We start from the raw sequence: 93,791 nt of genomic DNA, 5'->3' as shown, positions 1-93,791 counted from the left end.
CGCAGTCAACAACCCCACAATGTGAAATATGACGAGCATATGACAAGCATGTACGAATTTGATTTAATTTTACTATTACTCCAACAAATGTGCGTCTATCTGGTTATTGCTTGGGCCCTTAGCCGCACTCCGCTCGTCATTCCATTATTAAAGGTCACTATCCGCTTACCTCATAAGGTGATGTGTTACCTGATTTTCTCTGTGTTTTGTATTATTGGGACGTATTTCGGCCTGCATATCAATGACTCCATCGCTAACACTCGTGCTATTGGTGCGGTATTAGGCGGCTTACTTGGTGGCCCTGCTGTTGGATTTGCTGTCGGTTTTACAGGTGGGATCCACCGCTATTCATTAGGGGGAATGAGTGCATTTGCCTGTATGGTTTCGACGATTGTGGAAGGGCTAATTGGTGGGTTGGTGCATCGTTACTATATGAAACGCGGTGAAATTAATAAAATTTTTAACCCTGTTACCGCCAGTTGTGCCACGTTTGTTGCTGAAGTCCTTCAGATGCTCATTATCCTGTTATTGGCTCGCCCCTTCGATGAAGCGGTTGAACTGGTGAGAAGTATTGTCGCACCAATGCTGGTCGCGAATACCATTGGCGCTGCCATGTTTATTCGTATTCTGCTCGACAGACGTGCGATTGTGGAAAAATACACCACTGCCTTTTCTGCACAAGCCCTTAAAATCGCCTTAACCACTGAGGGTATTTTACGCAAAGGCTTCAATGCAGATAACAGTATGAAGGTCGCCAAAATTATTTATCAAGAACTCGAAATTGGCGCGGTTGCAATTACGGATCGAGAAAAAATACTCGCCTTTATTGGTATCGGTGCAGACCATCACCGACCTGGCACACCAATCTCATCCAATCAATCCAGACAAGCCATTGATAATAACGAAGTTGTTTATGCTGATGGCAATGAAACACCCTATAAGTGTTCTCTGTGCCCAACGTGTAAACTCGGCTCTGCTCTCGTCATCCCCTTACGGGGTGAAAATGACCGAGTCATTGGCACCATAAAGCTTTATGAGGCCAAAAATAGCTTATTTAGCTCAATTAACCGTACATTAGGCGAAGGTATTGCCAGCTTGTTTTCTGCACAAATCTTAGCGGGTCAATACGAACGCAATAAACAGTCACTACTGCAATCGGAAGTGAAACTACTCCATGCCCAAGTGAATCCTCACTTTTTGTTTAATGTACTCAATACGTTGCAGGCCGTGATCCGCAAAGACAGCCAACAAGCGGGGCAGTTGGTTCAATATATTTCGACCTTTTTCCGTAATAACCTCAAACGTCCAGAACAAAGCGCTACCTTGGGTGAGGAAATCGAACATATCAATGCCTATTTGCAGATAGAAAAAGCGCGTTTTCAAGATAGCTTGCAAATCCATATTGAAATTCCAGAAGAAGCTAAACACGTCGAACTGCCCGCATTTACCTTGCAACCCCTTGTTGAGAATGCAATTAAACACGGCACCTCACAGTTATTAGAGACAGGATATATTACAATACGCAGCTATATCGGCAGTGAACATGTATATATCGAAATAGAGGACAATGCGGGGTTATATAAACCAGCAAAACAAAGTGATGGCCTTGGGATGGGCTTGGTCGATAGACGCCTGCGCTTAAAATATGGCGAACAATATGGCATTAACGTAGAACATGAACCAGAAAAATTTACCCGAATGAAAATCCGTCTGCCGTACTTGGCGGCACCCTAATAATGATAATGTAACCCTATGAATGTATTAATTGTTGATGATGAACCCCTTGCGCGGGAAAACGTCCGTTGCTTACTCGAAGAACACGATGATATTGACATTATTGGTGAATGCGCGAACGCCATCGAGGCAATAGGCATCATTCATAAAAAAAAGCCTGATGTGGTCTTTCTTGATATCCAAATGCCGCGACTAACAGGCTTAGAAATGGTGCGCATGTTGGATCCCGAAGACCGCCCTTATATTGTATTTCTGACCGCCTTCAATGAATTTGCCATCCAAGCATTCGAAGAACATGCGTTTGATTACCTGTTAAAACCCCTTGAACCTGAACGACTCGAAAAAACCTTAAATCGCTTACGCCAAGGTAAGCAAAAGCAGAACCTTGAACTTCTGGGCAACAATGAACCGCTGAAATTTATCCCGTGTACAGGCCATAGTCGTATTTACTTAATGAAGCTTGATGAAGTTTTGTATGTCACATCGCGTATGAGCGGTGTTTATGTGATGAGCACACAAGGACAAGAAGGTTTTACTGAGCTGACACTACGCACATTAGAGATGCGTACCCCGCTGGTGCGCTGCCACCGACAATATTTGGTGAATATGACCCAACTGAATGAAATTTTGTTTGGTGATAGCGGGCAAGCCGAGTTGGTGCTCAGCTCTGGTGAACATATTCCTGTCAGCCGCCGCTACCTAAAGCCGCTAAAAGAGGCGCTGGGGTTAGTTTGAGTGACGCTTCAACTTCCTACGCACAAACTTGGTGTATAAATTAATAATAAATTTGTACATCTAACTGATTTTTTCTATAATCAGAAATATAAGTTCAAAAAATACACAATACGTTATTCTGGGTTGTGTGTTCACTATTTATAGGAACAAAATATGTCTAATACAATGTCGCAAAAAGCAGCACGTGAAGGCCTTGGTAACCCTGAGCTCTTTAAGGGCGGCGTTTTTGTAACAAAAAATGGGCAATCTGAGCTGTTTATCCAAACAAGTGAAGAACGTGAAATAGAGCTAAAAGAAAGGGAAAGAGAGCGCCAAGCAAATGCGCTGCTAAAATTGGTGATGGCAGCAAAAGATGATGTTAAAAATAAAAGAACCTTATCACCAGAAGAAGCGCTAGAAAAATTACGTGCAGCAAGAAAATAATGAAAGGAAATTGTGATGGAACAACCCTATACGGTCACCCTCGCAGAAACTGCATTATGGTCACTACAGGATGTAGAATCGTTTAAAATCAATTTTATGAGCAGTGTTCAAGCAGCCGCGTTTGTTGATGAGCTACTTTTATCATCCGTTAGAGCAATATCAGAAGATCCTAAGCGTTATCGCCCAAATCAAATGTTAGCCGATAATGGTCTACTAATTCGGGAGCGAATCGATATAACTAGCCAGTATCGTTGTTTATATGAATTTGATATGCAAACAAATCACGTTGTTATCCTACTTTTTATCAGCACAGCACAAGATTTAGAAAAAACGCTTTATCGCTACTACATACTTAGGTAAAAATGGCTAACAAAAAACCCGCATTTCCAAGAAGTGCGGGTTTTCATTTTATTAGGGAATAACTCCCCTAAAACCTAGCAATTACGCGTTATGACTGCTACTACGACGACGAGGTGCCGCATTCGGGCCATCTTGGCGTGGCGCAGAATTACCACGGTCACGGTTACCACCACCACGACGTTCACCACCACCACGGCGCTCACCGCCACGGTCATTACGACGACCTGCACCGAAACCACCTTCGCTACCACCTTCACGGCGTGGGCCACCACGACGCTCACCGCCACCGCGGCGTTCGAATGGCTGTGCATCACCGATCAGTTGCATTTGCGTTGGTTTATTCAAAATACGCGCACGGCTTAAGTGAGTTAGCACATCTGTTGGCATACCTTTTGGTAATTCAATTGTCGAGTGAGTTCCGTACAATTTGATATTACCGATATAACGGCTGCTGATATCCGCTTCGTTAGCAATCGCACCAACAATGTGACGAACTTCCACACCATCATCACGACCCACTTCGATACGGTACATTTCCATGTCACCAACATCACGACGCTCACGACGGCCACCACGTTCGCCACGCTCTGCACGGTCAAAACCATTGCCATTGCTATTACGGTCACGACGGTCACCACCACGGCGGTCATCACGGTCATTGAATTCACGACGTGGACGACGCGGTGCATCTGGTGGCAGGATCAGAGCACGTTCACCTTGAGCCATCTTCAATAACGCCGCAGCTAACGTTTCCATATCCACATCTTCTGATGGAGACATTTTCGCTAACAGTGAACGGTATTGGTCTAAATCACTGCTTTCTAATTGCTGTTGAATTTTCTCAGCGAATTTCGCCTGACGACGTTGGCTCAGCAGATCAGCATCTGGCAGCTCAACCTCAGGAATAGTCAGCTTCATGGTACGTTCAACGTTACGCAGCAGACGGCGCTCACGGTTCTCAACGAACAGTAATGCACGACCTGCACGACCTGCACGGCCAGTACGACCGATGCGGTGAACGTAAGACTCTGCATCCATTGGGATGTCGTAGTTAACCACTAAGCTAATACGCTCAACGTCCAGACCACGCGCTGCAACGTCAGTCGCGATCAAGATATCCAAACGGCCATCTTTTAAGCGTTCTAAAGTTTGTTCACGCAGTGCTTGGTTCATGTCACCGTTTAGTGCCGCACTGTTGTAGCCATTGCGTTCTAACGCTTCAGCGACTTCTAATGTTGCATTTTTGGTACGCACGAAAATAATCGCTGCGTCAAAGTCTTCTGCTTCTAAGAAACGTACTAACGCTTCATTTTTACGCATGCCGTACACAGTCCAATAGCTTTGAGCAATATCTGGACGAGTTGTAATGCTAGCCTGAATACGAATTTCTTTCGGGTCTTTCATAAAACGACGTGTAATACGACGAATTGGCTCAGGCATTGTTGCAGAGAACAGCGCAGTTTGGTGTTCTGCTGGAATTTGGCTCATGATGTTTTCAACATCTTCAATGAAGCCCATACGCAGCATTTCATCAGCTTCGTCTAAGACTAAGCCTTTTAATTTAGATAAATCTAACGTGCCACGTTTCAGGTGATCAAGCAGACGACCTGGTGTACCCACAACAATTTGTGGCCCTTGGCGCAATGCACGTAATTGCACGTCATAACGTTGACCACCATACAGGGCAACAACGTTCACGCGGTTCATATGTTTAGAGAAATCGCTCATTGCTTCAGCAACTTGTACAGCCAACTCACGAGTTGGTGCAAGCACTAAAATTTGCGGAGCTTTCAAGTCTGGGTCAATGTTTTGCAGTAATGGCAAGCTAAATGCAGCGGTTTTACCACTACCTGTTTGTGCCATACCTAATACATCGTTGCCATCCATTAACAATGGAATACATTGTTGCTGGATTGGAGAGGGTTTTTCGTATCCCAGGTCGTTCAGTGCTGTCAAAATAGATGCTGATAAACCTAACTCAGCAAAAGAAATATCGGTCTCAGTAGTCATGTAAAGGTGCCTCATACATAGTGGCAGCCAGTTTACATAACCATCGGAAAATCATTTCGGTCATTTTCATTTAAAATGTGAACTGGCTCAAATTGTGTTTATTAAACGAACAAATAGGCCTTCACCCCGAGGGATGATGACTTAAAAATTTTTCAATGAAATGTTCGTCAGCTATTGCTGGCCCGATTCTAAAAGGTCGTCTTGTTCTTGGCCTAACAGCGCCAATTCCAACAATGCATAGCGGTGTTCAACAAAGCTGTGAGCGTTGTTAGCTACCGTCAGTTTGAATAACGCAAGTGCGCTATCCTTATCCCCCAGACTTAGGTAATGTTTACCTAAATAGAAGTTAGTTTCACTGAGATGCTCAGCGAGCGAAGTGTTATCCGTAGATGTTTCTTTCAAACGCGCCATCAATGTATTTTCATTGATATTGCCAAGATAGAATTCTACGATATTCCAGCCCCATTGCCCTTTCTCCGCTTGGTTGTAGCGGGCAGCAAGATTATCTTGCGCCATACGCGGGTCTATGTCTTTCTCGACGAGATAAAGCCACAGAGTACGAAAAGGATCATTTGGATCTATCTGATAATACGCCAGCAGATCATCCTGCGCTAGTTTGTACCGTTCACCGTAATATAATGCGATGCCACGATTCATCCGCGCGAAATTGTAAGTTGGATCAAGCTCTAAAACAGAATCAAACGCTTCATAGGCAGCATCATAATTGCCTGCCTGCGTAAAATATATCCCTAAAAAATTAAAAACTTCAGGAATATCAGGACGTATGGCTAACGCAGTCGAAAAATCGTTACGTGCCAGCGCCCTTAAACCGAGACTATCATACAACACACCGCGCTCATATAAAAGCTGTGCGTACTCATCATCGGTTAAAGATCGGCTCGCAAGGATTTGTTCCATACGAGCCAATATCACTTCTTGCTGTAATGAAGGTTGAAGAGGAACGGCAAATACCTCGTTCTTTCGCCAATCTTTGCTACTACATCCAATAATAACAAAAAAGATAAGCGCCAAGAGCACACGCGGGAGCGTGCGATAATCTCTCACCCGAAGACAGATACTGTTCAGCATACTCCGTCCTTACATTACCACGCTTTACAAATTATGGTTTCAGCCAATTGGCCGATAGCACCCTACAATGTAGGGTGCTGTTTTTTAGGTCAGCTTACTCTGCTGAGTCCTGTGGCTGTGCACCTGACTCTTCAGTTGGTGCAACGGCTTCTTTCATGCTCAGGCGAATACGGCCTTGACGGTCGATTTCTAATACCTTAACAGGAACTTCTTGACCCATTTGCAGGTAATCAGTCACTTTCTCTACGCGTTTATCCGCGATTTGAGAAATATGTACCAAACCTTCTTTACCGCCACCGATTGCAACAAATGCACCGAAATCAACGATACGCGTCACTTTACCTGGGTAAATGCGACCAACTTCAACTTCAGCGGTGATGTCTTCAATACGACGAATTGCTTCTTTCGCTTTCAGGCCATCAGTTGCTGCAATCTTCACAGTACCATCATCTTCGATTTCAATCGTTGTGCCAGTTTCTTCCGTTAATGCACGGATCACTGAACCACCTTTACCGATGACATCTTTGATTTTGTCTGCATTAATTTTGATTGTATAAATGCGTGGTGCAAATTCAGAGATTTCTTCACGTGGACCATTAATCGCTTGTTCCATTGTACCAAGAATGTGCAGACGCGCACCTTTTGCTTGGTTCAGAGCAACTTGCATGATTTCACGTGTGATACCTTCGATTTTGATATCCATTTGCAGTGCACTGATACCTTCACGGCTACCTGCAACTTTAAAGTCCATATCACCTAGGTGGTCTTCGTCACCTAAGATGTCAGACAGAACAACGAAATCGTCACCTTCTTTCACCAGGCCCATTGCAATACCAGCAACAGCGGCTTTGATTGGTACACCTGCATCCATCAGTGCTAATGATGCACCACAAACAGACGCCATTGATGATGAACCATTAGATTCAGTAATTTCAGAAACAACACGGACTGTGTATGGGAAATCAGCGTGATCTGGCATCACCGCTAACACACCACGCTTCGCTAAACGACCATGACCGATTTCACGACGTTTAGGTGAACCTACCATGCCTGTTTCACCAACAGAGTATGGAGGGAAGTTGTAGTGGAACAAGAAGCGATCAGTGTATTCGCCCATTAATTGGTCGATAACTTGCGCATCACGTTCAGTACCCAGAGTTGCCGTTACCAGCGCCTGAGTTTCACCACGCGTAAACAGTGCGGAACCGTGAGTACGTGGTAAAACACCCGTACGAACGTCCAGTGCACGAACCATGTCTTTCTCGCGACCATCGATACGCGGCTCACCACGGATAACACGAGTACGAACAACTTGCTTTTCTAAGTTAGCTAAAATATCTGACACTTCAGATACATCAACGTTTTCGTCTTCCGCAACTAATACTGCAGTGACTTCTTCTTTGATTAAATCAACTTGTGCGTAACGTTCTTGTTTCTCAGTGATACGATAAGCATCACCCATGCGGCTTTCTGCTAATGCAGCCACGCGATCATGCAGGGCTTGGTTAACTGGCTCTGGCTGCCAATCCCATTTCTCTTTGCCCGCTTCTTTAACTAATTCATTGATGTTCTGAATAACAACTTGCTGTTGGTCATGGCCAAATACCACTGCACCTAACATTTGCTCTTCACTTAACAGCTCAGCTTCAGATTCAACCATCAATACTGCGTTGTCAGTACCTGCAACGACTAAATCTAAGCGGCTTTTTTTCAGTTCATCAGCCGTTGGGTTCAGAACATATTGGTCATCGATAAAACCAACACGCGCAGCACCGATTGGGCCATTGAATGGAACACCTGACAGTGCTAATACTGCAGATGCACCGATCATCGCAACGATATCTGGGTTAACTTGTGGATTAACAGACACAACGGTTGCAATAATTTGGATTTCGTTCAAGAAACCTTCTGGAAACAGAGGACGCAGTGGACGGTCAATCAAACGAGCGATTAACGTTTCACCTTCACCAGGACGACCTTCACGGCGGAAGAAACTCCCTGGGATACGGCCGGCAGCGTAAGTACGCTCTTGATAGTTAACCGTTAAAGGGAAGAAATCTTGGCCTTCTTTAACTTTTTTCTGTGCCACGGCAGTCACAAATACTGCGGTGTCATCCATGTTAACCATAACTGCGGCTGATGCTTGACGAGCAATCATGCCTGTTTCAATCGAGACGGTATGTTGACCGTACTGGAATTTACGAACAATAGGATTTAACACAATAATACCCTTTTTGTAAGGCTACCTGAGCATCTCGGGTAGCATTGGCTTATTCTTCCTACAGCCTCGCGACTAATGAGAAGATTGATATTCCAGTCATCAACGTTCTCATTAGCCGCGCGAATCGGATGTAGCGAAGAGGCATACTAAAACAGTTAATTACGACTTATAGCTTAACATTTAAGTTAAGTACAATTCGAGTATTACTTCAACTTTCAAAATAACTTTTAGAAGAAAAGGGGCCATTTGGCCCCTTTCCTCTGAAACTGACAAGATTAACGACGCAGACCCAGACGCTCGATCAGAGCTGTGTAGCGTGCGATATCTTTACCTTTCAAGTAAGCTTGTAAGCGACGACGCTGAGCAACCATACGCAGCAGACCACGACGGCTGTGGTGATCTTTTTTGTGCTCTGCAAAGTGGCTTTGCAGGTGGTTGATTTGTGCAGTCAGCAGAGCGATTTGAACTTCGCTTGAACCAGTGTCATTTTCACCGCGGCCGAACTCAGCAACGATTTTAGCTTTCGCTTCATTACTTAGAGACATAATAAACTCCAAAATGATTAATGTAAGTGATGAGAGCCAATCTCTAATTTAGCATCTCAAGATTAAGCGCCGCTATTCTACGCTGCTTAACGCCGCAAAGCAATAAGAGCCACTATGCGGATTGTTCATTTTCCACGACCAAACGCTTCGGTGCAAGGCGGCCATCTTCGCTGATAAGCGCAATACCAATAAACCGTTGCTCTTCACCACAGGTGACACGAATCATGCAACCAGCTTCAAGGCCTTGAACTGCAGCTCGCACAGGTTGCCCCTGCTTGAAATAAGCCGCTGTTTCCTCTGTAATATTCACCGCGGGAAAATGAACAACTGCGGTATCCATCGGTAGCAATAAGGCATCCAGCAAGGATTCAAATGACCCTTCTTCTGCATCCACTTTCGCTCTCAATGCCGCCAATTGTTCTAATGTTACCATGCGTTCGTAAGGGTAGTTCGCCACTTGTAATCGACGCAAATAAGTGACATGCGCACCACAACCTAACATCTCACCTAAATCATCAATGATAGTGCGAATATACGTGCCTTTCGAACAATGAACTTCAAGTTCTAACTCATTATTTTCTAAACGAATAAACAGTAATTCATAGACGGTAATTGGACGCGCTTCACGTTCGACAGTAATGCCTTTACGTGCATATTCATATAATGGACGACCTTGGTGTTTCAACGCCGAATACATTGAAGGAACTTGCAATGTATCACCACGGAAAAATTCTAAGGCATCATCCAGTTGCTGCTGTGTAAACTCTACGTTACGCTCACTGATAATTTCGCCGTGTGAATCCGACGTGTCAGTACGTTGCCCAAGACGAGCAATCACGCGATAACGCTTATCTGAATCGAGTAAAAATTGGGAAAATTTCGTCGCTTCACCAAGGCAAACAGGCAGCATACCTGTCGCAAGTGGGTCTAGTGCCCCCGTGTGTCCAGCCTTGTTAGCATTAAAAAAGCGCCGCACTTTTTGCAGCGCATCATTTGAAGAAATATCCGTGGGTTTATCCAGCAGCACTACGCCGTCAATATTACGGCCGCTACGACGACGCCCCATTATTTTTCCTCTTTATCACTAACATCCGCACGACGTTTTTCATCATCACGGATCACGTTTGACACTAAATTAGACATCCGCATGCCATCAACAAGGGAGTTGTCATATTCAAACGTTAATTCAGGAATAATACGTAAGCGCATTGCTTTCCCAATTAACGAACGAATAAAACCAGCGGCTTCATTTAATGCTTTAATGCCATCTGCCACCATTTCCTCTTCGCTTTTATCATTAGCGATATTGAAGAAAGTGACAAAGACTTTACCGTATGCAAGGTCGCGAGATAATTCGACACCTGAAACGGTCGCCATGCCAATACGTGGGTCTTTAATCTCACGTTGTAAAATGATCGCAATTTCTTTTTGCATCTCTTGCGCAACGCGCTGAGAACGACTGAATTCTTTTGCCATCGTTATGTCTCCTGACAATAAAGGGGGCAATCGCCCCCTTATTAACACTATTTTGTAGTCACGATACTTCGTGGGCTCTCACAAAATTAACCGTCGATAGAACGTTTAACTTCAATGACTTCGAAGACTTCGATCATATCGCCGACGCGGACGTCGTTGTAGTTCTTAACGCCGATACCACATTCCATACCGTTACGAACCTCACTGACATCATCTTTAAAGCGACGCAGAGATTCTAACTCACCTTCGTAGATAACCACGTTATCACGCAGGACACGGATTGGGTTGTTACGTTTAATGGTACCTTCTGTAACCATACAACCAGCAACTGCACCAAACTTCGGTGATTTAAACACATCACGAACTTCTGCAAGTCCAATGATTTGCTGTTTGTATTCAGGCGCCAGCATACCGCTCATCGCTTGTTTGATTTCATCAATCAGACTATAGATGACGGAGTAGTAACGTAAATCAACGCTTTCACTTTCGATGACGCGACGAGCCGATGCATCTGCACGAACGTTAAAGCCAAGGATAATTGCATTAGATGCCGCAGCCAGTGTTGCATCTGTTTCGGTGATACCACCAACGCCAGAACCGATGATTTTCACTTTAACTTCATCTGTTGACAGTTTCATCAGAGAGTCAGTGATCGCTTCACACGTACCTTGAACATCCGTTTTCAGTACGATGTTCAGTTCAGAAACTTTACCATCTTCCATGTTAGCAAACATGTTTTCCAGTTTAGATTTCTGCTGACGTGCTAATTTAACATCACGGAATTTACCTTGACGATACAGAGCAACTTCACGCGCTTTTTTCTCGTCACGAACAACAGTCGCTTCGTCACCAGCAGAAGGAACGCTAGACAGACCTAAAATCTCAACAGGCATTGATGGACCTGCAGATTGAACATCTTTACCGAGTTCGTTGCGCATTGCACGAATACGGCCATATTCAAATCCACAAAGTACGATGTCACCTTTATTCAGAGTCCCTTCTTGAACAAGGATTGTTGCCACTGGGCCACGACCTTTGTCTAAGTATGACTCAACAACCACACCGCTTGCCATGCCTGTATAAACCGCTTTCAGCTCTAAAACTTCTGCTTGCAGTAACAGCGCATCAAGTAAATCGTCAATACCAGTACCCACTTTCGCAGAGACACCGATAAATTGAGTGTCGCCGCCCCACTCTTCAGAAATAACACCGTACTGAGACAGTTCATTTCTTACGCGGTCAATATCAGCTTCTGGCTTATCAATTTTGTTCACAGCAACAACGATCGGCACACCCGCTGCTTTCGCGTGTTGGATAGCTTCGATAGTTTGTGGCATTACGCCATCGTCCGCTGCAACAACCAGAACAACGATATCTGTTGCCTGAGCACCACGAGCACGCATAGATGTAAACGCGGCGTGACCTGGGGTGTCTAGGAAGGTAATCATACCTTTGTCAGTTTGAACGTGGTAAGCACCAATGTGCTGAGTAATACCACCCGCTTCACCTGATGCCACTTTCGTTGAACGAATGTAGTCAAGTAAAGAGGTTTTACCGTGGTCAACGTGACCCATGATGGTCACAACGGGTGCACGTGGTTCTTGTGCCGCAGAGCCAGTGTCACGGTCATTCATTACCGATTCTTCTAACTCGTTCTCACGACGCAGAATAACTTTATGACCCATTTCTTCTGCCACTAATTGTGCAGTTTCTTGGTCAATAACTTGGTTGATGGTTGCCATTGCGCCCATCTTCATCATCGTTTTGATGACTTGAGAACCTTTAACCGCCATTTTGTTAGCCAATTCGCCAACAGTAATGGTTTCACCGATAATGACATCGCGGTTTACGGCAGCGGCTGGTTTAGTAAAGCTTTGCTGTAAAGAACTCCCTTTACGCTGTTTACCTTTCGTACGACCAGAACGACCTGCTGCACGCTCTTCTTCGCGATCAGCTTTCTCAGAAAGTTTGTTACCTTTTTTCTGACGAGGTGCTTTCGCTGTACGGTTACGTGAACGACGGCCTTCTTCTTTCTCATCACTTTCATCTTCTGCGGCACGAGCGTGCGTAGAGGTGGTTGTGTGATAATCACTGTCTTCTTCAGTTTTCGTTTCAGCCGTCCATTTTTCGCCGTTTTCTTCAGCCATTTTACGAGCTTCTTCAGCAACGCGGCGCGCTTCTGCTTCAACTTTACGCTGAGTTTCTTCTTCCGCTTTGCGTTTTAATTCCGCAGCTTCGGCTTCACGGCGTTGTTTGTCGGCATTGCTTTCTGGCGCTTTGCCTGCTTTTTGTTGATTTTCGCTTGGTTTCACTTTTTCTCTTTCCGCTACTTCGCGCGTCGCTTTATCTGCTGCTTCACGTTTTGCTTTCTCTTGGGCGTCACGTTTTGCCAATTCATCCGCTTCGCGTTTTGCAGTCTCTTCTGCTAAACGTTTAGCTTGTGCTTCACGTTGTGCCAGTTCTTCAGCTTCGCGCTGTGCCTGCTCTTCCGCTTCACGCTGCGCCTGTTCTTCCGCTTTAGCTTCTTCAGCATCACGGTTCACATAAGTGCGTTTTTTGCGGACTTCAACATTTACCGATTTGCTTTTGCCACCGGTGACGGGGACGCTCAGCGTACTACGAGTTTTACGCTGTAGTGTCAATTTGCTTGGCTGACCCGCTGCTCCGCCTTGTTCACGGTTTAAGTGGTTCAGTAAAGCTTCTTTTTCAGACTGACTAACAGAGTCATTCTCACTTTTTGTGATCCCTGCTTCAGCAAATTGCTGTACCAGGCGATCAGCAGTAGTTTGAATTTCCGTTGCCAATGATTTTACAGTTTCTGTCATGCCGTTCCTTCCTGCTACAGTGTTTACGCATCGTTACCGAACCAGCAAATATTACGTGCGGCCATAATGAGCGTACCTGCTTTCTCATTATCCAGACCTTCAATATCAATCAGGTCGTCGATGCCCTGCTCAGCAAGATCTTCCAGTGTACAGATACCACGAGTTGCCAAATTATAGGCCAGAGTACGATCCATACCTTCAAGATTCAACAATTCTTCTGCTGGCTGATTATCACCAAGACTCTCTTTTTGAGCCAATTCAATGGTGGTGAGGGCCGCTTTCGCTCTTTCACGTAGAACTTCAACGGTATCTTCATCAAGACCGTCAATTTCCAGAAGTTCATTAATAGGCACGTAAGCCAGTTCTTCTAACGTCGAGAAGCCTTCTTCAACAAGTGCAGTGGCGAACTCTTCATCAATATCAAGATGCTTGGTGAATGTGTCAATAGAAGCGTGTGCTTCTGCCTGATGTTTTGCTTGCAGCTCTTCTGCGGTCATGACGTTGAGTTCCCATTTGTCATCACCACGGTGTTTCTTCAGTAACTGAGCCGCTAAACGCACGTTTTGTCCGTTACGTCCAATTGCTTGGGCTAAGTTGCTGCTTTCTACGGCAACATCCATCGTACATTTGTCTTCATCGACTACGATAGATGCAACATCAGCCGGAGCCATTGCATTAATAACGAATTGAGCTGGGTTATCGTCCCATAACACAATATCAATTCTCTCGCCGCCTAATTCACTTGAAACGGCTTGAACTCGCGCACCACGCATACCAACACAAGCACCCACTGGGTCAATACGCTTATCGTTGGTTTTTACTGCGATTTTGGCACGAGAACCTGGATCACGCGCGGCAGCTTTAATTTCAATAATTTCTTCGCCAATTTCTGGCACTTCAATACGGAATAATTCAACCAGCATTTCAGGGCGAGAACGCGTAACGAAAAGTTGTGCGCCACGAGCTTCAGGACGTACATCATACAGGACTCCGCGGATGCGGTCACCTGGACGGAAGTTTTCACGTGGCAACATATCTTCACGCAAAATAACCGCTTCAGCATTGTTACCTAAGTCTAATGTGATGTTTTCACGGTTAACTTTCTTCACTTGAGCGGTGATGATTTCACCTTGATGCTCACGGAACTGGTCAACAACCATCGCACGTTCTGCTTCACGTACTTTCTGTACGATAACTTGTTTTGCTGTTTGCGTCGTAATACGGTCGAACACAACAGATTCAATTTGATCTTCAACATAACCGCCTAATTGCAGTTCTGGATCTTCAAATTGTGCTGCCTCTAACGTGATTTCACGCGTTGGCATTGTCACTTCATCAACAATTAACCAACGACGGAAAGTGTCGAAATCACCTGATTTACGGTCAATTTCAACACGGACATCGATTTCTTGCTCGTATTTCTTTTTGGTCGCCGTCGCTAATGCAGTTTCCAGAGCCTCGAAGATTTTTTCACGAGGGAGGGATTTTTCGTTAGAAACCGCTTCTACAACAGCCAGAATTTCTTTATTCATCCTAGTTGCCTCATTGAACTTTATTAAAAGTGGGGTACCAAGTTAGCTTTCTGGATGTTGCCGAGGGCGAACACCTCATCCTTACCATCTACAGTAACCGTAATCATTTCACCGTCTACGGATTTGATAATACCTTGCCATCTACGGCGGTTCTGCATCGCTATACGTAAAACCAGAGCAACCTCTTCACCGATAAAACGCTCATAGTGAGCAACGGTGAATAATGGGCGTTCAAGCCCTGGTGACGATATTTCCAGGTTATAAATCACGGAAATTGGGTCTTCGACGTCCAATACCGCACTCACCTGATGGCTGACATCAGCACAATCATCAACAGTGATGCCTTCTTCACTATCGATGAAGACACGCAGTGTCGATGTGCGACCACGGACAAACTCTAAGCCAACAAATTCAAAGCCTAGTGCCTCCACCGGTGCTGAAATCATCTCTGTTAATTTCTGTTCTAATGTGGACAAGCCCACCCCCAGACATAAAAAAAGGGCATATAGCCCAGTTAATTCGATTGTCAAATAACAAAAAACCCCGAAATTCGGGGCTTTTGTAACTGGACCCTGTAGTGCACGGGTTCACCATGTTCTTATTATACCTTTAAAGTCTAGAGAAATCGATGAGAAATTTGAGCGCTAGGTTTGATAATAAACCTTATTACTGCATGATGACTACATCGGATAACTGTTATTGACTATGATACTAACAAGGTATGTTAAATAAGAAATGGTTGCGGGAGCTGGATTTGAACCAACGACCTTCGGGTTATGAGCCCGACGAGCTACCAAGCTGCTCCATCCCGCGTTCGAAAACGTGACATATTCTACACAGATAACCTGTAAATCACAAGCTATCTAAAATAATGGTGCCGAGGACGGGACTTGAACCCGTACGCCCGTTTTGTAGGCACTACCACCTCAAGGTAGCGTGTATACCAATTTCACCACCTCGGCACTGAGGCGAGGTTACCAATGGGACATCAATAACCTCAAATTTTTAACTTCTTACTCATTTCTGAGTTTACTGCTTAATGATGGCATAATTGCCTTCATTCGGAATCTTTAACACTTAACGAGGAATGTCGCTCGTTGGTGTAGCTGGTGCTGCCGGAACGTCTGTTGGTTGCTCGACTTTTGTAGGTTCACTAATGTTTTCCCACTTACTACCACTACCAGTTCCATACTTATTCGCAGTCATGTTGCCAAGTATTAAACTGACGATGAAAAACACAGCAGCCAAGATTCCAGTCATACGGGTCATGAAGTTACCTGAACCCGATGAACCAAACAGTGTTGCAGAAGCGCCCGCACCGAATGATGCACCCATGTCAGCACCTTTACCTTGCTGTAACATAATCAGACTAATTAGGCTGATAGCTGCTATCAAGAGGATAATTAAAAGAGCTACGTACATTTGAGTTACCTATTCAGTTGCGGTGCATAGCCTTTGCTATGACCTCTATTACTGCACACCTACTCATTCACTGCGATAAAGGAAAGCCCTTACAGGATTGAGCAGGTGCGAATACTAACCAAAGCTGAGCCGACAAGCAAGTCTATTTTGAGCTCATTTGCTTATTTGCAGAAAAAAACAACAAATCAGTGAAATATTGCTCAACCTAACTTAACCGCAATTAACCTGCCGCTTTTACCGCATCAGCAATACGATTTGCCATCGCAGTGACATCAGCTTCATTTTCGCCTTCAACCATGACGCGAATTAACGGTTCAGTTCCTGATTTTCTCAGCAATACACGGCCTTTGCCTGCCAATTGTTTTTCAACTTCTTCATTAGCAGCAACCACGGCATCACTTTGTAAAGGATCGTGCTTACCTTTAAAGCGTACGTTGACTAACACCTGTGGCAATAATTTCATACCACTGCACAAGTCGTGAAGGCTCATATGATTGCGAACCATGGCGCTCAGCACCTGTAAACCCGCAACGATCCCGTCACCTGTAGTCGTTTTATCCAGCAAAATCACGTGGCCTGAGTTTTCAGCCCCCATGCGCCAGCCTTTTTCCTGTAGTTTTTCGAGTACATAGCGGTCACCCACTTTTGCACGTTCAAATGGAATGCCAAGCTGTTTCAGGGCGATTTCTAACCCCATATTACTCATCAATGTACCAACAACACCGCCTTTTAATTGACCTTGGCGTAGTGCTTCACGAGCAACAATAAAGAGGATCTGGTCGCCATCAACTTTTTCGCCGAGGTGGTCAACCATAATAATACGGTCACCATCACCATCAAACGCTAAGCCAACATGGGCTTTTTCTTCTAACACTTTTTGTTGCAACTGGCGAACATCTGTTGCACCACATTCTTCGTTGATATTGATACCGTTTGGATCGCAACCAATCGTGATAACTTCAGCACCTAATTCGCGAAATACGTTTGGTGCAATATGGTAAGTCGCCCCATTTGCGCAGTCGATGACAATTTTTAAGCTAGAGAGACTTTGTTCGTTCGGGAACGTCCCTTTACAGAATTCGATGTAACGCCCCGCCGCATCCACGATACGGTTTGCACGGCCTAATTCGGCAGATTCAACACAAGTAATCGGTTTTTCCATTTCGGCTTCAATAGCTTCCTCTACTTCATCAGGAAGTTTTGTCCCATCAATAGAGAAAAATTTAATGCCATTATCATAATAAGGATTATGAGAAGCCGAAATAACAATCCCCGCTTCAGCGCGGAAAGTACGAGTCAAATAAGCAACAGCAGGGGTTGGCATTGGACCCGTAAAAGAGGCCGATAAACCCGCGGCAGCTAAACCTGCTTCTAAGGAAGACTCCAACATATAGCCAGAGATACGCGTATCTTTACCGATGATAATCTTACGTGAACCGTGACGAGCTAGCACTTTTCCTGCAGCCCAACCTAATTTTAAAACAAAATCAGGGGTAATTGGGCTGTCACCCACTTTGCCACGAATACCATCAGTACCAAAATATTTACGAGAGCTCATACGCTTATTTTTCCTTTTCTGACAGAGTCATCTGTACCACTTGCATCGCTTGTACGGTTTCTTTCACATCATGGACACGAATGATATGTGCCCCTTGCATTGCTGCAATCACTGCACAAGAGAGGCTGCCCGCGAGGCGTTCTTGCGGTGGAACATTCAATAATTGTCCAATCATAGATTTACGTGACATCCCTGCCAATAGCGGTAGTCCGAAATTATGAAATTGTTCTAAGTTTGCCAATAATTGGTAATTATGCGACAAGTTCTTCCCAAATCCAAAGCCTGGATCAAGGATTATTTGCTGCCGCTCAATTCCCGCGGCCATACAGCGGGCAATTTCGCCTTCAAGATAGGTTTGTACTTCGTGTACCACATTTTCATAATTAGGTGCTTCTTGCATCGTTCTTGGCTGACCTTGCATATGCATAATACACACGGGCAACCCCGTTTGCGCCGCCACGCGTAATGCGTCTGGTTCATGAAGTGAACGAATATCATTAATGATATGCATACCTGCTTTTGCTGCTTCAGCCATGACTTGCGCTTTCGAAGTATCAACAGAAATCCATACATCAAACTGCTTAGCAATGGCTTCCACAACAGGAACAACACGGTCTAATTCTTCATTCACTGATACCTCAGCGGCACCAGGGCGTGTTGATTCGCCACCGATATCGATAATCGTTGCACCTTCTTGTACCATTTTAGCAACATGATCTAGCGCATCATGATAAAGATTATGGGTGCCACCATCTGAAAATGAATCAGGAGTAACATTCAAAATCCCCATCACTTGCACAGTAGATAAGTCAAGGAGGCGGCCTCTGGCTTTGATATGCATATTTATTTTTCCTTAACGAAAAAAACCCCAGCGAACTGGGGCTTTATGATTTATTTTAACGACAGCTTATTGTGGCTTGTTATCGTTATTATCTGATGGGTTTGATTCACCAGAATTATTACTTGGCTCTTCAGCACTGTTCTGTGGTTCTTCAGATTGAGGTTTTTCAGCTGTTTTCTCAACATTTGATGGACCTTTACCAAATGTTCCCGTCACATTGCTGACTTTTTTGTCCTCATCCCAACCCGCAGGTTCACGTACTGGACGACGATTCATTAAATCATCAATCATTGGCATATCGATAGTTTCATATTTCAGTAATGCATCTTTCGTTGCATGCAGAATATCAATATTGTCTTCCAATGTTTTGTATGCCAATTGGTAACAGTGATCTAAGATTTTCTTGATTTCTTCATCGACAATACGCGCTGTTTCATCAGAAATTCCTGAACCATTACCAGAAGAACGACCTAAGAATGCAGGACCTTCTTCTTTCGAGTATTGCATTGGGCCTAAACGGTCTGAGAAGCCCCACTGCGTGACCATGTTACGTGCTGTATTGGTGGCAAACTGAATATCGGAAGAAGCACCTGTGGTGACTTTTTCACGACCGTAAATCAGTTCTTCAGCAATACGACCTGCATAAGCTGTTGCAATCATACCTTCGAGTTTCAAGCGGCTACGGCTCACTTCATCACCTTCTGGTAAGAAGAATGCCACACCTAACGCTTGACCACGAGGAACGATAGTTACTTTATGAACAGGGTCATGTTCTGGCATCAAATGACCGATAATCATATGGCCACCTTCGTGGTAAGCCGTTGATTCTTTTTGCTCTTCGGTCATCATCAGAGAACGACGCTCTGCACCCATCCAAATTTTGTCACGCGCTTTTTCAAATTCAACCATGGAAACGACACGCATATTTGCACGAGCCGCAAACAGAGCTGCTTCGTTAACCAAGTTTGCTAATTCAGCACCAGAGAAACCTGGTGTTGCACGCGCAAGAATGAATGTGTCTACGCTTGGGTCGATAGGCACACGACGCATATGCACTTTCAGAATTTGTTCACGGCCACGTACGTCTGGTAAACCAACCACAACTTGACGGTCAAAACGACCTGGACGTAATAACGCTGGGTCAAGAACGTCTGCACGGTTAGTTGCCGCGATAACAATAATCCCTTCGTTGCCTTCGAAGCCGTCCATCTCAACCAGCATCTGGTTCAGGGTTTGTTCACGCTCATCGTGACCACCACCTAAACCAGCACCACGTTGACGACCCACGGCATCGATTTCATCAATAAAGATGATACAAGGCGCTGCTTTTTTCGCTTGTTCGAACATATCACGAACACGAGAAGCACCCACACCCACGAACATTTCGACGAAATCGGACCCCGAAATAGTGAAGAATGGCACTTTTGCTTCGCCTGCGATAGCTTTCGCAAGTAAGGTTTTACCTGTACCTGGAGGGCCTACCATCAGGACGCCTTTAGGAATTTTACCACCCAGTTTTTGGAAGCGAGCGGGTTCACGCAGGAACTCGACTATCTCACCCACTTCTTCTTTGGCTTCGTCACACCCAGCAACGTCTGCAAATGTTGTTTTGATCTGATCTTCTGTCAGCATGCGGGCTTTACTTTTGCCGAATGACATTGCCCCTTTGCCGCCGCCACCTTGCATTTGGCGCATAAAGAAAATCCAGACACCAATCAACAGAAGCATTGGGAACCAGGAAATGAAAATAGATGTCAGTAAGCTAGGTTCTTCTGGTGGTTCACCAACGACAGTCACATGCTTATTCAGCATGGTGTCTAACAGCTTCTCGTCCTGCATAGGAAGATAAGTTGTATAGCGGCTATTATCAGCCTTTCTGACGTTCAATTCACGACCTGTGATACGAACTTCACGTACCTGATCCTGGGCTAACTCATTGATAAACGTAGAATAATCAACTCTGCGACTATTCGAATCGCTTGGGCCAAAACTCTGGAACAAGGACATCAGAACAACTGCGATGACTAACCAGAGAATCAGGTTTTTCGCCATGTCACTCAAGGGATTAACCTCATATTACAACTGTGTTAACAAATAACGCTCAGGGTACTATAGTTTTAGTCCTGTCGCTACAATGTATACTTCACGCGATCGAGCCCGCGAAGATTCAGGTTTACGAACTTTTACTTTCGTAAACAGGGAACGGATATCCCTAAGGTAGTCATCAAAGCCTTCTCCCTGAAACACTTTGACAATGAAACTTCCTCCAGGTGCCAATACTGCACGGCACATATCCAATGCTAATTCAACTAGATACATAGAGCGAGGAATATCAACAGCCGGTGTCCCACTCATATTTGGCGCCATGTCAGACATGACCACCTGTACTTTTTTGTCGCCAACTCGTTCGAGCAAAGCGGCGAGCACTGCTTCGTCACGAAAATCCCCTTGAAGGAAATCCACGCCAACGATTGGGTCCATCGGTAATAAGTCACATGCAATCACTCGACCATTATGACCTATTTGACTAACAACGTATTGTGACCAACCCCCTGGGGCGGCACCTAAATCAACAACGGTCATACCTGGTTTAAAAATTTTATCACCTTGCTGGATTTCCTCCAGTTTAAACCATGCACGTGAGCGTAACCCTTTCTTTTGTGCTTGCTGAACATATTTATCACTAAAATGCTCTTGCAACCAGCGACTTGAGCTTGCCGAACGTTTTTTATTGGCCATTGTGCTTTCCAACTATACTAAAAGATCTACAACGATATTGCTGCTTCTTTACCATCGAACAGATATAATTGATGGTGATAGATATCAGATGGCGGTAGAATAAGCCATTTTCAATACTAACCAAGCAAAAAATCGATGAATCTTAATAAAAAACAAATTCAGCACCTTAAAAGTCTCGCTCACCACTTAAACCCTGTTGTTATGATTGGCAACAACGGATTAACCGAAGGTGTCTTGGCTGAGATTGAAATCTCACTAGCACATCATGAGCTTATCAAAGTCAAAATCGCAGGCGAAGATCGTGATACTAAAAATTTGATCGCTGATGCGATTGTTCGCGAAACTGGTGCAGTAAATGTACAAATTATCGGTAAAATTCTTGTTATCTATCGCCCGTCGGCAGATCGCAAAATCATTTTACCTAAATAATAACCCATCATTTATATAAAAATGCCATTGAAAGCACGTTTTATATGAAGAAAAAGGCCGCCTGCGGCCTTTTTCGTTAAATCAGGGAAATAATATAGCTAATTCAGGGAAATAGGAATCAGATATACTCAACTTTAAGAATTTCGAACTCAACGTCTCCGCCTGGGGTTTTGATTGAGACCACGTCATCGACCTCTTTCCCAACCAAACCACGCGCTATTGGTGAGTTAACAGAAATTAAATTCACTTTGATATCCGCTTCGTCATCACCCACAATACGATACGTCAGCTCTTCATCAGTATCAACATTCAATACAGTTACTGTTGCACCGAAAATTACACGGCCATTGTTGACCATTTTGGTCACATCAATGACTTGTGCGTGTGAAAGTTTCCCTTCGATTTCTTGAATACGGCCTTCACAAAAGCCTTGCTGCTCACGAGCTGCATGATATTCCGCATTTTCTTTTAAATCACCATGTTCACGCGCTTCAGCGATTGACGCAATGATTTCTGGACGGCGGACCGATTTCAGGAACTCAAGTTCCTCTCTTAGTTTGTCCGCACCAAATACCGTCATCGGGATCTGTTTCATTAATAAATACCTCGGTTTCAATCCTATCTAAAAACAAGTATCTTCCTGATTTTGTAACAACAGTACACCGAGCACCTCTGAATACCAGGGGGGCTCCAAGTAAATAACTCAATCAGACTCATGTACTCATTTATCTTATCATAATGTACGTTATTTTAACTGAGACTTAATAACGGGTCATCGTTTACTTTATAAGGCATTACACTTTAGTATGTGCAGTATGTCCACTTTAATGCGTGAAATCTATGTCATTACTTAACTTAACCAGAAAATGGATACTCACTTTCGGGATTACCTTAGCCAGTAGTCAAGTTCTTGCTATCCCCATTGATGAGTACAAGCAACACCTGCCAGACGGCACTAACCTCGCTCTGGTTGCGCAGAAAGTGGGAAGTAACACCCCATTAATTGATTATAACGCACAACAAATGGCGCTCCCTGCAAGTACACAAAAAGTGGTTACTGCACTCGCCGCCTTATTGCAATTAGGGCCTGATTACCGTTTTGTCACCAATTTCGAAACCAGCGCCAAATTGAATAATAATACATTGTCGGGGGATTTAGTCATTCGCTTTAGTGGCGACCCAACACTGACCCGCCAACAAATTCGCAATATGGCGAATGCATTGAAACAAATTGGGATCCATAAAGTTGACGGGGACTTAATTGTCGATATTTCTGCATTCGCTAGCCACGATAAAGCACCTGGCTGGGTGTGGAATGATATGACTCAGTGTTTTAGTGCTCCTCCAGCAGCCGCAATTATTGACCGAAACTGTTTTTCTGTTTCCCTTTACCCTGCTGAGCGTGCTGGCGATATGGCGTTTATCAAAACTGCCAATTTTTACCCTGTGAATATGTTTAGTGAGGTCAAAACGCTCGCTAAAGGCTCACCTGAGGCGCGCTACTGTGAGTTGGACGTCGTACCTGGGGAGTTAAACCGCTACACACTAACAGGCTGCCTGACTCAACGTAGTGAACCACTTCCCCTTGCTTTTGCCGTACAAAATGGGGCTAGCTATTCAGGGGCAATTGTTAAAAATGAATTAAAAACTGCGGGTATTGAACTGACTGGTAATGTGAAAAAACGCACGCAGCCAACCACACAGTCACAAGTGTTGGTTAAAACGGAATCTAAGCCTCTTCATGATTTACTCAAGGTGATGCTTAAAAAATCTGACAATATGATCGCCGATACGGTTTTTCGGACGATTGGTCGCGAATATTATGGCGTTCCAGGTACATGGCGATCAGGATCCGATGCTGTTAGACAAGTGTTAAAACAAAAGGCAGGGATCGACCTTGGTAATACAGTGATGGTGGATGGATCTGGGCTTTCGCGCCATAACTTGATCACGCCAGCAACGATGATGGAGATCCTTCAGTTTATAGCCAAAAATGATCAACAACTTGATTTCATTTCCATGCTCCCTCTCGCTGGACATGATGGCACATTACGCTACCGTGGAGGCTTCGATGAAGCAGGCGTAAATGGAAAAGTTTCAGCGAAAACAGGCGCATTACAAGGGGTGTATAACCTCGCAGGCTTTATTACCACCGCGAGCGGGCAACGCGTTGCATTTGTGCAGTTTATCTCTGCTTATGCAGTTCCACAAAGCCAGCAACGTAGCCGCCGAGTACCATTAGTTCGTTTCGAGAGCCGGTTATATAAAGACCTGTATAAAAACAACTAATTGCTAAGTTTCATTCATTAAAAAAGGCGCTTTTGCGCCTTTTTGTATTTCTAAGATAAATTATTTTTGGTAAATGATTTCGACACCTTCATCGTCATCTTCATCCCAATCATCATCCCAGTCATCGTCAACGTCTTCAGCACCTGAAAGTTGCTCTTTGTGGTAATCATCCCACATAAACTCGACTTTCTCTGGCTGTTGGACATCTTCAGTCGTTGCCATATCACGAGGTTGAGTATTCATAAATTCCATGATATCCCAGCACAGTGCTTTCACACCTTCATGGTTAACCGCTGAAATCATGTAGAATTTATCTTCCCAGCCCATTGCTTTGGCAATTTCGGCTGCACGTATTGCAGATTCTTCTTCGCCTAAGATATCAATCTTATTGAAGACTAACCAACGTGGTTTCGCTGCCAATTTTTCACTGTATTTTTCTAATTCGCTGATGATGATCTGCGCATTTTCAACAGGATCTGACTCATCGATCGGGCAAATATCGATCAGGTGCAGCAAGACGCGGCAACGTTCTAAATGTTTTAGGAATTGTATCCCAAGCCCTGCACCTTCCGCAGCGCCTTCGATCAACCCAGGAATATCCGCCACAACGAAGCTTTGTTCGTTGTCCATACGCACCACGCCTAGGCTTGGTACTAATGTGGTAAACGGATAATCTGCCACTTTTGGTTTTGCCGCGGAGACAGAACGAATGAATGTGGACTTCCCTGCATTAGGCATTCCCAACATCCCAACATCTGCTAACAGCATCAATTCTAACAGTATTTCGCGAGTCTCACCTTTCGTACCCATAGTACGTTGGCGTGGAGCACGGTTTACTGATGATTTAAAGCGAGTATTCCCAAGGCCATGGAAACCGCCCTTAGCGACCATGTGGCGCTGTTCATGGCGCGTCATATCACAAAGTACTTCATTAGTGCCAAGATCGCGTACACGCGTACCGACGGGCACCTTCACTGTGATATCTTGACCACGTTTACCTGTACATTCACGGCTTTGGCCATTTTGACCACGTTCTGCACGGAATGATTTTTCAAAACGGTAATCGATTAACGTGTTGAGGTTTTCGTCTGCTTGTAAGTAAACATCCCCACCATCGCCACCGTCACCACCGTCTGGCCCCCCTTTCGGGATATATTTTTCACGGCGGAAGCTGACACAACCATTGCCACCATCTCCTGCCACGACCAATATTTTGGCTTCATCTACAAATTTCATATTTCTCTCTCCGCTTCTGAGCCGCATAACGCTGGATGGCTGTTCTACTCAGAGATGGTGTATCTTTAATATGTGTGTAGTTCATTAAAGATCAAATATCTGAATATAAAAAGCCCCGCAAAAAGTTTTGCAGGGCTTTAAGTCTGAATTAAAGATCAGAAAACTTATTCAGCTTCGATGCTGATAAATTTACGATTGTTAGGACCTTTAACTTCAAATTTCACTTTACCATCCGCTAATGCGAACAGAGTGTGGTCACGGCCACAACCTACGTTGTTACCTGCGTGGAACTTAGTACCACGTTGACGAACGATGATGCTACCTGCTAATACAGCTTCACCACCAAAACGCTTAACACCTAAACGTTTTGCTTCTGAGTCACGACCGTTACGAGTCGAACCACCAGCCTTTTTGTGTGCCATTAATCTGCTCTCCTAAATCTTAAGCGATGACAGTGATCTTAACATCAGTGAACCACTGACGATGACCCTGTTGTTTACGGCTATGTTTACGACGACGGAATTTGACGATTTTAACTTTCTCGCCACGACCGTGTGCAACCACTTCCGCTTTCACTTTAACGCCTTCAACGACAGGAGCGCCGATTTGGATCTCATCGCCATTAGCAACCATTAAAACTTGATCAAATTCAACAGTTTCACCTGTTGCGATGTCCAGCTTTTCTAGGCGGACAGTTTGACCTTCGCTAACTCGGTGTTGTTTACCACCACTTTGGAAAACCGCGTACATATTAACTCCGCTTTCCGCGTACTCGCTAAATATTTCAATTCCAGAGCACGCTATAAAATATTCACAATAGGGCGCGAATTCTACGCAAAAAAGCATCAGAACACAAGCCAATAATGCGGTTAGATGACAAAAAATACGACTTTTTTCTCAACAACCTCTTTTTAGTACTGATTTGGTACTAATTACTCAAATTGTTACTTATTTAAACATTTTTTGCATCACACCTGATAATCTTATTATTAATAATGTTATGCTAATGGTATAAGTGTTCTATTCGGTCTCCCACTTTGTTATTCAGGGAATGAACCAAAAACTAATAATATGAATAAATTACGATGAATTTAGAATCTATTATTGAACTAACAACTGAGGATATGTCAGCAGTAAACAAAGCCATCCTCAGTCAATTGAATTCAGATGTTGCACTAATTAACCAGCTTGGTTATTACATTGTCAGTGGTGGAGGCAAAAGGATCCGCCCAATGATCGCGATACTGGCAGGAAGATCCTTAGGCTACGCGGGGCATAAACATACCCAAGTCGCGGCATTGATCGAGTTCATCCATACCGCAACATTATTGCATGATGATGTTGTTGATGAATCGGACATGCGTCGTGGAAAACAAACCGCAAATGCCGTGTTTGGTAACGCTGCAAGTGTATTGGTGGGTGACTTTATTTATACTCGATCCTTCCAAATGATGACGGATCTTGATTCGATGCGAGTCCTTAAACTCATGTCCGAAGCCACTAACGTGATTGCAGAAGGTGAAGTTTTACAACTCATGAACTGCAATGATCCTAATATTACTGAAGAAAACTATATGCAGGTGATCTACAGCAAAACAGCACGTTTGTTTGAAGCAGCGGCTCATGCATCTGCTATTTTAGCGAATGCAACACCTGAGCAAGAAAAGGCATTACAAGATTATGGTCGTTATATCGGCACAGCCTTCCAGCTGATCGATGATTTACTGGATTACGATGCTAATAACGCCCAGTTAGGCAAAAATACAGGTGATGACCTTGATGAAGGTAAGCCCACGCTTCCTCTTCTTCACGCCATGCAAAATGGGAATGAAGAAGAATCAGCATTGATTCGCCAAGCAATAGAGCAAGGTAACGGCCGCCATTTGTTAGAGACCGTTTTAGCAACGATGAAGCGCTGTGGCTCACTTGAGTACACTTATATTCGTGCACAAGAAGAAGTACAAAAAGCGATTAATGCGCTAAATGTCATTGATGATTCTATTTATAAAGAAGCTTTAATTGGACTTGCTCACATCGCCATCCAACGTCATTCCTAAAACTCGCTATAGGCTGTTTAAGAAAAGGGGAAAATTATTTTTCCCCTTTTTCGTCTTCAGCTATCTGTGCAAGTAGTGAAGATAGACCATAACGCAAAATGTATTTTACGATTTTATTACGTTCAGTCTCTGTCAGTTGATAATAAGCTTCTGACCAGATCTGTAATGCATCTGTTCTTTGGCTTTGATAAGGCTCTGACGGCTCGCATAAGCTTAATTGGCCTTGGATCTCTCCTGGTAGGCTTTCAATATAATATTCAACAGCTTTACCTTGGACACCTCGCTTTCGCCGATGTTTCCAGCCCTCTCTTCTTGCCATCAGGTTAACACCCTGTGGCGAGGTTGGCAGTCCTTCTAGCCCTGCGAGCTCTTTCGCAGTGAACCACAATTTTTTCATATCTTCACTTTCACGCTTATATTATGAAACCTGCTATTGCAGCTTTACCGAATCGTCATCTGTTAAAAAAGATTTAGACTGAATATAATATTATTTTTATATAATTAATTATTCACAACTTAAGTATTTGTAAACGACTTTTTATTAATTAAATCAATTAGTGCTAAAGCCCCTTCCCGTATAATGAATGCCAAGATCACCTCACGCTCATCATTAGAGAGTTGGTTATAAGCTTCTTGCCAAATAAACGAATTGTCATTTCGTTTTACCTGATAGCTTGGCAAAGCTTCGCTAACAAATTGACCGTCAAAAATATCTATCGATATCGAACTAATGTGGTATTCCAACGCTTTTCCTTGGATACCTTTCCTTTTGCGGCAAGTCCAATTTTCACGCCTAGCCATGGCATTAATACCCTGAGTCGTCATTGGAAGCCCTTGCAACCCAACTAACTCTTTTGCTGTTAGCCATTCCTTGTACATACTGACCCTCCTAGTCCTGATGACAACGCACTTTCAGTTGCTGAAAACTATCTATACTTTCTTAAAAACAGTTAAATCATTCATTTTATTAATAACAGGAAATAATAATATACAAATCATATATGTTATTTGCATTTTAATTTCTTTTAATAACAGACAATTAAATAATTTACTCGCTAATAATTTAAGTAATTTTGTTGAGTAATTTAGATATATTACCAATACAAGTAACGGGTAACAGTAAATACGCCATTCCCAATACTAACTCGAAAGAGTTAGTTTTATTTTCAAAGTTTTATCTTAATTCACAGTTATTAATTCTAACTTTCCATTTAATTTCACAAAAACCACGATAGTTTCATAAAATAGAATTTTTAGAAAAAACCAGAAATTATTTTGGAAAATTTCTGTTATTTTATTTCCAATAACAGGGAGATTGTATTGAATGTATCACAATATCCCGTTACTCGTACCATTAACTCTACATGATTCTGAATGAAAAAAGGACTAAAAAATGATTTTACGGAAGTCAGACTGGCACCCAGCAGACATCATCGCAGCATTACGTAAGCGTGGAACAACACTTGCTGCTATTTCACGTGAAGCAGGGCTGAGCTCTTCAACTCTCGCGAATGCCCTTTCACGTCCATGGCCTAAAGGAGAATGGATTATTGCCAATTTTTTAGGAATTCACCCATCTGAAATCTGGCCAAGCCGATATTACGACCCGATAACAGGTAATTTATTAGAAAGGAAAGTGAGAGAAAAAACACCAATGGAAGATTAAAATCGAATGAAAATAGTTATAAAGCCGTGAATAATAACTTTATTGATCCACGGCTTTATCTTTTTATCATTACTCAATAAAGAAAATATTATTTCATACGCGCAAAACCGTCAGACAGATCCTGCTTTAAATCATCCAGATTTTCTAAACCAATCTGAAGTCGCAGTGTTGGGCCACCTGGCTCCCAATGTGTGACTGTACGGTATTCAGCGCAATTAAATGGAATAATTAAGCTTTCAAAGCCACCCCATGAATAGCCCATACCAAAAATGGATAGCCCATCTAACATGTTCGCAATATCAGTCTGGGTGTATTTCGGGTCTAACACGATGGAAAATAACCCTGATGACCCTGTAAAGTCCCTTTTCCATATTTCATGCCCAGGACAATCAGGAAATGCGGGGTGTAAAATTCTAATAACTTCAGGGCGTTGCTGTAACCAGTGAGCAATATTTAGCGCTCTTTCTTGGGCTTCTTTTAAGCGAATAGGCAACGTTCTCATACCACGTAAAGCCAGAAAACAGTCTTCCGCTCCAGGCAACATCGCCATGTAGTCATAAGTTTCACGTAGTTTTGGCCACCATGCTTGATTTGCAGACACAATCCCCATCAGCAAATCAGAGTGACCACCTAAATATTTTGTTCCTGCTTCGAGTGAAATATCACAGCCCAGTTCATGCGCTTTAAAAAACAACGGTGTTGCCCATGTGTTATCGATGATGGTGGCAATATTATGCCGTTTCGCAACATCAACAATCGCAGGAACATCTTGAATTTCAAAACTTTGAGAACCTGGAGACTCTAAAAAAATGGTGCTGGTATTTGGCTGCACAAGTGTTTCAATCTCTGTACCGATCATCGGATCGTAATAAGTGGTCTCAATCCCCATTTTATCCAATAACCCGTGGCAAAACTTACGGGTTGGCCGATAAACACTGTCTGGCATCAGTAGGTGATCACCCGATTTCAGTGTCGTTAACAAGGCTAGGACTATTGCTCCTAATCCTGACGGTGACAACACCGTCCCCTCTGCCCCTGCGAGAACAGACCACGCCTGTTCAAGTTGCTTAATGGTTGGCGTGCCCGCTGTACCGTAGTTAAATTCGGCTCTATCGTTGATTAAGGCATCAACCGTTGGGAACACCACCGTCGAACCACGATAAACTGGGGCATTCACGAACCCTGATTGCTTCGCAGGGTCTCTTCCAAGCTGGGTCACTTGTGTATCAACATGAAACTCAGAAACTGCTTTTTTCTTCATGAGATCCTCTCATCAACATCATTATTTATTCGAAAAACTTAAAGAATGGTGACAGACACAACAGCACACCAAAGAAAATGATAAACCACACTGTTGGGCCTTTAAATTTGTGCAGTGCTGGGACTTTGTAAACCAGATAACATGGGATCAAACAAGAAACGATACCAAACAATGGACCACCTAACTGCATAAAAAACAGGATTGAGAATCGTGTTGAAACCCAGAACCACAGTGCGATAATCACGCCTAAGCATACGCCATAGTGCAGTACCGTTTGGTTAATGCGCTCTTCAGGCATGAATCGAGTGAGAATATTCACCACAATGCCTTTTATCGCTTCTTGGAAGCCCAAGTAAATCCCTAAGAATGCCGTTAAGATTGCAAAAATATTCAATAATGCCGTCATCACTTTCACCACAGCACCTGGTATCACCTGCGCAGCAATCGCTAATGCAGAAATATTCTGCTCGAAAGCGGATACCGCTTGTTCATGGCTAATTGAAAAGGTAAACGAAAATGCAAAGAATAATACGGCGACGGCTAAAATAATATAGGCAACGCGGTTAGCCCGTATTGCACGGTAAGTCGCAATGCGTTTATCGCTTTCTAACTTACGATAAGCAATATTCATTGGGCTCAAAATTTGCACAAATAAAATAGAAAACAACGTAAATGGTAATGTTAAGAAAACATCTCGCATAAATGGGAGAAAATCAGGAAAGGCAGTGATATTCGCAAAGTTCCAATATGGCACCATGACAACACCAAGCAGCACAATAATCCCAAATTTCACAATAACCATTGGGCCTGACACTTTAAACAGTAGCCTCTCTCCTTGCGCCGCTATCGCGACCAATACGGAAATAATAATCAACCCATACCAGATAGAGTCAGATAATAACCCTTCGGTTAATCCAAAGGTTTTAATATACGAGGCGCTGTCGAAGGTCACGGCTAATGAATAAGAAAACATACCGTGCAATAGCATTAAAAAGTAAGCTATCCCTAATGCTATCCCCCAATTTTTACCCAAGTATTGCGTAATAACACTCGCATAATCATTGCATTCTTCAGATTCAGATAGCGTTCTAAGATATAAATTTTGTAACCAATAAATGGCTGGATAAGAAAGCATGGTTGCGGCAATAAACACCCAGATGCCTTTAATACCAATTTGCACAGGCATAAATACAATTCCTGAGCCAATCGCCATCCCGATACATAAAATCACCCAACCTACATCATATTTTGTAAAAGGGATCTTTTTGGTATCAATAGGATTACCTGCACTTGCCTGAATACTATTAGACATAGTCTATTCCTCAACGTTATAGATTTAATTATTAAAAAAGTTAGGAACAACATTATTTGTAGGCGTTAATTTTTCATTATCGCCGTTTTTTAATACTGGTGTGGCTCGAGCAAACTGCGATAAATTCACAATTATAGTATGCTGGAATAAATGGGTTTGATAGGGCGGGACAATGCTAATAAATAAAAACACTTTTGCGTTCAAAGCAAAAATTGACAGCTACGCGATTTTTCGACATTTAGAGTTATTTATCAAAATCGTCGAATGTAATAGCTTTAGCCTAGCGGCGAAGAAGCTGAATGTAACGCCGTCATCCGTCAGCCGAGGGCTACAGCAGCTAGAAGATCAATTGGGTGTAGTCTTGCTAAAACGAACAACCCGAAATTTTATTTTGACCGATGCTGGGCGCTATTTATTGCAGAGATCGCAAAACTTATTGGCTGATCTTGATGACTCTCTGATCAATACCGCAAGTTTCTACCAACATGCTCAAGGGCAATTAAAGATCACCTGTTCCATTGCATTTGGTGTCTGCCATTTAATGCAAATCTACAGTGAATACCGCGAAACGAATCCCAAAGTCAGTTTATCCGTTGACCTTAATGATGAGCTAATTAATTTAAATGAAGTGGATTTTGATATTGCATTACGTATTACTAGTCACCCGCCTGAGAATTTTGCGCTACGAAAAATTTGCAACATTAACTGGGTATATTGTGGTAGTCGTACGTATTTTGAGCGTTATGGTATTCCTCAGTCCCCCGCCGATATTGCATTACATAATTGCTTAATTAACCCGAATATTCCTGACACATGGCGAATGACGGATAAAGATGGTAGCGCTTATCCTTTGGAAATTAATAATATGATTGAGGTGAATAGTAGCTTAGGTTTATTAGAAGCTGCACGTTGCCACCAGGGCATTGTTTGCTTACCCACATATATGTTAGGCAATTATATTGAAAATGGCGAGCTGATCCCTGTCTTGCTGGATTATGACCCCAAATCGACACCATTTGCACTGTATGCGTTATATCACCCAGCTCATACACATTCACCGAAAATCAGAACATTTATTGATTTTTTAGTGGAAAAAATACCGTCAGATCCACACTGGGATCATTGGATGCGACAGCATGCCTCGTAGTCGTCTCATAGAAATTAAAAAGGTTGAGTTCTATAAAAAGAGACTCAACCTTTTCGATTAGGAAAAATTAATTAGCATTAGCCATTAATGAATTTTTCACCTAATTCGATATCCGCTTTCAGGACATCTAACATGTCTTTCAGCGCTTTTTCTTCAAATGCGCTTAATTTGCCAATTGGCAGATGTTTTTCGATACCGTTTTTACCTAAAACAACAGGTTGTGCGAAGAAACGTGCATGTTGGCCTTCACCTTCAGTGTAAACACACTCAACCACGTTGCTTTCACCTTGCAGACCACGAATTAAAGATAAACCTAAACGTGCTGCTGCTTGTCCCATAGACAGTGTCGCTGATCCGCCACCAGCTTTTGCTTCAACTACTTCAGTACCTGCATTTTGGATACGTTTAGTTAATGCTGCGATTTCGTCATCAGAGAAGCTTACACCTTCAATTTGTGATAACAGAGGCAGGATCGTCACGCCAGAGTGACCACCGATAACTGGAACTTCGATATCGTTGACGTTTTTGCCTTTTAATTCTGCAACAAAAGTATTAGAACGGATGATATCTAATGTTGTCACACCGAATAAACGGTTTTTGTCGTATACACCTGCTTTTTTCAGAACTTCGGCAGCGATTGCAACAGTTGTGTTCACTGGGTTAGTGATAATACCAATTAATGCTTTCGGGCAAGTTTCTGCGATTTGTTGAACAAGGTTACGAACGATGCCTGCGTTAATGTTAAACAGGTCTGAACGGTCCATGCCAGGTTTACGTGCAACACCCGCAGAGATAAGAACAATATCCGCACCTTTCAGTGCAGGTTTCGCATCTTCACCAGCAAAACCAGCCACTTTAACGTCTGTTGGGATGTGGCTTAAGTCAGCAGCAACACCTGGAGTAACGGGTGCGATGTCGTAGAGGGAGAGTTCTGAACCAGCTGGAAGCTGATTTTTGAGAAGAAGGGCGAGAGCCTGACCGATACCACCTGCTGCACCTAGGACTGCAACTTTCATTCTGAAACTCCTTAATTTGTACTTTAAAAAAATATGACTTTATTTGGTTATGCACTAAACGCATTACGTATAAAAAACAATTTCTTAACAGATAGAGAGAGAGTTTAACGCTAGAGAATTTGTTGACTAATTCCCCCTATTCTAAACAAATTCCTTATCTGTTAATGAGATAACGGGCACTTTTTTAACAAATAGTTTTTCTCACTATTGCTTTTCGCACAATAAGTTGTTTTTACTGTTCATTATTCAAGCACAAACCCTTTTATTAACAATAAACTTACAACTTTAATAAGCTAAATTCATTGATATATTATGCTAATTTTCCACACTAACAATTTAAGATAAATTGACTTTTAGCGCTGCAAATAAAACAACATAAAATCTAAAAGATGCCATTATCATTGATTATTAAATCATCATAACGCAATTTTGTTGCATAAAAATGCACTTTTACGGATAATACAACTTAGTTTAATGCCGATGAATGGGTTAATTATGCGTACTCCGTCTAAACAAGAAGACTTAGTTAAGGCTTTTAAAGCCCTACTCAAAGAAGAAAAATTTAGCTCTCAGGCTGAAATTGTCACGGCTTTGCAGGAAGAAGGCTACGAAAACATTAATCAATCTAAAATTTCCAGAATGCTCACCAAGTTTGGCGCTGTTCGCACTCGTAATGCGAAAATGGAAATGGTGTATTGCTTGCCAAGTGAGCCTGGTGTGCCAACCGCCACCAGTCCATTGAAAAACCTCGTTTTGGATATCGATTACAACCCATCAGTTGTGGTAATTAGAACTAGCCCAGGCGCAGCTCAATTAATTGCTCGCTTACTAGACTCATTAGGTAAAGCCGAAGGTATTTTAGGGAGTATTGCAGGGGATGATACGATTTTCTCTACACCAGCGAATAACTTCACGACGAAAGAGCTATACGAAGCGATTTTAGTGTTGTTCGAGCAAGAGCTCTAATTGACATCAATCGTTTGATGCCAAACTAAGGGGGAAAGTATCGACTTTCCCTTTTTTATTTAAGCCAAAGATTAGGGGCTTTACCGTGCTATTCGAAATTTTTCGCAATATTGTGCATTACGGCTTTCATTTTTTGATGCCAATTTTGTTCGCCTATCTATTTTGGCGAAAAAATTGGAAGTTAGCCGCATTGATTATGATTGCAACAATGGCTATCGATTTAGACCACTTATTAGCAGAACCTATTTTTGACCCTGATCGCTGTGGCATTGGCTTTCATCCCCTTCATTCCCTTTGGGCCGCGATTGCCTATATCATTTTACTGTTTATGCCATCCTGGAAGCTTAAAGCTGTGGCTGTCGGGTGCTTATTCCATCTTTTTACCGATTCACTCGATTGCTATATGGGCAGCCTAAAAAAAGAAATGAATAACCCAGTAACATTAAGCTGGGTGATAGACCAATGCCCATTCGATACATCAGACATTAAAAAACCCCAGCAATCTTAATGAACACTGGGGTCTATCTAGACTATTATCAGTAGGCTTAATTACTCATCTACTTCAGTTTCCGCTTTCGCTTTCAAACCCGCTAGCAATTTCCCATGGATGCCCTCAAAGCCACCATTGCTCATGACAAGTATATGGTCACCAGGCTGTGCAGCTTCAATCACCATGTTCGTCAGTGTGTCAATATCCGCGCTCCAGCGAGCGGGCTGAACGCACTTTTCAGCGATGTCAGTGACCATCCACGGAATATTGGTTGGTTGGAATAAAAAGACTTCATCTGCACGGCCTAAAGCAGGCGCAATGTCATTTTTATTCACCCCCATTTTCATGGTATTTGAACGGGGCTCTAACACAGCAATAATTCGTGAAGTCCCACCCACTTTGCTACGCAACGCTTCGAGTGTTGCCAAAATTGCGGTTGGATGATGCGCAAAATCATCATAAACGCTGACACCATTTTCCACACCACGCAATTCAAGGCGACGACGTGCATTGATAAATTTACCCAATGCAATACAAGCCTCTTTAGCAGGTACACCAACATGGTGAGCAGCTGCAATCGCCATCAAACCATTTTGGATATTGTGGTTACCCACTTGTGACCAAGAGACTTCGCCCACTTTTTCTTGCTGAAAATACACTTCAAAGTGGCTACCATCGTGGTTTAGCTTCACACCTTGCCATTCGCCATGTTCACCGCCCACCAGCTCTTGCTCACTCCAACACCCCATGCCAATCACTTGTTTTAAATGATTGTCATTGTCTGGGGTAAAGATTTTTCCACTGGCAGGGACGATACGAACAAGGTGATGAAATTGTTTTTGAATCGCTTCGAGATTTTCGAAAATATCCGCATGGTCGAACTCAAGGTTATTCAAAACCAAGGTTTTTGGACTGTAATGCACAAATTTTGAGCGTTTATCGAAGAATGCACAATCATACTCATCGGCTTCAATCACAAAAAATGGGCTTTCGCCAAGTTTAGCGGACACATCAAAATTGCCTGGCACACCACCAATTAAGAAGCCTGGCTTATAACCGCAGTCTTCTAAGATCCACGCTAACATTCCTGCTGTCGTGGTTTTACCATGTGTTCCCGCCACAGCAAGTACCCAACGCTCAGGTAATACGTGGTCATGTAACCATTGAGGGCCTGAAGTATAAGGTAAACCTCGTTCTAATACAGCTTCAACACACGGGTTACCACGCGTCATGGCATTGCCAATCACCACCATATCTGGGATCGGTTCAAGCTGAGCAGGATCATAACCTTGAATAAGCTCAATGCCTTGATTTTCAAGCAATGTGCTCATTGGTGGATAAACATTTGCATCTGATCCCGTCACTTTATGGCCTAAAGATCGCGCCAATATTGCTAAACTTCCCATAAAGGTACCGCATATACCTAAAATATGTATGTGCATTCTTTTTCATCCAATTAGCATGAGGTTTGTCACTATTCTACCCATCAATAGCAGGTTTATAAATGCATTAACCTATTAATCTTTTTTTTATTTAGTTAAACTCTCCCCCGCGCGGGGTATAATCGTCCCGCAAAACCTTTGTCAATTTTATTCAGGACCTTCGTCATGAAAACATTAGGCGAATTCATCGTCGAAAAGCAACAAGATTTTCCTCATGCAACAGGTGAGCTGACGTCACTGCTGTCAGCAATTAAACTGGGCGCTAAAATTATCCACCGTGATATTAACAAAGCTGGACTCGTCGATATTCTTGGCACTAATGGTGTTTCGAATATTCAAGGTGAAGTCCAGATGAAGCTTGACCTGTATGCAAACGAAAAACTGAAAGCGGCCCTAAAAGCACGCGGAGAAGTCGCTGGTATCGCCTCTGAAGAAGAAGACGAAATTGTCATTTTCGAAGGAGACCGTGCAGAAAACGCAAAATATGTCGTATTAATGGACCCACTAGATGGTTCTTCGAATATCGATGTAAACGTTTCCGTCGGGACAATTTTCTCAATTTACCACCGTATTACACCAATTGGCCAACCTGTGACTGAAGCAGACTTCCTGCAACCAGGTAACCGCCAAGTTGCTGCGGGTTACGTTGTTTACGGTTCATCAACCATGTTGGTTTATACCACAGGGGTTGGTGTGCATGCGTTTACTTACGACCCATCATTAGGCGTATTCTGCTTATCTCATGAGAAAGTCATGTTCCCATCGGAAGGCAAAATGTACTCCATTAACGAAGGTAACTATATCAAGTTCCCTATGGGTGTTAAAAAGTACATTAAATACTGCCAAGAAGAAGATAAAGCAACTAACCGCCCTTATACCACGCGCTATATTGGCTCTTTAGTGGCAGACTTCCACCGTAATTTGCTCAAAGGGGGTATCTATATCTACCCAAGCACAGCAAGTCACCCAAATGGAAAACTGCGCCTACTGTATGAGTGCAATCCAATTGCATTCTTAGCTGAACAAGCTGGCGGTAAAGCAAGCGATGGTGCGAACCGTATTTTAGATATTATTCCAAGTGAATTACACCAACGTGCTCCGTTCTTCGTCGGAACCGAATCTATGGTCGAAAAAGCTGAATCATTCATGCGTGAATTCCCAGACGCTGAATAATCTAATTCACTAATGCTCAGGCGGGATTTCCCGCCTTTTTTGTCCCTTTTTTTCGCCAACTAGTGAGTTTTTCCCCTTTTTGCGGCTATAATGTCCCCCACGCTATCTACCCGAAAATGTGAGCGGCTTGAAAGTCGATAACTAACACTATTTAATCAGTACGTTAATAGTAAACGGGTAAATTCATTATTCACACAAAGGATACATTTAAATGGGCCTGAACAATGTACCGGCAGGTAAAGATCTGCCAGAAGATATCTACGTTATCATCGAAATTCCAGCTAACGCAGATCCTATCAAATACGAAGTTGATAAAGAATCTGGCGCGCTGTTTGTAGACCGTTTCATGTCAACAGCAATGTTCTATCCATGCAACTACGGTTACATCAACAACACACTGTCTTTAGATGGCGACCCAGTTGACGTGTTAGTCCCAACACCATACCCATTACAACCTGGTTCTGTTATTCGTTGTCGCCCAGTTGGCGTCCTGAAAATGACCGATGAATCAGGTGAAGATGCGAAATTAGTGGCTGTTCCACACACTAAACTGAGCAAAGAATACGACCACATTAAAGATGTGAACGATATCCCTGAGTTACTGAAAGCACAAATCACTCACTTCTTTGAACATTACAAAGATTTAGAAAAAGGTAAGTGGGTTAAAGTTGATGGTTGGGATAACGCAGAAGCTGCTAAAGCGGAAATTATCGCCTCTTTCGAGCGCGCTGCGAAAAAATAATTTTCCCCTTCAGGAAATATTATTGAAGGCTCTGGTTAACCCCAGAGCTTTTTTTATGCCTTTAAACGTAAAAACGCCGGCAATATTGCCGGCGTACTGCACATTGTCCACTCAACAAAATAGTGTGTGGTTATTTTTCTTCATCACGTTTGAGCCAGTCGCCGCTTTTAATTTGGCGCAGGCCATCAACCGAATGCTTATACAGATAAATCCAAGCGTTGCCATATGGCGTTGGGATCAACTCTCTTACATAATCCTGGGAGTTTTTCTTTAGCTCATCTAGCTCGGTCAAAATCGATGGGTTGATGCGGTACACTTCGCACTCAATGGCTCCATCGCCTTTCACCACAGCGGGATAAAATCCAAGATCATACAGTTCATAGCCTTCTAGCTTGTGCTCGCCTAACAATTGAGCATAAGTCATCCAGTGATGATTTCCTTGCTTTTGTCTTAAGCTGCCATAAACAATTACACGCATAATCTAAAACTCAAATTGGTAAAGGAGATCCAAGGCCTGGTTCACACCAGACACAGCTTCTAAATACAATTTTGGCATTAACCGATAGCGTAAGGTCAAGGTTGCCAATGAGTCAAAGATACCAACTCCATACTTCACTTGTAAATCATTGGTTATCTTACCGCTCACCACAACTTGGGAACCATCGCCTACACCTTGAGTATCGAGTGCCAGATCAGAAACCCCGAATGTTTCACCTATCTTACCTACCAGTTGCCCACTTTGAGCCACACCTAAGCCGATAATCATCGATGTCATTTGGGAGCCATTTGCGTCACCACTTTCTAAGCCTTCCCCTCTTAACAGATAGGAAAGCGCTTCTTGTTGTGTCTTGGCTGGCTCAGAGAATATCTCGACTTTCGGTTTGTCTGCAAGCCCTGTGACCTTAACACCTGCAATAACATCATCTGCCGTGTTCTCTGGATTACGAATCGCCTCTAAATTTAAGAACGGTTGATCCGCAGGTCCTGAGAACTGAATTTGCCCTTTACGGACAATTAAGTCCTGACCATAAGCACGGAAACGCCCCGCAGGAATGTCAATCTGCCCATTCAAGCTGAGCCCTTGCTTATTCTGCAATACCTTCAGTAAGCCCGTTAACCGCGCTTTTAGACCAAATGCATCTAGCTGTACATCATTACCAATTTTAATATCTAAATTGGTTTGAATCGGAATAGAAGGCGCTTTTTCTTCTATCGGCTGCAAGTTGTTATCCAACATCACCACATCAGAAGACGCACTAACTGCTGACTCAGGCAGCTCTTGAACCGTAATTCTTGCCCATGGAATAGTCACAGAACCACTTAACGTTAAGAGCGATGGCGAAGCATTAAACACAATATCAGGTTGCACATCAATTTTAATCATCGGTGGCATGGACACACGCAGGTTGTTCCCGCGCGCCATGACTTTCGCACGCCACGCATTGATATTTCGCCAATCCGCATCACCATCAATGTTCAGATACCCTTCAGGGGTATTGATCTGCCCATTCATTACCGAACTCGTGCCATTGAAATTAATGCCTAAATGACCGCTTTTAATATCAAACGGGATCATAGCAGATTTAATTTCTAAGCTAGAAAGTGATAAGTTCCCATTTAACAGCGGGTTATTCGCTGAACCACCTAAACGAAGGTTTGCATTTAAACGGCCATTCGCCACTTCTTTTTGACCAAGTAACGGTTTGATTAAATCCAAGGTAATCGAGTTTATTTCAACATTTCCCGATAACAAACGGCGTTTTTCAATATCTGAAACTTGCAAGTTTCCACGCATCTGCCCGTTATTGGCGAGGCCAAATAACCAATTAAGGTCTGCTTTACCATTTTTCAAAGCGGCGCTGAGAGTTAACGTATCGAATGCAATGGGTAAACGCGTCCCTTCAACAAACTGGGTCGCTTTCACATCATTGCCACGTAGATCGACCTGCACTTGCGGCATGCTACCATCCGCTTTCCAGCTCGCGTTCGCTTTACCACTGAACACACCGCTAACACGGGTATCTTTTGGCATAAACGGTTTTATCATTGCTAAGTCGAAACGCTCTAACACAATGTCCGCACTGCCGCTTTTTCCTGCTTTAATAGGTTTTGGCACACACAAACGCGCGTTTGGATTTACCCAGCAATGGCTGCCAATCGTCACTTCTTGCGTTTGGTTTGCATAATTGAGTGACATAGCTTGGTTTAAGCGCCATTCGCCAACCACCGTATCAAATAACGTATTTGATAACGTGCCTTTCCACACCTCAGTTTGGCGATCAAACCCACCCGCTAATGCTAACTGGCCAGAAACAGGTTCACCTTTCATATTTAATTTCAGGGTATGCTGTTTTTCGCTACCTTTGGCATCTAACGTCAGGTTGCTAACGACTAAATCCCCTTGTCTTAACTGACGTAAAACAACAGATAAATCCCCTTTGATTTGCTCACCAGTCGCAACATTACCTTTGATAGCAACATTTTCGATAGCGAGATCATTTTGCCATTTCACGCCTCGTGCAGTCAGGTCAACCAACGCTTCCGGCGTTTGTAAATTACCGCGTAATTTCACATCCCCTGCAATCACGCCACCAAGCCCTGGCAATAACCCGTTTAGTGCGGGCGCACTAATTTTGGCATCAAGGTTCCATTTCTCGGCAAGAGAGCCCTTAACGTCTACATTATTCTTGCCTAAGGCTAAATTAAAATGAGGGATATCCCATTGGCCTGCGGCATTACCTTTCGCCTGCCCACGGGCTTTGAGTAAGTTATTTTTAACATTACCATCGAGCATAATTTCAGGGATATCTAACTGCCAACTACCGCCGTATAAACTACCACGGGTAGCAATCTTACCGTCCACTTTTGCAGGCCATTCTGGATACTGTTTTGCTGTATTGATCCCAGACAAAGTCAGTATTGCATTCCAGCTAATGGCTTTGCTCCAATCAGCAACACCCGTGATATCCGCATTTCCTTGCAACGCGGCAAGGCGTAAACGCGTTAAAGTGATTTGCGCTTCGTTACCTTTTGCATCTAGCATCAAGGTCGATGGGGGTAAATCTTGCCCCGTGATTGCAGAACGCAACGACAAATCATAAGCTGATGGACGACCGTTTAAACGCAGGCGCGTGCCATCTAATTGATATTGCGCATCCCCAACTAACGGCCATGCAAGTTTATCGCTTTCAAGGGTGAGTAAAATTGGCAAATCTGCTTGGGATAAGTCAGTTTCTGCATCAAGCGTAGCATTAATTGGCCCTTGTAAATTAAGTGCCAATTTCAATTCATCAATCAACCCACCTTTAAGGGATAAATCGACTTTCTGCCCATCCAAATCATCTAAACGACTTTCCCCAATAACCGACAATGAAACTGGCCATTTATCTTGCAGCGTTGCAGTACCCGATAACGACACATTGCCTTGCGGCGCATCCACTTTGAGCTGTTTAACCAATACTTGCTGCCCTTGATTGGATAAACTGAGGTGCAATTGGTTGATTTTAACGTCAGTACTGCCCGTTAATTGAAAATTCGAGGCATTAATCCCTTCCACATTTAAATCAACAGGGAGAATAACTTCTGGTAATTCGGCTAGTAATGGCTTCGAAAATAACGCCTTAAGCTCATCCGCAAGGGATTTTTGCTCATTGATTGGTGTCAAGTCTGGCTGTTTTTCTTCTTCAGGCTTCACATCCGAGCTTTCAGGAATATTAATTGCCAGATTAATAATATCCGTTGGAGCGAGGGTAATCGCCTTCCCTTCCCATGTTGCCCCAGTGGTAAATTTTGCTAAATCGATAGCCATGCCATCCACAATGACATGCGTTTCCACAAATGACAGCTGACTTAAACGGATAGTTAAAGGCGCTTTTAGCTCTGTCAACGGCTCAGAAGGCGGAGTCTCTTCCGATGGCGGAAGCTGTGAAGTATCAACGTTAACCGTGACATTTTCCGTACCTAATGTGTTAATACACAGTTCACGACTAGTCAAACACCCTAGTTTCACGGCCAAATGCAGTTTCCCTGCATTCACATCTATACCCGGCATTTGGTATTTCACACCCGTTAAGGTGAGGTCACGAATATCACCATCAATGCCATCAATAGTTAATTCAGGGACAAAGCGTGTTACCGAATTTAAGGCAAAGTGAAAACCTGATTTTGTGCCAATTACCCAGCTAAGCGCACCAATCACCAGAACCAGAATGAATAAAATGGCAAGACTGACCCATTTTAACCACTTCAACCACCTCATAATTCTGTCCCCAAGCCGATGTAAAACTGTATTTTGTCATTATTGGAGTCGCCAATCGGTGTTGCGAGGTCAAATTTAATCGGCCCAACAGGAGAAACCCAACGCACACCAACACCAGCCCCCGTTTTGAAGTCACTGGTTTTAATGTCATTGACGGCTTCGCCGCTATCCACGAAGGTCGCCCCCCACCAGTTTCCCGTAAAATTATATTGGTATTCAATTGACCCAACGACTAGCTTTGATGCCCCTGTGAGCTTACCGCGACTATCCTCTGGTGAGATTTTTTGGTAACCATAACCACGAACACTACCATCCCCCCCTGCGAAGAAACGTAAGTCAGGTGGCACTTTGTCAAAGTCATTGGTTTCAATCCAACCTACATTACCACGCACAACGAAACGGTGGCCCTCCCACGGCGTTCTGATCCACACATTTTTGGCTTGTAAAACTGCAAAGTCGATATCAGAACCCCAAATTTTATTTGAGTAATCAATGGAATAACGCTGGCTATCGCCCCACGTCGGCATAACCCCCCCCCGCTGACGAATGCGACTAACATAAGCGCCTGGATATAACAGCATGGTGGTATTAGTGACGTTAGCTTGAGTAAAGTTACTCAGCATCCAGCGCATATTCACGCCATACTGCCAACCCGATGAATACTCCCAGTTACGAGATACATTCAGCGTCGTTGTATTCGCTTGGGTATCATTCAAATCCGTACGTTTAAAGCCACCTTGCACTGCATAATATTGCTCAAGTGGATTGGCTTTTAAGGGAATTTTATAGCTAGCATCAATCAATTGCTCAGGCTGGGACAAGCTGATACTTGACGTTAAACTTTGGCCTCGTGAATTAACCCACGGTTTATTCCATGTCGCTTTCACGCGAGGCCCAACATCCGTTGCATAGCCGCCACCAAGCTCGATAAAGTTTCTCGCTCGAGGCACCATAACCCCTTCCATTGGCAATACATCTGAACCATCATCGCGTGCTTTAGCAATATTTGGCGTCACAATCGCCGAAGAAAACCAACCTGTTTCCGCTAAGCGACGGTTAAACTCAGCAAGTTGCTCTGACGTGTAATATTCCCCTTCTTTAAAGGGTGCGAGGTTATTGAGGTAATCTGAGCGAATTTGCGAACCTTGATAAGAAATAGAGCCAAACCGATAACGTTCGCCACTATTAAAATCAAAATCCCAATATGCGGCATGGTGATCGAGGGAAATCCCTAGCTGGCTCTTTTCCATCACGGCGTCGAAATAGCCTTTACGAATCGCTAAACTACTAAAGCGGCCTTTAAAATCTTCATAGTGACCATCGTTTTGCACGATATCGAGCCTTGGTGTGAATTTCCACACCATCTCTTTAAAATCTGGATCTGTTTTTGCCCCACCTTGAAGTTCGACCTTCACGCCTTTCAATAAGATAGGCTCACCTGGATTCACCTTTGCGGTTAATATCGAGCGTGCGGGCGGTGTTTTTTCTTCATAACTAAATTCAACAGTCGGTTCGTAATAACCCAGCGGCTTTAAACCTTCCTGAATTGCTTTCTCGACACGCGCTCGAAAACGGCCATTGGGCACCACTTCGTCTTGGGATATATTAGAAAGCTGTACTCGAACGTTTTGATTAAGTTGTCCTTCAAGTCCTTCTATATTAAGGCGAAGATTAGCTGCATATACCACTGGCACAGCCGCAGTTAAGCAGAGAAAACAGATTAGAGGGTATTTCGACACGCCTGCTCCTAAGGTGGTAAAAAGATTGACTAAAGGCTTCATATCAATTTATTTTGAGTAAAATTAGCGCGAGACACAAGTTTTTATCCTAATTTTTAGCTTATTTGTGTGGTCAAGACCAATAGGAATCATTATGCCTTTTAATAAATTTCACTCTGCAAATATTTCACAGCCTCTGCATGGCAGAACCAGCGCACTTTCTTATTCACCATATCACGCTGTTAGCCATCATTCGATTGAGATTATTCCTAAGAATATGGAAATAGCTTATTTTGCAATGGGTTGTTTTTGGGGTGTTGAGCGATTATTTTGGCAACAGTCAGGGGTTTACACGACCTCTGCGGGCTATTGCGGGGGGGTGACACCTAACCCAACCTATGAAGAAGTTTGTTCAGGCCGAACAGGCCACGCAGAAGCTGTACGCGTTGTTTTTGATCCACAAGTTATCAGTTACGCTCAACTATTAACGCTATTTTGGGAAAACCACGACCCCGCCCAAGGCATGCGCCAAGGGGGCGATATCGGTAGCCAGTACCGTTCAGGCATTTATACATTAACAGAAGAACAAGACCAGCAAGCGATGAAAACGTTGCAGGCCTACCAAGAAGCCATGAGGGCACAAAACGATATTCGCCCAATCACTACAGAAATCACGCCATTGGAAACCTTTTATTTCGCTGAGGATTACCACCAGCAGTATCTGTATAAAAATCCAAATGGTTATTGTGGCTTAGGCGGTATCGGTGTTTGCATGCCACCGTCTTTAACTATTTAGCACATAACTGATTTATCTTTTATTTAATTTTTTTATTCTTTAATTTAGGTTCCCACAATAAATATATATTCAAAATTATTCGTACTGTAGGTAGGCGGCAAACGAGGATAGCTTGGGGAGCATACATAAGTATGTGACCCGAGTAGCCGAGAGAAGCCAACACCCCTACAGTTCGAAGAATGAAGAATATTGACCCGAGTAGCTGAGAGAAGCCAACCCCCCTACAGCGCGAAGAATGAAGAATATTGACCCGAGTAGCTGAGAGAAGCCAACCCCCCCCTACAGCGCGAAGAATGAAGAATATTGACGAATATCTCGCCAGCCATCTATACTAACGACACATATCAACAATTTGCGCATGTCGCGCACCGTATATTTGCTTACTCAATATATTTTAATATTCGAGACTATGCCTTTAAAGATTTCTGAATTTTATAAATTCACCCTTTGAAAGGCTGGATAACTTATGCTCAACAGTTTACTGATCGTCCTTTTATTATGTGCTATTAGCGCATTTTTCTCTTTGTCAGAAATTTCACTGGCTGCTTCCCGCCGTATAAAACTCAAGTTAATGGCCGATGAAGGTAACATTAATGCGGCTCGTGTTCTGAAATTACAAGAAATGCCTGGTATGTTTTTTACCGTGGTGCAAATTGGCTTAAATGCGGTTGCCATCCTTGCTGGTATTGTTGGCGAGTCTGCATTTTCCCCTGCTTTATATGATGTTTTCATTCAGTTTTTATCCCCTGAGTGGGCACAAAAAATTGCCTTTGTCCTCTCATTTACTATCGTGACCAGCCTATTTATCTTAGTGGCTGATTTAACCCCAAAACGCGTTGGTATGGTGAAACCAGAAGCCATCGCAATCCGCATTGTTAATCCAATGCGCTTTTGTTTAGTGGTATTAAGCCCCCTTGTTTGGTTCTTTAATGGCCTAGCTAACCTATTTTTTAAACTATTCAAACTACCTATCGCACGTAATGAAGATATTACTTCTGATGATATTTTTGCGGTGGTAGAAGCGGGTGCCGTTGCAGGTGTTTTGCGTAAACAAGAGCATGAATTAATTGAAAATGTGTTCGAATTAGAATCGCGCACCGTACCATCGGCAATGACACCGCGTGAAAGCATTATTTACTTCGATAAAAACGAAACTGAAGACAGTATTAAACATAAAATTTCCACTCAGCCACATTCAAAGTTCCTCGTTTGTGAAGGGGATATTGACCATGTTATTGGTTATGTCGATTCCAAAGAGTTACTTAATCGTGTACTGAATGGGCAAAGTTTAAACTTAAATGATGGCGTACATATCCGTAGCACTCTGATGGTGCCAGATACACTCTCGCTATCAGATACACTAGAAGCCTTTAAAAATAACGGTGTCGATTTTGCTGTTATTCTCAACGAATATGCCTTAGTGATGGGGGTCATTACCATCAATGACGTTATGATTACCCTAATGGGGGATTTAGTCGGATCAGGACAGGAAGAACAAATCGTCGTTCGTGATGAAAACTCGTGGCTAGTCGATGGGGGAACCCCTATCGAAGATGTACAACGTATTTTAGATATTGATGATTTTCCAGACTTTAGTAATTATGAAACTATCGCTGGTTTTATGATGTACCGTTTGAGAAGAATGCCAAAACGTACGGATTACGTGAAATACGCAGGCTATAAGTTTGAAGTGGTGGATATCGACAACTACAAAATTGACCAGTTGCTTGTCACTCGGATTACTTCTACCCCTTCCCCCGTCGTTGTACAGCCAGGAAAAAGTGCCATTGAAACGGCTGACGCAAAACAGCAAACAAAAAATACTGGCCACTAGTGCTTACTCGCGAAGCCGTTTCTTTCAATGCGCCACCTTCTGTGGCGCTTTGTTAATCAATAAACAATATTGATTAACCTATCCTAATTCAGCCTGTAGTAATAAAACGTGTTTGTTAACCTCACTCATCACACTGTAATGGCGTTTATCACTGACTTTTGGCGGTAAAATCTTCCCATAATTAAACTCGAATGCCCCAAAATCCTTTATATAGAGCCGACCACTGAAAAGTGTTTTAACATAAAGAGCAATTTTAGATGGGTTATAACGGTTAAAAATTTTCATTAGAACTTTTCCTCCCCTTTGTTCTTACGTACGGCATCTCATAATGCATACCGTACAATAATCATAGACCAGAAATTTCGACTTTGGTTCTAAAATTGCAGTTTTATTCAATTTGCTGACATAACATGACACTGTCAAATAACTGTTAAATCCCCTTTAAACGGTGTATTTATTCTGAATTTTAAAAAATTGTTAAATTTCACATTGAAACTCATCCGATGAGCTATGCTATAAATACACGAAGAAAAATAATCTTCGGGCTCAAACCACATTACAATTCAAGGGGCTTTTATGTTTAAAAACGTCTTCATTTCCATTTGCTTACTCAGCTTATCCACGCTAGCGGCAGCTGCTAATATTCAAATAAATCAATCTGTTCCTGCAGTTTCAGTCACAGATAAAGGCGAACTAATTCTTAATAAAGAAAACAAACTCGATTACCAGCCATGGAAAAGCCAGCAATTAGTGGGTAAAGTGCGCACTATTCAGCATATTGCTGGGCGCTCATCCGCAAAAGAACTCAACGCACCTCTCATCGAAGCCATTAAAAATGCTAGATTTCCGCACGATACCTATCAAACCACGACGATTATTAATACGGATGATGCAATTTTTGGAACGGGCGTTTTCGTTAAAAACAGTGTCGAAGACAGCAAAAAAGAGTTTCCCTATTCTCAATTTATTGTCGATAGCGATGGTGTAGTCAAAACAGCATGGGGATTAAAACCTGAAAGTTCTGCGATTATCCTATTGGATAACCAAGGAAAAGTGCTATTTTTCAAAGATGGTGAGTTAAATTCGCAAGAAATTGAGAAAGTCATTGGCTTACTCATTTCCGCTTTAAAATAGTCGCGCAATTAATCCCTTCACTTAGCCCAGATAAATGAAGGGATTAACTTATCATGGTATTTTTCAAAAATAGTGAGTTATTCTAAAATGCCCTTATAGTAAATATGCATAATTATTTTCATTTTGCTAATAATCAATCACTCTAACTAAGGGTATTTTAGTGTGCCCAACGAATTTTGACACAGAAACCACCCAGTTCACTATGAGTAAAAATAACGTGCAGATTATGCAGCTCAGCAATGCGCTTAACAATAGACAATCCCAGCCCGCTTCCTGTTTTTTCTTGCCCTGGCGGGCGATAAAAACGCTCCCCTAAACGCTGTAACACATCTGGGGTTACACCCTCACCATCATCTTGGATTTCAAGGCGATCCGCATATAATGAAAGTTTAACTTCGCCTTTTTCTTTACCATAACGAATGGCATTATGAAGTAAATTGCGTAATAACACGCTCAGGAGCAGTGCTTGCCCTTGAAAAGGCTTTGGCGTTGAAACAACTGTTTGAATAATGTGAGTTTCGTGGCGCATCGCATCTGGCTCAATCTCTTTCACTGCCGCGTTAATTAATGCCTCCCACGTAAGTTCATTGGCATCTTCTAGCTGCGCAGAAGATTCTAATCGTGATAAGGTCAGCAATTGGTCGACAAGCCGAGTGGCTCTATCAATACCTTCCGTTAAATTTTCAACAGCATGACGACGTATTTCACGGTTATCCCCTGCAATTTGAACAACTTCTGCCTGTACTTTTAACGCAGCAAGAGGGCTACGTAACTCATGGGCTGCATCAGACGTAAATTGCCGTTCGCGCATAAACATTTGGTTAATGCGACCAAACAACCCATTCACTGAGTCGATAATAGGCCTCGCCTCACTGGGGATCCGTGTCACTTGTATTGGTGTTAGCTCATTGGGCTTTCGACGATACAACTGGTTGGCAACATCTTTAAGCGGGCGCAAAGCACGAGTTAATAACCATAAAAATATCAATAACATCGCAGGTAATGCCACTAACCATGGCATAAATTGGGCAACCATAATATCTGTCGCCATCTCTTGGCGATATTCCCACTCTTGCCCTACTGCAATCACATATTGTCCATCCTGAGATTTTAACCAGACAAATCGCCAAGGGTCATCACTCCCCTTCATCATGCCATCTGAAAAACCTTCTCGTGTGAACTCAAAACTAATATCACGACCATTATCGCCATCATTGAGCACCTGTTCCCCTTCAGGAGTAAACACAGCAAACGCCAGCGCATCATCGTCTTGAGACCCGCGGTTCTTCCGTAATAATTTTTTTGTTTTGGTTAGTGAGGGTTTCGTTAACTCAAGATCTGAAGGCAATACCGATAACCGCTTGGCAAAAGCCATCTGCTGTGTATCAAATAACTCATTGATTGTTTTATAGGTTTGGTACCATGCTAACGAGCTGGCAACTCCCCACGTCAGCAACGCAAGAAATAATAATGTTAAGGTGAGTTTTAGCCGCAAACTAAACGTTTTCATTGTTCATTATCACCTAATCGATAACCGACACCGTGAATTGTTCGAATAAACTTATTCCCCAATTTGCGCCTTAAATGATGAATATGTACCTCGACGGAATTACTCGATACTTCCTCATCCCAGTTATAAAGCTTTTCTTCAATCAACGCGCGGGACAACACTTTGTTTGGATTGTGTAAAAAGAGGGACAATAACGCCAGTTCCTTGCCTTTGAGTTGAACGGATTCGCCATTCACCGTCACTGTCATCGCAACAGGGTCCATTTCAACCACACCATGGCTAAGTTTGGGAGTGAGTTGTCCACTTCTACGGCGGATCAATGCTTGCAAACGCGCCATCACCTCCATCAATGCGAAAGGTTTGCATAGGTAATCATCTGCACCTTGTTGCAAGCCTTGAATTCGTTGGTCAAGGGCATCTCGCGCGGTCAGAATTAACACGGGTTCATCCCGCCCTTCTGTACGCCAGTACTTTAAAATATCCATACCATCAATATTTGGTAGGGATAAATCCAGAACGACTGCATCATAAGGCGCATCAAATAACGCAAGTTGCCCCTGTTTACCGTCCATAAACCAGTCAACCGTGAACCCAAGCTGCGTTAAACCGACTTTTAGCCCGTCACCAATGAGTCTGTCATCTTCAATTAATAAAATACGCATAATTCCCCCATATCGGAATATTATTATATTTATCCCATACGCAATAAGATGACTAGCTATTATTAAGCAAATTAAAAATATAATACATTATGAGAATTTCTTAAGATCCTGTTAAGATTTACCTGCTTTAATACCCTCCATACGAACCAGTTAATGCTTTATTTGGAGATAACGACGATGAAAAAATTACCTTTAATTGCTTTAGTTGCCGCTCTTGCTTCTGCACCTGTTTTTGCTGCTAATGGCGGTTTTGATGGCCCAGGTGCTGTTGCCAATACAGCCACACAGAATACCCAAGCAGGTGGCTTTATTGGCCCAAATAGCGGGGAAATGACTGTCGCAAAAGCACTTGATATGTCAGATGATAGCTGGGTTATCCTACGCGGTAATATTGTTAAACAGCTTGATCATAAACATTATGAATTCACTGACGGTACAGGCACCATTAACCTTGAGATCAGCGAAAAACGCTGGAATGGCATTAATGTCACGCCAAAAGATAAAATCGAAATTCGCGGTAAAATCGATAAGGATTGGAACTCAAGGGAAGTTGAAGTTAAACAAATCCAGTTAATCAAATAATTGAGCTCACCAGTTATATCGCCAGCTTTCAGCCCTTAGCAAAAAGCTGGCTTTCCTCAAAATCTTATTTCTTGCTATTTTTAACAGTGCTAAATTAGCCTTAAATACAATTGTCGCTAAGGCTATACAATGACTGTTAAACAACCGAAACTGCGTAATATTCAAGAAAGACTCCTTTCAGATAATTGGTATATTTTAAAAAAATACACCTATGAATTACAAAGACGCGATGGAAGTTGGCAACAACAAGAACGCGAAGTGTATGACAGAGGAAACGGCGCCGTTATTTTGTTATACAACAAAATTAAAAACAGCATTATTCTCATCCGCCAATTCCGTATGCCGATGTATGTCAGTGGCTACCCGAAATTTTTAATCGAAGCTGCCGCAGGCTTACTTGAAAATGCCTCTCCAGATGCACGTATTATTGCCGAAGCAGAAGAAGAAACGGGCTTTAAAGTTGATAAACTGGAAAAAGTCTTTGAAGCCTTTATGAGTCCAGGCTCTGTCACAGAAAAACTGCATTTTTATATCGCCGAGTATAACGATAATAACCGTAGCAATGCAGGCGGAGGGCTGGTAGAAGAAGGCGAAGATATTGAAGTATTAGAGTGGCCATTCCCTAAAGCACTCGAAGCTATCAAAACAGGAGAAATCGTCGATGGTAAGACAATTATGTTAATACAGCACCTCGCCTTAAATTCAATTCTTAAAAGCTAATTATTTTATCGACTCGCTGTAATTGAACTACATTACGGTGAGTTTTATTTTATATTCTCTATTTTAACAACCTAATTATTTATTTCCTTCATTAAAAGAGGTATTTGGCTCACGCCAATCAATAAACGACAATCAAAACAAGAGAAAAATAAACCTTATAATTCAATTAAATACAAACATGCCATCTTTACTATAAATAAAGACACTTTAACTTTGACCTGCCACTTAAAAAACCTTAAATTAAAAACATTATATATTTTCGCCGTTTTAATATTGTCATTTTACGAACCCTAATTTTATCACTAATGAATCTAAATTAATTTCAAGTCATACCATTTTCATTAAGGAGCTAAATAAGATGATACGTTGTGTTCGTATGTGGACAGGTGAAGATGGAAATTCCCTGTTTGAAGAAGGCACACTGGAACTGGATAGTGTTGCCCGTGGAGATAGTCAAACTCCAGCCATTTCAGTCAGCGAACTGACTTTCCGTGAAACTGTCTCAGGTGGATCTTGGGATTGGCATAAAGATCCTGTCCCTCGTTATGTGATCACCCTCACTGGCACCTTAGAATTTGAAACCAAAGATGGTTCAAAATTTATCATTAATCCAGGTGATATTTTACTCGCACAGGATAATACTGGAACAGGCCATAAGTGGCGATTGATCGGTGACGACCCATGGCGACGTGCTTATGTTGTCTATCAAGAAGGCACTGATCTGTGCTTCACACCGACCAAAAAATAGAGGCTTTTTTATGACTAAACCTATAGCAGAAAACGTTGATATTGCGCTGATCGGTGCAGGGATTATGAGTGCGACACTCGGTACTTTATTAAAAGAACTCGACCCATCACTGACGGTTACGGTTTTTGAACGCTTAAATGATTGTGCACAAGAAAGTTCACATCCGTGGAATAACGCAGGAACAGGCCACGCTGCAAACTGTGAAATGAACTACACCCCGCCGAATCCTGATGGCACGGTCGATATCAGCAAAGCCCTTGAAGTTAATACAGAATTCGATTTATCTCGCCAGTTATGGTCATACCTTGTCACGAAAGGAAAAATTAAAAATCCACGCGATTTTATTCACCCTTGCCCCCATATGAGCTTTGTTTGGGGCGCCGACAATGTCAAATTTTTACAACAACGCTTTAAGCAAATGTCAGCTCACCACTGCTACCACAACATGGAATACAGTGATGACCCAAAACAAATTAATGATTGGGCACCGTTGTTGATGGAAGGTCGTGACGATGACAAAAATATTGCTGTCACCCGTGTAGTTACAGGGGCAGACGTCGATTATGGTGCATTGACGCATTTATTAATGGCACAACTCAGCGAACAGTCTGGTTTTACTCTTCACTATAAACATGAAGTCGTTGATGTCACTCAAACCTCTGATGGTCGCTGGAATGTGGAAGTCAAAAATTTATTGACCCATGAAAAACACGTCACATCCGCAAAATTTGTGTTTGTCGGTGCAGGAGGACGTGCTATTGAATTACTGCAAAAATCAGGTATTCCTGAAGGAAAAGGCTATGGCGGCTTCCCTGTCAGTGGAATTTGGCTACGTTGCGATGATGAAAAAGTGGCTGCAAGGCACCATGCAAAAGTGTATGGCAAAGCAGACAAAGGTTCTCCACCGATGTCAGTTCCACATTTAGATACTCGTATTATTGGCGGCAAACGCTCCTTACTGTTTGGCCCATATGCAGGCTTTTCCAGTAAATTTTTAAAACACGGCTCTTATTTAGACCTGTTTGAATCTATTCGCCTCAATAATATTGAGCCGATGCTGGCTATCGCAAAAGATAATTGGTCGTTAGCTGAGTACCTTGTCGGGCAAGTACTGCAAACCTCTGCACACCAATTTGCCACACTGCAAAAATTTTACCCAGATGCACAACATGAGGATTGGAAAGAAGTCGTTGCAGGCCAGCGTGTGCAAATTATCAAACCTGATCATGATAAAAAAGGTATTTTAGAATTTGGTACCGAGCTGATTACCAGTGCAGATAAGTCATTTACTGTATTGATGGGAGCCTCGCCAGGGGCATCAACCGCCGCCTTTATTGCGCTAAATGTCCTAAAAGATTGTTTTGCCAATCAACTTAAAGCGGATGGCTGGGAAACTAAGTTAAAAGACATCATTCCAACTTATGGTATTGATTTAAAACAGGACGCAAAAGCGTGTTTAGATATTCGTACTGCAACCGCTAAAGTGCTGCAATTAGATAATTAGCTACAGATAAGGTTGGGAAATGACTTCCCAACCTTATCTGATTATTAGAATAAAATCACTCGAAAGCCAGGGTTCAAAAATGACTCTCTCGGTGTATAGTCTAAAGTTTTTCCATTCCAATCAACTACTTTCGCACCTGCCCCAATCGCAATCGCATGACCCGCTGCAGTATCCCAAATATTCGTCGGTCCAAAACGTGGGTAAAGCTGCGCTTTTCCGTCCGCGACAAAGCAGAATTTCAGTGATGAACCAATTTCTACGGTCGTATGCTCCCCCATTTGCGCCAAGTAATCCATTAACTCGCTGTCTTGATGAGAACGGCTTATCACAATGACAGGAGGTTTTCCATCATACACATGGATTTGCTGCTTATGACCGCCTTCTTCTTTCCACGCTTGGTTTCCCTCTGCATAATAAAGCAACCCTTTTGCAGGAGCATACACGACCCCCATAACGGGTACCCCATTTTCAATTAACGCAATGTTAACGGTAAAATCCCCATTGCGGTTAATAAATTCTTTGGTGCCATCAAGAGGGTCAATCAACCAATAGCGTTGCCAGTGCTGTCTTACTGACCACTCCGGAGGATCTTCTTCAGAAAGTTGCGGAATATCAGGGGCAATGCGGGTGAGGCCAGCAGCAATAATATGGTGTGCGGCAATATCCGCTTCCGTGACAGGGGAGTTGTCACTTTTATGATCAACCCGCAACGGTTCTTGCGCATTGTAGGTTTCCATAATGGCATAACCCGCTTCTTGAGCAAGTTCGCAAATTTGTTGTAGCATGTTATTCACCTCTCTCCCGTTGACCTTTACAGCAAGAGTAGCAAGTGTGTAAAATTTACGCCATAAAAAATGCCTTAGTGAATAAAAACACCAAGGCATCAATTCAAATAGTGATTAAAACCGCTATTCTTATAAGATTTCTAACAGCTCAACTTCAAAAACGAGTGTGCTAAATGGTGGAATTGATGCACCTGCACCGCGCTCACCATAAGCTAATTCATGAGGGATATACAGCTCCCATTTCGAACCAACAGGCATCAGCGTTAATGCTTCAATCCAACCAGGGATCACGCCGCTAACTGGAAATTCAGCTGGCTGGCCACGTTGAACAGAGCTATCAAACACAGAACCATCAATTAAACGGCCAGTGTAATGAACACGGACACGATCAGAGCGAGATGGGATCGCACCTTCGCCTTGGTTGATCACAGAAAATTGCAAACCAGATTCAGTCGTTGAAACGCCTTCACGTTTTTGGTTTTCATCGAGGAATTTTTGGCCTTCTTCTGCCATTGCAGCTTGGCGAGCAACACGGACTTCATCTGCACGCTCATGAACTTCACGTAATGCTTTGTGCAGGGTTTCAACAGGCACTGATGGCATGTTGCCTTCTAAAGCATCAACCAGACCCGCTAAAATTGCGTTTGGTACTAAGCCTTCTAGCCCTGACTCTAATAATTGTTGGCCAACTTGTAGACCAATACCGTAACTCGCTTGAGCTTCTACTGAATCAAAATTTTGGTTTGCCATTAAAATACCCATATGGTTTTTGATAAAAACCAAGAATAGCAGCCCCCCTGCTATGGGTAAACCCAAACCGTCAATCTAAATAATAAATTACCCCGATAGCGTATAAATTTGCTCAGTGTTCTCCGAAAAATCATATCAAGCACTTAAATTACTCAAAAACAGTGTTAGTATGCGTATAAATACGCCCAAGTTAATGCATTGCCTCATCAAGGAGGAGTGATGGTTAAACTGTCTAAATTTCATCGCTATGGTATCGCCGTATTAGCACTGATTGTTGTGGTTGCCCTGTTTTGGCCAACTGGCGATAAACCTTTGAATAATACGCCGCAAAATCAGCCTATTGTCATTCCCCCACCAACAACACCTGAGATCATTCCTGATCCTATTCAGACGCCATCTGGTCAAGAACCTGAAGGTAATATAGAGGAAATACCAACAGAACCTGAAATTGTGCCTGAGCCCATAGAACCTGTGCCAACAGAGCCACCACCAACAACACCAAAGACACAAGAGCCTCAGGTCACAAGCCCATCGGCAAATAAGTGGCAAAATTACCGCGTTCAAAAAGGGAAAACACTGGCGCAATTATTCCGTGATAATAATTTGCAGGCTAACGATGCCTTTATCATGGCTCGCGTTGAAGGGGTTGAAAAACCGCTAAGTAATTTACGTCAGGGGCAAAAAATTCGCTTAAAAGCAAATGAGAAAGGGGAAGTTCAGTTGCTGGAAACTACGGCTTCTGATGGAAAAACATATAGTTTTGCACGGTTAAGCGACGGCAGTTACTATCGTACACCTTAGGCGCTAATCATCGCTAAAATGGAATACTAGAAAACAAAAAACACCGGACTTAGCCGGTGTTTTTTATTGGTATTGCCGATAAGTCGACAATACCTACCATCATTATTGATTACTCAGCAACGATGATAACGTTCAGCTCTGCGAAAACATCACTGTGTAACTGGAAGTGAACTTCGTGGTCACCAGTAGTACGCAGAACGCCGTTTGGCAGGCGAACTTCGCTTTTCGCGATTTTAACGCCAGCTGCAGTTACTGCATCAGCGATGTCACGAGTACCGATTGAACCGAACAGTTTACCTTCGTCACCAGCTTTAGAAGCTAAAGTAACAGAACCCAGTGCAGTAACAGCTGCTGCACGAGCCTGTGCTGCTGCCAGAACGTCAGCTAATTTAGCTTCCAGTTCAGCGCGGCGAGCTTCGAAGAATTCGATGTTTTTCTTAGTTGCAGGAACAGCTTTACCCTGTGGAACTAAGAAGTTACGAGCATAGCCCGATTTAACGTTAACCTGATCACCCAGGCTACCTAGGTTAGCTACTTTATCAAGCAGAATAACTTGCATTACCTTATCCTCTTAAGTCGTTAATGGACTGTACCAATTACTGATGACGATCAGTATATGGTAACAGAGACAGGTAGCGAGCGCGCTTGATAGCACGAGCGAGCTGACGCTGATATTTTGCACGAGTACCGGTGATACGGCTTGGTACAATTTTACCACTTTCAGTGATATAGTTTTTCAGCGTTGCGATATCTTTATAGTCGATCTCTTGAACGCCTTCCGCTGTGAAACGGCAGAACTTGCGACGACGGAAATAACGTGCCATATGGCTAGTCTCCAGAATCTATCAAATCAATCTGCTCGGCATGGAGGACTATTTTGCTAATTCCATTACGCCCTTGATGGGTACTAATGAAACCGCTAACTGTAATCCAACTGCCGACCGTTAAACTGTGAGTATGAGCTTGTAAGGTTTGTCCGCTAACAATAATGGGCATTCTGCACCATGCTTGCCTTGACAATCCCGCTTCCAGTTGTTGTGAACGATGTTCTAAAACAAACTGACAATGTGGAATGCCTGACGGACTCACTTTTCGAATCAATGCTTTACAGACTGTGCCTGTTAGCACCAAACGATTAGTGGACACCTGCGCAATTACTCTTCAGAATCCCCAGTTTCTTCTACTTCTTCATCCTGATATTCATCAGAAAGGTCACGGCCACGACGTTCGTCTTTAGCTTTAACCATTGGAGAAGCTTCTGTTACTGCGTGTTTTAAGCGCATAACCATGCTGCGGATAACGGCATCGTTGAAGCGGAAGTTAGTTTCCAGCTCATCAATCGCTTCCTGCGGTGCTTCTACGTTCAGCAGAACATAGTGAGCTTTGTGCAGTTTGTTGATTGGGTAAGCCAGTTGACGGCGGCCCCAGTCTTCCAGACGGTGAATCTGACCTTGTGCGTTAGTGATTACTGCACTGTAACGCTCGATCATGCCCGGAACCTGTTCGCTTTGGTCAGGATGGACCATAAAAACGATTTCGTAATGACGCATTAGTAGTTGCTCCTTACGGATTATTAGCCTCCTGTCTGGGTTAACCGCGGCCCGCGGAGGCAAGGAACTTGTTGAGTGCGGCTAAAAAATTGACGCGTAACTATACCCACCCCTGAGATAAAACTCAAGAGATGGATGCAGTTTTACACAAATATTATTTTTCACCTGAAACAGGTAAGCGCTGGCGTACGGCTTCAAACAAGCAAACCCCTGTCGCCACTGACACATTCAGAGAGGAGACTGAACCTGCCATCGGGATGCTGATTAATTCATCACAATGCTCGCGGGTTAAACGGCGCATGCCTTCACCTTCTGCGCCCATCACTAATGCGATAGAGCCTGTCAGTTTGCTTTGGTATAAATTATGGTCTGCTTCACCCGCCGTCCCCACAATCCATACGTTGTATTCTTGCAATAAGCGCAATGTCCTTGCTAGGTTCGTCACACGAATAAGAGGAACATTTTCTGCCGCACCGCAAGCTACTTTTTTTGCAGTTGCATTCAATTGCGCCGATTTGTCTTTCGGAACAATCACTGCATGCACACCTGCTGCATCTGCGCTACGCAAACAAGCCCCTAAATTGTGGGGATCCGTCACGCCATCAAGTACCAGTAAAAATGGTGACGGTGTGCTTTCTAATAAATCGGGCAAATCACCTTCTTGGTATTGCTTACCTGGTAATACTTTCGCAATGATCCCTTGGTGAACAGCACCTTCAGTTTGGCTATCCATCCACTGGCGATTCGCGACTTGGACAACAACGCCTAGTGCTTCAATTTCATGCACGATAGGCATCAATCGGCGATCTTCACGCCCTTTTAGGATATACACTTCTTTAATGCGTTGCGGAGAACGCTCAAGCAAGGCTTTCACTGCGTGAATACCGTAAATAATTTCGCTCATAACAGTCTTATGTTTTAATCTAAATGAGGAAAGTGGCGCAAACACGCCACTTTCGTTAATTAACAAAGCACTACGCTAGCAAAAATATTAGCCCTCTTGTTTTGAGGATTTCTTCGCAACGCGTTTTGCTTTTAGTTTTGCTGTAATTTTCTTAGTTTTATCGGAAGGTTTTTTTCCCTTTCCTTTCCCTTTTGCATCAGCTTGTGCTTCGCTTTTTTTCCCTTTTTTCTCAGAACGGCGAAATGCAGAATCAGGCTCGAAGTTTTTATCTTTGCTCCCTTGCGCTTTACGGCGAGCTGGCCGCGTAGCATTTTTTACTTCTTGCTTCATTTTATCCCGTGCAGTTTTGCCTGGGGCTTTCGCTTTACGAGTTGTTGAAATTAACGCGAAATCAATGGTGCGTTCATCCATATGCACCGCTTCCACACGAATTTCCACTTCATCACCAAGTCGATAGGTCGTGCCTGATGATTCACCAATTAAGCGCTGGCCGACAGCATCATAACGGTAGTAATCGTTATCAAGGGTAGAAATATGTACTAAACCGTCAATAAACAAGTCATTGAGGCGAACAAAGAAGCCAAAGCCTGTCACACTGGTAATTAACCCCGTGAAAATTTGACCAACTTGGTCTTGCATAAAGTCACACTTCAACCAATCAGCCACATCGCGCGTTGCTTCATCGGCACGACGCTCTGTCATCGAACAGTGTTCACCCAGTTGCAACATGCTGTCCATATCAGAGTGCCAGCCGCCTGTTTCTGTCCAGCGCTTATCTGAATGGCCATATTCTTTTGCCAACAAATATTTGATACCACGGTGCAACGTTAAGTCAGGATAACGACGAATTGGCGAGGTAAAGTGCGCATACGATTTCAGCCCTAGACCAAAGTGACCGCGGTTTTCAGGGTCATAAATCGCTTGTTTCATCGAACGCAAGATCATGGTTTGCAGCAATTCGTGATCAGGGCGCTCAGCCACTTCATTCATCACTTGTGCATAATCTTTTGGCTCTGGCTTCATACCACCAGGCAATGTGAGCCCTAACTCGCTAAATACTGAACGTAAATTCATTACGCTCTCTTCTTTTGGACGATCATGCACACGGTATAACGCAGGCTCTTCGTTTTTCTCCACAAATCTAGCCGCCGCAATGTTAGCTAAAATCATGCATTCTTCAATTAATTTGTGTGCATCATTTCGCTCGACAGGTTCAATACTTTCAATACGGCGCTCTGCATTAAAAATAAATTTCGCCTCTTCCGATTCAAAGGATATCGCCCCACGCTCAATTCGTGCCGCATCTAATGCTTTGTATAACTGATGTAAATGTTCAATATGTGGAACCAATGCTTTGTAATGTTCACGCAGTTCTTCATCACCTTCCAAGATTTTCCATACTTTTGTATAGGTCAACCTTGCATGGGAATTCATCACTGCTTCATAGAATTTATAGGAAGACAGCTTCCCTGAGGCCGATACCGTCATTTCGCACACCATACACAGGCGATCGACCCCTGGGTTCAATGAGCAAAGGCCATTAGAAAGAACTTCAGGCAACATCGGCACAACTTGAGATGGGAAATATACTGAGTTACCGCGGCTACGCGCCTCAGTATCTAACGATGTTTGCGGGCGCACATAATAGCTAACATCCGCAATTGCGACCCATAAACGCCAGCCACCGCCTTTTTTCGGCGCACAATGAACAGCATCATCAAAATCGCGAGCATCTTCACCATCGATAGTGACCAATGGTAAATCACGCAAATCCATACGCCCTTTTTTCGCAGACTCAGGCACATGTTCACTTAAATCAGCGACTTGTTTTTCAACTTGTGGCGGCCATGAATGGGGAATTTCGTGAGTACGCAGCGCGATTTCAACCGCCATACCCGTTCCCATTGTTTCCCCAAGCACTTCGATAATATTCCCGACTGCTTGAGAACGACGTTGTGGGCGAGTCACTAACTCAACAACCACCACGTTACCCATGCGAGCACCGCAAATACGGTCTTTCGGGATCAAGATATCAAAACTGAGACGACTATCATCTGGCACCACAAACCCCATGCCCGACTCAATAAAATAGCGGCCTACAATTTGGTTGTTTCTTGGCTCTAATACGCGAACCACGCGCACTTCAGTACGACCTTTACGGTCTTGCCCATATGGCTGTGCTAAAATCACATCGCCGTGCAGCGCACGTTTCATCTCATCTTGAGATAAATAATAATCTTCTTTTTTACCCTCAACACGCAGAAAGCCGTAGCCATCGCGATGGCCAATAACCTTTCCTTTTAATAAATCTAAACGCTCTGGCAATGCATAACATTGACGGCGTGTGAACACGAGTTGACCATCACGTTCCATTGCTCTTAAACGGCGGCGTAAAGCTTCTAATTCATCTTCCGTAGAAAGATTGAGTAACTGGGCGATTTCTTCGCGATTAGCTGGGGCAGTACGTTTCGAGATTAAGTCGAGGATGAATTCTCGGCTTGGAATTGGGGATTCGTATTTTTCTGCTTCTCTTTCCTGAAAAGGATCTTGTGACATCGTTACCTCCGTTGTCATCAGAATTCATAACTACTGCGAATATTAATCAAGCAGTAATTGATAGAGCGGGGTGTTATCTTTCACCATGTCCGCCAGCGTATATTGATCAAGTTCTTGTAAAAACTGCTGTATTGCTTGGTGTAGCACACCTTTTAAACGACACGCAGGTGTTATGTGGCAAAACTCACCACTACAATTAACAAGGGTTAGGGGTTCTAATGCTCTAACAACATCCCCTATACGAATTGATTCTGCTGGTTGCCCTAGTGTAATCCCGCCATTTTTGCCACGAGTGGCTTTTATATAACCTAAATGACTGAGCTGATTGATAATTTTAACCATATGATTACGTGAAACGCCATAAACGTCCGTCACCTCTGTAATACTGGTCATCTTCCCTTCACCCAGAGAAGCCAGATAAATAAGCGCTCGTAATCCATAGTCGGTAAAACTCGTCAGTTGCACAATCACCTCAAAATTTTGGCTTTTACTTATACGACCAAAATGAGTTGGTCGAAAATTTTCTCACGTATTTTAATTGCAAATAACCTAATTTGAACCTAAATCCCACTTGGTTATGCACAAAATATAGCATGCAAATAAATTATGTGTTCATAAATACAGTTTAGCGTATTACGTATCGCAAATATGCATCTAATTGCACAGAATCTGCACACAAAAGTAACTTAGTTCAATCATTATGGGGAATTTTGACTGTTTTATCAAAGAAGTTGCATCGCGGAGGGAGGTAAAGCAGTAAAAAAACTGCGCCTGTATTAGGCGCAGTCAATGTTATTACTCAACGTCAAACGGGTCACGCAGGATCATCGTTTCAGAACGATCTGGACCAGTTGAAATAATATCAACAGGAATACCCGTTAATTCTTCAACACGTTTGATGTAGTTCAACGCTGCTTGCGGCAGTAATTCTCTTTGCTTCACACCAAAAGTGGTTTCTTTCCAACCTGGCATGGATTCGTAAACTGGCTCTAAACCATCCCACTCATCCGCAGCTAAAGGCGTTGTTTCAAGCACTTTGCCATCTGGACGACGGTAGCCCACACAGATTTTCACTTCTTCTAAACCGTCTAAAACGTCCAGTTTAGTCATGCAGAAACCTGACAGTGAGTTGATTTGTACCGCGCGGTTGATTGCAACGATATCTAACCAACCAGTACGACGTTTACGACCCGTCGTTGCACCAAATTCTTGGCCTTTTTCACGCAGGAATTCGCCCACTTCGTCAAACAATTCGGTTGGGAATGGACCCGCACCAACACGTGTTGAGTAAGCTTTGATAATACCCAGTACGTAATTAACATAACGAGGGCCTAAACCAGAACCTGTTGCAACACCACCCGCGGTGGTATTTGAAGAGGTTACATACGGATAAGTACCGTGGTCAATGTCCAATAATGTGCCTTGTGCACCTTCAAACATCACAAATTCGTTGTTCTGGCTTGCTTTGTACAGCAGATCAGACACATCGATTACCATGCCTGTCAGGATATCGGCCACTGCCATGATATCATCCAGTGTTTTTTGATAATCAACAGCAGGTTCTTTATAGTAATTAACGAGTTGGAAGTTATGGTATTCGACGATTTCTTTTAATTTTTCTGCGAAAGTTGCTTTATCGAATAAGTCACCAACACGTAAGCCGCGACGAGCAACTTTATCTTCGTAAGCAGGACCAATACCACGACCCGTTGTTCCAATCGCTTTGGAACCACGTGCTTTTTCACGGGCGTTATCTAATGCAACATGATAAGGCAGGATCAGTGGGCATGCTTCTGAAAGACGTAAGCGTTCGCGAACTGGAACACCGCGGTCTTCCAATTCTTTCATCTCTTTCATTAATGCGTCAGGCGCAAGAACAACGCCATTAGCGATAATACTGATGACATTTTCACGAAGAATACCGGATGGAATTAAGTGGAGAACGGTTTTTTCACCGTTTACAACAAGCGTATGGCCAGCATTATGGCCGCCCTGATAGCGAACTACATATTTAGCGCGCTCTGTCAGCAAGTCGACGATCTTGCCCTTCCCTTCGTCACCCCATTGGGTGCCCAGTACGACAACGTTCTTACCCATTTCGAAATACACTCGGTTGCTTAAAAATGAATTCTACCATCAAAAATGAACTGTTCCAGTGATATTTTGGCATTACTAAAATTTTTTTCTGGAAAGCAAGTTAAATGGTATTTTTATTTCTGCCGTAAACCCAAAATGAATGTAACCAGTTGAGCAGCTTAAATTTTCCCTGAAAAATCCTATACTTAAAACGACAGGCGAAAAAAAGCCCACCGAAGCGGGCTTTTCTTTAATAGATTAACAGTTATTTTGCTAGGTTGCACGCAACTTAGTCTGATTATTTATTAATCTGTTGCACGAAGCTTAGTTGGTGCTTTCATGAAGCGGAAGAAGTCTGTGTCTGGGCTTAATACCATCACGTCTTCACCACTCTTGAAGCTTTGCTCGTAAGCACGCAAGCTACGAATAAACGCATAGAACTCTGGATCTTGGTTGAATGCATCAGCAAACAGTTTTGTTGCCATTGCATCGCCTTCACCTCGGTAGGTCAGCGCGGTACGCTCTGCTTCTGCCAGTGTTTCAGTTACAGTTTTATCTGCAACCGCACGGATCTTAGTCGCTTCTTCTTGACCTTGTGAACGGTGTTGACGTGCAACCGCTTCACGCTCTGCACGCATACGTGCATAGATAGCTTCAGAAACTTCGTTTGGCAGTTCGATACGTTTAATACGCACGTCGACAACTTCGATACCTAACGCCGCCATACTGTTTGCATTCACAACCAGTGGCTTCAAGTTAGTTTCTTGTTCTACACGTTTTGCGGCATCCGCAATCGCTGCATCTGCTTCTTTTGTCGCATCATCAATTGCCGTACCTTTGTTCAAGGCATCACGTACATCAACGGTTAAACGACCACGTGAATCAGTAATGATATCTTTAACGCTTAAACGACCAAACTCAGAACGTAAACGGTCACTAAATTTACGTTTTAACAGGGTTTCTGCTTGATATGGGTTACCACCGCCAGTTGCTACATAGTAGCGACTGAAATCAGTGACACGCCATTTCAGGTAGGAGTCCACCATTAAATCTTTGTTTTCGCTTGTCAAATAACGGTCAGCTTGGATTTCCAATGTCTGAATACGTGCATCTAACATTTTCACAGTTTCAATAAATGGCACTTTGAAATGCAAACCTGGCTCATAAATGATCGGTTTGTTTTCAGAATCACGCAGAACCTTACCAAAACGCAATACAATGCCGCGGTCAGTTTGAGGAACAATAAAGATAGATGCGTATGCAACTGCCAAGATGGCAATAACGATAACAATTAGCGATTTACGCATGATTATTGTCTCCCTACTCTAACAGCATCACCACGAACAGCGCTGTTTGGCTGTGCAGGCGTTGCAGCAGATGATGACGAATTAATGCTTGGCGTCGCCATTCTTGCTGACGGATTAACTTTTGATGTTGAAGCCGCATCTGAATTTGTACCACGCATGATTTGGTCAAGCGGCAGCACTAACATGCTGTTGCTCTTATCATTCGCAATAACTTTACGTGTATTACTTAACACACGCTCCATCGTATCGATGTAAAGACGCTCACGAGTGATTTCTGGTGCTGCACGGTATTCAGGTAGCATTTTCGCAAAGCTTGCGACCTCACCCTCTGCTTTGAAGACCACACTCGCTTTATACGCTTCGGCTTCTTCAATCAGGCGTTGTGCGTTACCTTTTGCCAGTGGAAGAACTTCATTTCGATAAGCGTGCGCTTCACGAATAGTTTTTTGTTCTTCTTCCCTTGCTGAGATTACGTCATCAAATGCTGCTTTAACATCTTCAGGTGGACGCGCTGCTTGGAAGTTGACATCCAGCAGTGTGATACCCATTTTGTATGGTGCAATTGTCGCTTCAAGCTCTTTTTGTGTCACATCACGGATAAAGGCTCGATTCGTAGTCAATACTTGCTCCATGGCAGATTGACCAATAACACCACGCACAGCACTGTCTAACGCCTGACGCAGACTGTTGTCTGGGTTAGTCACGCTAAATAAATATTGCGCAGGGTCAGTCACACGGTATTGAACGTTCATTTCAACGCGGATCACGTTTTCATCTGACGTCAACATCATGCCGTTAGTCGCTTGCTCACGTACAGTTTCTACGTTGACAGGCACGACTCTATCAATGAATGTTGGCTTCCAGTTCAAACCTGGCCCAACAACACCACTGTATTCACCAAAACGTAACACTACGCCACGGTCACTTTCTTTGATGGTGTAGAAGCCTGAACCTGCCCAGACAACTACAATAGCAGCAAGTGCTAACATCCCTAAACGACCACTGATTTGTGAAGGCTGTTTGTTATCGCCATCACCACCGTTGCCGCCTTTGTTCCCACCTAGCTTGCTACCTATTTTACGAAAGAGATCGTCGAGATCATAAGCCCCACGTTTTCGACCACCTTTGTTTCCGCCAGAGTTGCCGCCTTTATTGCCGCTTCCCCACGGATCGCGGTCTTGTCCGTCATTACCGGGCTGATTCCACGCCATGTTTTAGCTCCATTCTTTATGATTGATTTTCAGGGCTAAGAGCTCCGCTCAACACACTGGAAGTATGCCGAGTTTGTGTGTCTCTTAATATCAATTCCATTGCCTGGCTACGTTGTTAAACCACGTAGTCAGATAATTGCTGCTCTTGTTTACACAAACGTCGCCAATCCACCATTGGCATACGCACCTCAAGGCCGATTGAACCGTCATCTTCCAACCATTCACGTTCGATTGACTGGAGTTGATAAAAACGGCTACGCAAACGACCTTCGTTTGGTGGTAAACGCAATTCATAATGTGCGATTTCACCAGAAAGGCGTTCCGTCAATGCTTGTAACAGCAATGGGATACCTTCACCTGTTTGCGCCGAAACCCAGACACGAACAGGGTTGTTATCCTCATCTCTGTCAATACGCGGGACAAAATCTTCCAGCATATCAACTTTGTTCATCACTAAAAGTGCTGGTATTTCATCCGCTTCAATTTCTTCCAACACGCTTTCAACCGCATGGATATTTTCATCCAAGCGAGCATCTGCTGCATCGATAACGTGCAGCAGTAACGTTGCTTCACGAGTTTCTTGCAGGGTTGCTTTAAATGCGGCAACCAAATCATGTGGTAAGTGGCGAATAAAACCCACTGTATCTGCTAAAACGACAACACCGACATCTTCGACATTAATACGGCGAAGCGTTGGGTCAAGTGTCGCAAATAGCTGATCTGCAGCATAAACATCTGCAGACGTCATACGGTTAAATAAACTCGATTTACCCGCATTGGTATAACCCACGAGAGAAATTGTCGGAATATCCGCTTTACTTCTCGCTTGACGCCCTTGTTCACGCTGTTTTTCTACCCGGCTAAGCCGCGATAAAATCTGTTTGATTTTATCCCTTAATAACCGACGGTCTGTTTCAAGTTGAGTTTCACCAGGACCACGCAAACCAATCCCGCCTTTTTGGCGCTCAAGGTGTGTCCATCCTCTCACTAAGCGAGTGGATAAATGACGTAACTGTGCCAATTCAACTTGAAGTTTACCTTCATGCGTACGCGCCCGTTGAGCAAATATATCTAAAATTACCCCTGTACGGTCAACCACCTTACATTGGCAAATCCTTTCGAGATTACGTTCTTGAGCAGGGCTTAGCGTGTGATTAAACAACACCACATCTGCGCCACTTTCCTCAACGGCTTGGGCTATCTCTTCAGCTTTTCCTTCCCCAACAAAAAACTTTGGGTGAGGTGCCTTACGACTGCCTGTGACTATTTGTACTGGCTTTACCCCAGCAGACGTCACGAGTGACTCAAACTCTGCCAGATTATCAACGTCTTTTTCTTGGGAAAAAAAGACATGGACTAACACAGCAAGCTCACCGCCTTCATACCTATCAAACAAGGTGCAACCTCTTAGGCTAAACAATAATTGCAAAGGAAAACACAGGTACAGTCTCCCTACCCATGCTTTCCTTGTCTTTTAGCGTACAAACTTACTCAGTTACTTCGCCATCCTGCGATGCAGGTGCACCCGAATGGTAATTACCATTACCTGCGCTACCACCTGTTGTGCCACTGTGGTGAGAAACAGGACGTGCAGGGACAACAGTAGAGATAGCGTGCTTATAAACCATCTGGCTAACTGTGTTTTTCAATAAAATGACAAATTGATCAAAAGATTCAATTTGCCCCTGCAATTTGATGCCATTAACGAGATAAATAGAGACCGGAACCCTTTCACGACGTAATGCGTTCAGGAACGGATCTTGCAAAGATTGCCCCTTAGCCATTCTATGTTTTCCTTATTTTGTTGTTTTTAAAAGAGAATCTTTATGATTCCAAAAGTAACTACTCAAAAATTGCGCTTAACGTTCTAATTGTACACAAACATCAGTCCTATGCACGTACTACCTGCATAACTGTGTCAAGCGCCTGCTGAGGTTGCTCACTATCTAACCACTGAACATTATCCCAGCTTCTTAACCAGGTAATCTGGCGTTTTGCCAATTGGCGTGTTGCACAAATTCCCCGATAAACCATTTCATCATGGCTAATTTCGCCGTCCAAGTATGACCACATTTGCCGATAGCCCACACAACGAATGGCGGGAAGATCAACATGTAAATCACCTCGGTGGTAAAGAGCACGGACTTCCTCTTCAAAACCAGCGTCTATCATCAGATGAAAGCGTTGTTCTATGCGTTCATGTAAAATTTTACGATCTTGTGGCGCAATAGCAAACTGAAACACATTATAAGGCAATTCTTCCCCTGCTGTTTGTGTCATTTCAGTCAAAGTTTGTCCTGAAATGAGATATACCTCTAAAGCACGGGATAATCTTTGTGGATCATTAGGATGGATCCTAGCCGCAGCAACAGGGTCGACCTCCGCTAAACGGCGATGGATTTCACTCCATCCATGTTCTTGCGCTATCTGTTCTATTTGGGTGCGCACATTTGCATCAGCAGAAGGTAATGGTGAAAGTCCTTCTAACAATGCTTTGAAATACAACATAGTACCGCCAACAAGTAACGGTATTTTACCCTGAGCAGTAATCTCACTCATTACTTTTAATGCGTCACGACGAAAATCAGCAGCAGAATAAGGTAGAGCTGGATCGAGAATATCAATCAAACGATGAGGGGCTTGGCTGAGTTCCTCGGCTGTTGGCTTTGCTGTACCAATATCCATTCCACGGTAAATTAACGCCGAATCGACACTAATAATTTCCACAGGCAAATGCTTGCGAAGTTCTATCGCTAAAGCGGTTTTACCTGAAGCAGTCGGCCCCATAAGGAATATTGCATCAGGTTTTTTCTGAGTTACTAAATCACTCATTTGTTAGTGTAGCTACCACGGATTGTAAATTAATTAATTGTAATAATGTTGGCGGGGGATTTTTTACCCACTGCGGACAAATCCGCTCAACATCAGCCAGCAACTGAACAGCCTGTGCTAAACTCCAACTTTCTTCTGTTTTCACCTGTGAAACCGCTTTGGCTAGCCATTGTGCGATATCTTGTTGTGTGATGCTTTCTTTTGTCGATAAAAAACCGATCAAATCTGAAAAAAGTTGCGATAAATTTTGTGTTCTTAATGGTAACGATACCGTATGAATTGTTACTTTTCCATGAAATATCGTGGCTTCGATACCAAATATTGCCAATTGTTCCTTGTACCGCTGTAAAACCTCTATTTCATCGTTTTTAAGTGACAATTTTAGCGGTATCAAAAGAGGTTGTGGCTTGAGGTTTTCACCCTCTGGCGACAATTGCGCTAATTTCAATAAATAATTAGCTTCCGTTAAGGATAACAGGATTAGTCCCAACGAAGACTCAATTAATGCAAAGTTTTTTGAGTAAATTGTCAATACTTTACCAAAAAGGTAGTTATCCGCATTTTTTGCTACAGGTTGTGAAGAAACTTGAGACGTATCCACAGGTTGGCGCTCAGGAAAAAGCGGTTTTTTCTCCGTTTCAGGAACTGGAATTGACATCAAGCTTTGGTAAAGGTCTCCCGCTTTTTTATCGTAGTTAGTGCCGTAGTTTTTCTGCTCTACATTCCCGACGAATTGTGATGCGGATTTGGGCAGGGAAGAACTTGATGTCGCCGTGGTTGCAGGCTTATAAGCGACCTGCGGTTCACGAGCGGTTCTCTCAGCCTGTGGCAATGATTCGGTATAATTTGGTTTCGAAGTTGGTGTTGGGGAAGAAAAATAATTCCCTCCTGCTGAAGACCGGTTTTCGAGCTCAGCATGTACTGGCTCTATTCCTGGTAATTCACTTATTGATGCCGCTTCAAGGAGTACTGTACGTACGGCTTGATAAATAAAATCATGTACTAACCGCGCTTGGTGAAAACGTACCTCATGTTTCGCTGGATGGACGTTTACATCCACTTGTTTCGGATCAATGGTTAAATACAAGACATAAGCGGGCTGTTGATTGTCTTCTAAATAGCCTTCAAATGCTTGGCGGATAGCATGGTTAATTAACCGGTCGCGCATCATCCGTCCATTCACATAGCAATACTGAGTTTCACTCACAGGAGTATTCGATGGGGAAACCACCCAGCCTTTAATTGCCAGGTCGCTGTGCTCCCAAGATAACGCTAATGCGCCTTGCATAAAGCCGGTACCGCAAATAGTCCCAAGCCGCCTTTCTTGCTGCACTTCATCATGGGCAGCACGGTACTGTTTCACCAGTTTTCCGTTATGAGTCAAATTAATAGACACATCAGGACGCGATAATGCAATGCGGCGAACCACTTCATCAATATGGCCAAATTCGGTTTTTTCAGTGCGCATAAATTTGCGCCTTGCAGGGGTATTATAAAAGAGATCGAGGACTTCAACCGTCGTACCATTAGGATGCGCTGCAGGCTTTACTGTGACTTCCATATCCCGCCCTTCAGCGTAAGACTGCCACGCTTCGGTTTGTTCCGCGGGTTTTGACGTCAACGTTAATCGTGAAACAGAGCTGATGCTCGCTAATGCTTCACCGCGAAAGCCCATACTCATAATGGCTTCAAGGTCATCGAGCGTCGCAATTTTACTGGTCGCATGGCGCGCAAGGGCGAGGATTAATTCATCTTTGTTAATCCCACAGCCATTATCACGAATACGGATCAGTTTCTCTCCACCACGCTCAATATCAATATCAATGCGTGTTGCCTTGGCATCAAGACTGTTCTCAACCAGCTCTTTTACGACAGATGCAGGCCTTTCGACCACCTCACCCGCCGCAATTTGGTTCGCTAATTGAGGAGAGAGAATATGTATTGCCATCGCTCAATTCCTTATTTAGGTGCAGCTTGAATCGGATTCGCAAGGAAATATTGGCGCAATCCTAAGTGAATGGCCTCAGCCACTGCATCTTGGAATTCATTGGATTTGAGCAGTTGCTCTTCCGCTGCATTACTGATGAAGCCTGTTTCAACCAAGATTGACGGAATATCGGGAGAACGCAGAACCCCAAGGCTGGCATGCTCTGGCGTTTTTTTATGGATATTACCCACTTTTCTCAATTGCTGAATAACTTGAACAGCGACATCATAGCCCACGCGCTGAGAGTGGCCGAACTGCAAATCCAATACTGCTTGGCTTAAATACGGATCTGCACCACTGAGCGCATCCCCTGCACCGCCTAATAATTCAGATTGTTTTTCACGTTGTTCTAACCAGCTACCTAACTCACTATTTGCACGACGATTTGATAATACCCAAACAGAGGCACCTCGTGCGCTGCTGTTAGGTGCTGAGTCCGCATGGATGGATACCAACATGTTCGCGCCTTTTTTACGAGCAACATCGGAACGTCCACTAACAGAAATAAAGTAGTCGCCATCACGCGTCATAGCGGGTTTGAACATAGGGTCAGCTTCAAGACGCTGATAGAGTTTTTTCGCAACACTCAGAGTCACATCTTTCTCTTTATAACCATTTTTCCCAATCGCGCCAGGATCTTTACCACCATGCCCTGCATCAATAGCGATCACCACCTGTTTGCTGCCTTTAGGCATATTTTTGTATTTTACAGGGGCAGGCGTTGAAACAGGCGCTGGATTATTCATTTTTAACGGTTTGTCCTGCGTGTTATTGACCACAGGAGCAACATTATTATTGGTGCGATTAAATGACGTTGAACTGGTTGAGTTACCTGTTGAAATCGTCAGAACTAATTGATATTCGCCACCCACTTGCTTTAAAACAGCTTTGGTTTTTGCGACGCGGGATAGCTCCATCACCAGACGTTTATGTTGGTTATCAGAAGGTTGGCTTGAACGCACCACTTTTACCAAATCCCCTGCAGGCACTTTTAGGGGCAAGCCAAGGATTTCACCTCGTTGCTTTACATCAACAACCAGTCGCTCAGGTGAATGCAAGGGAAAATAAGAGTAATCAGGCTTACCGTCAATAAAGCTTAGTGTGACCTCAGCTTGTGATGGGCTATTATTCACTTGAATATTAGACAGTGTTGCGGCTTGTGCTTGCATAGCAAAAAGCCATGCGAATGAAAGCATAAAAAGGACAAAAGCCGCCAAAAAACCCTTTCTTGTTATTCTGTGCATTGATGCATTCAACATGAGCAATAAGTTCCTTAGAATTGGGGTAATGCTTCTAACAACGACTCCCCATTTGCAGACAAAGCAACGATGTGAGCCTGACGCCCCTCATCTTGATATGTGAGATGGAGCTCAAGATCCGCTTCAGGTAAAAAACCTTTACCTTGTTGCGGCCATTCAACCAAGCAGATCGAGTTTTCAGAAAAATAGTCACGAATACCCATAAATTCAAGTTCTTCAGGATCTGCTAGACGATAGAGATCAAAGTGAAAAACATAACGATCCGCTAATTCATAAGGTTCAACCAGTGTGTAAGTTGGACTTTTTACATGGCCTTGATGACCCAAAGCTTGTAAGAAACCACGACTAAACGTGGTTTTTCCCGCACCGAGATCACCATACAGGTGAATTACCACACCTTGATGGCAAGCACCTGCAATTGCGCGACCAAGCGCAACAGTTTGCGCTTCATCAGCAAGTTGTATTCTACGTTCTTTCATAGTGTTCTTTTGTGGCATTATTGATGGGCTGTGTCGCCAAATTATTGTCTAATGACTGTTATCTGTATCCGAGAGGAAGCCTGTTTCAGTTCTTCCAAATACCATTGACTATATTAACCTAAGCGCCGTCATTTTTCTTAATTAACATTGCTGAAACTATCAGATCAGAAATATCTTATAATAGATCTGAACACCGAAAGGCACTCTTTTCATCAATTTTGAGAAAAAATCGCTTCCATGGTAGAGTGCCAGCCGTTTTATTTTACTGTGACAGGATCTGATGGCAGCATTTCTCGATCTCAACCTTCTCGCTCAACTTATCAAACAATGGGGCATTGAAGCAGGCTTCCAACAGGTGGGGATCTGCGATACTGACCTGTCCGCGGAAGAACCCAAACTGCAGGCATGGCTCGACAAGCAATACCACGGTGAAATGGAATGGATGAACCGCCACGGAATGATGCGGGCACGTCCCCATGAGCTCCATCCTGGCACTTTACGGGCCATCAGTGTTCGCATGAACTATTTGCCCGCCAAAGCGGCGTTTGCCAGCACACTGAATAACCCTGAGCTCGGGTATGTTAGCCGCTACGCCCTTGGTCGCGACTATCATAAGCTATTAAAAAAACGCTTAAAAGCCCTTGCAGATCGTATTTTAGCTTACTGCCGTGAATTTGATGGGGCGCTCCTTGCGGATGGTACAACCGTTGAGGATCTTAATTTTCGTCCATTTGTTGACTCTGCGCCAATCTTAGAGCGGCCTCTTGCCGTTAAAGCTGGCCTAGGGTGGACTGGAAAGCACTCATTGGTATTAAATCGTGAAGCAGGCTCGTGGTTTTTCCTTGGAGAACTGCTGATCAACCTACCTGTTCCTGTCGATAAACCCATTGAAGATGACTGCGGCCGCTGCGTTGCCTGTATGACAACCTGCCCAACAGGCGCCATTGTTGAGCCTTATACTGTTGATGCAAGACGCTGTATTTCCTATTTAACAATTGAACTTGATAGCGCGATACCTGAAGAGTTTCGCCCATTAATGGGTAACCGAATTTATGGCTGTGATGACTGCCAATTAATTTGCCCATGGAACCGTTTCTCCCAACTCACTGACGAAGAAGATTTTAGCCCAAGGCAAGCGCTGCATACGCCAGAGCTTCTTGAATTATTTGCGTGGGATGAAGACAGGTTTTTGAAGGTAACGGAAGGCTCTGCAATCCGCCGTATTGGCTATATTAAATGGTTAAGAAACATCAGTGTTGCACTGGGCAATGCGCCTTATCAAGATAGTATTGTGCTTGCATTAAAAAATAGGTTGGGGATCAATGAAATGTTAGACGAGCACTTTCATTGGTCTATACAACAACAGCTTAGCCGACGTCTTGAGAACCAAGTGACAATTCAAACTTCACAACAAAAACGCCTTGTACGGGCGATTACTAAAGGTTTACCTCGCGACGCCTAAAAAAAGGCCTGCTATATAACTGAAATCTATAATTGTCAAATCGATGTGAATAAAATAAAAAATCGCTTTGCAGACAATAGGTAAAGAATTTGCAAGTTGTGCTTAGCACATTTTCAAAAAATAAATTCATCGACTATAAATCAATGAGTTACAGATAAGAGTTCTGATTATCTTTACCTGACAGTAAGAAAAGAATAGTGAAGTTAGCCTGTGGATAACTCTGTGCAATAAGTTATTTCAAATTGGCATATAGATGGGTCGCAACTCAACAAGCTGTGGATAACTTTTTGATGCTGAATTGTGAAGAAAAATGCTGATTTTACGTTAACTACTCGAAAAAAGTTGCCAAAAAACTAGGTTAAAACGAAAATTTGCCTGAGTTAAATAAAAAACACATTTTTGTTTATTATTTAAACTTTTACCTTAAGGACATAAATACCTTTAGAATGCCCTATTACTGAGGGGTGGCTATTCTATGGTGACCCGAAGTTGAATGCAAGCAAAAATCCAAATTAGATCCAAGAAAGATCGGCGAAGGCGTGTGGATCCTAGCTTAGCAAGGGTACCAACAATAAAATTACGTACAAAAAACCGTTAGATGAAATTAGTAATTCCACTTAATGCTTTAATACTAAAATATCATTTGGATTAAAATTATAAAGAAAAAACTGAGACGATATAAACAAGAGATTGGAGCGGGAAACGAGACTCGAACTCGCGACCCCGACCTTGGCAAGGTCGTGCTCTACCAACTGAGCTATTCCCGCATTTGGTGGGTACTGCAATTTTACTAAAACACTAAGAAAGTTTGGAGCGGGAAACGAGACTCGAACTCGCGACCCCGACCTTGGCAAGGTCGTGCTCTACCAACTGAGCTATTCCCGCATCACGAAAATAGTGCTTTAGCTAAAACATCAAGAAAGCTTGGAGCGGGAAACGAGACTCGAACTCGCGACCCCGACCTTGGCAAGGTCGTGCTCTACCAACTGAGCTATTCCCGCATACATTTCTGGATGTTTTCCGCGCCGATATTATTACAAAAACTTCATCGGTACGGGGAGCGCATTATACGAAAAATTCAGAGACTAGCAAGTCTTTGCACTCAAAATTTTTATTTTTTTGTTCGTTTGTCGACAAAATAGTCATAATGGTGATTTTATCAACACACGTTGTAAAAACCTGATTTCAATACATTAACATTGGTAACTTTTAAAATTTAGATGGGGTATACAATAACAATTAACGGCTTACTTAGCCCAATCCTCCAACCTTAGGCCATCAACCCTCTCAAACTCTCTGGTATTATTTGTGACCACAATCAAACCTTTACTTCTTGCATGTGCAGCAATATGCAAGTCATTTTCACCAATTCGCCGACCTTGCCTTTCAAGAGATGCTCTTATATCACCATAATGCAAAGCGGCTAAATCATCGTAAGGTAAAACCATTAACCGAGAAACAAAATCACTCACTACCGAAAGATTTTTGGCGGGATTCATGCTTTTTTCCGCCCCAAAAACAAGCTCAGCTAACGTTATACTTGATATCGCTAGCTGGCTTGCATACTGATTAAACTTAGGTAATAAGGATTCTGGACGGCGCTTTATCGTAAAAATAACAATATTTGTATCGAGTAAATATTTAATCATCAAACGATTCTCTTTGTGTTGGAACCTGCTCTGCTCGTGATGATAAGAAGTCATCGGTTATTGCAGGTTCAGACAAAAAGAAGCTATCCCATGAATTTTGAACGGGTGTAATTATTCGTTCTTTGCCTTTCGCTCTGACAATGACATCCTTCACATCATCAGGAAAACGTAATTCAGCGGGTAAGCGAACATTTTGGGTACGATTACTCATAAAAACTTTACCATGCTGGATCATATGAGCCTCCTCAACCAATGCAATATAGCATAAGTATATAGCAGCCTTGTTATTGTTGCAATATTGAGTAAAAAAGGTAAATTTTCAATTTTTTGTATTAAAAAAAGCCGCCTCAAGGGCGGCATCTTCATTAATTCAATATTTAATCTTTAATAAAGGTCTCTCGATAATAAGCCAGCTCAGCGACTGATTCACGAATATCATCAAGCGCTTGGTGGGTATTTTTCTTCGAAAAACCCGTTAAAATTTCAGGCTTCCAACGACGAGCAAGTTCTTTCAATGTGCTCACATCTAAATAACGATAATGAAAATAACTTTCTAATTCAGGCATATAATTAAATAAGAAGCGTCTATCTTGCCCAACGCTGTTACCACAAATTGGCGATGCACCTTTAGGCACCCATTTCTCAAGGAACTCAATCGTGGCTAGTTCTGCTTCGCGTTCGCTTACTGTGCTTTTACGTACACGTTCAACTAAACCGCTTCCTGTATGCGTATTCACATTCCATTCGTCCATCAGAGCCAGTTGCTCATCTGTCTGATGAACTGCAATCACAGGGCCTTCTGCTAAAATATTAAGATGGCTATCTGTTACAATGGTCGCAATTTCAATAATGCGATCACGAACGGGATCGAGGCCAGTCATTTCTAAATCGATCCAAATTAAATTATTCTCATTCTTTTGCATGATATACCCTAACTGCATTCTGTGAAGTTAAGGTATGATAGCACTCTTCATGCCTTAATGCGTGAGTGATATTCCAACGACAGCCAATAGTGAAGAGAGGACAGGTGGCTAAACAGAAACTTTCGAAAGGCCAACAGCGCCGAGTTCAAGAAAATCATCAAAAAAGACTGAAAAAACAAAAAACAGTTGAAATCGATGATAGCCAATTAGGTGAAGCACAAGAAGGCTTAGTCATTAGCCGCTTTGGGCAACATGCTGATATTGAAGCGAACGACGGCACCATTCAACGCTGTAATTTGCGCAGAACTATTTCATCCCTCGTCACAGGGGATAACGTGGTGTGGCGCCCTGCGTTGAATACACAAACTGAGATCAAGGTTAATGGCATTGTCGAAGCTGTTCATGAGCGCCACTCTGTACTTACTCGCCCTGATTATTACGATGGTTTGAAACCAATCGCTGCAAACATCGACCAAATTGTCGTTGTTTCTGCAATTTTGCCAGAACTTTCGCTCAATATTATCGACCGCTATCTTGTCGCCTGCGAAACAATTGGCATTCAACCGATTATCGTCCTCAACAAAGTTGACCTACTTGATGACGAAAACCGTGAGTGGGTGAGCGACTTGATGACAATTTACAGCGAAATTGGCTACCAAGTGTTAGAAGTCTCCAGCCATACTAATGAAGGAATGGAAGCACTTACTAACGCGCTAGCAGGGAAAGTTTCAGTATTTGTGGGTCAATCAGGTGTCGGTAAGTCCAGCTTACTCAATGCATTGCTCCCGCATAACGAAGAAACCATTTTAGTTAACGATGTTTCAGATAACTCAGGTCTGGGGCAACATACCACAACGACTGCCCGCTTATACCACTTCCCACTCGGTGGCGATGTGATTGACTCCCCTGGCGTTCGTGAATTTGGTTTGTGGCACTTAACCACGGAACAAGTGACGAAAGGATTTGTCGAATTTAAAGATTACCTTGGCGGTTGTAAATTCCGTGACTGTAAACATTTAGATGACCCAGGTTGTTTGTTACGTGAAGCCGTAGAAACAAACAAAATTGCAGAATCGCGCTTTGAAAATTACCATCGCATCTTAGAAAGCATGGAACAAGTGAAGCCGCGCGGCAATTTCACTGGAAAAGAGAAATAAAGTTAGTAAGTACTTACAATTTTATTACTCAATTCTTTGCTCTAATTGACGCTAATTTGCGCTAAATAGTTCAAGCTATCGCTGGGTAATCGCCCCTAACGCGACAGTTTGAAATACAACGAGTAAACTGTGTACAATAGCGGCCTTTTCGCTAACATACCTTTAAAAATCAGAGGTTAACGTGCTAGACAAAATTAAAATTCGCTTGCAATATATGCTTCCAAAACAATGCCTTACTGAATTTGCAGGCTGGTTTGCAAGTCGCAACGCCGGGTTTATGACGCAATGGGCAATTAAACTATTTGCTAAAGCCTATAAAGTGAATATGAATGAAGCGCAAAAAAGCGAACTCACCGCATACGCAACCTTTAATGACTTCTTTATTCGTCTACTCAAAGAAGACGCTCGCCCAATTGTTGAAAAAGACAACCAACTGGCACAGCCAGCTGATGGCGCAGTGAGCCAATTAGGTTCTATCCATGATGACCAAATTTTTCAAGCAAAAGGCCATAACTATACCGTTGAAGCCTTACTGGCAGGTCAACACCAATTAGCAGAGCGTTTTCGTGGCGGTGAATTTATTACCACTTATCTTTCGCCAAGTGACTATCATCGCGTCCACATGCCTTGCGATGGCTTACTTAAAGAGATGATTTATGTTCCAGGTGATTTATTCTCTGTAAATCCATTAACGGCACAAAACGTCCCAAACCTGTTTGCCCGTAATGAGCGCTTAATTTGTGTCTTTGATACCCCTGTTGGTCTGATGGTGCAAATTTTAGTCGGTGCCACTATTGTCGGTAGCATTGAAACGGTTTGGAGTGGTTGTGTAAATACCTGCCGTGAAGGCGTAATCAAACGTTGGGTTTACCCTGAATTAAATTCTGAAGGCGCTGTTTTCCTGAAAAAAGGGGAAGAAATGGGCCTGTTTAAGTTAGGTTCTACCGTCATTAACTTGTTTGAACCAAACAAAGTGACCTTTAATTCATCACTCATCCCAGGCTATGCAACACGCATGGGTGAATTACTCGCCGAGACGGTTTCGGTTGAGACTCATAACGAATCTGTCGGCGTTTAATTTACGGTTATGTCCTTGAAGGAGCTCCTCACTGTGCGTTTGATTATCAGTTTTGTACTTAGCTTGTTAATCGCTTTTTCTTCTGTTGCGGCGCCCATAGCATCGCAGGATGAAGCACAGATTAAACAGGAGCTCAAACAACTTGAATCGAGTACCAACCCAAAAGACGCGGAAATTGCGCAAGCATTGCAAGGTGCGCTCAATTGGATGAGCGAAACCCGCGATTCCGATGCCAAAGTAAAGTCTTACCAAGAAGCCATTGATAACTTCCCTAAAATTATCAAAGAAATACGCCAAAAATTACTTAATGAAAACGATGAACCTGCCCCTATCCCTGTTGGAATTAGCTTAAGTGAACTTGAGCAACGCATTATCCAACTAAGTAGCCAATTACTAGATCAAAGCCGTTTAACACAGCAGGAACAAGATAAAGGCCGTGAAATCAGTGAATCATTGAGCATTTTGCCTCAACAATTGTCTGAAGCAAGGCGCTTACTCACGGAAGCAACATCCCGCTTCCAGTCGTTAAGTACTGCATCAACACCTTTAGCTGATGCCCAATATACCTTGGCTCAAGCCGAAGTAAGTGCTCGCAAATCTACAGTAAACGAACTGGAAATGGCGCAGCTTTCCGCCAATAACCGCCAAGAAATTTCACGCCTGACGTTGGAGCTGTATAAAAAACGCTATCAACGCATGGAACTTGAGCTACAAAACCTACGTGACTTCCAGAATACTCAGCGCCAGCAAAAAGCAATTTTGGCGCTAGAACACACGGAAATGTTGGCTGCTCAAGGAGAGCTGACCCCCTTCTTAAAAGAAGAATTAGATATTAACCGCAAGATGTCTCAGGAGCTGACTCAGCAAGCTCAACGTATGAGTGCGATTAATACCAGTCAAACCGAAATGTCCACCAGCATTCGCGATGCACGCCAAGCGCTGACAACAATCCGTGAGCAAGCTCAGTGGATCAGCAGTTCAAGTACCCTTGGTGAAGCTCTAAGAACGCAATTATCTCGCTTGCCAGATATTCCCAAAAGCCAACAGCTAGACCGCGAAATGGCAGATTTACGTGTTCAGCGCTTAAATTACGAAGATGCCCTTGATAGATTAGGTAAAATTGATACCACCGAGCAAGAAACTGAACATGCCCTCAACCCAGCGCAAGTTCAAGTATATCAATCGCTGATCAAAACTCGCCGAGAGCTCCTTACCTCATTGATTTCAGGCCTTGATGCCGAAATGTTGGAACTGACGAAGCTCAATGTGGCTACAGGGCAGCTCACTGATGCGCTTAAAGAAGTCAAAGATGCCTCAAACCGCTATCTATTCTGGGTGGCTGATGTCCCCCCTATTAATATTAAATATCCAGTCTTATTAGTTACTGATATTACACAGTTGCTATCACTGGATACGCTTTCCCAAGTCGCTGGTGCACTAAATGTGATGCTCACCACGCAAGATACCTTTTTGTATCTTTTGGGTTCTATCATTTTGGTTATCTTCAGCGTAAGTACACGCAAGCATTATCAAGCCTTTCTTGATCGCTCTAGTTTACGTATCGGTAAAGTGACGCAAGACCGCTTTTATTTGACTATCAGAACTATCTTTTGGTCAATTATCGTGGCTCTGCCATTACCCATGATGTGGTCTGCTATTGGTTATGGGCTACAGAGCGCATGGCAATATCCGATGGCAGCCGCCATTGGTTATGGTGTCAGCGCGACCACACCGCTATTATGGCTATTTATGATCAGTGAAACGTTCTCTCGTCCAACAGGTTTATTTATTGCGCATTTTGGCTGGGATAAAGACGCGGTAAAACGGGCGATGCGTTATTACCGTATGGCGATATTTGTCATTGTTCCATTGGTTATGTCAATTATTACCTTCGAACACTATAGCGACCGCGAGTTCGCTGCCAGTGTCGGCCGTTTCTGCTTTATTTTCCTCTGTATCGCTTTAAGCTTAATCACCAATAACTTACGCCGTTCTCAGATCCCACTCTATTTGGATAGGCACAGTTCAGGGGATAATGTTGTTAATAAAGGCCTATGGTGGATGATCTTGCTTGCCCCAATTGTGGCGGCATTTTTCTCTATCCTCGGCTATTTCTCCACATCACAAGCGTTACTTGCTCGCTTAGAAACCTCTGTAGCGATTTGGTTTGTGATTTTAATTGTCTATCACACCATTCGCCGTTGGATGTCGATGCAGCGCCGTAAACTGGCCTTTGAACGTGCGAAACAGCGCCGTGCTGAAATCCTCGCACAACGAGCAAAAGGGGAAGACGATAATGCGCAATCAAGCGGCAGTAGCGAAGGGAATATTGATATCGAGGAACAGGTTATCGACCTTGATACTATTAGTACCCAATCTGTTGGCCTAGTGCGCTCAATTTTAACCATGATAGCCTTGGTTTCCTTAATTTGGCTATGGTCTGAATTGCATACGGCGTTTTCTTTCCTTGAAAATATTCGCCTCTGGGATGTGACCTCTACTGTCAACGGTGTGGACACCGTGCAGCCGATTACGATGGGATCCATTTTTATTGCGATTTTAACGATTATTGTCACCGCACAGTTGGTAAGAAACCTGCCTGCATTGCTTGAATTAGCCGTATTACAGCATTTGGACTTAACACCAGGTACTGGCTACGCCATTAGCACACTGACGAAATACACCATTACGATCATTGGCACGATTGTTGGTTTCTCAATGTTAGGGATCGAATGGTCAAAACTGCAATGGTTAGTTGCTGCGATGGGGGTTGGGCTTGGTTTTGGTTTACAAGAGATCTTCGCCAATATTATTTCAGGTTTGATGATCCTATTCGAAAAGCCTATCCGTATTGGCGATACCGTTACAATCCGCAACTTAACGGGCAGCATTACCAAGATCAACACCCGTGCGACGACCTTAACGGACTGGGATAGAAAAGAAATCATCGTGCCAAATAAAGCCTTTATCACTGAGCAGTTTATCAACTGGTCGCTCTCCGACACCGTCACTCGTATCGTGATGACTATTCCTGCGCCATCTGATGCAAATAGCGAACTAGTCACCAATACAATTTTGCGTGCGGCAAAACGCTCCACAATGATCTTAGACAACCCAGCCCCTGAGGTTTATTTGGTTGATTTGCAACAAGGTATTCAAATATTTGAATTGCGGGTGTATGCAGCAGAAATGGGGCACCGTTTACCCGCTCGCCATGAAATTCATCAAAATATCTTGGCCTCCTTCGCAGAACAAGGCATTACCTTGCCGTTTCCACCATTCCAAGCAAGGGTGGATGTACGCGATAACTCGCTGCAAAGTGCAACTAACAACCTTTCTGCGCGTAATCCTTCACGTAAATCTGGTGAGCTGTAAACCGTATTATGTCGCAAGGTTTAAATGATAAAGACGAAGGTATTATATTGCGGATCACTCAACTCGAACGGGTTGGGTCGATTCTCTTCTTTTTGATCCCATTAATTATCTTATTAATTATTGGAAAGGCATTCGCTTTCAACACTCTCTATCTCTGGCAAATCTATTGCCTGGTTTATATTGGGGTATTTCGAATGCTTGCAGCCAAGCTTTCATCAAAGCCATTGCAACTAGAGATTCGACGTGGGTGGGGATATAACCGCTTTTACCGATTGAGTTGGGGCTACCTTATTGTGTCCATAATCATCATGGCGGGAGCCCAGTTGTTCTCCCGCTAATCAATAAGAATTAACCCGCTTTATGCCCGTAAGACTTGATATAACCTTCTGCCAGTTTTTGTGCTTGCTCCAGTTCCGCTGAGCTTAATTGAGCGGCGATTTTATTTTGTAGGCGATGGCTTTCCGCATTACCGCTATACACCGCGGTTGACAGCCAAGCATAAGCTTGCGATAGGTTTTTTTTCACACCTCGACCTTCAGAATACATCACGCCAAGGCGGTCTTGAGATTTAGCATCTTGCTGTTTAGCCGCTTTGCGAAACCAGAACACGGCTTTTTCATCATCTAAATCAACACCACTACCAATTGAATACATTTGACCAATATGGAATTGTGCGATCACATTTCCACCTTGTGCTGCCTTTCTAAACCAAAATGCCGCTTTTTCTAAATTCTGCGTCACACCAAGGCCTTGCGCATACATCATTGCCATATTGGTTTCTGCACGTGTGTCGCCGTTATCTGCAGCTTGTTCATACCACAGCATCGCTTTGTCATAGTCGCGGCGAACGCCAAAACCATTCACAAACATGGTACCTAGCCGAAACTGAGCATCAGAGTTACCTTGGTTTCCAGCCTTAATAAACCACTCAGCAGCAATTTTAGAGTCTTGGGAAACACCTTGGCCTTTGAAATAACGTTCACCCAGTTGAAATTGAGCGTTTGGGTCACCTTTTTGCGCTAACTGTGTAATTTGCTCAAGGGTAGGCTGCTGTGTTGATGAAGCCGCTGTCGGAGCAACAACAGGCTTAGCCGTTAAAACAGAACTAAAACAAACAGAACCCAACAACAGTGCTAACGCAACTTTTTTCATCCTAAGGAACCCTCAACAGTGCAATCTGCTAACTGTGAACACAGTGCTATCCATTAATATCGACTCAAACACCCATTCCCCTAGTGTAAATTCAGTTTAAGTAGGAAAAAATAGGAAAAGTGACCTAATTTTCACAAAAAGCACGTTTCGCTGCATAACACACGGGTTATTCTGATTTTTAATCCAGAAATACAAAAAAACCAGACAAACATGGGGTCTATCTGGCTTATTTATATCATAAAAATAGATTGTTACTGATTAAGGTATTGATGTCTTAAATAACGTGCAACGGCGTCATCCGCATTTGAACCAATGACCTCCATTTGTGGTAAGGCATCTTTAAGTAATTGATGGGCATTTTGCATAATGCAGCCTTTTCCTGCGACAGTCAGCATCTCTTTGTCATTCATGCCATCGCCAAATGCAATACTGTCATTGGCCATTAAGCCATGCAGCGCCGCAACCTGCTTGAGAGCCTCTCCCTTAGAAACCGCTCCCGCCATGACTTCCAAGCAACTGCGTAGAGAAAACGTGACATTCACGCGGTCTTGCCAACGGTTTTGAATGCGCTGCTGTAAATCCACCAGCAAATCGTGATCTTCACTCGTGAAATAGACTTTGCAAACTTCAGATGTTGCAAAGTCATGGCGATCAAATAACTGGTAATTAAAAACTGACTCTTTAAAAAATTCTTTTTGCTCAGGGCTTTCTCGGTTAATAAACCAGTCATCACCGTGATAATAATTGGTGATAAGTTCTGGATTATCAAATTCCATCAAACAAAGTTCATGCGCAATTTCAGCATCCACATTATGCTCAAAAATTAAATCCCCATTGGTATTATGGATCCTTGCCCCATTCGAGGTAATCATATAGGCATCAATGCCTAACCCATCACGGATTTGTGCAACATCCACATGATGGCGACCCGTTGCAAACACAAAACGGACATCTTGTGTTGTAATGAGTTGTTTTAAGGTGTCTTTAGTATAAGACGTTAAATCATGGTTGGGCGATAACAGTGTCCCATCCAAATCGGAAGCCACTAACGGATATTTCATATTCGAACCCTAACTAATACTGGTCAAAAAAATCACAGATAGCATTGAGTGCCATGGCCCTTAATGCATCCACTTCAAATAGGATTTCATGGTGAGCCCCTTCGATAATGAGGGGTAATTTTTCTTCTCGTCCTATTTGCGCTTTTTGCCGACTTTGACAAAAAGCTTGTAGCTCTTTATTGCTGACCACTTTTTCTTCACTTGCTTCTAACACCATCAGTGGTACATCAATTTCTCCCGCTTTTGCAATTAGCGCATCACCAATCGCAAAACTTTCACGCAACCAGTGGTATGTGGGGCCACCAAGTCGCAATTCAGGGTAGTCCGCATAGTAACGTAAATAGCGCCGATAACGCTCTGAACTATGGGTTAATACGTTGATTAAATACGGTAAAGGTTGCCACTTGCCCGTTGAAGCGGCGTAATCATTACGCACACTCTCACGTGATTCGGCTCTATCAACGATAAAACTGGCCATCCAACGTGGCATCGGTAAATTGATACCAATCATTGGTGCACATAACGCGGCTGCATCAAAGGTCACATGGTCCCGCAGCAAATACCCCGCTAAAATGGCACTCCCCATTGAGTGCGCCAATGCATAACACTTCAGGTAGTGGCGATATCTGACTTCTAACTCAATAAACTTTTCAAAATCATCGATATAATCAGTAAATTTTTCGACATGGCCTTTTTGGGGATCGGCTAACATGCGCCCCGAGCGCCCCTGCCCACGATGATCAAGAATAAAAACATCATAACCTAAGTGATAAAAATCATACGCCACTTCAGGGTATTTCATGTAGCTTTCACTACGACCAGGAGAAATGACAATAGCTTTATGATGCTTCGGATGAATAAAACGAACATAGTGGATAGGAATATCATCGACGCCCTGAAAATGCAGTTCTTCACGACGCTGCCAGAAGTCTAAAAGCGGACCATTCGCAAAAGCTGAAAACTGAGTTTCTCGCGTTAACCAGCGCTTTTTTAGGCTTTCAGGCGTCATCCTACAGTTCCTTATTTATTCATTCATAACCTTCAAGGTGGTCTCGGATGAGAGTCATAAACGACTCGCCAAAACGCTCCAGTTTGCGTTCACCAACACCATTAATTAGCAACAATTCTGCGGAAGTTGTCGGAACATGTTCTGCCATTTCGATTAATGTAGCATCGTTAAAAACTACAAATGGCGGGATATTGTCCTCATCAGCTATCGACTTACGTAATTTTCGCAGTTTGGCAAACAGCTTCTTATCATAGTTGCCATGGTAAACTTTGTTTTGCTGATTACGGCTTTTTGTGACTAAAACCCGTGGTACGGCAAGCTGTAACGCAGATTCCCCGCGTAAAATGGGCCTTGCCGCTTCCGTTAACTGCAGCGCGGAAAAATGAGTAATGTTTTGAGTGATCATCCCTAAGTGGATCAATTGACGGATCACACTTATCCAATGTTCATTGCTTTGCTCTTTGCCGATACCATAAACAGGTAATTTATCATGGCCTAAATCACGAATGCGTTGGTTATTTGCCCCGCGCAATACTTCAACAATATAGCCGATACCAAAGCGCTGACCAACACGATAAATGCAAGAAAGTGCTTTTTGAGCATCAATTAACCCATCGTATTGCTTTGGTGGGTCTAAACAAATATCACAGTTACCACAAGGCTGCTGACGGTTTTCGCCAAAGTAGTTAAGTAGAACTAAGCGACGACAAGTTTGCGCTTCAGCAAAGGCAGCAATGGCATTAAGTTTGTGCCGTTCAATATCCTGTTGCATGCCCGCGGGTTTTTCTTCAAGACAACGACGCAGCCACGCCATATCCGCAGGGTCATAAAATAAGACAGCTTCAGCTTCAACACCATCGCGCCCTGCTCGCCCAGTCTCTTGGTAGTAAGCCTCGATATTACGTGGGATATCAAAGTGCGCCACAAAACGGACATTTGATTTGTTTATCCCCATACCAAATGCAACTGTCGCAACGACAATCTGTAAATTATCTTTTAAAAATGCATCCTGTACCCACTCACGCTGTTGGCTATCTAACCCTGCATGGTAAGCTGCAACACTTAATCCACGTTTTTGCAAACGTTCCGCGGTTTCTTCCACTTTGCTACGGCTATTACAATAAACAATACCTGCTTTGCCTTTTTGGCCTTTAATGAAAAACCAAAGCTGATCTAAAGGCTTATATTTTTCGACCAAGGTGTAACGGATATTCGGCCTATCAAAACTACTGATATGAACGAGTGGATCATGGAGTTCCAATAAGCGGATAATATCGGTTCGTGTGGTTTCATCGGCCGTTGCGGTTAGTGCCATAACAGGCACATTGGGTAACGCTTGGCGCAACTGCCCTAATGCACGATATTCAGGCCGAAAATCATGTCCCCATTGAGAAATGCAGTGAGCTTCATCCACCGCTAATAACGTGATGTCCCAGCTTGAAAGCTGATTGAGAAAATAATCAGTTAATAGCCGCTCAGGGGCAACATACAACAATTTGATCTCACCACTGCTGCATAACTCCATGATTTGACGCTGTTCTAACGGAGTTTGAGATGAGTTTAAACAGGCCGCATTCACACCATGCAAACGTAGTTGGTCAACCTGATCTTTCATCAAGGAAATAAGCGGTGAAACCACCAACGTCACGCCTTGCTTTACAAGCGCAGGGACTTGATAACACAAGGACTTTCCACCACCCGTTGGCATTAATACTAAACAATCACGGTTATCTAAAATAGCACCGATGACCGCATCTTGGCCTGGACGAAATGACTGATAACCAAACGTGCTATTAAGCACGTTTTCAGCCAGTGAAAGTTGGTTAATGACACAAGCAGTGGACACAAACTTCCTCTATTTCTAAAACAAGTCGCTGCCCATGTGAGCAGCGAAATTGTTGGTTTATGACACGGCAATTTAGCCTTGTCAGATAATATGGGGCGATGGGGAATCTAAACTACATCATATCGTTTAGCATAACACCAATACCAAAACGTGTTTGGCGATAATTGTAGTCTATCATTGACTCACCATAACCGCTAAATAACTGGGTATAAAATCGCACATGTTTACTGATTGGATAACTCCAACCTAATTCTGCACCACCATACCCTGTATTCCAATTATAACGACCAGTAGTAGTAAAGACACTGTCCCCCAACGCATAGCCGACTTTTACACGGTAATATCCCATGTATTTTGTTATGTCTGAGTTATCATCACTGCCTTCACTTTCATGAATGCGATACCACGGTTTGAGATCAACCTGCCAATTTCCATTTTGCGCCATGGCTCGTGCATAAATACGGTTCCAACTGCGGGATGTAGGGTCAGAGCGACCATTGGATTCATGGTTAAAACCCGTTTCAAATTCACGTAGGGTCCAGCCTGCAAATTGATAATCAGTTAACCAACCGACAAATACTTGGGGCTCGTAATTAGTTTCCCTAAAAGGGGAGGATTCTTGTTTATTACTCAGCTGCCACCAAGAACGCTGAGTATACGAAACCGCTAAAATAGAGTCATCCCCAGCAATACCCGCCCAAAGTGGAAATGCTAAGCTTAATTGAAATTTAACTTCATCCTTTAACGCATCATCACCCCAGTTATAACTGGAGATTGCGTTTTTATTCATCGAAGAGGTATAGGTATAAATAATGTAATTAGATTCATAAGGATACAAAACAAATGGATTATCATAATTTTGCAATAAACCAGAAATAATGCTACCGCGAATTGGCGTGTTATCCTTTATATTCTGATCAGCTTGAACATCCGTATTTTCAGTAGCAAACAGTGAAGCAGACCAAAAACAGAGCACTGCACTTATCAACATCGGTAAAGCGCGCATTAGTCATTCCTATTTTCAGTGTCATAAAAATAAAGTTTGTCCTATTTTACACACAAAACTGCTTTGCTGTTGAAAGATTATTCATATGTTTGTTAGAGACATAGTTAATACATAATGTTAACGTTCTATTTACATATTATTTAAGGGATGAAACCGATGAATGACCGTACTTATTCTTTAGAAGAAGCCAGTGAGCTAATGAGCCACGCATTTATCTATAAAATGCCTTTTAATCAGCTAATCGGTATTAAACTGGCACACATTAACGATGATTTTGTTCAACTCACCATTGAGAATCGCCAAGAGTTGATCGGCAATTTTACGCAAAATATTCTACATGGTGGCGTGATTGCTTCTATTTTGGATGTTGCTGGCGGGATGGTGTGCATTAACCGCATTTTACAGCGCATTAATCCGCTCACTCATTCTGAAATTGTCGATAAAATGTCTCGCATGGGCACCATTGATTTACGTGTCGATTATTTGCGCCCAGGTCGCGGAGAGGTATTTACAGCGAGTGCAAGCTTATTGCGGGATGGTAATAAGATTGCTGTCACGCGTTGTGAATTACATAATGAAAATAATCAACATATTGCAACGGCAACGGCAACTTATCTCGTAGGATAAACCAATCTTGTAAATAATTAGTTACCTAGTAAACTAATAGCTTGTAAAAAAACATGAGCAATGTCACATTAGATGCATCAAAAATCGAGCCGCATGATCTGCATAATCTACGGCTCGTTATCTCTGTATAAGTTTCTTTTTTGTCTTTAATTCAATTTCAGAGCCAACAATGAGCCAGCAAAATACTACCAAAGGCGTATTATGTGCCTTAGGCGCCTATTTTATTTGGGGTGTCGCCCCTATTTATTTTAAAAGCATCCAAGAAGTGCCCGCAGAAGAAATCCTGACTCATCGTATTATTTGGTCATTTTTCTTTATGCTTTTGTTATTAACTGTAACACGGCACTGGAGTTATCTACGCCAAGTTATCAAGCAACCAAAGAAAATATTAATTTTAGGTGTTACCGCAACCACGATTGCCTGTAACTGGCTGATCTATATTTGGGCTGTCAATAATGGTCATATGCTACAAGCCAGCCTTGGCTATTTTATTAACCCGCTCGTTAACGTCTTATTTGGGATGCTATTTCTGCAAGAACGTTTCCGCCGCATGCAATGGGTAGCCGTAGGTCTCGCTTTAACTGGCGTTTTAATCCAATTGTGGCAATTCGGTTCTGTTCCCGTGATTGGCTTAAGTCTTGCTGTAACCTTCGCAACTTATGGATTATTACGTAAAAAATTAGGGGTTGATGCACAAATTGGAATGACCTTTGAAACACTTTGGTTACTCCCTGTCGGCATTATCTTCCTGTTATTCTTTGCAGACAGTCCGACTAGCAATATGGCAATGAATGATTGGCATCTCAATGCATTATTAATTGCTGCTGGGGTTATTACTACGGTGCCATTACTGTTATTTACTGAAGCGGCTAATCATTTAAGACTATCAACATTAGGCTTCTTCCAATACATGGGGCCAAGTATTATGTTCTTATTGGCAGTGTTTATGTATGGCGAAGTCATGACATCTGAGTTGCTAATCACCTTTGGTTTTATCTGGGTTGCATTAATTTTATTTACATTAGATGCATTATATACTCAACAAAAACTGAGAAAAAAATAACGCTTATTGTATTTTTGTATCTCAATTAGCTGTTTATTAGCCCTAAACTCAAACACCAGCGTCCGTTTTATATTTAAATCGGTGTTGGTGTTTCATTATATGGAACCAAAACAATTAATTTAATTAATGAAAGAAATTTCATGAATTTAATTTTCAATGTCCTATGTCTTTTATTTTAAATAACCGTAAATAAAATAGATTAATTATCATTAAATATCCTTACCTCTCTTCCATTACCAACAATATGACATAAAAATCAAATAGTTAGACCCGACTAATTAAGCTTGATTTTCTTCTTAAAATGATTATTATTTAACTTATCTTAAATTCACTTCAATTAATATTTCATCTAATAAACAACTTATTGAAATAAAAGTAGTTGTTTATTTTTTTCAATTAATGATTGCTTAATAGGAACTTGGTAATTATATTGTACGCCGTTTGTATTCACCCCAGCGGATGGTGATGGTCCGATTCATCACTGACGTTTCATTAAAGTGCGCACGATGACATTCAATTTAAGATGTCCTGGTGCGAGGTTTTCTGAAATTGAATACAGCCGGCTCTAAAATTTAATTTAATACAATCATGTAGCGGTAAGGCTCTAAATAATTTGGAAACACAACTAGGCGAACGCGCGAAGCCAACAACGTTGTGATTCGAAGTATGACGAGTACGGCTGCATTTTAGGTTCACTCCGCCTGTGCATTCAGACAGAGTTGACGTTGTTAAGGGCTTTTGGGAAGGGCTTCAAAATGCAACAGAATACCGTTCAAATGAAACGCGTACTGACCACTCCTGCGTTAGTTTTTTTCGGGCTGGCCTATATGGTGCCACTCGGGATTTTCACCACCTATGGGCAAGTCACTGTATTAAGTGAAGGGCATCTCCCTGTCGCTTATTTAATTACATTAGCTGCCGTCTTCTTCACTGCTATGAGCTATTGTCGTATGACTAGCGCACTCCCACTTTCGGGGTCGGCCTATTCTTATGTGCAAAAAACCTTTGGCGGCACACTCGGCTTTTTAGTGGGTTGGGCACAATTGCTCGACTATCTATTTCTACCGATCATCAACTACATTGCCATTGGGATCTTCGTTCATGAAGCTTTCCCTGATATTCCAATGTATGTAATTATTTGCAGTACCATCACTATTGTTAGCATTATGAATATTTTGGGAATTAAGTTAGTTTCCTCAATGAATATGCTAATCATTTTGATGCAAATTGTGTTTATTGGCGTGTTTTTATACTTAAGCTTTAAAACATCATTTGTATTGGATACTGATGCCTTATTAGCGCCAATTACAGTCATGGCCGATCAAGTACCAGGACTCTTTGCGGGAGCCGCCGTCTTATGTCTAGCATTCTTAGGCTTTGATGCGATTTCAACCATGGCGGAAGAAACCAAAGATGCACGTAACGCATTACCAAAAGCGATTTTATACACTGTATTTATCGCTGGTACCTTATTTGTGGTTATTTCCTATGGTGCGCATTTAGTGTACCCAATGTGGCAAGATTTCATTCCGAATACAGATATTGCTAGCCTTGCGGTGATGAAACAAGTTGGCGGTGCGATGATGGCATCCAGCTTTATTACCGCTTATGTGATTGGTGTTTTTGCTTCTGCGATGACATCACAAGCCAGTATCGTGCGGATTTTCTATGCAATGGGCCGTGAGGGTGTACTACCTCGTTCACTGTTTGCTTATTTGCACCCAAGGCTTAATACACCAATTTATTCAATTATCTTTGTTGCGGTTGCGTCCTTGCTTTCGCTAGTACTGTCTTTAAGCATGGTCGCCTCGATGATCAGCTTTGGTGCCCTTATTGCATTCACCTTCGTGAACTTATCGGTCATTAAGCATTTTTATATTGATCGCAAAGCGTCATTAGATAATACAAAAATGATTACCTGCCTTATCATGCCTTCCATTGGTGTTGTTCTCACCTTATGGTTATGGACAAGCCTTGATAGCGAAGCCTTTAAGGTCGGTTTATGGTGGTTAGCAGCAGGTGCCGTTTATTTGGCATTGCTCACCCATGGCTTTACTCGTCGTCCACCTGCAATTTCTGACGATGAAACTGAGATGATTATTAACTAATCATTCAAAGCCTAATAAATGATTACGGGGAAAGCATTAGCCTTCCCCGTTGTTTTTTAGCTCTGGCTCTTCTCAAGCGCCACTGATACAGACGGTTTACAATGAATAATCAATTTGCTGACGTTATTTATTTTAACGGTTATATCTATACCGCAGATACTCAAGACCGCATCGTTGATGCGATTGCTGTTCGTGATGGTTATGTCTTAGCCACAGGCTCGTCTGATGAGCTTCATCAATACGTTGGGCCAGAAACGGAAAGTATCGATTTAGAAGGCAAAATGATGATGCCTGGCATCATTGATGGCCATATGCACCCTTTTTGGGGGGGAATTCAATTATTCGGCTGCCATTTAAACTATGAATCACTGACCATTAATCAAATTCTCGAACGTGTACAAGATCACTTAGATAAAGACCCACGTACGGGTGAAAATGATTGGTTAAAAGTCACTGCTTGGTTACGCCAAGGCATGATCCCCGCAGGTATTGATATGTACCGCGAAGACATGGACAAACTGAATACCAAACGCCCTGTCGTGCTCTTTTCGAACGATTGCCACACATTGCTTGCCAATAGCCGTGCTCTCGAGCTCTTCGGTATTACCAAAGACACCCCTGAGCCACCAGATGGTAAAATTGGTAAATATGAAAATGGTGAACTTAACGGTATTTTAGAAGATGCCCCTGCGATGCGTGCTGCTGATAGCATCCCTTCTATTCGTGATGACCAAGCGATTGAAGTTGCAGAGCTCGTGCAAAAAGTGCTTAATCAGCAAGGTGTTACCATGGTGATGGACGCCCGAGTTTCTGAGCAACAACTCGAGGCATTTGCACAATTACAACAACGCGGTGACCTCACAATTCGTTTCCAAGCGGCTCGTGAAATCACGCCAGATGAAACGCCTAATGTGGCCTCTGTTGCTGCTGCAGTTGAGAAAGCGGTTGCTTTCGCTAAAAAATGGCACCAAGCTGATTGGACTCCAACACCAGGTATCGGTTTAAATAATATTAAGATGTTTGTCGATGGTGTGATGCAATTTCCAACCATGACGGCGTCATTATTACAGCCTTATCGCATTAACCAAGGTACCGATGATGCACCAAATTGGGTTGAAACCGACAACTATGGCGACCTCTATTTCACCGCTGAAATCCTCGATGAGCTAATGGAAAAAATTGCAGCGGCAGGCTATGACCCACACTTGCATACCGTTGGCGAAGGTGCCGTTTCGATTGTTTTAGATGCCATCGAAAAAATGCGTGCAGCTCACCCTGAAAAAGATATTCGCCCAGGCTTAGCACACAACGAACTTGTTCATGCGGATGATTACGCACGCTTTGCTCGCTTAAAAACTATTGCTTGCTTGTCTTTCCAGTGGGCAGCACCAACACCTGAGTTGGCTGCATTTGAAAAGAATATGCTGGGTGAAGAACGTTTTGAGCAATTAGAGCCAATCGCTAAATTTGTTGATGCTGGTGCAGTTGTCGCATTTGGTAGCGACTGGCCTATCGATGACTTTGATGAGTGGTATGACTTAAAAGTGGCAGCAACACGCCGAGGCCGTGATATTAA

The 93,791-nt window shown here is 43.0% G+C and carries 86 protein-coding genes and 5 tRNA genes (1 of these 91 only partly in view); 30 read left to right on the top strand and 61 right to left on the bottom strand.

The genetic code is table 11. The features are described 5' to 3' along the window. Window positions 1-48: 48 nt before the first annotated feature. From PSF27_RS16705 to PSF27_RS16690, 4 genes are all read left to right on the top strand, one after another. On the top strand, window positions 49-1,734 hold the full coding sequence (locus PSF27_RS16705; protein ID WP_272681893.1) for a sensor histidine kinase: 1,686 nt from the start codon (window positions 49-51) through the stop codon (window positions 1,732-1,734). 18 nt (window positions 1,735-1,752) lie between these two features. Then, on the top strand, window positions 1,753-2,469 hold the full coding sequence (btsR, locus tag PSF27_RS16700) for a two-component system response regulator BtsR (protein WP_206083240.1): 717 nt from the start codon (window positions 1,753-1,755) through the stop codon (window positions 2,467-2,469). Window positions 2,470-2,622: 153 nt separating this feature from the next. Further along, window positions 2,623-2,892: a hypothetical protein gene (locus PSF27_RS16695; RefSeq protein ID WP_094961647.1), complete on the top strand. Its 270-nt coding sequence runs from the start codon at window positions 2,623-2,625 to the stop codon at window positions 2,890-2,892. Window positions 2,893-2,907: 15 nt separating this feature from the next. After that, a complete protein-coding gene (locus tag PSF27_RS16690; protein ID WP_272681891.1) occupies window positions 2,908-3,252 on the top strand; it encodes a type II toxin-antitoxin system RelE/ParE family toxin in 345 nt (114 codons plus the stop codon). Between the two features lie 81 nt (window positions 3,253-3,333). On the opposite strand, the gene PSF27_RS16685 is transcribed toward PSF27_RS16690, so the two are convergent. The 16 genes from PSF27_RS16685 to rlmE all read right to left on the bottom strand — a co-directional run bounded on the left by PSF27_RS16685 (window position 3,334) and on the right by rlmE (window position 21,510). Continuing rightward, complete coding sequence (locus PSF27_RS16685; protein WP_206083237.1) at window positions 3,334-5,262, bottom strand: DEAD/DEAH family ATP-dependent RNA helicase; 1,929 nt, start codon at window positions 5,260-5,262, stop codon at window positions 3,334-3,336. A gap of 171 nt (window positions 5,263-5,433) precedes the next feature. Continuing rightward, a complete protein-coding gene (gene nlpI, locus PSF27_RS16680) occupies window positions 5,434-6,351 on the bottom strand; it encodes a lipoprotein NlpI (protein ID WP_241016799.1) in 918 nt (305 codons plus the stop codon). Window positions 6,352-6,445: 94 nt separating this feature from the next. Continuing rightward, on the bottom strand, window positions 6,446-8,572 hold the full coding sequence (pnp, locus tag PSF27_RS16675) for a polyribonucleotide nucleotidyltransferase (protein ID WP_206083235.1): 2,127 nt from the start codon (window positions 8,570-8,572) through the stop codon (window positions 6,446-6,448). A gap of 275 nt (window positions 8,573-8,847) precedes the next feature. Beyond that, window positions 8,848-9,117, bottom strand: coding sequence for a 30S ribosomal protein S15 (rpsO, locus tag PSF27_RS16670; RefSeq protein ID WP_004905890.1), 270 nt, complete (start codon window positions 9,115-9,117; stop codon window positions 8,848-8,850). A 112-nt stretch (window positions 9,118-9,229) separates the two neighbouring features. Continuing rightward, a complete protein-coding gene (gene truB, locus PSF27_RS16665) occupies window positions 9,230-10,183 on the bottom strand; it encodes a tRNA pseudouridine(55) synthase TruB (RefSeq protein ID WP_206083233.1) in 954 nt (317 codons plus the stop codon). After that, complete coding sequence (gene rbfA, locus PSF27_RS16660) at window positions 10,183-10,593, bottom strand: 30S ribosome-binding factor RbfA (RefSeq protein ID WP_047755882.1); 411 nt, start codon at window positions 10,591-10,593, stop codon at window positions 10,183-10,185. The genes truB and rbfA overlap by 1 nt, the downstream gene beginning before the upstream one ends. An 86-nt stretch (window positions 10,594-10,679) precedes the next feature. Next, on the bottom strand, window positions 10,680-13,418 hold the full coding sequence (infB, locus tag PSF27_RS16655) for a translation initiation factor IF-2 (RefSeq protein ID WP_206083231.1): 2,739 nt from the start codon (window positions 13,416-13,418) through the stop codon (window positions 10,680-10,682). A 23-nt stretch (window positions 13,419-13,441) separates the two neighbouring features. Further along, entirely contained in the window at window positions 13,442-14,950 is a 1,509-nt protein-coding gene (gene nusA / locus PSF27_RS16650; protein WP_206083229.1) for a transcription termination factor NusA, read from the bottom strand. Between the two features lie 23 nt (window positions 14,951-14,973). Further along, the gene (gene rimP / locus PSF27_RS16645) at window positions 14,974-15,426 is read right to left on the bottom strand and encodes a ribosome maturation factor RimP (protein ID WP_272681890.1); all 453 of its coding nucleotides are present in this window, start codon (window positions 15,424-15,426) and stop codon (window positions 14,974-14,976) included. Window positions 15,427-15,686: 260 nt separating this feature from the next. Then, a tRNA-Met gene (locus PSF27_RS16640) sits at window positions 15,687-15,763 on the bottom strand. Window positions 15,764-15,822: 59 nt separating this feature from the next. After that, a tRNA-Leu gene (locus PSF27_RS16635) sits at window positions 15,823-15,912 on the bottom strand. A 115-nt stretch (window positions 15,913-16,027) separates the two neighbouring features. Further along, on the bottom strand, window positions 16,028-16,372 hold the full coding sequence (gene secG, locus PSF27_RS16630) for a preprotein translocase subunit SecG (protein ID WP_206083227.1): 345 nt from the start codon (window positions 16,370-16,372) through the stop codon (window positions 16,028-16,030). 220 nt (window positions 16,373-16,592) lie between these two features. Then, window positions 16,593-17,930 carry a phosphoglucosamine mutase gene (glmM, locus tag PSF27_RS16625; protein ID WP_206083226.1) on the bottom strand — a complete coding sequence of 446 codons (1,338 nt, stop codon included), beginning with the start codon at window positions 17,928-17,930 and terminating at the stop codon, window positions 16,593-16,595. A gap of 4 nt (window positions 17,931-17,934) precedes the next feature. Next, on the bottom strand, window positions 17,935-18,771 hold the full coding sequence (gene folP, locus PSF27_RS16620; RefSeq protein WP_272539535.1) for a dihydropteroate synthase: 837 nt from the start codon (window positions 18,769-18,771) through the stop codon (window positions 17,935-17,937). Between the two features lie 66 nt (window positions 18,772-18,837). Further along, complete coding sequence (gene ftsH / locus PSF27_RS16615; protein WP_206083779.1) at window positions 18,838-20,823, bottom strand: ATP-dependent zinc metalloprotease FtsH; 1,986 nt, start codon at window positions 20,821-20,823, stop codon at window positions 18,838-18,840. 57 nt (window positions 20,824-20,880) lie between these two features. Further along, on the bottom strand, window positions 20,881-21,510 hold the full coding sequence (rlmE, locus tag PSF27_RS16610; RefSeq protein WP_004905912.1) for a 23S rRNA (uridine(2552)-2'-O)-methyltransferase RlmE: 630 nt from the start codon (window positions 21,508-21,510) through the stop codon (window positions 20,881-20,883). Between the two features lie 135 nt (window positions 21,511-21,645). Between rlmE and yhbY the strand changes: the two genes are divergently transcribed. Then, a complete protein-coding gene (gene yhbY, locus PSF27_RS16605; protein WP_047755891.1) occupies window positions 21,646-21,939 on the top strand; it encodes a ribosome assembly RNA-binding protein YhbY in 294 nt (97 codons plus the stop codon). Window positions 21,940-22,057: 118 nt separating this feature from the next. Here the strand turns inward: yhbY and greA are convergent, their stop codons facing one another. Continuing rightward, on the bottom strand, window positions 22,058-22,534 hold the full coding sequence (gene greA, locus PSF27_RS16600) for a transcription elongation factor GreA (protein ID WP_206083224.1): 477 nt from the start codon (window positions 22,532-22,534) through the stop codon (window positions 22,058-22,060). Window positions 22,535-22,779: 245 nt separating this feature from the next. Between greA and dacB the strand changes: the two genes are divergently transcribed. Then, complete coding sequence (dacB, locus tag PSF27_RS16595) at window positions 22,780-24,228, top strand: serine-type D-Ala-D-Ala carboxypeptidase (protein ID WP_206083223.1); 1,449 nt, start codon at window positions 22,780-22,782, stop codon at window positions 24,226-24,228. Between the two features lie 60 nt (window positions 24,229-24,288). Here dacB and cgtA read toward each other — a convergent pair whose 3' ends face one another. The 3 genes from cgtA to rplU all read right to left on the bottom strand — a co-directional run bounded on the left by cgtA (window position 24,289) and on the right by rplU (window position 26,214). Further along, a complete protein-coding gene (cgtA, locus tag PSF27_RS16590; RefSeq protein ID WP_206083221.1) occupies window positions 24,289-25,464 on the bottom strand; it encodes an Obg family GTPase CgtA in 1,176 nt (391 codons plus the stop codon). Window positions 25,465-25,628: 164 nt separating this feature from the next. Next, a complete protein-coding gene (gene rpmA, locus PSF27_RS16585) occupies window positions 25,629-25,886 on the bottom strand; it encodes a 50S ribosomal protein L27 (RefSeq protein WP_004905922.1) in 258 nt (85 codons plus the stop codon). A gap of 19 nt (window positions 25,887-25,905) precedes the next feature. Further along, window positions 25,906-26,214, bottom strand: coding sequence for a 50S ribosomal protein L21 (rplU, locus tag PSF27_RS16580; protein ID WP_004905925.1), 309 nt, complete (start codon window positions 26,212-26,214; stop codon window positions 25,906-25,908). 335 nt (window positions 26,215-26,549) lie between these two features. Here rplU and ispB point away from each other — a divergent pair, with 335 nt between their 5' ends. Then, window positions 26,550-27,521, top strand: coding sequence for an octaprenyl diphosphate synthase (gene ispB, locus PSF27_RS16575; RefSeq protein WP_206083219.1), 972 nt, complete (start codon window positions 26,550-26,552; stop codon window positions 27,519-27,521). Window positions 27,522-27,555: 34 nt separating this feature from the next. Here ispB and PSF27_RS16570 read toward each other — a convergent pair whose 3' ends face one another. Together PSF27_RS16570 and PSF27_RS16565 are read right to left on the bottom strand one after the other, a co-directional pair. Beyond that, complete coding sequence (locus PSF27_RS16570) at window positions 27,556-27,918, bottom strand: DNA-binding protein (protein ID WP_272681889.1); 363 nt, start codon at window positions 27,916-27,918, stop codon at window positions 27,556-27,558. Window positions 27,919-28,037: 119 nt separating this feature from the next. Next, window positions 28,038-28,400 (bottom strand): DNA-binding protein, encoded by a 363-nt coding sequence (locus PSF27_RS16565; protein ID WP_206083215.1) that lies wholly within the window; start codon window positions 28,398-28,400, stop codon window positions 28,038-28,040. Window positions 28,401-28,914: 514 nt separating this feature from the next. Here PSF27_RS16565 and PSF27_RS16560 point away from each other — a divergent pair. Then, on the top strand, window positions 28,915-29,187 hold the full coding sequence (locus PSF27_RS16560) for a helix-turn-helix domain-containing protein (protein ID WP_206083213.1): 273 nt from the start codon (window positions 28,915-28,917) through the stop codon (window positions 29,185-29,187). Between the two features lie 88 nt (window positions 29,188-29,275). Here PSF27_RS16560 and metC read toward each other — a convergent pair whose 3' ends face one another. Then, window positions 29,276-30,448, bottom strand: a complete 1,173-nt coding sequence (metC, locus tag PSF27_RS16555; RefSeq protein ID WP_206083211.1) for a cystathionine beta-lyase — start codon at window positions 30,446-30,448, stop codon at window positions 29,276-29,278. Between the two features lie 25 nt (window positions 30,449-30,473). Then, window positions 30,474-31,760 (bottom strand): amino acid permease, encoded by a 1,287-nt coding sequence (locus PSF27_RS16550; RefSeq protein WP_206083209.1) that lies wholly within the window; start codon window positions 31,758-31,760, stop codon window positions 30,474-30,476. A 172-nt stretch (window positions 31,761-31,932) separates the two neighbouring features. Between PSF27_RS16550 and PSF27_RS16545 the strand changes: the two genes are divergently transcribed. Further along, complete coding sequence (locus tag PSF27_RS16545) at window positions 31,933-32,907, top strand: LysR family transcriptional regulator (RefSeq protein ID WP_206083207.1); 975 nt, start codon at window positions 31,933-31,935, stop codon at window positions 32,905-32,907. A gap of 77 nt (window positions 32,908-32,984) precedes the next feature. On the opposite strand, the gene mdh is transcribed toward PSF27_RS16545, so the two are convergent. Beyond that, entirely contained in the window at window positions 32,985-33,923 is a 939-nt protein-coding gene (gene mdh, locus PSF27_RS16540) for a malate dehydrogenase (protein ID WP_047756324.1), read from the bottom strand. A gap of 495 nt (window positions 33,924-34,418) precedes the next feature. Here mdh and argR point away from each other — a divergent pair, with 495 nt between their 5' ends. Together argR and PSF27_RS16530 are read left to right on the top strand one after the other, a co-directional pair. After that, the gene (gene argR, locus PSF27_RS16535) at window positions 34,419-34,889 is read left to right on the top strand and encodes a transcriptional regulator ArgR (RefSeq protein ID WP_272539538.1); all 471 of its coding nucleotides are present in this window, start codon (window positions 34,419-34,421) and stop codon (window positions 34,887-34,889) included. An 85-nt stretch (window positions 34,890-34,974) separates the two neighbouring features. After that, window positions 34,975-35,397, top strand: coding sequence for a DUF6122 family protein (locus PSF27_RS16530; protein ID WP_272681888.1), 423 nt, complete (start codon window positions 34,975-34,977; stop codon window positions 35,395-35,397). A 41-nt stretch (window positions 35,398-35,438) separates the two neighbouring features. Here PSF27_RS16530 and mpl read toward each other — a convergent pair whose 3' ends face one another. Further along, on the bottom strand, window positions 35,439-36,821 hold the full coding sequence (mpl, locus tag PSF27_RS16525) for a UDP-N-acetylmuramate:L-alanyl-gamma-D-glutamyl-meso-diaminopimelate ligase (RefSeq protein ID WP_206083202.1): 1,383 nt from the start codon (window positions 36,819-36,821) through the stop codon (window positions 35,439-35,441). Between the two features lie 165 nt (window positions 36,822-36,986). Here mpl and fbp point away from each other — a divergent pair, with 165 nt between their 5' ends. Together fbp and ppa are read left to right on the top strand one after the other, a co-directional pair. Further along, window positions 36,987-37,994: a class 1 fructose-bisphosphatase gene (gene fbp / locus PSF27_RS16520; RefSeq protein WP_047756321.1), complete on the top strand. Its 1,008-nt coding sequence runs from the start codon at window positions 36,987-36,989 to the stop codon at window positions 37,992-37,994. Window positions 37,995-38,205: 211 nt separating this feature from the next. Next, window positions 38,206-38,736, top strand: a complete 531-nt coding sequence (gene ppa / locus PSF27_RS16515) for an inorganic diphosphatase (RefSeq protein WP_206083201.1) — start codon at window positions 38,206-38,208, stop codon at window positions 38,734-38,736. A 130-nt stretch (window positions 38,737-38,866) separates the two neighbouring features. Here ppa and PSF27_RS16510 read toward each other — a convergent pair whose 3' ends face one another. The 3 genes from PSF27_RS16510 to tamA are packed head-to-tail and all read right to left on the bottom strand — an operon-like array spanning window position 38,867 to window position 44,733. After that, entirely contained in the window at window positions 38,867-39,214 is a 348-nt protein-coding gene (locus PSF27_RS16510) for a gamma-glutamylcyclotransferase family protein (protein ID WP_206083200.1), read from the bottom strand. 3 nt (window positions 39,215-39,217) lie between these two features. Continuing rightward, the gene (gene tamB, locus PSF27_RS16505) at window positions 39,218-42,994 is read right to left on the bottom strand and encodes an autotransporter assembly complex protein TamB (RefSeq protein WP_272681887.1); all 3,777 of its coding nucleotides are present in this window, start codon (window positions 42,992-42,994) and stop codon (window positions 39,218-39,220) included. Beyond that, entirely contained in the window at window positions 42,991-44,733 is a 1,743-nt protein-coding gene (gene tamA / locus PSF27_RS16500) for an autotransporter assembly complex protein TamA (protein ID WP_206083198.1), read from the bottom strand. The genes tamB and tamA overlap by 4 nt, the downstream gene beginning before the upstream one ends. 133 nt (window positions 44,734-44,866) lie before the next feature. Between tamA and msrA the strand changes: the two genes are divergently transcribed. Next, window positions 44,867-45,508: a peptide-methionine (S)-S-oxide reductase MsrA gene (gene msrA / locus PSF27_RS16495; protein ID WP_272681886.1), complete on the top strand. Its 642-nt coding sequence runs from the start codon at window positions 44,867-44,869 to the stop codon at window positions 45,506-45,508. Between the two features lie 466 nt (window positions 45,509-45,974). Then, window positions 45,975-47,342, top strand: coding sequence for a hemolysin family protein (locus PSF27_RS16490; protein WP_206083195.1), 1,368 nt, complete (start codon window positions 45,975-45,977; stop codon window positions 47,340-47,342). A gap of 78 nt (window positions 47,343-47,420) precedes the next feature. Here the strand turns inward: PSF27_RS16490 and PSF27_RS16485 are convergent, their stop codons facing one another. After that, window positions 47,421-47,627, bottom strand: a complete 207-nt coding sequence (locus PSF27_RS16485) for a DUF1107 domain-containing protein (RefSeq protein ID WP_047756348.1) — start codon at window positions 47,625-47,627, stop codon at window positions 47,421-47,423. A gap of 291 nt (window positions 47,628-47,918) precedes the next feature. Between PSF27_RS16485 and PSF27_RS16480 the strand changes: the two genes are divergently transcribed. Further along, window positions 47,919-48,476 (top strand): YtfJ family protein, encoded by a 558-nt coding sequence (locus PSF27_RS16480; protein WP_206083193.1) that lies wholly within the window; start codon window positions 47,919-47,921, stop codon window positions 48,474-48,476. 157 nt (window positions 48,477-48,633) lie between these two features. On the opposite strand, the gene qseC is transcribed toward PSF27_RS16480, so the two are convergent. Together qseC and qseB are read right to left on the bottom strand one after the other, a co-directional pair. After that, window positions 48,634-49,986: a quorum sensing histidine kinase QseC gene (gene qseC / locus PSF27_RS16475; protein ID WP_272539541.1), complete on the bottom strand. Its 1,353-nt coding sequence runs from the start codon at window positions 49,984-49,986 to the stop codon at window positions 48,634-48,636. Further along, complete coding sequence (qseB, locus tag PSF27_RS16470) at window positions 49,983-50,648, bottom strand: quorum sensing response regulator transcription factor QseB (RefSeq protein ID WP_206083189.1); 666 nt, start codon at window positions 50,646-50,648, stop codon at window positions 49,983-49,985. The genes qseC and qseB overlap by 4 nt, the downstream gene beginning before the upstream one ends. A 177-nt stretch (window positions 50,649-50,825) precedes the next feature. On the opposite strand from qseB, the gene PSF27_RS16465 reads away from it, so the two are divergent. The 4 genes from PSF27_RS16465 to mqo all read left to right on the top strand — a co-directional run bounded on the left by PSF27_RS16465 (window position 50,826) and on the right by mqo (window position 54,202). Further along, complete coding sequence (locus PSF27_RS16465; protein ID WP_206083187.1) at window positions 50,826-51,230, top strand: YgiW/YdeI family stress tolerance OB fold protein; 405 nt, start codon at window positions 50,826-50,828, stop codon at window positions 51,228-51,230. Window positions 51,231-51,359: 129 nt separating this feature from the next. Next, window positions 51,360-51,950 (top strand): GDP-mannose pyrophosphatase, encoded by a 591-nt coding sequence (locus PSF27_RS16460; protein ID WP_206083185.1) that lies wholly within the window; start codon window positions 51,360-51,362, stop codon window positions 51,948-51,950. Between the two features lie 358 nt (window positions 51,951-52,308). Continuing rightward, window positions 52,309-52,698, top strand: coding sequence for a hypothetical protein (locus PSF27_RS16455; RefSeq protein ID WP_272573907.1), 390 nt, complete (start codon window positions 52,309-52,311; stop codon window positions 52,696-52,698). Between the two features lie 10 nt (window positions 52,699-52,708). Next, a complete protein-coding gene (gene mqo, locus PSF27_RS16450; protein WP_206083181.1) occupies window positions 52,709-54,202 on the top strand; it encodes a malate dehydrogenase (quinone) in 1,494 nt (497 codons plus the stop codon). A 44-nt stretch (window positions 54,203-54,246) separates the two neighbouring features. Here the strand turns inward: mqo and cysQ are convergent, their stop codons facing one another. Next, on the bottom strand, window positions 54,247-54,987 hold the full coding sequence (gene cysQ, locus PSF27_RS16445; RefSeq protein ID WP_206083179.1) for a 3'(2'),5'-bisphosphate nucleotidase CysQ: 741 nt from the start codon (window positions 54,985-54,987) through the stop codon (window positions 54,247-54,249). 129 nt (window positions 54,988-55,116) lie between these two features. Then, window positions 55,117-55,737: a peptidylprolyl isomerase gene (locus PSF27_RS16440; protein ID WP_206083177.1), complete on the bottom strand. Its 621-nt coding sequence runs from the start codon at window positions 55,735-55,737 to the stop codon at window positions 55,117-55,119. A 219-nt stretch (window positions 55,738-55,956) separates the two neighbouring features. Here PSF27_RS16440 and PSF27_RS16435 point away from each other — a divergent pair, with 219 nt between their 5' ends. Further along, complete coding sequence (locus PSF27_RS16435; RefSeq protein WP_272573906.1) at window positions 55,957-56,538, top strand: LysM-like peptidoglycan-binding domain-containing protein; 582 nt, start codon at window positions 55,957-55,959, stop codon at window positions 56,536-56,538. A 109-nt stretch (window positions 56,539-56,647) separates the two neighbouring features. On the opposite strand, the gene rplI is transcribed toward PSF27_RS16435, so the two are convergent. The 16 genes from rplI to tsaE all read right to left on the bottom strand — a co-directional run bounded on the left by rplI (window position 56,648) and on the right by tsaE (window position 72,699). Further along, the gene (gene rplI / locus PSF27_RS16430) at window positions 56,648-57,097 is read right to left on the bottom strand and encodes a 50S ribosomal protein L9 (protein WP_206083173.1); all 450 of its coding nucleotides are present in this window, start codon (window positions 57,095-57,097) and stop codon (window positions 56,648-56,650) included. Window positions 57,098-57,134: 37 nt separating this feature from the next. Continuing rightward, a complete protein-coding gene (gene rpsR, locus PSF27_RS16425; protein WP_000135199.1) occupies window positions 57,135-57,362 on the bottom strand; it encodes a 30S ribosomal protein S18 in 228 nt (75 codons plus the stop codon). Between the two features lie 4 nt (window positions 57,363-57,366). Next, a complete protein-coding gene (gene priB, locus PSF27_RS16420) occupies window positions 57,367-57,684 on the bottom strand; it encodes a primosomal replication protein N (RefSeq protein ID WP_206083171.1) in 318 nt (105 codons plus the stop codon). Between the two features lie 8 nt (window positions 57,685-57,692). After that, window positions 57,693-58,088, bottom strand: coding sequence for a 30S ribosomal protein S6 (rpsF, locus tag PSF27_RS16415; RefSeq protein ID WP_206083778.1), 396 nt, complete (start codon window positions 58,086-58,088; stop codon window positions 57,693-57,695). Window positions 58,089-58,242: 154 nt separating this feature from the next. Then, complete coding sequence (gene rlmB, locus PSF27_RS16410; protein WP_206083169.1) at window positions 58,243-58,992, bottom strand: 23S rRNA (guanosine(2251)-2'-O)-methyltransferase RlmB; 750 nt, start codon at window positions 58,990-58,992, stop codon at window positions 58,243-58,245. A gap of 87 nt (window positions 58,993-59,079) precedes the next feature. After that, on the bottom strand, window positions 59,080-61,548 hold the full coding sequence (gene rnr, locus PSF27_RS16405; RefSeq protein ID WP_206083167.1) for a ribonuclease R: 2,469 nt from the start codon (window positions 61,546-61,548) through the stop codon (window positions 59,080-59,082). A 42-nt stretch (window positions 61,549-61,590) separates the two neighbouring features. Next, window positions 61,591-62,013 (bottom strand): nitric oxide-sensing transcriptional repressor NsrR, encoded by a 423-nt coding sequence (gene nsrR, locus PSF27_RS16400; protein WP_206083165.1) that lies wholly within the window; start codon window positions 62,011-62,013, stop codon window positions 61,591-61,593. A 330-nt stretch (window positions 62,014-62,343) separates the two neighbouring features. Beyond that, complete coding sequence (locus tag PSF27_RS16395) at window positions 62,344-63,645, bottom strand: adenylosuccinate synthase (RefSeq protein ID WP_206083163.1); 1,302 nt, start codon at window positions 63,643-63,645, stop codon at window positions 62,344-62,346. A gap of 284 nt (window positions 63,646-63,929) precedes the next feature. Next, the gene (gene hflC, locus PSF27_RS16390; protein ID WP_206083161.1) at window positions 63,930-64,931 is read right to left on the bottom strand and encodes a protease modulator HflC; all 1,002 of its coding nucleotides are present in this window, start codon (window positions 64,929-64,931) and stop codon (window positions 63,930-63,932) included. Window positions 64,932-64,933: 2 nt separating this feature from the next. Beyond that, complete coding sequence (gene hflK / locus PSF27_RS16385) at window positions 64,934-66,142, bottom strand: FtsH protease activity modulator HflK (protein ID WP_047756188.1); 1,209 nt, start codon at window positions 66,140-66,142, stop codon at window positions 64,934-64,936. Window positions 66,143-66,257: 115 nt separating this feature from the next. Further along, window positions 66,258-67,538 (bottom strand): ribosome rescue GTPase HflX, encoded by a 1,281-nt coding sequence (gene hflX, locus PSF27_RS16380; RefSeq protein ID WP_206083159.1) that lies wholly within the window; start codon window positions 67,536-67,538, stop codon window positions 66,258-66,260. A gap of 91 nt (window positions 67,539-67,629) precedes the next feature. Further along, window positions 67,630-67,926: an RNA chaperone Hfq gene (hfq, locus tag PSF27_RS16375; RefSeq protein WP_206083158.1), complete on the bottom strand. Its 297-nt coding sequence runs from the start codon at window positions 67,924-67,926 to the stop codon at window positions 67,630-67,632. 106 nt (window positions 67,927-68,032) lie between these two features. After that, window positions 68,033-68,974, bottom strand: coding sequence for a tRNA (adenosine(37)-N6)-dimethylallyltransferase MiaA (gene miaA, locus PSF27_RS16370; RefSeq protein WP_206083157.1), 942 nt, complete (start codon window positions 68,972-68,974; stop codon window positions 68,033-68,035). Then, complete coding sequence (mutL, locus tag PSF27_RS16365; protein ID WP_272573905.1) at window positions 68,967-70,922, bottom strand: DNA mismatch repair endonuclease MutL; 1,956 nt, start codon at window positions 70,920-70,922, stop codon at window positions 68,967-68,969. Before mutL ends, miaA begins: the two co-directional genes overlap by 8 nt. 11 nt (window positions 70,923-70,933) lie before the next feature. After that, complete coding sequence (gene amiB / locus PSF27_RS16360; RefSeq protein ID WP_272681885.1) at window positions 70,934-72,220, bottom strand: N-acetylmuramoyl-L-alanine amidase AmiB; 1,287 nt, start codon at window positions 72,218-72,220, stop codon at window positions 70,934-70,936. A 14-nt stretch (window positions 72,221-72,234) separates the two neighbouring features. Further along, window positions 72,235-72,699, bottom strand: a complete 465-nt coding sequence (tsaE, locus tag PSF27_RS16355) for a tRNA (adenosine(37)-N6)-threonylcarbamoyltransferase complex ATPase subunit type 1 TsaE (RefSeq protein WP_206083153.1) — start codon at window positions 72,697-72,699, stop codon at window positions 72,235-72,237. A gap of 280 nt (window positions 72,700-72,979) precedes the next feature. Here tsaE and queG point away from each other — a divergent pair, with 280 nt between their 5' ends. Continuing rightward, entirely contained in the window at window positions 72,980-74,161 is a 1,182-nt protein-coding gene (gene queG, locus PSF27_RS16350; protein ID WP_272681884.1) for a tRNA epoxyqueuosine(34) reductase QueG, read from the top strand. Between the two features lie 691 nt (window positions 74,162-74,852). Here the strand turns inward: queG and PSF27_RS16345 are convergent. The 6 genes from PSF27_RS16345 to orn all read right to left on the bottom strand — a co-directional run bounded on the left by PSF27_RS16345 (window position 74,853) and on the right by orn (window position 76,733). Next, a tRNA-Gly gene (locus tag PSF27_RS16345) sits at window positions 74,853-74,928 on the bottom strand. Window positions 74,929-74,970: 42 nt separating this feature from the next. After that, window positions 74,971-75,046 (bottom strand) — tRNA-Gly (locus PSF27_RS16340). 40 nt (window positions 75,047-75,086) lie between these two features. Then, window positions 75,087-75,162 (bottom strand) — tRNA-Gly (locus PSF27_RS16335). Window positions 75,163-75,408: 246 nt separating this feature from the next. Further along, window positions 75,409-75,810: a type II toxin-antitoxin system tRNA(fMet)-specific endonuclease VapC gene (vapC, locus tag PSF27_RS16330; RefSeq protein ID WP_272681883.1), complete on the bottom strand. Its 402-nt coding sequence runs from the start codon at window positions 75,808-75,810 to the stop codon at window positions 75,409-75,411. Continuing rightward, window positions 75,803-76,045 (bottom strand): type II toxin-antitoxin system VapB family antitoxin, encoded by a 243-nt coding sequence (vapB, locus tag PSF27_RS16325; protein ID WP_225820598.1) that lies wholly within the window; start codon window positions 76,043-76,045, stop codon window positions 75,803-75,805. The genes vapC and vapB overlap by 8 nt, the downstream gene beginning before the upstream one ends. 142 nt (window positions 76,046-76,187) lie before the next feature. Further along, entirely contained in the window at window positions 76,188-76,733 is a 546-nt protein-coding gene (gene orn / locus PSF27_RS16320; protein ID WP_272681882.1) for an oligoribonuclease, read from the bottom strand. A gap of 104 nt (window positions 76,734-76,837) precedes the next feature. Here orn and rsgA point away from each other — a divergent pair, with 104 nt between their 5' ends. The 4 genes from rsgA (at window position 76,838) to PSF27_RS16300 (ending at window position 82,681) form a co-directional block, all read left to right on the top strand. Continuing rightward, window positions 76,838-77,890, top strand: a complete 1,053-nt coding sequence (rsgA, locus tag PSF27_RS16315) for a small ribosomal subunit biogenesis GTPase RsgA (protein ID WP_206083148.1) — start codon at window positions 76,838-76,840, stop codon at window positions 77,888-77,890. A gap of 181 nt (window positions 77,891-78,071) precedes the next feature. Further along, a complete protein-coding gene (asd, locus tag PSF27_RS16310; RefSeq protein WP_206083146.1) occupies window positions 78,072-78,968 on the top strand; it encodes an archaetidylserine decarboxylase in 897 nt (298 codons plus the stop codon). A gap of 33 nt (window positions 78,969-79,001) precedes the next feature. Further along, window positions 79,002-82,343, top strand: coding sequence for a miniconductance mechanosensitive channel MscM (gene mscM / locus PSF27_RS16305; protein ID WP_206083144.1), 3,342 nt, complete (start codon window positions 79,002-79,004; stop codon window positions 82,341-82,343). Between the two features lie 8 nt (window positions 82,344-82,351). Then, window positions 82,352-82,681, top strand: coding sequence for a hypothetical protein (locus PSF27_RS16300; RefSeq protein WP_272681881.1), 330 nt, complete (start codon window positions 82,352-82,354; stop codon window positions 82,679-82,681). Window positions 82,682-82,691: 10 nt separating this feature from the next. On the opposite strand, the gene PSF27_RS16295 is transcribed toward PSF27_RS16300, so the two are convergent. The 5 genes from PSF27_RS16295 to pldA form a co-directional block, all read right to left on the bottom strand. Beyond that, a complete protein-coding gene (locus PSF27_RS16295; protein ID WP_206083140.1) occupies window positions 82,692-83,495 on the bottom strand; it encodes a tetratricopeptide repeat protein in 804 nt (267 codons plus the stop codon). Between the two features lie 251 nt (window positions 83,496-83,746). Then, window positions 83,747-84,556 (bottom strand): sugar/pyridoxal phosphate phosphatase YigL, encoded by an 810-nt coding sequence (gene yigL, locus PSF27_RS16290; protein WP_206083138.1) that lies wholly within the window; start codon window positions 84,554-84,556, stop codon window positions 83,747-83,749. Window positions 84,557-84,569: 13 nt separating this feature from the next. Further along, window positions 84,570-85,565, bottom strand: a complete 996-nt coding sequence (gene pldB, locus PSF27_RS16285; protein WP_206083136.1) for a lysophospholipase L2 — start codon at window positions 85,563-85,565, stop codon at window positions 84,570-84,572. A gap of 19 nt (window positions 85,566-85,584) precedes the next feature. Further along, a complete protein-coding gene (gene recQ, locus PSF27_RS16280; protein WP_272539547.1) occupies window positions 85,585-87,411 on the bottom strand; it encodes an ATP-dependent DNA helicase RecQ in 1,827 nt (608 codons plus the stop codon). Window positions 87,412-87,523: 112 nt separating this feature from the next. Beyond that, window positions 87,524-88,417 carry a phospholipase A gene (gene pldA / locus PSF27_RS16275; RefSeq protein ID WP_206083132.1) on the bottom strand — a complete coding sequence of 298 codons (894 nt, stop codon included), beginning with the start codon at window positions 88,415-88,417 and terminating at the stop codon, window positions 87,524-87,526. Between the two features lie 156 nt (window positions 88,418-88,573). Between pldA and PSF27_RS16270 the strand changes: the two genes are divergently transcribed. The 4 genes from PSF27_RS16270 to PSF27_RS16255 form a co-directional block, all read left to right on the top strand. Then, window positions 88,574-89,044: a thioesterase family protein gene (locus tag PSF27_RS16270; protein ID WP_206083130.1), complete on the top strand. Its 471-nt coding sequence runs from the start codon at window positions 88,574-88,576 to the stop codon at window positions 89,042-89,044. Window positions 89,045-89,213: 169 nt separating this feature from the next. Continuing rightward, window positions 89,214-90,107 carry an EamA family transporter RarD gene (gene rarD, locus PSF27_RS16265; RefSeq protein ID WP_272681880.1) on the top strand — a complete coding sequence of 298 codons (894 nt, stop codon included), beginning with the start codon at window positions 89,214-89,216 and terminating at the stop codon, window positions 90,105-90,107. A gap of 755 nt (window positions 90,108-90,862) precedes the next feature. Further along, the gene (locus PSF27_RS16260) at window positions 90,863-92,215 is read left to right on the top strand and encodes an APC family permease (RefSeq protein WP_225820626.1); all 1,353 of its coding nucleotides are present in this window, start codon (window positions 90,863-90,865) and stop codon (window positions 92,213-92,215) included. A 101-nt stretch (window positions 92,216-92,316) separates the two neighbouring features. Then, window positions 92,317-93,791: the 5' portion of an amidohydrolase gene (locus PSF27_RS16255; protein WP_272681879.1), read on the top strand. It continues 244 nt past the right edge of the window; only the first 1,475 of its 1,719 coding nucleotides appear in the window; its start codon is at window positions 92,317-92,319; its stop codon lies beyond the right edge, outside the window.

This window comes from Providencia sp. PROV129 (genome assembly GCF_028482245.1).
In the GTDB taxonomy this organism is placed as follows: Bacteria; Pseudomonadota; Gammaproteobacteria; order Enterobacterales; family Enterobacteriaceae; genus Providencia; species Providencia vermicola.
The sequence above is the reverse complement of the archived record's forward strand: the minus strand, read 5'-3'. Positions and strand labels throughout refer to the sequence as shown.

Coding starts and splice junctions, on each gene's coding strand:
- cysQ (WP_206083179.1), bottom strand. CDS start 54,987: ATGCTACAACAAATTTGCGAACTTGCTCAAGAAGCGGGTTATGCCATT.
- btsR (WP_206083240.1), top strand. CDS start 1,753: ATGAATGTATTAATTGTTGATGATGAACCCCTTGCGCGGGAAAACGTC.
- greA (WP_206083224.1), bottom strand. CDS start 22,534: ATGAAACAGATCCCGATGACGGTATTTGGTGCGGACAAACTAAGAGAG.
- cgtA (WP_206083221.1), bottom strand. CDS start 25,464: ATGAAATTTGTAGATGAAGCCAAAATATTGGTCGTGGCAGGAGATGGT.
- mqo (WP_206083181.1), top strand. CDS start 52,709: ATGACTAAACCTATAGCAGAAAACGTTGATATTGCGCTGATCGGTGCA.
- PSF27_RS16295 (WP_206083140.1), bottom strand. CDS start 83,495: ATGAAAAAAGTTGCGTTAGCACTGTTGTTGGGTTCTGTTTGTTTTAGT.
- PSF27_RS16455 (WP_272573907.1), top strand. CDS start 52,309: ATGATACGTTGTGTTCGTATGTGGACAGGTGAAGATGGAAATTCCCTG.
- PSF27_RS16300 (WP_272681881.1), top strand. CDS start 82,352: ATGTCGCAAGGTTTAAATGATAAAGACGAAGGTATTATATTGCGGATC.
- rbfA (WP_047755882.1), bottom strand. CDS start 10,593: ATGGCAAAAGAATTCAGTCGTTCTCAGCGCGTTGCGCAAGAGATGCAA.
- mdh (WP_047756324.1), bottom strand. CDS start 33,923: ATGAAAGTTGCAGTCCTAGGTGCAGCAGGTGGTATCGGTCAGGCTCTC.
- pldB (WP_206083136.1), bottom strand. CDS start 85,565: ATGACGCCTGAAAGCCTAAAAAAGCGCTGGTTAACGCGAGAAACTCAG.
- tsaE (WP_206083153.1), bottom strand. CDS start 72,699: ATGAAAGAACGTAGAATACAACTTGCTGATGAAGCGCAAACTGTTGCG.
- PSF27_RS16440 (WP_206083177.1), bottom strand. CDS start 55,737: ATGGCAAACCAAAATTTTGATTCAGTAGAAGCTCAAGCGAGTTACGGT.
- glmM (WP_206083226.1), bottom strand. CDS start 17,930: ATGAGCTCTCGTAAATATTTTGGTACTGATGGTATTCGTGGCAAAGTG.
- metC (WP_206083211.1), bottom strand. CDS start 30,448: ATGAAGAAAAAAGCAGTTTCTGAGTTTCATGTTGATACACAAGTGACC.
- PSF27_RS16460 (WP_206083185.1), top strand. CDS start 51,360: ATGACTGTTAAACAACCGAAACTGCGTAATATTCAAGAAAGACTCCTT.
- qseB (WP_206083189.1), bottom strand. CDS start 50,648: ATGCGTATTTTATTAATTGAAGATGACAGACTCATTGGTGACGGGCTA.
- miaA (WP_206083157.1), bottom strand. CDS start 68,974: ATGAGTGATTTAGTAACTCAGAAAAAACCTGATGCAATATTCCTTATG.
- qseC (WP_272539541.1), bottom strand. CDS start 49,986: ATGAAAACGTTTAGTTTGCGGCTAAAACTCACCTTAACATTATTATTT.
- PSF27_RS16465 (WP_206083187.1), top strand. CDS start 50,826: ATGAAAAAATTACCTTTAATTGCTTTAGTTGCCGCTCTTGCTTCTGCA.
- PSF27_RS16490 (WP_206083195.1), top strand. CDS start 45,975: ATGCTCAACAGTTTACTGATCGTCCTTTTATTATGTGCTATTAGCGCA.
- PSF27_RS16560 (WP_206083213.1), top strand. CDS start 28,915: ATGATTTTACGGAAGTCAGACTGGCACCCAGCAGACATCATCGCAGCA.
- infB (WP_206083231.1), bottom strand. CDS start 13,418: ATGACAGAAACTGTAAAATCATTGGCAACGGAAATTCAAACTACTGCT.
- rpsR (WP_000135199.1), bottom strand. CDS start 57,362: ATGGCACGTTATTTCCGTCGTCGCAAGTTCTGCCGTTTCACAGCGGAA.
- msrA (WP_272681886.1), top strand. CDS start 44,867: ATGCCTTTTAATAAATTTCACTCTGCAAATATTTCACAGCCTCTGCAT.
- yhbY (WP_047755891.1), top strand. CDS start 21,646: ATGAATCTTAATAAAAAACAAATTCAGCACCTTAAAAGTCTCGCTCAC.
- PSF27_RS16695 (WP_094961647.1), top strand. CDS start 2,623: ATGTCTAATACAATGTCGCAAAAAGCAGCACGTGAAGGCCTTGGTAAC.
- vapC (WP_272681883.1), bottom strand. CDS start 75,810: ATGATTAAATATTTACTCGATACAAATATTGTTATTTTTACGATAAAG.
- rlmB (WP_206083169.1), bottom strand. CDS start 58,992: ATGAGCGAAATTATTTACGGTATTCACGCAGTGAAAGCCTTGCTTGAG.
- ftsH (WP_206083779.1), bottom strand. CDS start 20,823: ATGGCGAAAAACCTGATTCTCTGGTTAGTCATCGCAGTTGTTCTGATG.
- rplU (WP_004905925.1), bottom strand. CDS start 26,214: ATGTACGCGGTTTTCCAAAGTGGTGGTAAACAACACCGAGTTAGCGAA.
- pldA (WP_206083132.1), bottom strand. CDS start 88,417: ATGCGCGCTTTACCGATGTTGATAAGTGCAGTGCTCTGTTTTTGGTCT.
- fbp (WP_047756321.1), top strand. CDS start 36,987: ATGAAAACATTAGGCGAATTCATCGTCGAAAAGCAACAAGATTTTCCT.
- mutL (WP_272573905.1), bottom strand. CDS start 70,922: ATGGCAATACATATTCTCTCTCCTCAATTAGCGAACCAAATTGCGGCG.
- PSF27_RS16270 (WP_206083130.1), top strand. CDS start 88,574: ATGAATGACCGTACTTATTCTTTAGAAGAAGCCAGTGAGCTAATGAGC.
- PSF27_RS16395 (WP_206083163.1), bottom strand. CDS start 63,645: ATGGGTAAGAACGTTGTCGTACTGGGCACCCAATGGGGTGACGAAGGG.
- yigL (WP_206083138.1), bottom strand. CDS start 84,556: ATGAAATATCCGTTAGTGGCTTCCGATTTGGATGGGACACTGTTATCG.
- PSF27_RS16510 (WP_206083200.1), bottom strand. CDS start 39,214: ATGCGTGTAATTGTTTATGGCAGCTTAAGACAAAAGCAAGGAAATCAT.
- PSF27_RS16690 (WP_272681891.1), top strand. CDS start 2,908: ATGGAACAACCCTATACGGTCACCCTCGCAGAAACTGCATTATGGTCA.
- PSF27_RS16260 (WP_225820626.1), top strand. CDS start 90,863: ATGCAACAGAATACCGTTCAAATGAAACGCGTACTGACCACTCCTGCG.
- orn (WP_272681882.1), bottom strand. CDS start 76,733: ATGCAAAAGAATGAGAATAATTTAATTTGGATCGATTTAGAAATGACT.
- rarD (WP_272681880.1), top strand. CDS start 89,214: ATGAGCCAGCAAAATACTACCAAAGGCGTATTATGTGCCTTAGGCGCC.
- PSF27_RS16545 (WP_206083207.1), top strand. CDS start 31,933: ATGCTAATAAATAAAAACACTTTTGCGTTCAAAGCAAAAATTGACAGC.
- PSF27_RS16705 (WP_272681893.1), top strand. CDS start 49: ATGTACGAATTTGATTTAATTTTACTATTACTCCAACAAATGTGCGTC.
- PSF27_RS16435 (WP_272573906.1), top strand. CDS start 55,957: ATGGTTAAACTGTCTAAATTTCATCGCTATGGTATCGCCGTATTAGCA.
- PSF27_RS16550 (WP_206083209.1), bottom strand. CDS start 31,760: ATGTCTAATAGTATTCAGGCAAGTGCAGGTAATCCTATTGATACCAAA.
- amiB (WP_272681885.1), bottom strand. CDS start 72,220: ATGTTGAATGCATCAATGCACAGAATAACAAGAAAGGGTTTTTTGGCG.
- truB (WP_206083233.1), bottom strand. CDS start 10,183: ATGGGGCGTCGTCGTAGCGGCCGTAATATTGACGGCGTAGTGCTGCTG.
- PSF27_RS16685 (WP_206083237.1), bottom strand. CDS start 5,262: ATGACTACTGAGACCGATATTTCTTTTGCTGAGTTAGGTTTATCAGCA.
- secG (WP_206083227.1), bottom strand. CDS start 16,372: ATGTACGTAGCTCTTTTAATTATCCTCTTGATAGCAGCTATCAGCCTA.
- PSF27_RS16565 (WP_206083215.1), bottom strand. CDS start 28,400: ATGTACAAGGAATGGCTAACAGCAAAAGAGTTAGTTGGGTTGCAAGGG.
- rpsF (WP_206083778.1), bottom strand. CDS start 58,088: ATGCGTCATTACGAAATCGTTTTTATGGTCCATCCTGACCAAAGCGAA.
- mpl (WP_206083202.1), bottom strand. CDS start 36,821: ATGCACATACATATTTTAGGTATATGCGGTACCTTTATGGGAAGTTTA.
- PSF27_RS16570 (WP_272681889.1), bottom strand. CDS start 27,918: ATGAAAAAATTGTGGTTCACTGCGAAAGAGCTCGCAGGGCTAGAAGGA.
- rnr (WP_206083167.1), bottom strand. CDS start 61,548: ATGTCACAAGATCCTTTTCAGGAAAGAGAAGCAGAAAAATACGAATCC.
- argR (WP_272539538.1), top strand. CDS start 34,419: ATGCGTACTCCGTCTAAACAAGAAGACTTAGTTAAGGCTTTTAAAGCC.
- rpsO (WP_004905890.1), bottom strand. CDS start 9,117: ATGTCTCTAAGTAATGAAGCGAAAGCTAAAATCGTTGCTGAGTTCGGC.
- nlpI (WP_241016799.1), bottom strand. CDS start 6,351: ATGCTGAACAGTATCTGTCTTCGGGTGAGAGATTATCGCACGCTCCCG.
- folP (WP_272539535.1), bottom strand. CDS start 18,771: ATGCATATCAAAGCCAGAGGCCGCCTCCTTGACTTATCTACTGTGCAA.
- dacB (WP_206083223.1), top strand. CDS start 22,780: ATGTCATTACTTAACTTAACCAGAAAATGGATACTCACTTTCGGGATT.
- ppa (WP_206083201.1), top strand. CDS start 38,206: ATGGGCCTGAACAATGTACCGGCAGGTAAAGATCTGCCAGAAGATATC.
- tamB (WP_272681887.1), bottom strand. CDS start 42,994: ATGAGGTGGTTGAAGTGGTTAAAATGGGTCAGTCTTGCCATTTTATTC.
- ispB (WP_206083219.1), top strand. CDS start 26,550: ATGAATTTAGAATCTATTATTGAACTAACAACTGAGGATATGTCAGCA.
- nusA (WP_206083229.1), bottom strand. CDS start 14,950: ATGAATAAAGAAATTCTGGCTGTTGTAGAAGCGGTTTCTAACGAAAAA.
- vapB (WP_225820598.1), bottom strand. CDS start 76,045: ATGATCCAGCATGGTAAAGTTTTTATGAGTAATCGTACCCAAAATGTT.
- hflK (WP_047756188.1), bottom strand. CDS start 66,142: ATGGCGTGGAATCAGCCCGGTAATGACGGACAAGACCGCGATCCGTGG.
- rplI (WP_206083173.1), bottom strand. CDS start 57,097: ATGCAAGTTATTCTGCTTGATAAAGTAGCTAACCTAGGTAGCCTGGGT.
- PSF27_RS16480 (WP_206083193.1), top strand. CDS start 47,919: ATGTTTAAAAACGTCTTCATTTCCATTTGCTTACTCAGCTTATCCACG.
- hfq (WP_206083158.1), bottom strand. CDS start 67,926: ATGGCTAAGGGGCAATCTTTGCAAGATCCGTTCCTGAACGCATTACGT.
- rlmE (WP_004905912.1), bottom strand. CDS start 21,510: ATGGCCAATAAAAAACGTTCGGCAAGCTCAAGTCGCTGGTTGCAAGAG.
- queG (WP_272681884.1), top strand. CDS start 72,980: ATGGCAGCATTTCTCGATCTCAACCTTCTCGCTCAACTTATCAAACAA.
- PSF27_RS16485 (WP_047756348.1), bottom strand. CDS start 47,627: ATGAAAATTTTTAACCGTTATAACCCATCTAAAATTGCTCTTTATGTT.
- hflC (WP_206083161.1), bottom strand. CDS start 64,931: ATGCGTAAATCGCTAATTGTTATCGTTATTGCCATCTTGGCAGTTGCA.
- rpmA (WP_004905922.1), bottom strand. CDS start 25,886: ATGGCACACAAAAAGGCTGGTGGTTCGACTCGTAACGGTCGTGACTCA.